Annotated in this window: 113 protein-coding genes, 1 tRNA gene and 1 pseudogene (2 of these 115 only partly in view); 51 read left to right on the forward strand and 64 right to left on the reverse strand. The window is 65.6% G+C overall.

What is annotated here, in order from left to right; all coding sequences use genetic code 11:
• The 9 genes from rhaM to ABUE31_RS07005 form a co-directional block, all read left to right on the forward strand.
• On the forward strand, positions 1-10 hold the 3' end of the coding sequence (gene rhaM / locus ABUE31_RS06965; RefSeq protein ID WP_367722806.1) for an L-rhamnose mutarotase. The gene continues 308 nt to the left of window position 1, outside the view; 10 of the gene's 318 nt are visible here — the last part of the coding sequence; the start codon falls outside the window, past its left edge; it ends in the stop codon at positions 8-10.
• Positions 7-1,191 (forward strand): L-rhamnonate dehydratase, encoded by a 1,185-nt coding sequence (gene rhmD, locus ABUE31_RS06970; protein ID WP_367722807.1) that lies wholly within the window; start codon positions 7-9, stop codon positions 1,189-1,191. Before rhaM ends, rhmD begins: the two co-directional genes overlap by 4 nt.
• Before the next feature lie 241 nt (positions 1,192-1,432).
• Positions 1,433-2,719 (forward strand): extracellular solute-binding protein, encoded by a 1,287-nt coding sequence (locus tag ABUE31_RS06975; RefSeq protein ID WP_367722808.1) that lies wholly within the window; start codon positions 1,433-1,435, stop codon positions 2,717-2,719.
• 64 nt (positions 2,720-2,783) lie between these two features.
• On the forward strand, positions 2,784-3,674 hold the full coding sequence (locus tag ABUE31_RS06980; protein WP_367722809.1) for a carbohydrate ABC transporter permease: 891 nt from the start codon (positions 2,784-2,786) through the stop codon (positions 3,672-3,674).
• Position 3,675: 1 nt separating this feature from the next.
• Complete coding sequence (locus tag ABUE31_RS06985) at positions 3,676-4,527, forward strand: carbohydrate ABC transporter permease (protein ID WP_367722810.1); 852 nt, start codon at positions 3,676-3,678, stop codon at positions 4,525-4,527.
• On the forward strand, positions 4,524-5,393 hold the full coding sequence (locus ABUE31_RS06990; protein ID WP_367722811.1) for an ROK family protein: 870 nt from the start codon (positions 4,524-4,526) through the stop codon (positions 5,391-5,393). Before ABUE31_RS06985 ends, ABUE31_RS06990 begins: the two co-directional genes overlap by 4 nt.
• Positions 5,393-6,133, forward strand: coding sequence for a GntR family transcriptional regulator (locus ABUE31_RS06995; RefSeq protein ID WP_367722812.1), 741 nt, complete (start codon positions 5,393-5,395; stop codon positions 6,131-6,133). Before ABUE31_RS06990 ends, ABUE31_RS06995 begins: the two co-directional genes overlap by 1 nt.
• A gap of 26 nt (positions 6,134-6,159) precedes the next feature.
• Complete coding sequence (locus ABUE31_RS07000) at positions 6,160-6,948, forward strand: sugar isomerase domain-containing protein (RefSeq protein WP_367722813.1); 789 nt, start codon at positions 6,160-6,162, stop codon at positions 6,946-6,948.
• Positions 6,949-7,004: 56 nt separating this feature from the next.
• Positions 7,005-8,120 (forward strand): ABC transporter ATP-binding protein, encoded by a 1,116-nt coding sequence (locus tag ABUE31_RS07005; protein ID WP_367722814.1) that lies wholly within the window; start codon positions 7,005-7,007, stop codon positions 8,118-8,120.
• On the opposite strand, the gene ABUE31_RS07010 is transcribed toward ABUE31_RS07005, so the two are convergent.
• Positions 8,117-8,242 (reverse strand): hypothetical protein, encoded by a 126-nt coding sequence (locus ABUE31_RS07010; protein WP_367722815.1) that lies wholly within the window; start codon positions 8,240-8,242, stop codon positions 8,117-8,119. The genes ABUE31_RS07005 and ABUE31_RS07010 overlap by 4 nt on opposite strands.
• 311 nt (positions 8,243-8,553) lie before the next feature.
• Between ABUE31_RS07010 and ABUE31_RS07015 the strand changes: the two genes are divergently transcribed.
• The 4 genes from ABUE31_RS07015 to ABUE31_RS07030 all read left to right on the forward strand — a co-directional run bounded on the left by ABUE31_RS07015 (position 8,554) and on the right by ABUE31_RS07030 (position 12,242).
• Positions 8,554-9,468 carry an SH3 domain-containing protein gene (locus ABUE31_RS07015; protein ID WP_367722816.1) on the forward strand — a complete coding sequence of 305 codons (915 nt, stop codon included), beginning with the start codon at positions 8,554-8,556 and terminating at the stop codon, positions 9,466-9,468.
• A gap of 171 nt (positions 9,469-9,639) precedes the next feature.
• Positions 9,640-10,380 carry a sulfite exporter TauE/SafE family protein gene (locus ABUE31_RS07020; RefSeq protein WP_367722817.1) on the forward strand — a complete coding sequence of 247 codons (741 nt, stop codon included), beginning with the start codon at positions 9,640-9,642 and terminating at the stop codon, positions 10,378-10,380.
• A 149-nt stretch (positions 10,381-10,529) separates the two neighbouring features.
• Positions 10,530-10,832, forward strand: a complete 303-nt coding sequence (locus ABUE31_RS07025; protein WP_367722818.1) for a hypothetical protein — start codon at positions 10,530-10,532, stop codon at positions 10,830-10,832.
• A gap of 159 nt (positions 10,833-10,991) precedes the next feature.
• On the forward strand, positions 10,992-12,242 hold the full coding sequence (locus tag ABUE31_RS07030) for an aminopeptidase (protein ID WP_367722819.1): 1,251 nt from the start codon (positions 10,992-10,994) through the stop codon (positions 12,240-12,242).
• A gap of 59 nt (positions 12,243-12,301) precedes the next feature.
• On the opposite strand, the gene ABUE31_RS07035 is transcribed toward ABUE31_RS07030, so the two are convergent.
• Positions 12,302-14,689 (reverse strand): aldehyde dehydrogenase family protein, encoded by a 2,388-nt coding sequence (locus ABUE31_RS07035; RefSeq protein ID WP_367722820.1) that lies wholly within the window; start codon positions 14,687-14,689, stop codon positions 12,302-12,304.
• 10 nt (positions 14,690-14,699) lie between these two features.
• A complete protein-coding gene (deoC, locus tag ABUE31_RS07040) occupies positions 14,700-15,695 on the reverse strand; it encodes a deoxyribose-phosphate aldolase (RefSeq protein ID WP_367722821.1) in 996 nt (331 codons plus the stop codon).
• A 145-nt stretch (positions 15,696-15,840) separates the two neighbouring features.
• Between deoC and ABUE31_RS07045 the strand changes: the two genes are divergently transcribed.
• The 5 genes from ABUE31_RS07045 to ABUE31_RS07065 all read left to right on the forward strand — a co-directional run bounded on the left by ABUE31_RS07045 (position 15,841) and on the right by ABUE31_RS07065 (position 19,757).
• Positions 15,841-16,554 (forward strand): DeoR family transcriptional regulator, encoded by a 714-nt coding sequence (locus tag ABUE31_RS07045; RefSeq protein ID WP_367722822.1) that lies wholly within the window; start codon positions 15,841-15,843, stop codon positions 16,552-16,554.
• A gap of 155 nt (positions 16,555-16,709) precedes the next feature.
• Positions 16,710-17,513 carry a molybdate ABC transporter substrate-binding protein gene (modA, locus tag ABUE31_RS07050; protein WP_437344087.1) on the forward strand — a complete coding sequence of 268 codons (804 nt, stop codon included), beginning with the start codon at positions 16,710-16,712 and terminating at the stop codon, positions 17,511-17,513.
• A gap of 15 nt (positions 17,514-17,528) precedes the next feature.
• Positions 17,529-18,233, forward strand: coding sequence for a molybdate ABC transporter permease subunit (gene modB / locus ABUE31_RS07055; RefSeq protein WP_367722823.1), 705 nt, complete (start codon positions 17,529-17,531; stop codon positions 18,231-18,233).
• A complete protein-coding gene (gene modC, locus ABUE31_RS07060; RefSeq protein ID WP_367722824.1) occupies positions 18,230-19,372 on the forward strand; it encodes a molybdenum ABC transporter ATP-binding protein in 1,143 nt (380 codons plus the stop codon). Before modB ends, modC begins: the two co-directional genes overlap by 4 nt.
• 43 nt (positions 19,373-19,415) lie before the next feature.
• Positions 19,416-19,757, forward strand: coding sequence for a winged helix-turn-helix domain-containing protein (locus ABUE31_RS07065; RefSeq protein WP_367722825.1), 342 nt, complete (start codon positions 19,416-19,418; stop codon positions 19,755-19,757).
• A gap of 127 nt (positions 19,758-19,884) precedes the next feature.
• Here the strand turns inward: ABUE31_RS07065 and ABUE31_RS07070 are convergent, their stop codons facing one another.
• The 9 genes and pseudogenes from ABUE31_RS07070 to ABUE31_RS07110 form a co-directional block, all read right to left on the reverse strand.
• Positions 19,885-20,025: a DUF1127 domain-containing protein gene (locus tag ABUE31_RS07070; protein ID WP_367722826.1), complete on the reverse strand. Its 141-nt coding sequence runs from the start codon at positions 20,023-20,025 to the stop codon at positions 19,885-19,887.
• Between the two features lie 145 nt (positions 20,026-20,170).
• Positions 20,171-20,740, reverse strand: a complete 570-nt coding sequence (locus ABUE31_RS07075; RefSeq protein WP_367722827.1) for a gluconokinase — start codon at positions 20,738-20,740, stop codon at positions 20,171-20,173.
• A 7-nt stretch (positions 20,741-20,747) separates the two neighbouring features.
• Positions 20,748-21,737 (reverse strand): ABC transporter permease, encoded by a 990-nt coding sequence (locus ABUE31_RS07080; RefSeq protein WP_367722828.1) that lies wholly within the window; start codon positions 21,735-21,737, stop codon positions 20,748-20,750.
• A complete protein-coding gene (locus tag ABUE31_RS07085) occupies positions 21,734-22,714 on the reverse strand; it encodes an ABC transporter permease (RefSeq protein WP_367723576.1) in 981 nt (326 codons plus the stop codon). Before ABUE31_RS07085 ends, ABUE31_RS07080 begins: the two co-directional genes overlap by 4 nt.
• A 2-nt stretch (positions 22,715-22,716) precedes the next feature.
• Positions 22,717-22,971, reverse strand: a pseudogene (locus tag ABUE31_RS07090) (ABC transporter permease); the annotation flags it as partial.
• Positions 22,968-24,524, reverse strand: coding sequence for a sugar ABC transporter ATP-binding protein (locus ABUE31_RS07095; protein WP_367722829.1), 1,557 nt, complete (start codon positions 24,522-24,524; stop codon positions 22,968-22,970). The gene ABUE31_RS07095 and the pseudogene ABUE31_RS07090, both read right to left, overlap by 4 nt.
• A 61-nt stretch (positions 24,525-24,585) precedes the next feature.
• Positions 24,586-25,710 carry a sugar ABC transporter substrate-binding protein gene (locus ABUE31_RS07100; protein ID WP_367722830.1) on the reverse strand — a complete coding sequence of 375 codons (1,125 nt, stop codon included), beginning with the start codon at positions 25,708-25,710 and terminating at the stop codon, positions 24,586-24,588.
• 307 nt (positions 25,711-26,017) lie between these two features.
• Positions 26,018-27,055, reverse strand: a complete 1,038-nt coding sequence (gene gntR, locus ABUE31_RS07105; protein WP_367722831.1) for an HTH-type transcriptional regulator GntR — start codon at positions 27,053-27,055, stop codon at positions 26,018-26,020.
• 123 nt (positions 27,056-27,178) lie between these two features.
• A complete protein-coding gene (locus ABUE31_RS07110) occupies positions 27,179-29,401 on the reverse strand; it encodes a CHASE2 domain-containing protein (protein WP_367722832.1) in 2,223 nt (740 codons plus the stop codon).
• Between the two features lie 262 nt (positions 29,402-29,663).
• On the opposite strand from ABUE31_RS07110, the gene ABUE31_RS07115 reads away from it, so the two are divergent.
• Positions 29,664-29,840, forward strand: a complete 177-nt coding sequence (locus ABUE31_RS07115; RefSeq protein ID WP_367722833.1) for a hypothetical protein — start codon at positions 29,664-29,666, stop codon at positions 29,838-29,840.
• Between the two features lie 23 nt (positions 29,841-29,863).
• Here ABUE31_RS07115 and ABUE31_RS07120 read toward each other — a convergent pair whose 3' ends face one another.
• Complete coding sequence (locus ABUE31_RS07120; RefSeq protein WP_367722834.1) at positions 29,864-30,577, reverse strand: response regulator transcription factor; 714 nt, start codon at positions 30,575-30,577, stop codon at positions 29,864-29,866.
• A 58-nt stretch (positions 30,578-30,635) separates the two neighbouring features.
• Here ABUE31_RS07120 and ABUE31_RS07125 point away from each other — a divergent pair, with 58 nt between their 5' ends.
• A complete protein-coding gene (locus ABUE31_RS07125) occupies positions 30,636-31,418 on the forward strand; it encodes a response regulator (protein WP_367722836.1) in 783 nt (260 codons plus the stop codon).
• Positions 31,419-31,464: 46 nt separating this feature from the next.
• Positions 31,465-33,552, forward strand: a complete 2,088-nt coding sequence (locus tag ABUE31_RS07130; protein ID WP_367722837.1) for an ATP-binding protein — start codon at positions 31,465-31,467, stop codon at positions 33,550-33,552.
• 87 nt (positions 33,553-33,639) lie between these two features.
• Here ABUE31_RS07130 and ABUE31_RS07135 read toward each other — a convergent pair whose 3' ends face one another.
• The 5 genes from ABUE31_RS07135 to ABUE31_RS07155 all read right to left on the reverse strand — a co-directional run bounded on the left by ABUE31_RS07135 (position 33,640) and on the right by ABUE31_RS07155 (position 36,451).
• A complete protein-coding gene (locus ABUE31_RS07135) occupies positions 33,640-33,972 on the reverse strand; it encodes a hypothetical protein (protein ID WP_367722838.1) in 333 nt (110 codons plus the stop codon).
• A gap of 255 nt (positions 33,973-34,227) precedes the next feature.
• Positions 34,228-34,542 (reverse strand): GNAT family N-acetyltransferase, encoded by a 315-nt coding sequence (locus ABUE31_RS07140; protein ID WP_367722839.1) that lies wholly within the window; start codon positions 34,540-34,542, stop codon positions 34,228-34,230.
• A gap of 29 nt (positions 34,543-34,571) precedes the next feature.
• Positions 34,572-34,880: a GNAT family N-acetyltransferase gene (locus tag ABUE31_RS07145; RefSeq protein WP_367722840.1), complete on the reverse strand. Its 309-nt coding sequence runs from the start codon at positions 34,878-34,880 to the stop codon at positions 34,572-34,574.
• On the reverse strand, positions 34,877-35,506 hold the full coding sequence (locus ABUE31_RS07150; RefSeq protein WP_367722841.1) for an alpha/beta hydrolase: 630 nt from the start codon (positions 35,504-35,506) through the stop codon (positions 34,877-34,879). The genes ABUE31_RS07145 and ABUE31_RS07150 overlap by 4 nt, the downstream gene beginning before the upstream one ends.
• Positions 35,507-35,518: 12 nt before the next feature.
• A complete protein-coding gene (locus ABUE31_RS07155) occupies positions 35,519-36,451 on the reverse strand; it encodes a VOC family protein (protein ID WP_367722842.1) in 933 nt (310 codons plus the stop codon).
• A gap of 216 nt (positions 36,452-36,667) precedes the next feature.
• Here ABUE31_RS07155 and ABUE31_RS07160 point away from each other — a divergent pair, with 216 nt between their 5' ends.
• Positions 36,668-38,221, forward strand: coding sequence for an alkaline phosphatase family protein (locus ABUE31_RS07160; protein ID WP_367722843.1), 1,554 nt, complete (start codon positions 36,668-36,670; stop codon positions 38,219-38,221).
• Between the two features lie 55 nt (positions 38,222-38,276).
• On the opposite strand, the gene ABUE31_RS07165 is transcribed toward ABUE31_RS07160, so the two are convergent.
• From ABUE31_RS07165 to ABUE31_RS07180, 4 genes are all read right to left on the reverse strand, one after another.
• Positions 38,277-39,257, reverse strand: coding sequence for a PRC-barrel domain-containing protein (locus ABUE31_RS07165; RefSeq protein ID WP_367722844.1), 981 nt, complete (start codon positions 39,255-39,257; stop codon positions 38,277-38,279).
• Positions 39,258-39,499: 242 nt separating this feature from the next.
• Complete coding sequence (locus ABUE31_RS07170; RefSeq protein WP_367722845.1) at positions 39,500-39,685, reverse strand: hypothetical protein; 186 nt, start codon at positions 39,683-39,685, stop codon at positions 39,500-39,502.
• A gap of 114 nt (positions 39,686-39,799) precedes the next feature.
• On the reverse strand, positions 39,800-40,258 hold the full coding sequence (locus ABUE31_RS07175; RefSeq protein WP_367722846.1) for a hypothetical protein: 459 nt from the start codon (positions 40,256-40,258) through the stop codon (positions 39,800-39,802).
• Positions 40,259-40,264: 6 nt separating this feature from the next.
• Positions 40,265-40,594 carry an ElaB/YgaM/YqjD family protein gene (locus ABUE31_RS07180; protein WP_367722847.1) on the reverse strand — a complete coding sequence of 110 codons (330 nt, stop codon included), beginning with the start codon at positions 40,592-40,594 and terminating at the stop codon, positions 40,265-40,267.
• A gap of 115 nt (positions 40,595-40,709) precedes the next feature.
• On the opposite strand from ABUE31_RS07180, the gene ABUE31_RS07185 reads away from it, so the two are divergent.
• Together ABUE31_RS07185 and ABUE31_RS07190 are read left to right on the forward strand one after the other, a co-directional pair.
• Positions 40,710-41,816 carry an AI-2E family transporter gene (locus ABUE31_RS07185; protein WP_367722848.1) on the forward strand — a complete coding sequence of 369 codons (1,107 nt, stop codon included), beginning with the start codon at positions 40,710-40,712 and terminating at the stop codon, positions 41,814-41,816.
• 104 nt (positions 41,817-41,920) lie between these two features.
• A complete protein-coding gene (locus ABUE31_RS07190; protein WP_367723577.1) occupies positions 41,921-42,310 on the forward strand; it encodes a response regulator in 390 nt (129 codons plus the stop codon).
• Between the two features lie 4 nt (positions 42,311-42,314).
• Here the strand turns inward: ABUE31_RS07190 and ABUE31_RS07195 are convergent, their stop codons facing one another.
• Together ABUE31_RS07195 and ABUE31_RS07200 are read right to left on the reverse strand one after the other, a co-directional pair.
• Positions 42,315-42,863: a sigma-70 family RNA polymerase sigma factor gene (locus tag ABUE31_RS07195; protein ID WP_367722849.1), complete on the reverse strand. Its 549-nt coding sequence runs from the start codon at positions 42,861-42,863 to the stop codon at positions 42,315-42,317.
• A 4-nt stretch (positions 42,864-42,867) separates the two neighbouring features.
• On the reverse strand, positions 42,868-43,065 hold the full coding sequence (locus tag ABUE31_RS07200; protein WP_367722850.1) for a NepR family anti-sigma factor: 198 nt from the start codon (positions 43,063-43,065) through the stop codon (positions 42,868-42,870).
• A 233-nt stretch (positions 43,066-43,298) separates the two neighbouring features.
• Here ABUE31_RS07200 and ABUE31_RS07205 point away from each other — a divergent pair, with 233 nt between their 5' ends.
• The 5 genes from ABUE31_RS07205 (at position 43,299) to ABUE31_RS07225 (ending at position 46,377) form a co-directional block, all read left to right on the forward strand.
• Positions 43,299-44,093 carry a response regulator gene (locus tag ABUE31_RS07205; RefSeq protein WP_367722851.1) on the forward strand — a complete coding sequence of 265 codons (795 nt, stop codon included), beginning with the start codon at positions 43,299-43,301 and terminating at the stop codon, positions 44,091-44,093.
• Positions 44,094-44,195: 102 nt separating this feature from the next.
• A complete protein-coding gene (locus ABUE31_RS07210) occupies positions 44,196-44,360 on the forward strand; it encodes a DUF1328 domain-containing protein (RefSeq protein WP_121583648.1) in 165 nt (54 codons plus the stop codon).
• 165 nt (positions 44,361-44,525) lie between these two features.
• Complete coding sequence (locus ABUE31_RS07215) at positions 44,526-45,560, forward strand: sensor histidine kinase (RefSeq protein ID WP_367722852.1); 1,035 nt, start codon at positions 44,526-44,528, stop codon at positions 45,558-45,560.
• Positions 45,561-45,728: 168 nt separating this feature from the next.
• A complete protein-coding gene (locus tag ABUE31_RS07220; protein WP_367722853.1) occupies positions 45,729-46,055 on the forward strand; it encodes a hypothetical protein in 327 nt (108 codons plus the stop codon).
• 70 nt (positions 46,056-46,125) lie between these two features.
• Positions 46,126-46,377: a YMGG-like glycine zipper-containing protein gene (locus ABUE31_RS07225; RefSeq protein WP_367722854.1), complete on the forward strand. Its 252-nt coding sequence runs from the start codon at positions 46,126-46,128 to the stop codon at positions 46,375-46,377.
• A gap of 164 nt (positions 46,378-46,541) precedes the next feature.
• On the opposite strand, the gene ABUE31_RS07230 is transcribed toward ABUE31_RS07225, so the two are convergent.
• From ABUE31_RS07230 to ABUE31_RS07245, 4 genes are all read right to left on the reverse strand, one after another.
• Positions 46,542-48,125, reverse strand: coding sequence for a CHASE domain-containing protein (locus tag ABUE31_RS07230; RefSeq protein ID WP_367722855.1), 1,584 nt, complete (start codon positions 48,123-48,125; stop codon positions 46,542-46,544).
• A 127-nt stretch (positions 48,126-48,252) separates the two neighbouring features.
• Positions 48,253-49,035 carry an ATP-binding cassette domain-containing protein gene (locus ABUE31_RS07235; protein ID WP_367722856.1) on the reverse strand — a complete coding sequence of 261 codons (783 nt, stop codon included), beginning with the start codon at positions 49,033-49,035 and terminating at the stop codon, positions 48,253-48,255.
• Between the two features lie 10 nt (positions 49,036-49,045).
• The gene (locus ABUE31_RS07240) at positions 49,046-50,449 is read right to left on the reverse strand and encodes a sugar ABC transporter permease (protein ID WP_367722857.1); all 1,404 of its coding nucleotides are present in this window, start codon (positions 50,447-50,449) and stop codon (positions 49,046-49,048) included.
• 107 nt (positions 50,450-50,556) lie between these two features.
• The gene (locus ABUE31_RS07245; protein ID WP_367722858.1) at positions 50,557-51,603 is read right to left on the reverse strand and encodes a substrate-binding domain-containing protein; all 1,047 of its coding nucleotides are present in this window, start codon (positions 51,601-51,603) and stop codon (positions 50,557-50,559) included.
• Between the two features lie 245 nt (positions 51,604-51,848).
• Between ABUE31_RS07245 and ABUE31_RS07250 the strand changes: the two genes are divergently transcribed.
• A complete protein-coding gene (locus ABUE31_RS07250; protein WP_367722859.1) occupies positions 51,849-53,093 on the forward strand; it encodes an ROK family protein in 1,245 nt (414 codons plus the stop codon).
• Positions 53,094-53,116: 23 nt separating this feature from the next.
• Here ABUE31_RS07250 and ABUE31_RS07255 read toward each other — a convergent pair whose 3' ends face one another.
• The 12 genes from ABUE31_RS07255 to ABUE31_RS07310 all read right to left on the reverse strand — a co-directional run bounded on the left by ABUE31_RS07255 (position 53,117) and on the right by ABUE31_RS07310 (position 67,659).
• Entirely contained in the window at positions 53,117-54,742 is a 1,626-nt protein-coding gene (locus ABUE31_RS07255; RefSeq protein ID WP_367722860.1) for a CRTAC1 family protein, read from the reverse strand.
• A gap of 2 nt (positions 54,743-54,744) precedes the next feature.
• On the reverse strand, positions 54,745-56,064 hold the full coding sequence (locus ABUE31_RS07260) for a vanadium-dependent haloperoxidase (protein WP_367722861.1): 1,320 nt from the start codon (positions 56,062-56,064) through the stop codon (positions 54,745-54,747).
• A gap of 113 nt (positions 56,065-56,177) precedes the next feature.
• The gene (phoB, locus tag ABUE31_RS07265) at positions 56,178-56,864 is read right to left on the reverse strand and encodes a phosphate regulon transcriptional regulator PhoB (protein WP_367723579.1); all 687 of its coding nucleotides are present in this window, start codon (positions 56,862-56,864) and stop codon (positions 56,178-56,180) included.
• A gap of 27 nt (positions 56,865-56,891) precedes the next feature.
• Positions 56,892-57,599, reverse strand: coding sequence for a phosphate signaling complex protein PhoU (phoU, locus tag ABUE31_RS07270; protein WP_367722862.1), 708 nt, complete (start codon positions 57,597-57,599; stop codon positions 56,892-56,894).
• A gap of 34 nt (positions 57,600-57,633) precedes the next feature.
• Positions 57,634-58,449, reverse strand: coding sequence for a phosphate ABC transporter ATP-binding protein PstB (gene pstB, locus ABUE31_RS07275; protein WP_367722863.1), 816 nt, complete (start codon positions 58,447-58,449; stop codon positions 57,634-57,636).
• Between the two features lie 14 nt (positions 58,450-58,463).
• Positions 58,464-59,777: a phosphate ABC transporter permease PstA gene (pstA, locus tag ABUE31_RS07280; protein ID WP_367722864.1), complete on the reverse strand. Its 1,314-nt coding sequence runs from the start codon at positions 59,775-59,777 to the stop codon at positions 58,464-58,466.
• Positions 59,774-61,243, reverse strand: a complete 1,470-nt coding sequence (gene pstC, locus ABUE31_RS07285; protein ID WP_367722865.1) for a phosphate ABC transporter permease subunit PstC — start codon at positions 61,241-61,243, stop codon at positions 59,774-59,776. The genes pstA and pstC overlap by 4 nt, the downstream gene beginning before the upstream one ends.
• A 105-nt stretch (positions 61,244-61,348) precedes the next feature.
• Positions 61,349-62,386: a PstS family phosphate ABC transporter substrate-binding protein gene (locus tag ABUE31_RS07290; RefSeq protein ID WP_367722866.1), complete on the reverse strand. Its 1,038-nt coding sequence runs from the start codon at positions 62,384-62,386 to the stop codon at positions 61,349-61,351.
• 451 nt (positions 62,387-62,837) lie between these two features.
• Positions 62,838-66,527, reverse strand: coding sequence for a PAS domain-containing protein (locus ABUE31_RS07295; protein WP_367722867.1), 3,690 nt, complete (start codon positions 66,525-66,527; stop codon positions 62,838-62,840).
• Between the two features lie 206 nt (positions 66,528-66,733).
• Positions 66,734-66,808: transfer RNA gene (locus tag ABUE31_RS07300), tRNA-Glu, on the reverse strand.
• A 78-nt stretch (positions 66,809-66,886) separates the two neighbouring features.
• Positions 66,887-67,279 carry a VOC family protein gene (locus ABUE31_RS07305; protein WP_367722868.1) on the reverse strand — a complete coding sequence of 131 codons (393 nt, stop codon included), beginning with the start codon at positions 67,277-67,279 and terminating at the stop codon, positions 66,887-66,889.
• Positions 67,276-67,659, reverse strand: coding sequence for a fimbrial protein (locus ABUE31_RS07310; RefSeq protein WP_367722869.1), 384 nt, complete (start codon positions 67,657-67,659; stop codon positions 67,276-67,278). Before ABUE31_RS07310 ends, ABUE31_RS07305 begins: the two co-directional genes overlap by 4 nt.
• A 20-nt stretch (positions 67,660-67,679) precedes the next feature.
• Between ABUE31_RS07310 and ABUE31_RS07315 the strand changes: the two genes are divergently transcribed.
• Both ABUE31_RS07315 and rpoH read left to right on the forward strand, forming a co-directional pair.
• Entirely contained in the window at positions 67,680-68,711 is a 1,032-nt protein-coding gene (locus tag ABUE31_RS07315) for an RluA family pseudouridine synthase (protein WP_367722870.1), read from the forward strand.
• A 201-nt stretch (positions 68,712-68,912) separates the two neighbouring features.
• A complete protein-coding gene (gene rpoH, locus ABUE31_RS07320) occupies positions 68,913-69,824 on the forward strand; it encodes an RNA polymerase sigma factor RpoH (protein WP_367722871.1) in 912 nt (303 codons plus the stop codon).
• A gap of 77 nt (positions 69,825-69,901) precedes the next feature.
• Here the strand turns inward: rpoH and ABUE31_RS07325 are convergent, their stop codons facing one another.
• From ABUE31_RS07325 to ABUE31_RS07340, 4 genes are all read right to left on the reverse strand, one after another.
• Positions 69,902-71,476 carry a glycosyltransferase gene (locus ABUE31_RS07325; RefSeq protein ID WP_367722872.1) on the reverse strand — a complete coding sequence of 525 codons (1,575 nt, stop codon included), beginning with the start codon at positions 71,474-71,476 and terminating at the stop codon, positions 69,902-69,904.
• A gap of 60 nt (positions 71,477-71,536) precedes the next feature.
• On the reverse strand, positions 71,537-73,657 hold the full coding sequence (locus ABUE31_RS07330; RefSeq protein WP_367722873.1) for a glycosyltransferase: 2,121 nt from the start codon (positions 73,655-73,657) through the stop codon (positions 71,537-71,539).
• A 101-nt stretch (positions 73,658-73,758) separates the two neighbouring features.
• Positions 73,759-74,127 (reverse strand): cell division protein ZapA, encoded by a 369-nt coding sequence (locus ABUE31_RS07335; RefSeq protein ID WP_367722874.1) that lies wholly within the window; start codon positions 74,125-74,127, stop codon positions 73,759-73,761.
• Between the two features lie 4 nt (positions 74,128-74,131).
• Complete coding sequence (locus tag ABUE31_RS07340) at positions 74,132-74,404, reverse strand: DUF4164 domain-containing protein (protein WP_367722875.1); 273 nt, start codon at positions 74,402-74,404, stop codon at positions 74,132-74,134.
• Positions 74,405-74,696: 292 nt separating this feature from the next.
• Between ABUE31_RS07340 and tkt the strand changes: the two genes are divergently transcribed.
• The 5 genes from tkt to ABUE31_RS07365 all read left to right on the forward strand — a co-directional run bounded on the left by tkt (position 74,697) and on the right by ABUE31_RS07365 (position 82,249).
• A complete protein-coding gene (gene tkt, locus ABUE31_RS07345; RefSeq protein ID WP_367722876.1) occupies positions 74,697-76,748 on the forward strand; it encodes a transketolase in 2,052 nt (683 codons plus the stop codon).
• Between the two features lie 148 nt (positions 76,749-76,896).
• Positions 76,897-77,907, forward strand: a complete 1,011-nt coding sequence (gene gap, locus ABUE31_RS07350; RefSeq protein WP_367722877.1) for a type I glyceraldehyde-3-phosphate dehydrogenase — start codon at positions 76,897-76,899, stop codon at positions 77,905-77,907.
• 177 nt (positions 77,908-78,084) lie between these two features.
• Positions 78,085-79,962, forward strand: coding sequence for a potassium/proton antiporter (locus tag ABUE31_RS07355; RefSeq protein WP_367722878.1), 1,878 nt, complete (start codon positions 78,085-78,087; stop codon positions 79,960-79,962).
• A gap of 80 nt (positions 79,963-80,042) precedes the next feature.
• A complete protein-coding gene (locus tag ABUE31_RS07360) occupies positions 80,043-81,239 on the forward strand; it encodes a phosphoglycerate kinase (RefSeq protein ID WP_367722879.1) in 1,197 nt (398 codons plus the stop codon).
• A 119-nt stretch (positions 81,240-81,358) separates the two neighbouring features.
• Positions 81,359-82,249 carry a fructose bisphosphate aldolase gene (locus tag ABUE31_RS07365; RefSeq protein ID WP_367722880.1) on the forward strand — a complete coding sequence of 297 codons (891 nt, stop codon included), beginning with the start codon at positions 81,359-81,361 and terminating at the stop codon, positions 82,247-82,249.
• Between the two features lie 59 nt (positions 82,250-82,308).
• Here the strand turns inward: ABUE31_RS07365 and ABUE31_RS07370 are convergent, their stop codons facing one another.
• The 3 genes from ABUE31_RS07370 to ABUE31_RS07380 all read right to left on the reverse strand — a co-directional run bounded on the left by ABUE31_RS07370 (position 82,309) and on the right by ABUE31_RS07380 (position 84,314).
• A complete protein-coding gene (locus ABUE31_RS07370; RefSeq protein WP_367722881.1) occupies positions 82,309-82,470 on the reverse strand; it encodes a hypothetical protein in 162 nt (53 codons plus the stop codon).
• Positions 82,471-82,546: 76 nt separating this feature from the next.
• Positions 82,547-83,578 carry an MBL fold metallo-hydrolase gene (locus ABUE31_RS07375; RefSeq protein WP_367722882.1) on the reverse strand — a complete coding sequence of 344 codons (1,032 nt, stop codon included), beginning with the start codon at positions 83,576-83,578 and terminating at the stop codon, positions 82,547-82,549.
• A gap of 76 nt (positions 83,579-83,654) precedes the next feature.
• Entirely contained in the window at positions 83,655-84,314 is a 660-nt protein-coding gene (locus ABUE31_RS07380; protein ID WP_367722883.1) for a peroxiredoxin, read from the reverse strand.
• A gap of 764 nt (positions 84,315-85,078) precedes the next feature.
• On the opposite strand from ABUE31_RS07380, the gene ABUE31_RS07385 reads away from it, so the two are divergent.
• A complete protein-coding gene (locus ABUE31_RS07385; protein WP_367722884.1) occupies positions 85,079-85,252 on the forward strand; it encodes a hypothetical protein in 174 nt (57 codons plus the stop codon).
• Between the two features lie 172 nt (positions 85,253-85,424).
• Entirely contained in the window at positions 85,425-86,144 is a 720-nt protein-coding gene (locus ABUE31_RS07390; protein ID WP_367722885.1) for a helix-turn-helix transcriptional regulator, read from the forward strand.
• Between the two features lie 110 nt (positions 86,145-86,254).
• On the opposite strand, the gene ABUE31_RS07395 is transcribed toward ABUE31_RS07390, so the two are convergent.
• Complete coding sequence (locus ABUE31_RS07395; RefSeq protein ID WP_367722886.1) at positions 86,255-86,947, reverse strand: DUF1013 domain-containing protein; 693 nt, start codon at positions 86,945-86,947, stop codon at positions 86,255-86,257.
• Between the two features lie 146 nt (positions 86,948-87,093).
• Positions 87,094-88,014: a transcriptional regulator GcvA gene (gene gcvA / locus ABUE31_RS07400; protein WP_367722887.1), complete on the reverse strand. Its 921-nt coding sequence runs from the start codon at positions 88,012-88,014 to the stop codon at positions 87,094-87,096.
• A gap of 126 nt (positions 88,015-88,140) precedes the next feature.
• Here gcvA and ABUE31_RS07405 point away from each other — a divergent pair, with 126 nt between their 5' ends.
• Complete coding sequence (locus ABUE31_RS07405; protein WP_367722888.1) at positions 88,141-88,368, forward strand: hypothetical protein; 228 nt, start codon at positions 88,141-88,143, stop codon at positions 88,366-88,368.
• A gap of 13 nt (positions 88,369-88,381) precedes the next feature.
• Here the strand turns inward: ABUE31_RS07405 and ABUE31_RS07410 are convergent, their stop codons facing one another.
• A complete protein-coding gene (locus ABUE31_RS07410; protein WP_367722889.1) occupies positions 88,382-88,975 on the reverse strand; it encodes a L,D-transpeptidase family protein in 594 nt (197 codons plus the stop codon).
• A gap of 93 nt (positions 88,976-89,068) precedes the next feature.
• Between ABUE31_RS07410 and ABUE31_RS07415 the strand changes: the two genes are divergently transcribed.
• Together ABUE31_RS07415 and ABUE31_RS07420 are read left to right on the forward strand one after the other, a co-directional pair.
• The gene (locus ABUE31_RS07415; RefSeq protein ID WP_367722890.1) at positions 89,069-89,752 is read left to right on the forward strand and encodes a response regulator transcription factor; all 684 of its coding nucleotides are present in this window, start codon (positions 89,069-89,071) and stop codon (positions 89,750-89,752) included.
• Positions 89,753-89,819: 67 nt separating this feature from the next.
• Positions 89,820-90,269 carry a cyclic nucleotide-binding domain-containing protein gene (locus ABUE31_RS07420; RefSeq protein ID WP_367722891.1) on the forward strand — a complete coding sequence of 150 codons (450 nt, stop codon included), beginning with the start codon at positions 89,820-89,822 and terminating at the stop codon, positions 90,267-90,269.
• Positions 90,270-90,298: 29 nt separating this feature from the next.
• On the opposite strand, the gene ABUE31_RS07425 is transcribed toward ABUE31_RS07420, so the two are convergent.
• The 7 genes from ABUE31_RS07425 to ABUE31_RS07455 form a co-directional block, all read right to left on the reverse strand.
• Positions 90,299-91,105 (reverse strand): exodeoxyribonuclease III, encoded by an 807-nt coding sequence (locus ABUE31_RS07425; protein ID WP_367722892.1) that lies wholly within the window; start codon positions 91,103-91,105, stop codon positions 90,299-90,301.
• A 101-nt stretch (positions 91,106-91,206) separates the two neighbouring features.
• Positions 91,207-91,914: an outer-membrane lipoprotein carrier protein LolA gene (locus tag ABUE31_RS07430; protein ID WP_437344088.1), complete on the reverse strand. Its 708-nt coding sequence runs from the start codon at positions 91,912-91,914 to the stop codon at positions 91,207-91,209.
• Positions 91,915-92,012: 98 nt separating this feature from the next.
• Positions 92,013-94,655 carry a DNA translocase FtsK gene (locus tag ABUE31_RS07435; RefSeq protein WP_367722893.1) on the reverse strand — a complete coding sequence of 881 codons (2,643 nt, stop codon included), beginning with the start codon at positions 94,653-94,655 and terminating at the stop codon, positions 92,013-92,015.
• Positions 94,656-94,782: 127 nt separating this feature from the next.
• Positions 94,783-95,088, reverse strand: coding sequence for a hypothetical protein (locus ABUE31_RS07440; protein WP_367722894.1), 306 nt, complete (start codon positions 95,086-95,088; stop codon positions 94,783-94,785).
• A 130-nt stretch (positions 95,089-95,218) separates the two neighbouring features.
• Positions 95,219-96,595 carry an ammonium transporter gene (locus tag ABUE31_RS07445; RefSeq protein WP_367722895.1) on the reverse strand — a complete coding sequence of 459 codons (1,377 nt, stop codon included), beginning with the start codon at positions 96,593-96,595 and terminating at the stop codon, positions 95,219-95,221.
• 33 nt (positions 96,596-96,628) lie between these two features.
• Positions 96,629-96,967: a P-II family nitrogen regulator gene (locus ABUE31_RS07450; RefSeq protein WP_367722896.1), complete on the reverse strand. Its 339-nt coding sequence runs from the start codon at positions 96,965-96,967 to the stop codon at positions 96,629-96,631.
• A 235-nt stretch (positions 96,968-97,202) separates the two neighbouring features.
• A complete protein-coding gene (locus ABUE31_RS07455; RefSeq protein ID WP_367722897.1) occupies positions 97,203-98,066 on the reverse strand; it encodes an acyl-CoA thioesterase in 864 nt (287 codons plus the stop codon).
• A 95-nt stretch (positions 98,067-98,161) separates the two neighbouring features.
• On the opposite strand from ABUE31_RS07455, the gene ABUE31_RS07460 reads away from it, so the two are divergent.
• A complete protein-coding gene (locus ABUE31_RS07460) occupies positions 98,162-99,418 on the forward strand; it encodes a ubiquinone biosynthesis hydroxylase (RefSeq protein WP_367722898.1) in 1,257 nt (418 codons plus the stop codon).
• A 17-nt stretch (positions 99,419-99,435) separates the two neighbouring features.
• On the opposite strand, the gene ABUE31_RS07465 is transcribed toward ABUE31_RS07460, so the two are convergent.
• Together ABUE31_RS07465 and ABUE31_RS07470 are read right to left on the reverse strand one after the other, a co-directional pair.
• A complete protein-coding gene (locus ABUE31_RS07465; RefSeq protein ID WP_367722899.1) occupies positions 99,436-99,792 on the reverse strand; it encodes a YciI family protein in 357 nt (118 codons plus the stop codon).
• Positions 99,789-100,019: a hypothetical protein gene (locus ABUE31_RS07470; protein ID WP_367722900.1), complete on the reverse strand. Its 231-nt coding sequence runs from the start codon at positions 100,017-100,019 to the stop codon at positions 99,789-99,791. Before ABUE31_RS07470 ends, ABUE31_RS07465 begins: the two co-directional genes overlap by 4 nt.
• A gap of 212 nt (positions 100,020-100,231) precedes the next feature.
• Here ABUE31_RS07470 and ABUE31_RS07475 point away from each other — a divergent pair, with 212 nt between their 5' ends.
• Positions 100,232-100,657 carry an OsmC family protein gene (locus ABUE31_RS07475; RefSeq protein ID WP_367722901.1) on the forward strand — a complete coding sequence of 142 codons (426 nt, stop codon included), beginning with the start codon at positions 100,232-100,234 and terminating at the stop codon, positions 100,655-100,657.
• A gap of 123 nt (positions 100,658-100,780) precedes the next feature.
• Positions 100,781-101,359, forward strand: coding sequence for an MgtC/SapB family protein (locus ABUE31_RS07480; protein ID WP_367722902.1), 579 nt, complete (start codon positions 100,781-100,783; stop codon positions 101,357-101,359).
• Here the strand turns inward: ABUE31_RS07480 and ABUE31_RS07485 are convergent.
• On the reverse strand, positions 101,343-102,056 hold the full coding sequence (locus tag ABUE31_RS07485; protein WP_367722903.1) for a hypothetical protein: 714 nt from the start codon (positions 102,054-102,056) through the stop codon (positions 101,343-101,345). The genes ABUE31_RS07480 and ABUE31_RS07485 overlap by 17 nt on opposite strands.
• 92 nt (positions 102,057-102,148) lie before the next feature.
• Between ABUE31_RS07485 and ABUE31_RS07490 the strand changes: the two genes are divergently transcribed.
• Together ABUE31_RS07490 and leuC are read left to right on the forward strand one after the other, a co-directional pair.
• Complete coding sequence (locus ABUE31_RS07490) at positions 102,149-102,706, forward strand: MarR family winged helix-turn-helix transcriptional regulator (protein WP_367722904.1); 558 nt, start codon at positions 102,149-102,151, stop codon at positions 102,704-102,706.
• A 229-nt stretch (positions 102,707-102,935) separates the two neighbouring features.
• Entirely contained in the window at positions 102,936-104,345 is a 1,410-nt protein-coding gene (gene leuC, locus ABUE31_RS07495) for a 3-isopropylmalate dehydratase large subunit (RefSeq protein WP_367722905.1), read from the forward strand.
• Positions 104,346-104,411: 66 nt separating this feature from the next.
• On the opposite strand, the gene ABUE31_RS07500 is transcribed toward leuC, so the two are convergent.
• Entirely contained in the window at positions 104,412-104,723 is a 312-nt protein-coding gene (locus ABUE31_RS07500) for a hypothetical protein (protein WP_367722906.1), read from the reverse strand.
• Between the two features lie 142 nt (positions 104,724-104,865).
• Between ABUE31_RS07500 and ABUE31_RS07505 the strand changes: the two genes are divergently transcribed.
• On the forward strand, positions 104,866-106,068 hold the full coding sequence (locus ABUE31_RS07505) for a GGDEF domain-containing protein (protein ID WP_367722907.1): 1,203 nt from the start codon (positions 104,866-104,868) through the stop codon (positions 106,066-106,068).
• Positions 106,069-106,172: 104 nt separating this feature from the next.
• Positions 106,173-107,381, forward strand: coding sequence for a GGDEF domain-containing protein (locus ABUE31_RS07510; protein WP_367722908.1), 1,209 nt, complete (start codon positions 106,173-106,175; stop codon positions 107,379-107,381).
• 7 nt (positions 107,382-107,388) lie between these two features.
• Here the strand turns inward: ABUE31_RS07510 and ABUE31_RS07515 are convergent, their stop codons facing one another.
• From ABUE31_RS07515 to ABUE31_RS07525, 3 genes are read right to left on the reverse strand one after another with little or no spacing between them, the layout of a single operon-like run.
• A complete protein-coding gene (locus ABUE31_RS07515; RefSeq protein WP_367722909.1) occupies positions 107,389-108,246 on the reverse strand; it encodes a COG3904 family protein in 858 nt (285 codons plus the stop codon).
• Positions 108,243-109,562, reverse strand: coding sequence for a hypothetical protein (locus ABUE31_RS07520; protein WP_367722910.1), 1,320 nt, complete (start codon positions 109,560-109,562; stop codon positions 108,243-108,245). Before ABUE31_RS07520 ends, ABUE31_RS07515 begins: the two co-directional genes overlap by 4 nt.
• Before the next feature lie 60 nt (positions 109,563-109,622).
• A complete protein-coding gene (locus ABUE31_RS07525; protein WP_367722911.1) occupies positions 109,623-110,039 on the reverse strand; it encodes a hypothetical protein in 417 nt (138 codons plus the stop codon).
• Between the two features lie 461 nt (positions 110,040-110,500).
• On the opposite strand from ABUE31_RS07525, the gene sdhC reads away from it, so the two are divergent.
• Both sdhC and sdhD read left to right on the forward strand, forming a co-directional pair.
• Entirely contained in the window at positions 110,501-110,905 is a 405-nt protein-coding gene (gene sdhC, locus ABUE31_RS07530) for a succinate dehydrogenase, cytochrome b556 subunit (RefSeq protein WP_367722912.1), read from the forward strand.
• A 1-nt stretch (position 110,906) separates the two neighbouring features.
• A protein-coding gene (sdhD, locus tag ABUE31_RS07535; RefSeq protein ID WP_367722913.1) for a succinate dehydrogenase, hydrophobic membrane anchor protein crosses the window boundary here: on the forward strand, positions 110,907-111,174 show its 5' portion. Its footprint extends 116 nt past the window's final position; only the first 268 of its 384 coding nucleotides appear in the window; it begins with the start codon at positions 110,907-110,909; its stop codon lies beyond the right edge, outside the window.

The raw sequence follows: 111,174 nt of genomic DNA on the forward strand, positions 1-111,174 counted from the left end.
CCTGCCATGACCACCGCCTTCCGTATCAAGGATGTGCGCGTCTACACCGTGAAGCCGGGCGAGAAGGCCGGTACCTATTTCAAGCCGGGCGAGAGCCGGCACTGGCTGGTCGACAGCCTGATCTCCAATCCCATGTCCGGCTACCCGCGCTACCGGGATAAGCGGTCGAGCTGGGGTATCGGTGTGCTGGGCGCGATCGTCGTCGAGATCGAGACGGAGGACGGTACGGTCGGCGTGGCGACGGGATCGGGCGGCGTGCCGGCAGCCTGGATGATCAGGCACCACTTCGCCCGCTTCCTGGTCGGCGAGGACGCCCGCAAGACGAACATGCTTTGGGACCAGCTCTATCGGGCGTCACTGCCCTATGGACGCAAGGGCCTGCCGATCATGGCCGTGAGCGCAGTGGACCTGGCGCTCTGGGATCTGATCGGCAAGGTTCGCCGCGAACCCGTCTACAACCTGATCGGCGGCCTCGCCCGCGACGAAATCACCTTCTACTGCACCGGCCCCGATCCGGTCGCCATCAAGACTCTCGGCTTCTGGGGGGCGAAGGTGCCGCTTCCCTGCAGCCATTTCGACGGCGAGGAGGGGTTTGCCAGGAACGTCTCCTTCCTGGCGGCGCACAGGGAAGCCGTCGGGCCCGACTTCCCGCTGATGGTCGACTGCTACATGTCGCTGACGGTCGACTATGCGATCCGCCTCGCGGAGGCCTGCAAGCCGCTGAACATCCACTGGTGGGAAGAAGTGCTGTCGCCGGAGGACGTCGAAGGCTTCCGCGCCATCAAGCACGCGCATCCGACGCTGAAGTGGACGACCGGCGAACACGAATACACCCGCTACGGCTTCCGCCGGCTGATCGAGGAGCGGACGCTCGACATCGTCCAGCCCGACGTCATGTGGGTCGGAGGCCTGACGGAACTTCTCAGGATCGCCGCCCATGCGTCGGCCTACGACATCCCGGTCGTGCCGCACGGGAGCGGCCCCTACTCCTACCACTTCATCGCCAGCCAGACCGGGCCCGCCTTCTGCGAGTATGTCGCGGCCAGCCCCGACGGCCGCACGATAAGCCCTGTTTTCGGCGATCTCTTCGAGGGCGAGCAGATGCCCAGGAACGGGCGGCTGACGCTCGGCGACGCGCCCGGATTCGGCATGACACTCGCCGACCGCTCCGTTCTGGAGCCGGTGGAATAGGCTGGCGCAGGCGCCCGCGACGCCCGGGCGCCATTCGTTCCCCTGACCCGACAGTGCGCCGCCTGATCGAGACGGCGCACTGCGCTGTCCGCCGACCCGGCGCGGTGCGACCGCACGCGCCCGGGCGCAAGTTCGAATCCGCCCGACTGCCGATCAAGGCGATTTACAGCGAATAGATTATGTTGTTATAACCTATTTGAAGTTCGTATCCGCCTTCAACACGGTCAATGGGAGAACGATCATGAATACGGTTTCGAGAATTTGGATTGCCGCGGTGGCCGCGACCGCGATGTCGCCGTTCGCGGCGCAGGCGCAGGACACGTCGCTGACCTACCTGACGCACTGGTCGCCCGATACGGTGGCCCTGCTCGAGCAGGCGGCCGGCGACTATGCCGCGGCCCATCCCGGCGTGAAGGTCACGGTGCGCGCGGTGCCTTTCGGCGACCTCTTGACGACGATCCGCTCCGGCGGCACCGACGGACCGACGATCGCCAGCATCTACGATCTGTGGCTGCCCGCCCTGGTCAAGGACGGCCTCGTCGCCCCGGCGCCGGAAACCGTGGCCGGCGAAGTGACCACCAACTGGCCGGCCGGCATCGCCGCCGCTGCAAGCGTCAACGGCCAGGTCTACGGCATCCCCAACGAGATCAACGTCTATGCGCTGAACTACAACAAGAAGCTGTTCGCCGAAGCCGGCATCGCCGCGCCGCCCAAGACCTGGGACGAACTGAAGGACGCCGCCGCCAAGCTGACCGACGCGTCGGCGGGCAGGCAGGGCTTCGGCATGATCAACTCGTGGGCCGCCGGCGTCGTCCATCCCTTCTCGTCGCTGCTCGTGTCGAACGGCGGCCAGCTGATCGCCGACGGCAAGCCGCAGCTGGACAGCAAGCAGGCGCTTGAGACCTTCGAGCTCTACGAGACGATGATCAAGGAAGGCTATTCGGTCGCCGCCATGGGCACCGCCGACGCCAACACGACGGGCCCGTTCCTCGACAACTTCGTCTCCGGCAAGACCGGCATGATCATCATGGCCAACTGGTGGGAAAGTGCCCTCAAGGGCGGCATGGGCGACGCATTCGCCGATATCGGCACGGCGCCGATCCCGGTCGGCCCGAGCGGCGACACGGCGCGCTCGATCTCCTATTCCTGGCAGACGGTTGTGAATGCCGGCGCCGATGCGGCCCACCAGCAGGCGGCCTGGGACTTCCTGGCCTGGCTGAACGGTCCGACGTCCGGCAAGAACGGCGCCTCGGCCATGGCCGACATCCTGCAGTCGATGGGCATCCTGCCGTCGCGCACTTCCGACGTCGAGGCCTACAAGGATGCGCTGGGACGTCCCTTCCTCGAAGGCTACGTCTCGACGCTGGCCAACGCGCAGGGCTTCCCGATCGTGCTCGGCGGCCAGGAGTTCTCCGAAGCGCTGCAGCAGGTGATCGAGCAGCTTCAGTACGGGCAGGTGTCCGCCGCCGAGGCGCAGACAAACGCCCAGGCCGACGCCGCCTCGATCCTCGAGCGCGCAGCCCAGTAAAAAGCAACCGAAGTCCCGGCGCGCGCCGATCGGTGGTGTGCGCCGGGGCCGACCGACAGAACAGATGACACGTTCCCTTTCCGGCTCCACCTGGCTGATGCTGACGCCCGCGGTCGCTCTGATCGCGGTGTTCATCCTCGTGCCGATGGCGCTGACCGTCTGGCTGTCCTTCCACGAATGGTCGACGCAGACCGGCTTCAGCTCCGCGCGTTTTATCGGGCTGCGCAACTTCCACGACCTGCTCGGCCAGATTTCGGTCGGCCGCGACTTCAAGCGCGCCTTCCTGAACACGGCCGTCTACACCGCCCTCTCGGTCGCCATCATCCTGCCGCTGTCGGTCCTGCTCGGCCTCGTGGTGCACCAGACGCGGGTGGCCGGCGCCCACGCGCTGCGCGCCGTCCTCTTCTCCACCTACATGGTGCCGATGATCGCCGTCGCGCTGGTCTGGTCGAAGCTCTATTCGCCGACCGAAGGGCCGATCAACCAGATCCTCTCCTGGGTCGGCATCGGCCAGCAGCCATGGCTCTCCGCGCCGGGCACGGCGCTCTTCTCGATCGTCATCTTGAATGTCTGGCAGCAGGTCGGCTACTTCACCGTCTTGGTGGTCGCGGGCCTGACGCAGATCCCCGGCTCGCTCTACGAAGCGGCCAGGATCGACGGCGCCAACCGCGTCCAGGAGTTTTTCGGCGTCACGCTGCCGCTTCTGCGCCGAACGCTGCTGTTCAGCTCGGTCATCGCCGTCATCAACGCGGTGCAGGTGTTCGAGCCGGTTGCGCTGATCACGCAAGGCGGGCCGGCCAACGCGACCAACGTGCTCACCTTCCACATCCGCCGCGTCGGCATCGAGCGCGCGCAAGGCGGCCTCGGGTCGGCCATGGCGGTCATGCTCATGCTGTCGCTGATCGTGGTGATCGTGCTGATCTTCGCGCTGGCCCGACAGAAGCGGGAGCGCTGAGATGAACGCCATCTTCCGCGGCCCCCGCCCGCGCGCCACCGACGGGCTGATCCTGCTGGCGATCATCGCCGTTGCGGTTGTCGCCGCCTTCCCGCTGGTGTGGATGGTCCTGTCGAGCCTCAAGACGCCCGCCGAAAGCATGCAGACGCCGCCGGTGTGGATCCCAGCCACGCCCAATCTCTCGGCCTATCGCGAGGTGGCCGGCGTCATCGACGCGCAGCGCTCGTTCTGGAACTCGTTCGTGATCGCCACGACCACGACCGCAGGCATCCTCGTGACGTCTCTGATGGCGGGATACGCATTTGCCAAATACCGGTTCGCAGGCCGCGACGCACTGTTCGCGCTGTTGATCGCCACCATGTTCCTGCCGCCGATCGTGACGCTCATTCCGCTCTACCGGCTGGTGACCTACATGGGTTTCAACGCCAGCCTGGTCGGCGTTATCGTGCCGCACCTCGCCAACGCCTTCGGCATCTTCCTGATGCGCCAGTTCATCGCCGGCGTGCCCGATGACCTGATCGACGCGGCGCGCGTCGACGGGGCGTCGGAACTGCGGATCGTCTTCTCGGTGGTGGCGCCGGCGGTCGCGCCGGCGATCGCGGCGCTGGCGCTGTTCGCCTTCGTCTATCACTGGAACACCTATCTGTGGCCGCTCACCGTGCTTCAGGGCAACACCGAGGACTACCCGATCGTCCTCAGCCTCGGGCGCCTGCTGAGCTACAACCGCGGCGCCATGAACACCGGTCTGGTGATGGCAGGCGCCACGCTCGCGGTGCTGCCGCCGCTCGCGCTGTTCGTCTTCCTGCAGCGCTTCTTCGTCGACTCGATCGTCAGTTCGGGGGTGAAGGGATGACGACGCTGGCGATCGACCTCGGCGGCACCAACTTCCGCGCCGGTCTCGTGGACGGCCAGTCGGTCGAGCCGCATCTGCTCGGGCGATGGCCGGCGCCGGCCAGCCGAGACGACTTCCGCGCCCGTATCGAGACGCTGATGGCGCAGCATCGCGCTGACAGCCTCGGCGTCTGCATCCCCGGCCTTGCGCGCGGCACGGTCTGCGCGTGGACGCCGAACCTTCCTTTCCTCGACGGCGTCGATCTCCGCGCGATGTTTCCCGGCATTCGCGTCGCGCTCGGCAACGACGCGCAGCTTGCCCTGCTGGCCGAGGCCGCCGCCGGCGCAGCACAGGACGCCCGGAACGCGATCCTGCTGGCGATCGGCACCGGCATCGGCTCGGCCGTCCTGGCGGACGCCCGCATCCTGCGCGGCGAAGGCGGGGCCGCCGCCTCGTTCGGCTGGGCCTGCGCTGACCCGTCCGATCCCGGCGACGACGCCCACGGCTGGCTCGAACGCTCCGCCTCCGGCACGGCGCTGGACCGCATCGCGGCATCGCTAGGTCTCGCTGACGGCCCGGCGCTCATTGCCGGCGCTCGCGCGGGCGACAAGGAGGCCCTGGCGGCGCTCGAACGGCCCGCCGCCGCGCTCGCGACAACGCTTGCCGGAGCGGTCGCGCTGACCGGCTCGCCGCTGGTCGTCTTCGCGGGCGGGGTGGTCGAAGGGCTGGATGTGCTCGAGCCACTCGTCCTTCCCGTGCTGTCGCGCCAGTTGCCGCCGCACCTTCGCAGCGTCCGGCTCGCTCCGGCGCGCTTCGGAACCCGCGCGGCGCTCGTCGGCGCCGGCCTCGCCGCGGGCGGGCATCCGGCCTGGGTGGAGGACCAGTGATGACGGCTACGATCAGGCGAGTGGACCGCTCGCGGCCCGAGCCGCTGTGGCACCAGGCCGAACAGGCGCTGCGCGGCCTCATCGCCGACGGCACATGGCCGGACGGCACCCAGCTTCCAAACGAAGGCAAGCTCAGCGAGATGCTCGGGGTGAGCCGCATCACCATCCGTCACGCGCTGCGCAACGTCGAGGAGTCCGGCCTGCTCAGGCGCGAGCACGGGCGCGGCACCTTCGTGCGTACCTCGACGGTGACCGCCGGCGTGCGCGGCCTGACCAGCTTCACGCAGGAGATGGCCGACCGCGGGCTGGTGGTCGGCTCGCGGGTGCTGGAAATGGTCGAGTTGCCGGCATCGCCGGAAGTGGCGAACGCGCTGGAGATCGCCGCTGGCGAGACGGTGGTGAAGGTGCGCCGCCTGCGCGCCGGCAACAATCAGCCGATGGGCATCCAGAACGCCTTCATTCCGGCCGAGCGCGTGCCCGGCCTGGTGGACATCGGCGAGCCGGTGCCTTCGCTCTACGAACTCCTCAAAGCGCGCTACGGGATCGCCCCGCAGATGGCCCGCGAAATCTACCGCGTCGGAGCCGTTTCCGCGGAAGACGCGCCGCTGCTCGAGGTGGAGGCCGGCAGCCCCGCCTTCATCGTCCAGCGCATCACCTCCGACGGGCGCGGCCCGTTCGAATACACCGTCTCGACCATGCGCGGCGACCGCTACGAAATCCGGTCGCGGCTCCAACTCTAACCACCAGCAAAAGGTAGATCTCCATCATGTCCCACTACATCAGCCGCCTCGTCGAACTCGCCGAGCGAGCAGCCACCGAGAACGAGGCAGCCTTCGTCAAGGCCGCCGACGCGCTCTCGACCTCGCTCGAGAGGGAAGGCCTCATCCACCTCTACGGCTCCGGGCATTCCGTGCTGCCGGTGCAGGAGACCTACCCGCGCTACGGCAGCTATGTCGGGTTCAACCCGCTCACCGACCCCCGCGTGATGTGGCACAACATCCTCGGCGCCGGCGGCGTGCGCGAACTGCTCTGGCTGGAGCGCACCGAGCGCTATGCCGAAAAGTTCCTCGACCACCAGCCGCTCAACCCCGGCGACAGCATCGTCATCTTCGGCCACAGCGGACGCAACTCCTCGGGCATCGACACCGCCATCTACGCGAAGAAGCGCGGCCTGACCGTCGTGGCGATCACCGCAAAGTCCAACCTCGACAAGCCGGCGACCCATTCGTCGGGACTGCGCCTCGCCGACGCCGCCGACATCGTGATCGACACCTGCGCGCCGATCGAAGACGCGATCGTGCCGGTCGAAGGATGGTCGCGCCCGGTCGCCGGGTCGTCGACCGTGCTCGCCATGATGATGATGCACGAACTGGTGGCGCGCACGGCGCAGAAGCTCGCTGAAAAGGGCATCGAGTCGCCGACCTTCGCCTCGCCCACCATCGCCGGCGTGACGCTGCACGACACCGACCAGATCTACGGCGTCTATCGCGAGCGCATGATCAAGGCGCAGGAAAAGCACCTCGACTTCTTCAAGCAGCGCATGCGCGGCGAATAGTCCAGCGGGCGCGCGCTTCGGCGCGCGCCTCACCACCACGGCGGCAGGGATACGGAATGGCGACGCTTCAGCTCGAAAACGTCAGGAAATCCTTCGGCACGGTCGACATCATCAAGGGCGTCGACCTCGATGTGGCCGATGGCGAGCTGATCGTCTTCGTCGGTCCCTCCGGCTGCGGAAAGTCGACGCTGCTGCGCATGGTCGCGGGCCTTTCGGATGCCACCTCCGGCACGATCAGGATCGACGGCGAAATCTGCAACGACAAGGCGCCGAAGGAACGCGGCATAGCCATGGTGTTCCAGTCCTACGCGCTCTACCCGCACAAGACGGTCTACCAGAACATGGCGTTCTCGCTGAAGCTGTCGCGCCGGCCCAAGGCGGAAATCGACGAGCGCATCCGCGAAGCCGCCCGCATCCTGCAGATGGAACACCTGCTGGACCGGCGTCCACATCAGCTTTCGGGCGGCCAGAGCCAGCGCGTCGCGATCGGCCGCGCCATCGTGCGCCATCCGAAGGTGTTTCTCTTCGACGAGCCGTTGTCCAATCTCGACGCGGCGCTGCGCGTGTCGATGCGCCGCGAGATCGCCCGGCTGCATTCGGAGCTGAAGTCGACCATGGTCTACGTCACCCACGACCAGGTGGAGGCGATGACGCTCGCCGATCGCATCGTGGTCCTAGAAGCCGGGGAAGTGCGCCAGGTCGGCACGCCGCTCGACCTCTACCACCACCCCGCAAACCAGTTCGTCGCCGGCTTCATCGGCTCGCCGAAGATGAACTTCCTGCGCGGCGCGGTCGCCCGCTCGGACGCAGGCGGAGCGACTGTCGACACCGATGATTTCGGCTCCATACCGGTCGCGTTGGCAGAAGGCGCGCGGGCGACCCCCGGCGCGCCCGCCACCATCGGCGTCCGGCCGGAGCATTGCGCCATCGGCGATGGCGACGGGAGCGCTGGCCGGGCCATGGTCCGCCTGGTCGAACAGCTGGGCGACGAGACGCTGGTGGAACTGGAAACACCCGGCGGCAATCTGCTCGTCGCCAAGGCGCCGCCGTCGCAGGCGTGCCGGATCGGCGAAACGGTGCCGGTGCGGTTCGACCCGAGCGGTCTGCATCTCTTTGACGAGAGCGGCAAGGCCTTTGCCCGCGCTGCAACGCGCGACGGGCGCACAGCCTAGTCTGAGCCCGGGGTAGCCGGTGCCGACAGGATGTCGGTAAAGATCAGCCAGTCGTTGAACATGTGGGCGCCCGTCGACACCGAGACATTCTTGGTCGCGACGTGGCCGGGCAGCAGTCCCATTCACCCCCGAACCTCGCCCCGCATCTTCCGAAGATCAGGTCCCCTTGGTCGATTGACACTGTTCGTCGCCGGACGCACTTTAGGCATGAGCCAAACCTTTGCCGACGCCTTGACCATACATCATTCTGCCAGGGGCATGACGCGCAGTTCCGCGCAATGGTGGGAGGTAGAGCCATGAGAGGACTTTTGGTCGCCGCTGTTGCCGGCCTGGCGCTTGCAGGCTGCGAGTCCACCTGGGCCTGACCGACCATCGTTTGACAATGCGCCCTGCGGAACGCGAGTGGCACGGCCCTTTCCAGAGGAGATCGTCAATGCAACGCTCGATCCTGCTGTCGCTTTTCCTGCTCGTGGCGGGTACCTCGGCCTACGCCCAGGACATCACCGAAAAGCGGGTGCATTTTCCCGCGGGGCAAAGCGGGACGACGCTGCAAGGATCGATCAAGGGCTACGAGATCGTCGATTATCTGCTCGGCGCGAGCGCCGGGCAGCGCATGACGATCGACTACGAGACCAGCAACCTGGCGAGCTATTTCAACCTGCTGCCGGCCAACAGCGAGACCGCGATCTACAACGCGTCGATCAACGGCAACAGCTTTGACGGCATCTTGCCGGCAAACGGCGACTACCGGATTCGCGTCTACCTCATGCGCAGCGCGGCGCGGCGCAACGAGACGGCCAGGTACACGCTTTCGGTCGCCATACACGGCAGCGCCGCGCAAGCCGCGCCGGCGCAGGATCCGGACTACGCGGACGGCCTCTCGGGCGGACCCGACTACTGGGAGGTGCACGGGGTCCCGGCCAACGACACGCTGAACGTGAGAACCGCACCCGGCACCGGAAACCCGGTGATGGGCCAGGTTGCGAACGGCGACCGTGTCCAGAACCAGGGCTGCCGCATGTCCGGAGGGCAGCGCTGGTGCAAGATCAGGTTGCCCGGCGAGGACGGCGGCACCGGATGGGCCGCCGGCCGCTACCTGCGCGAGGCGGCAGCCCCCGACATGGTCCAGCCGACAACCGACGAAGCAAGCGCCGAGGACAAGAAGGCGTGCCTGGCCGCTGTCCGCGCCCAGACAAACAACTCTGTGACGGTGCTGAGTTCCGAGTTTTCCGAAGCCAACTCGATGGTCATGGTCGGGGTCGGTCCCAACCGCGCGCCATGGCGCTGCCTGGTGTCCAGGGGCCGGGTGGCCGAGGTGATGTCGATGACCGACGAGGGCGCGCTGTAGCTGCAGGAGACGCGCCCGGTATCTGACAGAACTCCGATCGGCGAAAGCGCCTCTCCCGTCGATCGTCCGTGCGGCCCACTTCGACTGCACCCTCAGCCGGCTTTCCTTGACACGCCGCCGCTTTGGCATAGGCAGGGGGTACTTTCGACCACGCCGAGCCCACCTGGTACCATGAGCGACATCCTAATCCTTGCAACGGCGGCGTTCTTCGCCGGAGTGCTGAACACCGTGGCCGGCGGGGGCACCTTCCTGACCTTTCCGGCACTCGTCTTTGCCGGTGTTCCCGTGGTAGCTGCGAACGCCACCAGCGCGGTCGCCGTCTTTCCGGGCTATCTCGGCGGGGCACTTGGCTTCCGGCGGGAGGTCGCCGCGTTCGACCGCCGGCGGCTCTTCAAGATCATCGGCGCCACCGCAGTCGGCGGCCTCGTCGGATCGCTGCTTCTGCTGGTGTCCTCGAACGAAGCCTTTTCAGCCGTCGTGCCGTTCCTGCTCGCGCTGGCGACGCTGGCCTTCGCCTTCGGCGACAGGATCCAGGGATGGGCGCAGCGCCGGCACTTCGGGCAGGGGCCGCTGGGTACGATGCTCGTCTCCCTCTATGGCGGCTATTTCAACGGCGGGCTCGGCATCGTGCTCCTTGCACTGTTCCAGCTCTGGGGAATGCGCGACCTCAATGTGATGAACGGCCTGAAGAACTGCCTTTCCTTCGTGCTGTCGGCGATCTCGGTCGCGACCTTCGCGGCGGCGGGCATCGTCGCCTGGCCGCAGGCAGCGCTGATGATGGTGGCGGCGACCGTCGGCGGATACGCCGGCGCACCCCTGGCGAGGGCCCTGCCGCGGGCGGTCGTCAGGGCCGTCGTCATCGTCGTCGGCGCCACGATGAGCGCCGTCTTCCTGTGGAGACTGGTGGCCTGACGGCAGGGAGCATCGAAACAAATGAAACAATGAGGCGCGACCGGCGAAACATGCCGGGATCATGGCCGAGCGATAGTGGGGGCAGCCGTCGAAACGACGGACGCGTGTCTCCCCCGGGGAACGCGGGCAACCCAACGAGAGGAACCGACATGACACCGCATCTCACCGCCAAGCTCCTCGGCGCCGCAATCGTTCTCGCCGCCGCGATTCCCGCTGCTTCCGCCGATCCGGTCTGCGCACCCGGCTTCAAGACCGAGCAGAAGACCGGCTGGGTCCTGAAGTGCAAGAAGACCGTGGCGATGGCCCAGAAGGGCGTCGCGCTCACCCAGGCTCAGACCGCGCAGTGCAAGGTCAACTCGTACTGGAACTACGGACCGGCGGTCACCGCCAAGCACGGCCCGGCCAACGTGATGGTCACCGTGCGCTACACCTGCGGGCACGCCGAAGGCTGAGCCGCAGGCCGCGACGCCCGTGCGGGCGGGGCCGCAAGGCCGGTCCCGCAGCGCACGGAACGCGTGGCATCAGGAAATCCGCGAATTGTGACTTGCCCAATCGGGCCCACTGACGCAAGCAGGGGCAATCTCCATCTGCCGCCTGCGGAAAGAAGCGTCATGACCGTCCACGCCACCACTGCCCCGATCGATGCCCAGAAGCTGGACCGGCTAGCCGAAGTCGCGGTCAAGGTCGGGTTGCGGCTGCAGCCCGGCCAGGATCTGTTACTGACCGCGCCGTCCGCCGCCCTGCCGCTCGTCCGCAGGATCGCACACCATGCCTATGCCGCCGGCGCAGGCCTGGTCACGCCGTTGCTGTCCGACGAGGAGATCACGCTGTCGCGCTATCGGTCGGCGCCAGCCGCCAGCTTCGACCGCGCGCCAGGCTGGCTCTATGACGGCATGGCCAAGGCCTTCTCCGCCAACACCGCCCGCCTGGCGATCGTCGGCGACAACCCGATGCTCCTGTCGGGCGAAGACCCCGAAAAAGTCGCCCGCGCCAACAAGGCCAATTCGGTCGCCTACCAGCCCGCGCTGGAGAAGATCGCCGGCTTCGACATCAACTGGAACATCATCGCCTATCCCGGCGCGTCGTGGGCGAAGCTGGTCTTCCCCGGCGACGACGAGAGCGTCGCGGTCGCCAAGCTGGCCGACGCCATCTTCGCTGCGTCCCGCGTCGACACAGGCGATCCGGTCGAAGCCTGGGCGGCGCACAACAAGGCGCTTCGCGCCCGCACCGAATGGCTGAACGCGGAGCGGTTCTCGGCGCTGCATTTCCGGGGCCCGGGAACCGACCTGACCGTCGGCCTTGCCGACGGCCACGAATGGGAAGGGGGCGCGTCTGCTGCCAAGAACGGCATCGTCTGCAATCCGAACATCCCGACCGAGGAGGTGTTCACGACGCCGCATGCTCAAAAGGTCGAAGGGCACGTGGCCAGCACCAAGCCGCTCTCCTACCAGGGAACGCTGATCGACGACATCTCGGTGCGCTTCGAGCAAGGACGTATCGTCGAAGCCAAGGCGCGGCGCGGCGAAGCGGTGCTGAACAAGGTGCTGGATACCGACGACGGGGCGCGCCGGCTTGGCGAAGTAGCGCTGGTGCCGCATTCCTCGCCGATCTCGAAGAGCGGCATCCTCTTCTACAACACGCTGTTCGACGAGAACGCCTCGTGCCACATCGCGCTCGGCCAGTGCTACTCCAAGTGCTTCGTCGACGGTGACAAGCTGACGCCCGAGCAGATCGCGGCCCAGGGCGGCAACAAGAGCCTGATCCACATCGACTGGATGATCGGCTCGAACGAAATCGATATCGACGGCGTTCGCGCCGACGGCAGCCGGACGCCGGTGTTCCGGCGCGGCGAATGGGCCTGATCGCTGCGGATCAGGCCCCTGTTCCAGGACAGGCGGCGTTCAGCCTGTGCGGTCGAATCCTATTCGCCGTAGGGCACCCAGATATTCTTCACCTGTGTGGCGCGGCGCAGGAACTCGCGCCCTTGCGCATCGGTCGAGCGCCAATTGCGCGCGCCGCCGTTCCAGACCGGCTTGAGGTTGCCGGCTGACGCCTTGTCGACGAGCGCGGCATCAACACTCCCGTTGAAGTTCCACAGCGCCGCGATCTCGTCATGGTCGGCGATCGTCTTTGCCAGTTCGCCAGGGTTGCCGGTGACGATGCTGAGCACGCCGGCCGGAACGTCGCTGGTGTCGATGATCTGGTAGAAGTCCGTCGCCGCCAGCGGATGGCGCGCCGAGGGCACCGCGACGACGCGGTTGCCGGCGGCGATCGCCGGCATGACCAGCGAGACGAAGCCGAGAAGCGGCGCCTCTTCCGGGCAGAGCAGCCCCATGATGCCGAATGGCTCGTTCATCGCCAGCGTCACATGCCGCGACTTGGTCGAATGCACGGCTCCGTCGTGCTTGTCGGCGAAGCCTGCGTAGAAGAAGGTGCGCCGGACGGCCAGCGAGACCTCCTCGGCGGCATCCCGCTTCGAGACGCCGGTCATGGCGCGCAGCCGCGCCTCGAACTCGTCCACGCGTGCCGAAAGGTTTTCCGCGATGTAGTAGAGGATCTGCGCACGGTTGTGGGCGGTCGCAGCACCCCAGCCTTCCGCCTTGGCGGCCGCCTCGACGGCGTTGCGGACGTCCTTGCGATTGCCGAGACCGGCAAGCCCGACCTGCTTTCCGGACGGGTTGAGGACGGCGTAGCTGTAGCCGGAGTCCGGGCGCGCCTGCTTGCCGCCGATGTAGAGCTTTGCAGTGCGGTCGACCGCGTCGACGGCGGCGATCTGAGCAGTCGGCGAAGGCGCGGCGGTCAGCGCGACCTTCGCGGCTTCCTTGCCCTTCGCCTTGGCGCCGTCGTCCGCCAGGTATTCATAGAGGCCTTCGCGACCGCCCTCGCGCCCGAACCCGCTCTCGCGATAGCCGCCGAAGCCGGCAGCGGCGTCGAACAGGTTGGTGGCGTTGATCCAGATCACGCCGGCCTTCAGCCGCGCGGCCACGTCGAGGCTGCGGTTGATGTTCTCCGACCAGATCGAGGCGGCGAGGCCGAAGCGCGTGTTGTTGGCGAGCGCCACCGCCTCGTCGGGCGTGCGGAACGTCATGGCGACCAAGACCGGACCGAAGATCTCGACCACGGCGACCGTGGATGCCGGCTCGACACCGGTCATCAGCGTCGGCGCGAAGAACGTGCCGGTGCCCGGAACCTGGATCGACGAAGGCTGAAACACCTCCGCGCCTTCCTCCTTGCCCTTGGCGACCAGCGCGGTGATGCGCTCGAGTTGCTCGGTCGAGACAACCGCGCCGATGTCGGTCGACTTGTCGAGCGGCGAGCCGACGCGCAGCGTCTCCATGCGCGCCCGCACCTTGGCGTAGAGCTTCTCGGCGATGCCTTCCTGGACGAGCAGGCGCGAGCCGGCGCAGCAGACCTCGCCCTGGTTGAACCATATCGCGTCGACCAGCCCTTCGACCGCGCTGTCGAGGTCAGCGTCGTCGAACACGATGAAGGGCGACTTGCCGCCGAGTTCCAGGGACAGCTTCTTGCCCGAACCGGCCGTCGCGGTGCGGATCACGCGGCCGACGTCGGTCGAGCCGGTAAAGGCGATCTTCTGCACGCCCTCATGCGCAACCAGCGCGGCGCCCGTGTCGCCCTCGCCGGTTACGATGTTGACGACGCCGGCCGGAAGACCGACCTCGCGGCAGATCTCCGCGAAGGCGAGCGCGGTGAGCGGCGTCTGCTCGGCGGGCTTCAGCACCACGGTGTTGCCGGCCGCAAGCGCCGGCGCGATCTTCCATGCGAGCATCAGCAGCGGAAAGTTCCACGGGATGATCTGGCCGCAAACGCCGACAGGCCGATAGCCGGGGAACTCGCTCTCCAGCAGTTCCGCCCAGCCGGCGTGGTGGTAGAAGTGTCTGGCGACCAGCGGCATGTCGATATCCCGCGTTTCGCGGATCGGCTTGCCGTTGTCCATGGTTTCCAGCACGGCAAGGAAACGGTCGCGCTTCTGGATGTTGCGGGCGATCGCGTAGAGATATTTCGCGCGTTCGTGGCCGGGGAGTTTCGACCAGCCCTTGAAGGCGCGGCCAGCAGCGGCCACCGCCTTGTCGATGTCCTGGGCGGTACCGTGCGCAACCTGCGCCAGCGGCTTGCCGTCGGCCGGGTTGGCGACCTTGAAGCTCTTGCTGGCGGAGGGGTCGGTGAACCTGCCGTCGATGAAATGGCCGAAGCCGCCCTTGTGGGCTTCCAGCCAGGCGAGCACATGTTCGTTGCCCTCGGGCGCGGGTCCGTATTCCATGCTCTTCAGCACATCCTTGACGTGAACCATGGTTCGCCCCTCAGGCCATAGGGTGACGATAGGCGGCCGAGTAGCGGCCGGTGACGAAATGCTCGAGCTGGCGCTCGATGTCGGCGAGCATCGAGCTGGCGCCGATGCGGAAGAGGTCCGGCTCCAGCCAACGCCGGCCGAGTTCCTCCTTCATCAGGATCAGCCAGTTCATCGCGTCCTTGGCGGTCTTCAGCCCGCCCGCCGGCTTGAATCCGACGCGGTAGCCGGTCTCATCGAGATAGTCGCGAAGCGCGCGGATCATCACGAGGCTGACCGGCAGGGTTGCGTTGACGTCCTCCTTGCCGGTGGACGTCTTGATGAAGTCGGCGCCGGCCTGCATCGACACCATCGATGCCTTGTAGACGTTGCGCAGCGTCTTCAGGTCGCCGGTCGCGAGGATGGCTTTGAGGTGCGCTTCGCCGCACGCCTCGCGCATCGCCGCGACCTCGTCGTAGAGCGCCTGCCATTCCTGGTCGAAGACCAGCGCACGGTTGATGACGATGTCGATCTCGCCAGCCCCCTCGCCCACGGCGTAGCGGATTTCCTCGAGCCGCTGGGGCAGCGGCGTCAGCCCCGTCGGGAAGCCGGTCGCCACCGAAGCCACGGGAATGCCGGAACCCTTCAGCGCCTTGACGGCGGCGGGCACCATGGTGGGATAGACGCAGACGGCGCCGACTGTCGGCGGCTCGTCCTCGAGCCCCAGACCCTTGAGCAGGGCATCGCTCAACGGCCGCATCGCCTTGGCGCAGAGCCGCTGCACGCGGCCGGGCGTGTCGTCGCCGGCGAGCGTGGTCAGGTCGATGCAGGTAAGCGCCTTCACCAGCCATGCGGCCTGGTATTCCTTCTTGACGGTACGGCGGGTGGGCAGGGTCGCCGCGCGGCGCTCCACCGCGCTGAGGTTCACCTGGACGGACTCGAAGGCTTCGAGACGCAGCGCGGTTCCCGCATTGCGCTGCGAGTTCCTGAGAACGTCGGGCTCGGCAAGAGCTACCGCTGACCGTTGCATCGACTCTCCTCCACTTGACCAAACCCGGATATGATCCATAATGTTGGGATCAAAACATTATGTGACAATCATCACATTAATCGAAGCACGTCAAGACCGGATCGGACGCGCCACTGGCGGCGGATCGTAGCACAAGGAGGATGCGGTGAGCAGAACCGGGATGCGAAGCGACCGCCTCGACAGGCTGGCCGCCATGCTCGGCGGGCAGAGCCATCTGAAGCTCGGCGACGTGGCAGCCGACCTCGGCGTGTCCGAGATGACCATCCGTCGCGACGTGCTCGAATCCGGAGGGCGCTTCGCCTGTCTCGGCGGCCATGTGATCGGCGCACAGACCGAGGCGGCCGGCGGCTACGCCCTCGACAGGGAGACCGACCAGCACGCCGCTGCCAAGGCGGCAGCCTGCGCCAGGGCGGTGGAACTGATCGAGCAGGACGACACGATCTTCATCGATTGCGGCACGACGCTACCGCACCTGGCCGCGCTCATCCCGGCGGAACTGCGGCTGACGGCGGTCTGCTATTCGCTCAACATCGCCGATATCCTGAGCCGCCGGGATAACACCCGGTTGATCCTGCTCGGCGGCGTCTTCCACCAGGGCGCGGCATCGTTCTCTGGGGAAGCCGCCCTGCAGGAACTGCTCAGCCTCAACATCAACAAGGCCTTCCTCTCGGCCGGCGGCGTGCACGAGGAGCGCGGCGTCACCTGCTCGCATTTTCACGAGGTGCCGGTGAAGCAGGCCGCGATCGCCCGTGCGGTGAACACCCACCTCGTCGTGGACGCGAGCAAGTTCGGAACGGTGAGGCCCGCCCGTTTCGCCGACGCCGACGCCTTCACATCGATCATTTCGGATCGGACCTGATGGAGCGCGCAGGAGCAGACGTTATATTTCACGCTAGCAATCCGACCGAAGGAAAAGTCGTGACCGACAAGTCCGGTTCCAAAGGGTGAAACGCTTTCATTGTTATATTCATTCGTATATAGCGATTCCGGTAATATCATCTGCTGGAGGGTATCGTGCCAACTGGACGGGTCACTAACGGGCTGGCTTCGGCAATCGGCGAGCTGGCCGCTCTCCTCGTCATCGGAACGACGGGCGCCCTAGCGCAGGAAAAGGTGACGGTCTTCGCCGCGGCCAGCCTGAAGAACGCGCTCGATGCGGTGAACCAGGCATGCACCGGTGAAGCCGGCCACCCGGCGACCATCTCCTACGCGGCAAGCTCGGCGCTCGCCAGGCAGATCGAGGAGGGTGCACCCGCCGATGTCTTCATGTCGGCCGATCTCGACTGGATGACGTATCTTTCCGACAGGAAGCTCATCAAGTCCGAAACGGAGACAAGGCTGCTCGGCAACAGCATCGTGCTGGTCGCGCCGGCCGACTCGACCATCGAGGCGACCATCGCGAACGATTTCGACCTCGCAGGCCTGATCGGGGAAGGCAGGCTCGCCATGGCCAATGTCGACGCCGTCCCCGCCGGCAAATACGGCAAGGCCGCGTTGAAATCGCTCGGCGTCTGGGCCTCCGTGGAAGGCAAGGTCGCGCAGGCCGAGAATGTGCGCGCCGCGCTCGCCCTCGTCGCGACGGGGGAGGCCCCGCTCGGCATCGTCTACAAGACGGACGCGGCGGCAGAACCCAAGGTGAAGATCGTCGGCGCGTTTCCGGCCGACTCCCACCCGGCCATCGTCTACCCGGTGGCCGAAACGACCGGCAGCCAGGGCAACGGGCCCCGGGCTTTCCTTGAATGCCTGCGGTCGGCTAAAGCAAAGAGCCTGTTCGAGGAACAGGGCTTCACGGTGCTGACGCCGGTCGCATCGAACTAGGACGCTCGCTTCCGGATGCAGTGGCTGCTGGACCTCACGCCCGACGAATGGAATGCGGTCCGGCTGTCGATCCGGGTCGCCGTCGTGGCTACGGTCTTCTCGCTGCCGCCCGGAATCGTGATCGCGCTGCTGCTGGCACGGGGCCGCTTCTGGGGCAAGTCGTTGCTGAACGGCCTGGTTCACCTGCCGCTGATCCTGCCGCCGGTGGTGACGGGCTACCTGCTGCTGCTCACATTCGGCAGGCGCGGTCCGGTCGGCGCCTTGCTCGACCAGTATTTCGGCATCGTCTTCTCGTTCCGCTGGACGGGCGCGGCGCTCGCCTGCGGCATCATGGGCTTCCCGCTGATGGTGCGCGCCATCAGGCTTTCCATCGAGGCGGTCGACCGCCGACTAGAGGCTGCCGCCGGTACGCTGGGGGCAAGTCCGGCATGGGTCTTCGGCACGATCACGCTGCCGCTCATCCTGCCCGGCGTCATCGCCGGCATGATCCTGTGCTTCGCCAAGGCGATGGGCGAATTCGGCGCGACGATCACCTTCGTCTCCAACATCCCGGGCGAGACGCAGACGCTGCCTTCGGCGATCTACACGTTCACGCAAGTGCCGGGCGGCGACGAAGGGGCGCTGCGCCTGACCATCATATCGATCGTCATCGCCATGGGCGCGCTCGTGGCATCCGAGGTTCTGGCCAGGCGCGCCGGCCGTCGGCTGGAGGTCGAATGAGCCTCTCGGTCGATATCAGCCACCGGCTCGGCGCCTTCACGCTCGAGGCCGCCTTCGAAAGCAGTGGACGTCTGACCGCACTGTTCGGCCCGTCAGGGTCGGGCAAGACCACGCTGGTCAACCTGATCGGCGGGCTACTCCGGCCGGAGCGCGGCGCGATCTCCTGCGACGGGCGCGTGCTGGTCGACACGGCAAGCGGCGTGTTCGTGCCGAAGCACAAGCGCCGCATCGGCTACGTCTTCCAGGATGCGCGGCTCTTCCCGCACATGACCGTCGACCAGAACCTGCGCTACGGACGCTTCTTCGCGCCGCCGACCGAGCGCACCGGAAGCACCGCCGATGTCGTCGACCTGCTCGGCATCGGCCATCTGCTCGACCGCGGGCCGGGATCGCTTTCCGGCGGCGAGAAGCAGCGCGTCGCCATTGGCCGCGCCTTGCTGGCCAGCCCGAAGCTCATCCTGATGGACGAACCGCTTGCGTCGCTCGACGAGCGCCGCAAGGCCGAGATCATGCCCTACATCGAACGGCTGCGCGACGAGACGGGAATCCCGATCGTCTATGTCAGCCATTCGATCGCCGAGGTGGCGCGGCTGGCCACCGACATGGTGGTTCTGGATGCCGGCAAGGTCGCGGCGGCTGGAACCGCGGCCGACCTGCTGCAGCGGCTCGACCTCCTGCCCGACGAGGAGCGCGACGAGGGCGGCGCCGTGTTCGAGATGCAGGTCAAAAGCCGCGACGAGGCCTTTGGCATGTCGCTGCTGACATCTCCGGTCGGCGAGATCCATGTCGCCGAACTCGATGCCGAGACCGGGACGACGGTACGCGTTCGCATCCGCGCCAGAGACATCATGGTGGCGACAGAGCGCCCCAGAGGGATCAGCGCGCTCAACGTCCTGCCCGGCCGGATCGCCGCGCTGGGAACGGGAACCGGACCATTTGCCGACGTCACGATCGATTGCAACGGCCAGGAGATAGCGGCGCGGATAACCAGGCAGTCGGCCGCCACGCTGGGACTTACGCTCGGCATGGCCGTCTTCGCGGTCGTCAAGTCGGTGACGTTTGACCGGAGAAACACGGCCAGGACCGCCGCAGGCGCGAGCTTGCCGCGGGGGACGACAAGCAACCCCTTGGTCAGCTAAGCTGGCGGCGCGCCATCACCACTGCGAGCCGGGAGCACGACGGATGCCATCGCTGAGCCTGAGGATCGACCTCGAACCGACCGGGCGCATCGGGCCGGGCAAGATCGACCTGCTCGAACAGATCGCCGCCTTCGGCTCCATTTCTGCGGCGGCCCGGAACATGGAGATGTCCTACAAGCGCGCGTGGGATCTCGTCGAGGAGATGAACAGGCTGTTCGGCAAGCCGGTCGTCGCCGCCAAGACCGGCGGGAAGCGCGGCGGCGGCGCGCAGCTGACGCCCGCCGGCCTCGCCATCGTCACGCGTTTTCGTGCGATCGAGCGCGCGGCGGCGGCGGCGGCGGAGCCGCACATCGCCGCCCTGCAGGCGGAAATCGCCACATCCTGAGCCTTGCCTGAAAAGAAAAACCCGCCGGATTGTCCGGCGGGTTCTTGAAAGGGCGGCCAGCGTTCGGGAGGGGGAGGAACGCCGGCCTTGTCGGCGGCCGGGAGGAGAAGCCGCCGAGATCTCGTCGTTAGCGAGCGCCGCGGGCGATGCCGTGGATGTCGGCACGCGTGATGCCGAGGTCGTTCAGCTCGCGGTTGGACAGGCGGCTCAGCTCGTTCACGGTCTCGCGATAGCGGCGCCAGTTACGGAAGTTACGGATCAGGTTCATCTCAGTCTCTCTTTCTCAGCGTCTTTGGGCTGTTCTCGTTACAGCGCCGAGATAGTGACGAACCCACAGGAATTGAACGGATGCTTTTGCATGGCGGCAATGCAAAACTGCATTGCCGGTTAACGAGTGTTGCATCAGACGCAGGTCAGACCTTGGGCGCGGCTGCCGTCGGCATGTGGCTGCGGTCCGCAAGCAATGCGCGAGCCGCCGCCACGACGTCCGACACTTCCTGCGAGGCGTCGAGCCGGATTGCCTCTTCGTCGGCGGCAGGAGGCTCCAGGTCTGCGAACTGGCTGTCTGTCAGGCTCGCCGGCATGAAATGGTCCCGGCGCATGGCCACCCTGGCGGCGGCGACATCGCGCCCGATGTCCAGGAAGACGAAGCGCACCCTGCCCCCCATCTTGCACAGCCTGTCGCGATAGACGCGCTTCAGCGCCGAGCAAGCGACGACCAGTCCTTCGCCGCGTCGCTGGGCATCCGCGATGCGGCCGGCGATCGCGTCGAGCCAGCCCCAGCGGTCCTGGTCGCGCAGCGGCAGCCCGGCCGACATCCGGCTGATGTTTTCCGGCGGATGGAAGTGGTCGCCCTCGACGAAATGAACGCCGAGCGCCGCGGCAAGCGCGGTTCCGATTACCGTCTTGCCCGAGCCGCTGACGCCCATGACGACGATGGCGGCAGGTGCTTCCAGTGCCCGGCTCGATATCGGCTCCTGCATCCGGCCGTCACCTGCTTGCAGGCGCGCGGCCGTAAAGGAGGAGCATCACCACGATCACCACGCCGTAGATGATCTGCCGCCCGGCCTCCGGCATCTGCATGACCGAGAGGATCGACTGCAGGAGCGTGATCAGGATGACGCCGGCGACTGTTCCGAGGTACGAGCCACGCCCGCCCAGGATCGACGTGCCGCCGAGTACGACCGCGGCGATGGACGGCAGCAGATAGGGGTCGCCCATCGACTGCGCAGCCTTGGAGGCATAGCCGGCAAGCAGCACGCCGCCGAAGGCCGACAGGCCGCCGGCGACCGCGAATGCGGTCATCACGACGCGTCGGGTGTCGACGCCCGAAAGATAGGCGGCGCGCTCGCGGTTGCCGATCGCGTAGACGGATCTCCCGAACGTCGTGCGTGTTAGCGTGAAGACGGTCGCCACGCCGATGAGCGCCCACACGATCACCGCATTCGGCAACCCCGGAATGAGCGAGCCGGTCGCCAGGTAGCGCATCGCTTCCGAAGCGGAATCCTGCGGCGAGAAGCCTCCGGTGTAGACCACCATCAGGCCCTGGGCGACTGCGTTTGTTGCAAGGGTAATGATCATCGAGGGTATGCGCAGATAGGCGACCCCGATGCCGTTGACCAGCCCGATCAGCATTCCGCAGAGTATCCCAACCGGAATCGCCAGGACCACGCCCGCCGGCCCGAGCGCGGCAGCGGCGGACGCCATCATCGCACCGGTCGCCACCGTCCATGGCACAGAGAGGTCGATCTGGCCGAGCAGGATCACCAGCATCATTCCGGTCGCGATAACGCCCAGGAACGACGCCACCTTGAGCTGCTGCAACAGATATTCGGGCGACAGGAAACTCGTCGAGTAGAGGCTGCCGAACACCAGCAGCGCGATGATACAGGCGAAGGATGTCGCCACAGCGGGGTCCACCCGGCGGAGGAATCGGGGCAAGCGGCCCGCAATGCGCCCGGTCGTCATGGCGTCGCTCATCCGAACCACTCCAGCCTGTTCTTGACCCGGAAGAGCGCAAAGGCCCCGAGGCTGACCGCGACGAGCAGAACGACGCCCTGGAAGAGCGGCTGCCACAGCGGATCGAAATCGAACACGAAAAGCAGGTCGCCTATGGTGCGGAAGGCAAAGGCGCCGAAGATGGCGCCAATGGCGCTGCCCCGCCCGCCAAAGAGAGAGACCCCGCCAAGCACGACGGCGGCGATCGAGAACAGCGTGTAGGCGTTCCCGCTCGCATAGGCCGCTTCCCCGGTATAGGTGAAGAAGGTGAGAAACAGACCGCCGATTGCGGCGAGCAGGCCGCCCAGCGTGTAGGCAAAAAACTTGCCGCGCTTGATTGGCACGCCCGACATGTAGGCGGCGACTTCGGACGAACCGGCCGCGTAGGCCGCGCGACCGTAGACGGACCGGCTGAAGGGCACCCAGATGACCAGCACGGCCGCGAGCAGGACCACGAGGCTCGACGGAACCACGCCAAACAGCCGTCCGGTCAGCGCATCGGCAAGGGTTTCATTGACGGATCCGCCAGGGAACGGTCGCAGCAACAGCGCCAGGCCGAAATAGACCGCGCCGGTGGCGATCGTCGCCACGATCGGCTGCAGACGGCCGTATATGACGATCGCCCCGTTCAGCGCGCCGCAAAGGACCCCGACCAGGAGAACCGCCACGACGCCGAGCGCTGTCTCGGCCGGGCCGCCGACGACCAGCCATGAGGCGAGGCAGTTGGTGAGGATGAAGATCATGCCGACCGAGAGGTCGATGCCGGCGGTGATGACGACCAGCGTCTGCGCCATCGCGACGAAGGCGAGGAGCACGCCCTTGTTCGACGCGGTCTGCACCACGTTGGCGGTGAAGCCGGCGGGATGGTTCGCCGTGTAGAGGACGAACATAGCGACGAAGATGCCGAGGGCGAGCAACGTGCCCTTCTGCTCGGCCAGCCAGTAGCGCCATTCGCTCATCNCAGCCATGAGGCGAGGCAGTTGGTGAGGATGAAGATCATGCCGACCGAGAGGTCGATACCGGCGGTGATGACGACCAGCGTCTGCGCCATCGCGACGAAGGCGAGGAGCACGCCCTTGTTCGACGCGGTCTGCACAACGTTGGCGGTGAAGCCGGCGGGATGGTTCGCCGTGTAGAGGACGAACATAGCGACGAAGATGCCGAGGGCGAGCAACGTGCCCTTCTGCTCGGCCAGCCAGTAGCGCCATTCGCTCATCCGTTTGCCCCTGTCATCCTGGCGGCCTCGGCGACGCCGATATTGAGCGCGCTCGCGATCAGCGCATGCTCGGTAATCTCGTCGCCCACCAGTTCCCGCTTGATCTCGCCGTCGTAGAGCACCAGAACGCGGTCGCAGCAGCCGATCAGTTCGTCGTAGTCGGTCGAATAGAAGAGGATCGCGGCGCCCTCCTCGGCCAGACGCCTGAGCAACTGGTAAATCTCCTGCTTGGTGCCGACGTCGATGCCGCGTGTCGGATCGTTGAGCAGGATGATGCGCGGGTGGCGCATCAGCCATTTTGCGATGACCACCTTCTGCTGGTTGCCGCCCGACAGCGCGCCGACCGGGATCTCCATGCCGGCGGTACGGATCGCCAGCAGCTTGACCATCTCGTCGAGCAGCCGATCCTCGGCCTGCCTGTCGATCACGCCATGGCGCGATACCTTGTCCATCGCCGCGAAAGCGAGGTTCTCGCGCACAGTCATCGGCAACATGAGCCCTTCGGTCTTGCGGTCCTCCGGGATCAGGGCCATGCCGATACCGGCGGCGCGCGCATGCGCCGGGCTCCTGATGTTGGCCGGGCTGCCGTCGATGAGCACGCTGCCGGTGCAGCCCCTCAGAACGCCGAACAGCGCGAGCAGCAGTTCGCGCTGTCCCTGCCCGTCGAGCCCGCCCAGCCCGATCACTTCACCCGGACGCAGCACGAAGGAAATGTCGGTCAGCCGGTCCGACCAGCAGAGTTCGCGGCATTCCAGCACCGGCTTCGCGGTCTCCTGCGGGGCCGGCTTGGCGGGAAAGACGTTCTGGTACTCGCGGCCGATCATCAGTTCGACCACCTCGTTGTCGGTCTTGGTGCCCGCGGCATAGGTGGCGATCTTGCGGCCGTTGCGGAACACCGTGCAGTCGTCCGCGAGTTCCGCGATTTCATGCATGCGGTGCGAGATGTAGAGCAGCGCGAGGCCTTCCGACCGCAGCCGCCTGAGAACCTCGAAGACCTTCGACACATCGGCCGCGGTCAGCGCCGACGTCGCCTCGTCGAGGATCAGGATGCGCGGCTTTCGCGCCAGCGCCTTGGCGATTTCAACCATCTGCCGCCGCGACAGCGGCAGGTCCCTGACAAGTGCTGAAGGATGGATGTCCGACGCACCCGCGCGCGCCAGCGCCTCCTCGGCGATCTTTCGCTGCGCCCTCCGGTCGATCATGCCGAACCGGGTCGGCGGATCGGAAATGACGATGTTGTCGGCGACGCTGAGTTCGGGGATCAGCGACAACTCCTGGAAGATGCAGACGATGCCGGCCTGGTTGGCCTCGGCGGGGGACGCGAAGCTGACCTCCCGCCCGTCAAGCGTCATGCGCCCCTGGTCCGGCGCGACGACGCCGGACATCACCTTGATGAGCGTGGACTTGCCTGCGCCGTTCTCGCCGAGGATGGCGTGGATGCGTCCGGCGTGCACCACGAGTTCCGCATCTTCCAGCGCATGCACGCCGCCATAGCGCTTGGACACGCCCTCCATGCGGAAGAGCGGCGTCGTCTCCTGTGGAGCCGAATCCATGGATTTCCCCATCATCCCACGGCCTGGCGCCGCGGCAACCCGCGACGCCAGACAGACCAGGTTACTGGTTCTCTTTCGACTGCCCCATGATTTCCTGGGCGGTGAAGTTGATGCCGCAGGTCGGGAAGGAGTTGCCGACAAAGAAGTTGTCGGACTGGTCGGGATAGAAGTCCTCGCCTTCCTTGAAGTTGGGGTCCTCGACGATCGCCGTGGGAAGCTTGACGGACTGCGGGACCACCTGCCCTTCGAGGGCGGCGATCGCAGTCTTGATGGCCACGGCGACCTGTGCCGGGCCGGTGCCGGCCGACGAGCACTTCAGGCCTTCGCCGGCGAACTTCGCGCAGAACTTGCGGAAGCCGTTTTCCGTCTCGCCGCCGAAGGGCACGAAGGGATGCTTGGCATCGATCATCGCCTGCACGACGCCGGTGTCGCCGCCCTGCGCGGTGATGCCGTCGAAGGCTTTGTGCACGGCGATGGCGTCGGCCGTCGCCTTTTGTGCGGTCGGATCGTCCCACTTCCCGAGCACCTCGACCACGTCCCATTTCTTGCCGGTCGCGGCGAAGGTCTCGTGGATGCCGTCGTGGCGATCGGTATCGACCGACGTTCCGGCCACGCCGCGCACTTCAAGAATCTTGCCGCCGTTCGGCAGATGCTTGTCCAGCCAGTTGGCCCAGAGAACGCCGAGACCCTTCTGGTCGACGTTGACGTTGATCGCGTCTTCGGTGTCGAGAATGTTGTCGAAGGCGACAAGCACCACGCCCGCATCCTTGGCGCGCTTGATGACCGGCGCGAAGGCGGTCGGGTTCTGGGCGTTGACGACGATCGCGTCGAACCCGGAATCGATGAAGTTGTTGATCGCCGAAATCTGCGCCGGCACGTCCTCGCCGGTCGAGACGACCTTGAATTCCTTCAGCTTGGCCGCGACGTCCGGCTGCGCGGCATAGGCCTTGGCCGTCTGGATCATCTGGATGCGCCACGTGTTGGCGATGTAGCCGTTGGCGAGCGCGATCCGGTAAGGCCCTTCCTTGGCGGGATACTTGAAGAACTTGGTGTCGCCGGTCCACGGCACGAAACACTCGGCATCGGCCGCCGGGCCGCTGACGATCTCGGGCTCCGCGATGGCGGACGACGAAAGGAGCATGAATGCAGAAGCAGCGAGCACGCCGCTGACGACGGACTTGATCATCGATTCCTCCCATTGATTGTTCGACAAGCGCTCTGTGTCGCTGTCCTTGCCGTATGCCCTGAGGGCCTTCTCCATCCCGGCCCGGCCTCGCGTCCTCCGCCGCGGGGCTTTTGACATATTTATCCGACAAATCGACCTTGGCAAGCCGACAGCGTGAACTCACGCCCCAACGGAATGATGGTAGCGCTACCATCATTCCGTGTAAAGGGATTTCCGTCAGGAAAACCGGTTCTGAGTCTGGTAGCGCCGCAGGTGCAACCAGAAGCGGTAGCGCTACCGGGTCTGGTCGTGGCCGGCTCCTTGCCCCTCACCTGTCGGCGGGCCGCGCCGTGCTCTCCCGCCGCTTCAAGTCGAAGCCGAGGTCCTTGATCCGGTTCTCGGGCCGCTCGCCGCCGATCGCGGCGAGCGCCATCGTCACCGCCTGGCGGCCGATCTCGTAGCGGTGCGTCCTGATGCTGGTCACCGAAGGGAACGCCACCTGCATCATGTCGAGGTCGTTGAAACCGGTGATCCCGATGGTCTGCGGCACGGCGATCGAGGCGCGATGGCATTCGAACAGAACGCCGAGCGCCAGGTCGTCATTGTTGCAGAAGACGCCGTCGAGCGACGGCATCTTGGCCAGAGCATCGCGAAACAGATCGCGGCCGAGCGTCACGCTCGACAGCACGGGCGTCGTGGTGACCAGTCGGGGATCGAACAGCCCGGCAGCCTCCATCGCCGCGCGATAACCTGCAAGGCGGCGCTGCGAGCGCGGGTCCATGCGCGCGCCAAGGAAGCCGACGCGGCGGTAGCCCGCTTCGATCATGTGGTTTGTGGCAACGCGGCCGCCCTCGAAATGCGAGAAGCCGATCATCATGTCGACCGGATCAGGACCGATCTCCATGATCTGCACGACCGGGCAGCCGGCATTGTCGAGAAGCCTGCGGGCCGCCTCGGTCTGGTCGATGCCGGAGACGATGAGAGCGGCCGGGCGCTGGCTGAGGAAGAGCTGCAGGAGCCGCTCTTCCTCGAGCCCCGAATAGTGGGTGTTGGCCAGCTGCACGCGGAACGGGCTGTCCGACAGGCTGTCATAGATGCCGCGCACGACCTCGGCGAACACGTTGTTGGTCAGCGACGGCACAAGCACGCCAAAGACCTCGGCGCGCGCCGAGGCCAGCGCCCGCGCATTCGGGTCAGGCAGGTAGCCGAGTTCCTCGACGGCTTGCTGGATCTGCTTGCGCAGGCTTTCCGAGACGCGCTCGGGTTCGCGAAGCGCCCGCGACACGGTGATCGCGCCGACGCCGGCTAGCCGCGCGACGTCGGCGATGGTGGGGCGTCCTCCGCCGCGGCGCGTACGGGGCTTCACGCCGGCCCGCCGCGGCGCGTCGCGCCGTCTTGAACGGCTTGTCGCGCCGATCCCTGCACTTCCTGTTCCTCCCGGTTCAGCCTCCTATAGCGCGCACCTCCCGCCAGGCGCCAGCCGGCAACGCTATTTGTGCTCGGCCCGATATGAACCGTCCCAGTCGGCGGATGGCGGCGTGGCCAGATAGGCGTCGAGCCGCTCCTGATACTCGGAATAGAGGCCCTGGAGTTCTGCCGGAGCGGACGCCTTCAAGAGCTTCAGATCGCCCGCGGCGTCCTGGAAGCGCATCGCGCGATAGCCGGCGATGAAGCGGTCGTGCAGGCGCTTCAGGCCCTCGAACTCGGGATCCGTGGCCCGCTCGCGCCCGCCGACCAGCGTATAGACCAGCGTCGCCTCGTCGCGCCCGACCACCATCACCTTGTCCACCTCCAGCATCGCGAGGCCCTTGACCTGGCTTGCCGTGCTGTCGGCGACGAGGTTGCTCAACCCGTAGAGCTTGGTCAGGCCCTCGATGCGCGAACCGACATTGACGCTGTCGCCGATCGCCGAATAGTCGAAGCGCTGCCGCGATCCCAGGTTGCCGACGCAGCAGACGCCGGTGTTGAGGCCGACGCCGATCCGCACCGGCTTCTCCAGCGTCGCATTCAGCACCTTCAGCGCGTCCAGCATCGCAAGGACGCTCTCGCAACCCCGCTGGCGATGGTCCGCGATATCGAGCGGCGCATTCCAGAACGCCATGATCGCGTCGCCGATATATTTGTCGATCGTCGCGCCGTGCTGCATCAGGACGTTGGTCATGGGGGTCAGGAAGTTGTTCAGGAAATCCGTGAGTTGGGTCGGCTCCATCGATTCCGAGATGGTGGTGAAGGAGCGGATGTCGCAGAACAGGATGGTGAGTTCGCGGTTTTCGCCGCCGAGCACGAGCGAATCCGGGTTTTCGACGAGCTGCTCGACCATCGCCGGCGACAGATAGTGCCCGAAGGCGCCGCGGATGTAGCGGCTCTCGCTTTCGCTGAGCAGCAACCGCACGCCGGACGCCACGCCAAAGGCGAGCAGGCTAGCCTGCGCCGGCAGGATTGGCGACAGAAGGAGGTCGTAGTTTGCGAAGGCGAGCCAGCAGCCGCCAATGCTCACCGCCATCGCGCCGGCGGCGATCAGCACATTGGCGAAGGTCGACAGCCAGGGCAGAAAGGCGAGCACGATCAGGCCAAGCGCGACCGCCACCGCGATTTCCAACCCTACCGCCCAGTCCGGGCGCGTCAGGAACTTGCCGTTGATGATCTGGTCGATGATCTCGGCATGGACGAGGACGCCGGGGAAACCGGCCCTCTGTGGCGTCGACACCAGGTCGCGAAGCCCGACCGCCGACGTGCCGATGAGGACAATGCGCCCCTCGATCTGGGCGCCGACCTCAGGATCCGCCTCGCCAAGCAGACGATAGGCCGGAACGATCGGCGACGTCGGGTCGCTCATATAGTAGACCCAGATGCGGCCGTCGGGAGCGGTCGGCACCTCGAGCGCGCCGACCTTCAGCGCCGTCATGCCGGGCTCGCCCGTGTCGAACTCCCCGCTCGCGCCGGTGCTCTTGACCACGACGCTAGACGCCCCCTGGGCGATCCTCAGCGATTCCACCGAAAGCGCCGGGTACAGGTTGTCGCCCTGTCGGGAAACGAGCGGAATGCGCCGCACGATTCCGTCTTCGGCCGGCGGAAAGCTGAACACGCCGATGCCCGGCGCCGCATCGTCGAGGATCGACAGGTTGCGCACTGCGCCAGGGAAGGACGGCAGGTATTCGGCCGGGTTGTCGCCGGCGAAGGCAAACCCGGCTTTCGGCGCGGGCGCGGGCGTATCGATGCCATCCGACAGGACGAGGCCAGCCACGACCGGCGCTTTCGAAAAGCTCAACGCAAGCGCCTTGTCGTGATCGAGATCGTCGGTCGAGCCGGGATAGGTCACCTGGAAGCCCTGGCTTTCCAATTGCGCCACCGCGAGTGCCGGCGAGGTTCTGTCCGGTTCGGAAAACACGATGTCGAGCCCTATCGCGGCGGCCCCTTCGGCAGTCAGCCGATCGATCACCGAGGCGACCACGGCGCGCGACCATGGCCACTGGCCGAGCCGGCGGATGCTCTCGTCGTCGATGTCGACGATGGCGACAGCGCTTTCGGTCGTCTCGCGCGGTTTCAGCTTCTGGTAGGCGTCGAACACCAGGACATTGAGCCGATCGAGCGGGCTGAAGGGCGAATAGGCGCCCGCGATCACCAGCGCGATCATCAAGAGGCCGGTGGCCCAGATCGCCAGGTAGCGCCGACGACGCCCGATATGCAGAAGGCGTGCCAGGAAGTTTCGCATGAACGGCCCCTCGCTCCGAGTGGCACAGTTGCTTGGAGCGCCCGGCGAATCAAGCGGGAAGTGATGCCGGCGGAAATCGGGCCGCATGGCTCGAAACGAGCCCGTCCGGCCGGATCGTTGCAAACGCAACAATCCCGAAACATCGGCCGGAGCAAGCGGCATGCTGCCGATACAGCCTCCCTTCATGGTTGCAACAGAAGGCGCGTGCCCGCATCGCGGAGCCGTCGCGCGAACGCGAACTAATCCGTAGGGGATCGCCGTCATGAACGGAAGAAGCTCCAGACTGGTCTCGACCACGCTTACCGCCCTGCTCTACGCGCAGGGACTGTTCGGGCTGACCGCCGTCGCAGCCGTGGTGCTGAAGGATCGCGTCCTTGACGCGCCCGCGGCCCATACGACGCTCGTAGCGGCCGCGTCATCCGACGCCCAGTTGCGTTAACCGAAGTGGATCGCCGCCGGGCTTCAGGTCTGCGTCGACGGATTTCTGGCCGCTTGGCCTTGCGTCTGTGGCGGATCGAAGCGGTAGCCGGCGCCGCGGATGGTCGCAATGCTCTCGGTATCGAGCTTGCGACGGAGCCTGACGATCCGCGAATCGATCGATCGATCGAACGCGTCGGCGCTCTCGGCCGGCGCCGCAGCCATGATGTCGTCGCGGGTCAGCACCTTTCGCGGATTCGCGAGGAAGAGCCTGAGCAACGCGACCTGGCCGGGCGACAGCTGTTCTTCATTGCCGGAACTGTGCATGACCAGCGCCGCCTTGAGGTCGACCGTCGCATTTTCCAGGACGATCAGGTCGCGCTGCCCCTTTCCGCGCCGACCGACGATGCCGCCGATGCGCGCCGCGAGCTCGCGCTTGCCGACGGGGCTGGGCACGATGTCGGCCGCTCCCAGTTCCAGGGCCAGCACCTTCTCGATGAGGTCGGCATTGCTGGACACCATGACGAAGCTCGGCCCGCCCTCGCCGGCATGTTGCCGAAGAAGATCAGGGTAGCCGCTGGCCGGATAGTTCTCGCCGATGACGGCGACATCGATGTCGCCTGCGGAAAGCAGCGACTGCGACCGCCATTGCTCGCTCGCTTCCCTCACGTCGTAGCCACGCCGCTCCAGATAGTCGGCGAGGCCGTCGTCGAGCTGCGGCGCCAGGCAGATGAGCGCTATGACCGGCCTTCCAACCATTCTCCGACCCGCGGCCTCCCGTTTCCCTTGAAATCGCCCAAAATGAGCGCTGGACATCATGTTTATACCCAATCTACTTTCCTCCGCCGATAGCGGAGGCGAGATTTCCCTGACGCCCAGGATCGCGATAGTCGAGGACGAGCCCGACCTGCGGGATGCTGTCGCCGAATATCTCGGCGCCAATGGCTACGATGTCGTGTCCGCGCGGGACGCCGACGCGATGCGCGAACTGGTCAAGACCGAAACGTTCAACCTCGCCATACTCGACATTGCGATGCCCGGCGAGGACGGCCTGTCGCTTGGCCGCTGGCTTCGCCAGCAGGGATCGATGGGCATCATCTACGCCACCGCCGCGGGTTCGGCAATCGACCGGATCGTCGGGCTGGAACTCGGAGCCGACGACTACATCGTCAAACCATACGAACTGCGCGAACTGCTCGCCCGCGTCCGCAGCGTGCTGCGCCGCGTGCCGAAGCCGTCCGAGATGCCGCCGGTCGCCGACAGGACCGGCGAAAGCGAGCGCAGGATCGTGGCTTTCGGGGATTTTCGCGCCGATCTCGACGGTCGCATGGTGACCGGCCGCGACGGTACGATCGTCGATCTTGCCAAGAGCGAGTTCGACGTACTCGAAGTCTTCCTCACCCGCGCCAACAGGCTGCTCAGCCGCTCGACGATTTCCGACGCGATCGGCTTCGTCGAGGATCCGGACTCGTCTCGCGCCGTGGACATCCGCATCATGCGCCTGAGAAAGAAGATCGAGGACGATCCGGCGAACCCGAAATTCCTGCGAACGGTTCGCGGCGAAGGCTACATCTTCTCGCTGCCGGAGGACGCGCGCTGACAGACCGGCCCATGAAAAGCGAAACGGGCGCCGCCGCGGGATAGCCATGATCGACACGCAGCCGCCCAGCACCGATCCCAGCCTGACTGAACCAGGCTGCACGGTAGCGGCCGCGCGCATCGTGAGACGGTTCCACGAGACGGCCGAATGGCAGCGCATAATCGACGAAGTGCTCGAACTGCTGGCCCGCTCGCTCGGCTGCCATCGGGCGATCCTGTTCCGGCTGCGCGAACTGCCGGGTGAAGAATTCACGCAGTCGATCGCCGCGTACTGGGACGACGAGGCGGTCGTGGCCGGCGCGAACCGCCCCAGGGTGATCTTGCAGTCGGTGGTCAATTCCGATCCCCTGCTGACCCGGCTATCGGCGGAGGTGCGGCAGGGCAAGATGTTCGCCGGCCGTACGCGCGAGATTGACGGCTTCCTGCGACAGGATTTCGAAGGCCAGAGGATCAAGGCTTTCCTTTCGGTGACGATCTTTGCCAACGGCAACCTCTGGGGCACGCTTGCCGTGAACGACTGCACGGTCGAACGGCGCTGGACCGAGGAGGAGAAAGCCGCCACCGAGATCGTCGCCATGGCGATCGGCGCGGCCATCGAACGCTCGCTGTCGGACGCGCATGTCAGCGAGATCATCCGCCAGACCATGCTGCAATCCTCGCTCGACGCCATTATCGTCATCGACGAGACAGCGAGCATCGTCGAGTTCAACCCTGCGGCCGAGCGCATGTACGGCTTCCGGCGCGCCGACATCCTCGGCAAGGACATGATCGAGACGATCGTCCCGCACTTCTACCGGAAGGGATATACGACCGGCGCGGGCTACATGGCCGGGCGCGGCGCGCCGATGATCGGCCAGCGCATGGAGACGGTCACCCAGACCGCCGCCGGCGAGATCTTCCCGATCGAACTCACGGTGACCGAAATGCACGTCGCCGAGCGGCGTTTCTTCTTCGGCTCCATCCGCGACCTGCGCGAGAAGCGGCGCGCCGAAGAGGAGATTAACCGCCAACGCGAACGGCTGCACCAGAACGAGAAGATGGCGGCGATGGGTTCGCTGCTCGCCGGCGTCTCGCATGAGCTCAACAACCCGCTTGCCGTGGTCGTTGCACAGTCCACGCTGCTGCACGAGTTCGCGCCCGACCAGCAGACCAAGCTTCGCGCCGAGAAGGTTCGCGCCGCTGCCGAGCGCTGCGGCCGCATCGTCAAGAGCTTCCTCGGCATGGTGCGCCTGCACCCGACGGTTCCGGCGGAGACAGACCTCAACAGCGCGGTGCGCGGCGCGCTGGAAGTCACGGCGTATGGCGTCCGCTCGAGCGGGGTCGCCATCAACACCGAGTTCGCCGACGGGCCGATGCCGGTACTGGCCGACGCCGACCACATCACCCAGGTCGCGGCAAACTTCCTGGTCAACAGCCAGCACGCGCTTGCCGCGCAGAACGGCGAGCGCAGGATCACCGTGAAGACGTTTCGCGTGAGCGACGGGATCGTCGGCTTCTCGGTCGAGGACACCGGCCCGGGCATTCCGGAAGCCATCCGCCACCGCATCTTCGATTCCTACTTCACCACCAAGCCGGTCGGCGTGGGCACCGGAATAGGCCTGTCGATCTCGAAAGCCATCATCGAGCGTCACAAGGGCTCGATCCGTTTCGAGGAAGTGGTGCCGAACGGCGCGCGCTTCATCGTCGAACTGCCGGCATTCGCCGGCCGGCGCGCCAACGTGGTGCAACAAGAGGCGCGCTCGACGGGACTGCGCAACGCGCTGATCATCGACGACGAACCCGACGTCGCGGCCTCGCTCTCCGACATTCTCGAACTGATGGGGATCAAGTCGCGCGTCATCACGGCATGGGGGTCCGCAGAGGAGGCGCTCGCCGGCTACAACCCGGATATCGTCTTCAGCGACCTGCGCATGCCGGAAGCAAGCGGCATAACCATCCTGCGCAAGCTCACCGCGCTGCGTCCGGACATCGGGCGCCGCTTCGTGCTGGTGACGGGCGACATGGTCGGCGCGCGCGCCGAGATCGGCGCTCTTGCGCCGCACGAGCGACCGCTCGTCCTGGAAAAGCCGTTCAGCACGCTCGACGTTCGCAGCGCGCTCGCGGCGATCAACGACCAGACGCAACTGGCGCACTAGTTTCATGCCGAGGAAAAAGTGGCCCCGCCGGGCAGGTGGCGGGGCTCGAGTTGCGCGCAGGAGGAAAGTGCGCGACAGGGAACGTCTTCATGCGCCTGTTATGACGCGAACCTTGCCGCCGTCCGGACGACCCGAATTCCTGGAAATCGTGGCAAGACAATCCGCATTCTCGGCGCCCCAGGCCTGGCCGATGCAGGCGAGGTCGGCTTGCAGGAGATCGGGTTCCGGGAGACTCGGTCGGGACGCGGGCGCGGCGGCGCGGAGGGCGCCGAAAGAGGCAAAGGCGCCGCTCGTTGGCGGCACCAGCGCCATCGCCAGGAACACCGCGGCCGCGAGGACAAAGAACATGATCATCGGATGGTCGGCGCTGCGCTGGCGCAGCCTTATCGCGGCAACGCCATGGTGCCGCTCGCGCGGCATGAAGTTTCGGTCGAATTCAACGTCGGTGATGGCGGACATGACCTGAGGCCTTTTCGTTTCCATCGGTGGGTGCATGACGAAGATCTATCGGCCGCTTGTTTCCTTCCGATGTTGCGACAAAATGCCCGTGTATCGTCGATGTTTCACGGCATTCAGGCAGATTCGGGCAAAAGGTTCGAGTGCCAGGTTCGGCAACGCATGGGGACGCAGCCTCTCGAACCGGGTTGGCGGGGCCGCGGAGGTCGGGTGCCGGGACTATGCGGCGGGTGGCCGGCCAGCAAGAACGTCCGCCCATTCGGGATGGCGCCTGAACTCGGCTGCGACGTAGCCGCAAAGCGGCGTGATGCGGAATCCCTGCTCCCGGGCGTCCGCGACCGCCCGCCTGATGAGTTCAAGCGCGACGCCGCGACCGCGATAGCGGGGCGGAACGAAGCTGTAGTCGATGGCGATGTGGCCGGGCGCGATCTCGCTGAAGGTCAAGCGCGCCGGATCGGCGTCTGGCAGCCGAAGCAGGTAGACGCCCTGCCTTCCGCTGCGCTCGACCCTGATTGCCGACGCCGCATCGTTCATGCCGGTCGCTCCCGACAAGTGCCGATCTGTCATCGCTTCAAAACGTCGGCCCATTCCGGGTGGCGCCGGAACTGCGACGCCGCGAACGGACAGAGCGGGATGATCGTCTTGCCGGCCGCGCGGGCGTCCTCGACGGCGCGCGTCACCAGGCGCAGGCCGACGCCCTGTCCGCGGAAGGCATCGGGAACCTCCGTGTGGTCGATGATCACCTGCCGTTCGCCGACCTTGGTGAACGTCATCTCTGCTTCATCGCCCGCTGCGCTGCGGAAGACATAGCGTCCCTTGGAGCCGTGGTCCTCGAGTTGGATGTCGGGCCTGTTGCTGGAATCGTCACTCATGCCGCCGCTCCTGCCTTCTGCGCCGATGCGAAAAACCGCTGCGTCGCCTCGATCTCGCCGGTGCGAATTTCGTGCCCGCCTTCGTGCCAGTCAATGGTGGAGCCGGCGCCGGCGGCCAGCAGGTGGTCCTGGAGCCTGGACGTCAGGCCGGGCGGGCAGATCGGGTCGCGCCGTCCTGCGGTGATCAGCACGCGCCGGCCAGCAAGGCTGCCTTTCACCTCCGGGGCGAACGGGATCAGCGGATGCATCAGCACGCTTGCGTCGAACAGGACGGGATCGGCGAACAGAACGGACGCCAGAATGTTCGCGCCGTTGGAGTAGCCGATGCCGAACACCGCGGACGGTTTCGCCGCATCGACATGCGCCCGCACGAACCCTTGCATCTTGGTCGTCGCCCGGCCGAGGTCGTCCATGTCGTAGACGCCCTCGCCGGTTCGCCGGAAGAAGCGCGCGGCGCCATGTTCCGAAACGTCGCCGCGCGGAGCAACGACCGTCGCGGCCGGCATCAGTTCCCGCGCCAGGCCGAGAAACTGGTTCTCGTCGCCGCCGGTTCCGTGAAAGGCGAACAGAAGCGGTCCGCCGGGCGAACCCGGCAGGACCTTGTGGACGTAGTCGTTGGCTGACATCGATGCCTCCGTTCAGTCGCCCAGCGGCTGCAGGTGCTGTTCGAGATAGGCGCGCAGATGTGCATGCTGCGCCGGCAGCTTCAACGCCTCGCCGAGATGGGCCGTGTCCTCGTCACGGTCGAAGCCGGGCTCGTTGGTCGCGACCTCGAAGAGCACGCCGCCCGGAGTCCGGAAATAGATCGCCCAGAAATAGTCGCGATCGATGACCGGCGTAACATGGTAGCCGGTGTCGAGCAGCGCCTTGCGGACCTCGAGTTGCTTCTGCCGGTTCTCCACCGCAAAGGCGATGTGGTGGACGGAGCCGGCGCCGAGATCGGCCATGGCCGCGCCCGGCAGTGTCTCGATGTCGATGATGTCGGCGCCGTTGCCGTTGGCGATGGCGAGACGCTTCACGTTGCCGGCCTGGTCGACGTTCTCGTAGCCCATGAACTTGAGCAGTTCCTCGGTTGCACCGGCATCACGCAACCTGAGCGACGCCGAGTGAAAGCCGCGGATCGCCTGGTCCGCCGGGACGCTTCCCTTGGCCCAGGGCGCGCGGTGGTCGCCCTTCGCCTCGACAAGCGCAAAGCTGTCGCCGTCAGGTCCGTCGAAGTTCAGCCGGTTTTCGCCGAACAGCGTCTCGGCTGTGACGCCGGCGACACCGTCCTTCTCGAAACGTTCCTTCCAGTAGCCGAGCGAACCCTCAGGCACGGAAAACACCGTGGTGCCGACTTCGCCCACGCCCGGCCTGCCCTTGCCTATGTTCGGAAAGGGGAAATAGGTCATGACCGAGCCCGGCGTTCCGACCTCGTCGGCGTAGTACAGGTGGTACACGTCGGGCGCATCGAAGTTCACCGTCTTCTTGACCCTGCGCAGGCCAAGCCTGGACGTGAAGAACGCGTTGTTGAGGCGGGCGTCCTTCGCCATCGACGTCACGTGGTGGAGGCCCTCGATCTGGTTGAGCATCTGTCCTGCTCCCTTCGTTCGTCGCGGCGAACACCGCCGCGTTCCGTGGCCTATATGTCGGATATTCCGCCGTTCACAAAAGGCGACCAATTCAGGATTGACTGTCTACAAGAGTCGAACAATCGTCTCTTGCGTTTTTGAGCTTCATCCAGAGCGTTGCGACTTGCAACCGGCTCCGAAATTCGACTCCATGGGCCGTTCTCCGGATTCGCGCGCATGGCCCACAGGAAACCCAACGTCCTCCTCATCACCTGCGACCAGTGGCGGGGCGACTCGTTCGGCGCGGCCGGACATCCCGTCCTGAAGACGCCCAACATCGACCACCTTGCCGCGGAAGGCGTTGTCTTTGCCAGCCACTATGGCGGCGCGGCGCCCTGCTCGCCGGCGCGGGCCTGCCTCTATACGGGGCTCTACCAGATGAACAATCGCGTCTGCCGCAACGGCAGCCCGCTTGACCTGCGCCACGACAACATCGCCCTTGCCGCCCGCGCTCTGGGCTACGATCCGACGCTGTTCGGCTACACCGACGTCGCCCCAGATCCGCGCCACAGGGCGCCCGGCGACCCGTTCCTGCGCAGCTACGAGGGCGTCCTGCCCGGCTTCACAGTTCGCCAGCTCCTTCCCGAGCACCAGAAGCCCTGGTTGTCCTGGCTTGCGGAGCGTGGCGTCGATTCCTCGGCCGGCCACCCGGACATCCACCGTCCAGCGGGCGGCGCGCGCAAGCGCGTGTCCAGTGCGCCGCCGGTCTATTCGGCGGACGAAACGCCGGCTGCGTTCCTCGCCGGTGAATTCATCCGCTGGCTGACTGAACAGGACAAAGACGAACACTGGTTCGCACATCTTTCCTTCATCAGCCCGCATCCGCCGTTCATCGTCCCCGCCCCCTACAACACGCTCTACGATCCGGCGGATGGCCCGGATCCCGTCCGTCGCCGGACATGGCGGGAGGAGGCGGCCGCACACCCCTACCTGGACTACGTCATCGGCCGGCAGAAACGCGGCAAGTTCCTGCCCGGCACGAAGGGAAAGGTTTGCGATTTCGACGACAACGACATCCGCACGATCCGCGCGCTCTACTGGGGCATGATCTCGGAAACCGACGCGCAACTCGGCCGAATCTGGTCGGCAATCAGGAAATCAGGCGCCTGGAACGACACTATCGTCGTCCTGACTTCCGACCATGCCGAGATGATGGGCGATCATTTCCTGCTGGGAAAAGGCGGCTTCTTCGACCAGAGCTTCCACATCCCGCTCATCATCCGCGATCCGCGCCGCCAGGGCCAGGCCGGCGCGCGCATCGAGGCGTTCACGGAAGCGGTCGACATCATGCCGACCATCCTGGACCTGCTCGGACAGACGCCGCCGGCGCATCTGGACGGCCGATCCCTGGCACCGTTTCTCGACGGGGCGACGCCGTCCGACTGGCGCGACGCGGCGCATTGGGAGTTCGATTTCCGATCGATCGAAACGCAATCGGCGGAGCTGCATTTCGGCCTGACGTCCCGGCAGTGCAACCTGGCGGTGATGCGTACCCGCCGGTTCAAATATGTCCATTTCGGCGGCGGACTGCCGCCGCTGCTTTACGATCTCGCGGCCGACCCCGGCGAACTGCGCAACGTGGCCGAGGACGAGACGTACCTGGTGCACCGCCTGGACTGCGCTGAGCGCCTCCTCGCCTGGCGCGCCAAGCATCTCGACCAGTCTCTGGCGCTCACCGCACTGACTGAGCACGGCGTCGTCGGGACGCCGGCCGCGCTCGCCAGGCCGTGACGAAGAAGAGCCCGCGCCGGGTGGCGCGGGCTCTCCCTTCCGTCATGCGATGGGCCTACTGCACCATCATGCGCTGTTCGTCGCGCTTCTCGGCGTAGGTGCTTTCGTCATAGGCCGGAGCCGCCTCCAGCTGCTCCTTGCTGAAGTTCGTGTAGAGATATTTGTGCCCGGCATCGTCGATCATGAAGGCGAGGTTGTCGCTGCCGACAGCCACTTCCTTCTCGCCGATGCCCAGGAAGCCGCCGACGTCGATGATGTAGGCGTCGACCTTGCCGTCGCCCGACAGGAGCACGTCGCCGATCTCGCCGACATTGGCATCATCGGCGCCATAGACCGTCGTGCCGATCATCTCCTCGGCGCGAACCTCGGCCGCGGGCATTTCCTTCAGGGTCGACTTGTCGATGGCAGCCGTCGTCGTGGTGTCGGTCGACGCGTCGGCCGCCGGATCGTCGGCCGGCGTCTGGGCCATCTGATCGGCAGGCGCGTTCTCGGCCGGAGCCTCGGCCGTCGTCTGTTCGGTCGGCTCGGCCGGAGCCTGCGCCGTGCTGTCGGGAGCCGGCGCCAGGCCGGGGGCGGCCGGGTCGGACGCTGCGACCGAAACCTGCGCCTCATAGGCGCTGCGGTCGAACGCCGCCTGCTGCTCCAGTTGCTCCTTCGTGGCAGGCGTCGCCAGCCAGCGGTCGCCGTCACGCTCGACCCACTCGAGGTTCGCGAAATCGACCGCGACTTCCTTCTCGCCAATGCCGAGGAAGCCGCCCACACCGACGATCACGGCGTCGATGCTGCCATCGGTGCCGAGGACTATGTCGTTGACGTCGCCGATGTGCTCGGCATCCTCGCCGGCGCCGTTGTAGACGTTCTCGCCGATGATGTTGCTGGCAAGGTGGCCGTCGGCCTTGAGCGCCGGCGCGGCATCCTGGGTCATCGTGTCTGCGGGAACCGCCGGATCGACGGTCGGGGCCGTCGCGTCCTGGGCGAACGCGCCCGTGGCGACAAGGGTGGCCAGTGCTGTGGTAGCCATAAGTTTGCGGAACATGTACTATCTCCTCGTGCGTGATTTCGTGAACGATGTCATCGCATCGATCGCGCCGACCTTGCTCGTCGCTGGGAAGGGTCGGCGCGACGTTACCCGGACAGAACGTTGCCGGTGCGAATCCGTTCCGAATTTCTGACGACGCTCGTGCTTCAAGCTTCAGATTCCTGGGCAACGCACAAGCGCGGGCCGCCGTCTGGCAACCCGCGCTTTCAACAGGCAATCGAGTTGTGAAGTCTGGCGTGCTAGAAGCCGTTCTGGCCGGCCCCTGCCTCCACCGGCCGGGCGCCGCCGCCGGCATCCATCGCCTCGCCATAGAATTCCACGCCGAGCCATACGGCTCCGGCGACGGCGAGGCTGACGACCAGGACGATAAGAACCTGGGCGCCCGACCGCCCTTGCCTCGCCTTGTTAGCGGGTGTCTTCTCCACGATCCGCCTCCATCCAGGCACTTTCGAACGCGTACAGACTCTTCAATGCCTCCGGCGGGCCAAGGTTCCCGCGTGGCAGCTGGACGGCGAAGGCATGCGACGGCGGATGCGAAACTAGGGCAGGTCTTGTTCCGAAGGAGCATCGGCTTCCGGCGCGCGGTTTTCCCGGTAGATCGCGTAGGCGATCACGGCCAGAGCAGGAACCAACGTCGCGCCCAGGCCGACGCGGCTTCGCAGCAGGCCGGGCAGCGCTGCCATCGCTGCGGCGACGCCGATCGCGGTGAGATCGGATTTGCGCCGCTCGGCGGCCTTGCGGGCGCGAGACTGCGCGGTCAGCCGGTCGACCAGCAGGACAAGCAACGCAAGCACGATGAAGCCGAGGCCGAACAGTATGGCCGCTTCGAGGCTGCCGTATCGCGCGGCAAACCAGATGTAGAGGGCCCCTATCAGGAAGCCGAGGCCGCAAGCGGCGAAGAGGCCGACGAGCAGGTAGACGATCGCCGCCCGGCGCGCGCGGCGCAAGGCAACGACCGTTTCGCCCGAGGCGAGGCTCGCGAGCAGCGACGCCAGCATGGATGCCTAGCGACGCGCTAGCAGCGCAAACAGGAAGCCGACGCCGGCGGCAATGGCGAGCGAAGTGATCGGCTTCTCGCGCACATGCGCTAGAACCTGCTGCTCGACATCCCGCGCATTGGCGCGCAGTTCTTCCATCTTCGCCTCGCCCTGGGCGCGCAACTGCTCCGCGCCGAACGCGGCGGCGCGCTTGGCCGTGCCGTAGCCATGCTCGCCGGTGGCGGCCATGAGCTTTGCCAGCTTCTCGATCTCTGCCTTCAACTGCTTGATGTCGGCTTCGAGTTCGGCGGCGTCCTTCGCCCCCTCGTCAGCCTTTCCGGTTGCCGCTGTCGCCATGTCTCACTCCTTAGCGTTCGCCGGCTTCCAACGCCGCATGCCCGCCAAGGTTCCGACGGGAACAAAGGATTGTCAAAGGGCGTTTCGATCTTTCCGGGTCTTTGGGAAGGTTTTCATGACCAGTCAGGTTGCCAAGCGGGCGCCGGTCGTCAGACTGCCGCCGAAGTCCAATGTCGAACTCCTGCTGCTTCGCGGGGCACAGGTGGCGGTGATCGTGATGGGAACGATCGCCGCGATCTTTGCGCTTCACGCAGGCGAGTACATCCTGGCGCCCGCGGGCCTTGGCGTCGTGATCGGGCTCATGCTCGGGCCGGTGGCGACCCGCCTCGAAAGCAGCGGGCTGCGCCCGGGACTGTCGGCGTCGCTGGTCGTCCTGCTCTTTATAGCCGCCATCTGCCTGTTCGCCCTGGCAATCGCCGGGCCGCTGTCGTTCTGGCTGTCGCGCGTGCCGCAGCTCTGGTCCGACTTGCAACTTCAGCTTTCAGAGCTGAAGGCGCCGCTCGAAACGCTGAAGAGCGTGCGCGACCAGCTTCGCGAGGTGACCGGCAGCAACGGCGTCACCGTATCGCTCGATCAAGGCAGCGAGGTCGAGAGCGTGGCGTTGCTGGCGCCCGCGCTGGCCGCCCAGATCCTGATCTTCTTCGCCTGCCTCTACTTTTTCGTGGCGACCAGGAACCAGACTCGCGTCGCCGTACTCAAGCTCTGCCTTGACCGCCGCCTGCGCTGGCGCGTCGCCCACATCTTCCGCGACGTCGAGAAGCTGGTCTCCCGCTACCTCCTGTCGATCACGGTCATCAACGTCGCGGAAGGCATTGCAGTGGGACTGGCGATGCAACTCATCGGCCTTCCGTCAGCCGTGCTCTGGGGCGTGCTTGCCGCACTCGCCAACTTCATCGTTTTCGTCGGGCCAGCCTTCATGGTCGCGATCCTGCTGCTCGTCGGCATCGCCGAGTTCGACACGATGGCAGGCAGCCTCCTGCCGGTCGTCGCCTACCTCGTCATCAACACCATCGAGGGCCAGTTCGTGACGCCCCTGGTGATCGGACGGGCGATGACGCTGAACCCCTTCCTTGTGGTCCTGGCGCTGATCTTCTGGATCTGGCTCTGGGGGCCGCTCGGGGGTTTCATCGCGATCCCGGCGCTGCTCGTCGTCTATGCCGTCATCCGCAACATCGTGCCCGGCATCAACTGGGCCGACGACGTCGAACCGCGCCGCCACTGACCGCGCAACACGCCGCATCGGCGCCATTGTCTTTTTTTAATGACATGGCCTTCGCAACTGGCCATGACTGCCGATTTTCAGGGAGATTCGCCCCATTGTCCGGCATGCTCGAAGGCTTGAGAATCCTGCTTCTCGAGGACGAGTTCCTCATCGCCATGGATGTGGAACTGCTGTGCCGAGAACACGGCGCGGCGGATGTATCGACTGCACGCACCCTGGACGAGGTGGGTGACCTGGCAGAATTCAACGCCGCCATCCTCGACATCTTCGTTGACGGCGCGTCGACGCTTGATTTTGCCGACACGCTGAGAGGGGCGGGAACGCCCTTCGTTTTCGCCTCCGGGCACACCGACAACGTGGAAATCGCAATGCGTTTTCCGGATGTGACGCTTGTGGGTAAACCCTACGCCGGCAACGATCTGGTCGAGGCCCTGGCAATCGCCTGCGGGCGCGTTCCGGCCGTGTCAGACGCCGACCCGGCCGGCGCAGCCTGATCCGTCAGGCCGCGCTCGACCCCATCACCTGCGAGGCGATCGCGTCGGGTCCGAAGTCCGCTTCGCCCGAAATCTGCAGGATATCCTGCAACCGGGTGCGTGCCCGGCTGACCCGGCTCTTGATCGTGCCGACCGCGCAATCGCAGATCTCGGCCGCCTCTTCGTAGGAAAAGCCGGACGCGCCGATCAGGATGATCGCCTCGCGTTGATCTTCGGGCAACTGCTCCAGCGCGACCTTGAAATCCTTCAGGTCGAGCTGGCCGTGCTGGCTCGGGTGCACGGCCATTCGCGCCGTCATCAGGCCCTCGGAATCCTGCACCTCGCGCCCGCGCTTGCGCATCTGCGAATAGAACTCGTTGCGCAGGATGGTGAACAGCCAGGCCTTGAGGTTGGTGCCGGGTTGGAAGCTGGCATGCTTGTCCCATGCCTTGACCAGGGTTTCCTGTACCAGGTCGTCCGCCCTGTCGGCGTTCTGGGAGAGCGACACGGCAAAGGCCCGGAGGCTCGGGATCGCCGCGAGCAGATCGGTCTTGAAGGCTGCAGAGACCGCCATGCAGTCAGTCCTTCTTCCGCGCCGATTCGGCGCTCTCGAGCTGCGCGAGCAACGACGCGAACCGGTCCGGCACCTCGTCGGACACCAGTTCGTCGTAATATTGCTTGAGTTTGCGGCCAATCTCCGAGTTCGGGCCGAGCGGATCGGCCGCGACCGGCCGGCGGAGCTTCGCGGCGTCCGCGGCGATGTCTCTTTTCGTCATTGTCCGTATTTCGCCCTTCTTTTCCCCGAAACCGGGCCGGGCGCATCGGTAGAACGCCAAGCCACGCCCCGTCCCCGCACTCCGGTCCGGTTGCCATTGGGCCGATAAACGCGGCATTTCCGGTTTGGTTCCAGGGGTTTCACATTTTTTTGGAACCTTTTTCCGCCGCCGGCATTTTAGGCCTGGGTTTGGTTTCAACTATTCATCACGTCATTTGAGGGAGACGGACGATTATGAGTCTATCCGCAACCATTGCGCCGCACCTGCCATTTCTCCGGCGATTCTCGCGGGCGGTTTCCGGATCACAACACAGCGGCGACGCGCTCGTCGCGGCCGTGCTCGAAGCAATCATCGCCGACACCAGCATATTTCCGAAGGCGTCCTCGGATCGCATCGCGCTCTACCAGCTGTTTGCGAAGCTGTTCACGACCGTGTCCGTCAGGATCCCGCCGGAAACCGCGCCGACGGCCTGGGAGCAGCGCGCGACAGCTAACCTCGCCGCCCTCGCCCCGCGCGCTCGGCAGGCATTCCTGCTGATCGCCGTTGAAGGCTTTTCCAACGAAGAGGCGGCCGAGATACTCGACACCACCGAAGCGGAATTCGCCGAACTTCTGGCCGAGGCCAGCGCCGAAATCTCGCATCAGGTAGCAACCGACATCCTCATCATCGAGGACGAGCCCCTGATCGCCATGGACATCGAACAGATGGTCGAGAGCCTGGGCCATCGCGTCGTCGGCACGGCGAGGACGCACGCCGAAGCGACCGCCCTCTTCAAGAACTCGCGCGCCAAGATGATCCTGGCCGACATACAGCTGGCCGACGGCAGCTCAGGCATCGACGCCGTCAACGAAATCCTTGCCACGGCTTCGGTGCCGGTGATCTTCATCACCGCCTTCCCGGAAAGGCTGTTGACAGGCGAGCGTCCGGAACCCGCCTTCCTGGTCACCAAGCCATTCAACCCCGACATGGTGAAGGCGCTGATCAGCCAGGCCCTGTTCTTCGACCGACAGGCCCGCGCGGCCGCCTGACAATCTGGGATGGCCGCCGCAAGGCGGCCATTTTCATGGTCTTTTCGGAACGAATTGCCGTATCCGCCGTTTCCGATACCTAAGAATTCGAGGAGAAAAACCATGCTTTACTGGGCTCTTGTCTTTCTGGTCGTCGCCATCATCGCCGGTGCTCTGGGCTTCGGCGGCATTGCCGGAACCTCCGCGGGAATCGCGCAAATCCTCTTCTTCGTCTTCCTGGCGTTCCTGGTGATCTCGCTTCTCGCCGGCCTGTTCCGCAGGGCCTGATCCGGCGTCTTCAGACACTGGAGGCCGCCCCCCTCAACCGGCTTCCAGTCGCCGCCGGGCAGCGCTTTCCAACGGAGCCTGCCCGGCGGACCTTTTTCGAAGCGCCGCCTTGCGCCGGCGCCAAATCAAGGCTCCCTGGGACAGGGTCAGGTCCGGAATATCGTGATGAGCTTGGGTAACGGAGGGAAAGGCAGGGCGGCGCTCAACGGCGACAAGGAGATCGCCTTCGGTCTTTCGCGCGCCCTTCGCAACACAGCGGTCTCGGTTCTGTATCAGTCGCCGGATATGCGGGTGGCCTGGGCACAGAACATTCCTTCCGCCTGGTCGAATGACAGTATCGTCGGCCTGACCGACGACGACTTCCTGCCAGCGCAGGCTGCCGGATCACTGAAGGCGGCGAAACGCTCCGCGCTCGAGGGCAGCCAATCCGGACGTCTCGAGATCTGCATACCAAACGGCGCCGGCGACCAGCACGAGCAGTGGTTCGATCTGTGGATCGACGTCGACAAGGCGCCGGACGGCACGGTGAAGGGGATCGTGACGACCGCCGTGGAGATCACCGAGCAAAGGCGCCGGGAGCAGACGCTTCGCGTATTGCTGCGCGAAGTCAGCCACCGCTCGCGCAACCTGCTCGCGATCATCCAGAGCATCGCCACGCAGACCGGGCGCTATGCGTCGTCGATCGAGGCCTTTCTTTCTCGATTCCGAGACAGGCTGCAATCGCTGGCGTCCTCCCAGGACCTTGTGACGTCGTCGAACTGGCGGGGCGCAGACCTCGGCGAGTTGGTCCACGGGCAGGCGGCACGATACAGCGCCACCCCAGGTTCAGCGGTCCGCCTCGAAGGCGATCGTCCCTGGCTCAACCCCAACGCTGCCCTGCATGTCGGGCTCGCCCTGCATGAACTGATCGCGAACTCGGTCAGCTACGGGGCACTTTCGAGGCCCGGCGGGCATGTATCGCTTTCCGCGAAAGTTGCCCGGGCCTCCACGGGCGACCCCTCGCTCCTGTTGCTCTGGACCGAGACGATCGGCTCGCCGGAACAACCGGTCGGACAGGTGACGCGCGAGAAGAATTTCGGCAGCGTCGCGCTGGAACGCGTCGTGCCGGCATCGCTGGGCGGTAGCGCGACGCTGAACATCGAAGACGGCGTGCTTGAATACAGGCTCGCCATCCCCTCCGGAAACTTCGAACCCGGCTGAACCACCGCTGTCCTCGACAACTTGCAGCACCGGCCAGGCGTGACCTCGTTCCTAGGCCGATCCGGCTCGCCGCACCGCGGTTTGGCGGGAAACTCAACGGAACCTTCGCGTCAACTTCGCGTTTTCTGATGGAATGGAGGCCGATTTCTCGCGTCATGAGGTGTCACCATGGAACACATTGCCGCCCTGCTGCTGGTCATTGCCTGTTCGGATGACCTTTCCCGTTGCGGAGAAATGCCGGTGCCCACGAGCGTCTACGAGACCGTCGAGGAATGCGAAGCCGATCTTCAGCCGTCGATCAGCCTGTACACCACGAAACACCCGCAGGTGTTCGGACAGTGCGTCGAGGTCGACCCGGCGGTCGAGGAAGAGGATGCCGAACTGGTGTGGGACGTTAAGCCGGATGGGACGCTGTTTGCGCTGATCGAGGTGCCGGAAGTCATGGTTGCCTCTTCGCCGCAGGCTCGCGCCGAAAACCACGTTAGGCAACATTGAAATCGGGCGCGCAAAATCCGCAATTGCGTGCTAAGTGACGCGCGGGACGAACAAAAACCAGGAGCCTCATATGAGAAAGACGATTCTTGCGGTGGCAGCGATGATGGCGTTGGCCGGGTGCACCACGGCCGAGCAGGATGCGACGGTCGGCGGTCTCGCCGGCGCGGGCATCGGCGCACTGGCCACCGGTGATGCTGGCGGCGCGATCGTCGGCGGCGTCGTCGGCGCAGCGTCTGGCGTTCTGCTCGGCAAGGCGACGCGGTCCGGCTGGTGCCGCTACCGCGACCGCTACGGCCGCATCTACGAGGCTCGCTGCCGCTAACAGCAGCAATTCAGGGCGGCATTCGCCCGGGAATGCGAAGGGGGCTATCCTGCTGTCGCGGGATAGCCCCCTTTTTCTTGGCTCCAGTAGCTTCGACATGCTCCGGCCAGGCGTCAGCGTAAGGCCTCCGACCGGACGCCGGGCACACGCGATCGAGAATCGCGCTACTTGCCGTCCAGCGGAATTTCGATCTCGATGAGGAGCCCGCCATCGCTAAAGTCGCGGCGGATCGTGCCCCTTAGTTCGCGCGTGATGTTCATATCGATGAGCTTGGTACCGAAGCCCTGCTTCTCGGGCTTTTCGACAGGATTGGTGCCGGTTTCGCGCCAGACGAGGAGCAGCCCGCCGCCGCCCCTCAGCCTCCACTCCACCTTCAGTGCATCGGGTGACGTGCCGACCTCGCCATACTTCAAGGCGTTGGTGGCGAGCTCGTGGAAGGTGAGGCCGAGCGCCTGCGTCGCCGTCTCGGACAGCAGGACCTTCGGGCCGTTCAGCATTCCGTCGGGCAGTTCCTTGCCGAAGGCCTGCGACAGCTCGATGCGCAGCAGCTCGCGAAGCTCCGCCTTCTGCCAGCGCGACCGCGTGAGCATGTCCTGCGATGCGGCCATTGCCTGCAGGCGCGCGGAGAACGACTCCGAGAACTCGCCGATGTCTGTCGCGTTGGCTGCCGTCTGACGCGCGATCGCGAGCACGCGGGTGATCGAGTTCTTGATCCGGTGCTTCATCTCCTGAAGCATGAGATCCTTTTCGAGCAGGCTTTTCGCGGCGTTCTCCTGCAGTTCGGACATCGCGTCGTAGGCGCGGGCCTGGTAGCGCTGCAGCATCGCAATCGCGAATGCGAGCAGCAGCCCGAACAGTCCGAGCAGCACCGGAACCGCCTGCGAGGTCGGCCGCGTGAACTCGACCGTCGGGTGGAACTCGATGGTCCACGGCCGTCCGGCCACGAGCAGCTGGCGCGTCGTGACAAGATCGCCATGCGGCGCGTTCTCCGTCCTGAACATGCTGTTTTGCGGTTCGGCCGGCCCGTCGAAAACTTCGGCATGGACCGGCAGCGCCGGGAACTTGTCGAAGACCGAGTCGAAAATGTCCGGCGTCCTGAAGGTCGCGAAAAGGACGCCGACCGGCTTGTCGTCTCCCGCCTGCCGCCGTTCCACCGCCGAGAAGATCATGAAGCCGGGCCAGGACTCGGCTCTCACCTGCTGACCGAGCATCAGCCGGCCTGTCGCCCTTGGCTCGCCGGTTTCGATCGCCGCCGTGATTGCGTCTCGCCGCGCCGGCTCGCCGTACATGTCATAGCCGATCCCGGTGAGTTGCGGCCGGTCAAGCGGTTCGTAGAGCATGATGGGCGTTCGAATGTCCGCATCGGATGGCGGGAACACGCTTTTCGGCACGCCCTGTCGCCTTGCGATGTCCTGTTCCAGAAGCGCCGTCCGGTCGGCGTCGGCCAGGCCGAGAAAGCCAATTCCGCGCAGTCCGGCGAAATCGTGCTCGACGTCCAGCGCCTCGAAATAGGCGCGGAATTCGTCCGCTCCGACGTCGCCGCCCCGCGTCATGAAATAGGCGTCCGTCGCGCGCAGAAGCGCCAGGTGAAGCGTGACACGGCTCTCGATGCGGTTGAGCGCGTCGTCGGCGGCCGCCTCGAACTTGATCCTGGCGGCCTCGTCGGCCGCAAGATAGGCGAACGTGGCCATGGCCAGGCTGGCAATGGCCACAGCCACGAACGCCACGATGGGGTAGTGCTTCTTCACAGGATGATCCGGCAATCTCAGTCCGGATCACTTATCAGCACTCGAATGCGCCAACACAATGTAAAAATCTTGCGCCAGACCGATCGTGCACCGCCAGCCGTCGCCTGGCGCGAAAATTCCGCCGCCGTCAGGCCGCCATCGGCATCGCGCCGGGCCCCGGCACGGCGCCGGGCGGGCATTTGCCCAGGATGATCATGCCGAGCACCTCGTCCTGCGTGACGTCGCTCGTCCGCGCCGTTCCGACAACCTGACCGTTCTTCATCACGCAGACCCGGTCGGCCAGATCGAAGACGTCGTGGATGTCGTGGCTGATCAGGAAGATGCCGATGCCTTCCGCCTTCAGCTGCTTGACCAGTTCGCCGACCTGCGCCGTCTCCTGCGGCCCGAGCGCGGCCGTCGGCTCGTCCATGATCAGGATGCGCGCATTGAAGTAGATGGCGCGCGCGATGGCGACCGACTGCCTCTGGCCGCCGGACAGCTTGATGACCGGCTCCTTGAAGCGCCGGAAGCGCGGATTGAGACGCCCCATGACCTTGCGGGCTTCGGCTTCCATGGAGACGTCGTCGAGCGTGCCCCAGCGCGTCTTCAGTTCGCGTCCCAGAAACAGGTTGGCCGCGGCGTCGACGTTGTCGGCGAGCGCCAGCGTCTGGTAGATCGTCTCGATCCCGTATTTCTTGGCGTCGCGCGGATTGTTGATCTCGGCCTTTTCGCCGGTGATGTAGATGTCGCCGCTGTCGCGCCTGTAGGCGCCCGACAGGATCTTGATTAGCGTCGATTTGCCGGCTCCATTGTGGCCGAGCAGGCCGACGACCTCGCCGGGGAACAGGTCCAGGCTTGCGTGGTCGACGGCCCGGATGCCGCCGAAGGCAATGGAGATGTTGCGCATCTCCACCAGGGGCTTCGCTGTCATCTCGGCCTCCTCACTTCAAACGCCGGCGATAGATCTGGTCGACGAACACGGCGGTCACCAGAACGGCGCCGACGACCATGTCCTTGTAGGCGGACTCGAAGTTCAGCAGCGTCATGCCGGACTGCAGCGACTGCATGAGCAGCGCGCCCAGCATGGCGCCGTAGATCGTACCGACGCCCCCGGCGAGCGACGTGCCGCCGATGACCACCGCGGCGATGACATAGAGCTCGTTGAGCTGGCCGAGCGAGTTGGTCGCCGCGTCGAGGCGGGCAGAAGTGATGATCGCGGAAATCGCGACCAGAACCCCCATCAGCATGAACACCTTGACCGTCAGCCAGCGCGTGTTGATGCCGGACAGTTCGGCCGCCTCGGGATTGCCGCCGGCTGCATAGACATAGCGGCCGAACGACGTGCGGCTGGCGAGGAAGGTCATGGCGAAGCCGACGGCGAGCGCGATCAGCACCGGGATCGCGTAGCCGGTGTAGAAGACCAGTCCCTCGTTGCAGCGCACGACCGCGTCGCCGGCCATGCAGATGGCGTCGCCGGTCCGGTCCTCGACCCCAGGCGGGATCGGAATGTTGTTCTCTTTCGCGTAGTTCTCGATGATCTTCGGCGCCCAGGCATAGGAGTTGACGATCGCCGTCACGCCGAGGATCGCGGCGCTGCCGCATACCGCGAGAAAGGCCTCGGCCCAGATCGGCCGCTGCGGGAAATTGACCCGACCGCGCTGCCGCCGTCCGTTGAGGAGCCCCAGCACCAGCAGCGCGCACGCTGCGGCGGCAAGCGTCCAGCTCCAGAACGGACCGATCGACGCCAGCGGTCCGTTGCCGCCGATCAGCTTGAACGTCTTGTCCATCGGCGCGACGGTTTCGCCGCGGATGAGAGCCCAGGCGACGCCGCTATACGCGATCAGCCCGCCGAGGGTGACGATGAAGGCGGGGATGCCCGCATAGGCGGTCAGCACGCCGTTGAACGCGCCGATCAGGGCGCCGAGCACGAGCGCGAAGAGAACCGCGATGATCCAGATGGCGGGATGGCCGACGCCGAGCCAGGGGCCGAGTTCGAACACCTGGAGGACGCCCGTGGCGACCGCGATGGTCGACAGCATCGATCCGACGGACAGGTCGAGCTGGCGCATCACGATAAGAAGCACCATGCCGGTCGACATGACCGCGATGGATGAGGTCTGGACCGAGAGCGTCCAGAGGTTGCGGGGGGTCAGGAAAGACCCGCCGAAAAGCCCTTCATTGGGGCGCAGCATGCCGCTGTAGACATCGAAGCCGACCCAGATGACGAGCAGCGCCGCCACCATGCCCAGCGTTCGTGTGTCGAGTTCGGTGGCCCGGAAGAACCGCGCGACAGGGCCTTCCTCGACCAGCGCCGGAGCGTCGTCGGAACTCGAGACTGAACTCATCGCGTCGCCTCCCCGCGGCCCTCGACGTCATGTTCGTTGGAAGGGCCGCACCACCCGCGCGGGGTGATGCGGCCATTCTGTTTTAGATCAGGCCGTATGGCAACGCGTCAGTTGCAGGCGGCGACCGAACCCGCGGCGACGCCGGCGCAGGCCTCCTCCTTGGAGATCCAGCCGGCGCCGATCACGTCGCCGAGGTTGTCCTTGGTGATCGGGTTCGGGGGAATGAGGATCGAGTTCATCTCGACGCCCTTGGCGCCGCCCGAGAACTTGGCCACGCCCGGAAGCGCATCCATCGCGGTGCCGTCTGCGAGAGCGACGGCAGCCTCGCCGGCCATCTTGCCAAGCACGCGCGAGTCCTTCCACACCGACACCAGCTGCGTCCCGAGCGCGACGCGGTTCAGCGCGGCCTTGTCGCCGTCCTGGCCTGTCACCGGAACCGAGCCGGCAAGGCCCTGCGCGTCGAGCGCCGCAACCACGCCGCCGGCCATGCCGTCATTCTCCGAGATGACCGCGTCGATGGCGTTGTCGTTGGCGGTCAGGCACTGCTCCATGTTCTTCTGGGCAGCGTCGGGCTTCCAGCCGTCGGTGAAGGTCTCGCAGACGTTCTTGATCTTGCCGCCATCGATGTTGTCCTTCAGGACTTCCATGATGCCCTGGAAGAGGAACGTGGCGTTCGGATCGCCCTTGTCGCCCTTGATGAAGGCGAAGTTGCCTTCCTGCTTGCCCTTCTCCAGCATCGTCTTGGCCATCAGACGACCGACGCCGATGTTGTCGAAGGTGATGTAGAGCGCGTTCGGATCCTCGAACTGCACGTCGTAGGCGATAGCCTTCATACCGGCGTTGTTGATCTTCTCGATCGACGGCAGGATGGCGTCGGAATCGAAGGCGACGACGAGAATGACATCGACGTTCTGCGCGATCAGGCCTTCGATGTCGGCCGCCTGCTTCTGCGCGGATCCCTGCGCGTCCGTTGAAATGTACTTGTCGCCGGCCGCTTCGACGACCGCCTTGATCGCGGCTTCGTCGGTCTTCCAGCGCTCTTCCTGGAAGGTCTTCCAGGAAACGGCGATCGTCTTGTCCTTCGCCGTGGCAGCTGCCGTCAAACCAAACGACAGCGCAACGCCCGCCAGAACGGCGGTTGCAAACTTCCTCATGATTGTCCTCCCTGCGCCTGCAGGCGCCACAAACCCAGATCCAGGTGTGCGAGACTTTTTTCGAGCCTCGAAAAAATAGTGACGCAAGGTCCGATCCCTGTCAATATGTTTCCGGCCCGCTTGATCGCCGGCCGCGAAACAAAGATGAAGGTGCCGGCCGCTCCTGACATCATTGTCAGCCCCAGATGGCGGAACGCAGCACTAGTCGAGCCGGCCGCAGCCGGTGAAGGAGGAAACGCGGAACGATGTCGGCAGGAATCCGCCATGACGATCTGCGGCGGCGCAATCGCGCGATGGTCATTTCGGCGGTTCGCCGGGCCGGCCAGCCGTCACGGACCGAAATCGCCTCGGCAACCGGGCTCAGCCACTCGACGATCTCCGCGATCTCCGCCGATCTCATCGGCGAAGGCATCCTGACCGAAACGAAGGGGGCGGGACAGGCCGCCGCAAGGCGCGGCCGGCCGCAGGTGGCGCTCGAGCTCAATCCGGCGGCCGCGACCGTCATCGTCGCGGTGCTGACACTCAACGAGCTTTCGGCGGCGGCTATCGACTACTCCGGCGCGCTGGTCTCGGAAGACCGCCGCCAACTGACGACGGCGACCATCACGCGCGACGAACTCACGTCCGAACTGACGGCCATGATACGCCGGCTGATGAGCGGGCGGCCGTCCGCACAACCGCGCCCGCTGCGCGTCGTGCTCGCCATCCAGGGCATCACAGACGCCGCGGCGCGCGTCATGCTGTGGTCTCCGATAACGCCGCACAGGGACGTTCCGTTCGCCGACATTCTCGAGCGCGAATTCTCTATCCCGGCAACGATCCAGAACGACTGCAACATGATGGCGATCGCACTCCGCTGGCGCGATCCGAGCCGCTACCTGGAGAACTTCCTGGCCATCCTGCTGTCGCACGGCATCGGCATGGGACTGGTCCTGAAAGGGCAACTCTTCTCCGGCACGCAATCGTCCGGCTGCGAGTTCGGCCACATGATCCACCAGCCGAACGGCGCGCTCTGCCGATGCGGCCGGCACGGCTGTGTCGAGGCCTATGCCGGCGACTATGCGATCTGGCGCAATGCGGTCGGGATGAATGAAGCATCGCTTCCGGAAGACGGCGTCAGCGCCGCCGACATGCAGGCGGTCGCAGTGCGCGCGCGCGCCGGCGACGGTCCCGAGCGCGAGGCCTACCGCAAGGCCGGCACGGCGATCGGCTATGGCATCGGCAGCCTGTTTGCATTGATCGATCCGGCGCCGGTGGCCTTCGTCGGCGCCGGGGCGGCTACCTTCGACCTGCTGGAGCCTTCGATCCGCAAGGCGATCGCCGAGACCGCCGGCGGACAGCACCCCGACCCCATTCCATTCGACATCATCCCCGACGAGTTGCCGCTCATGAGGGAAGGCTGCGCCATGCAGGCGCTCGCCTTCGTCGATTTGGAGGTATTCGCGGCAGGACCGGCGCCAGCCGAAGGCGGCGGCAAGGCGGTGGCCTGACCGGCGTGCGAGCGCCGTCGGCGTCAGGCAGGGTCGAAAGGAACCGGCGCCTCGCCACGCCTGAGGACATAGAAGCGCCCGGCTTCGACGGGCTGCCATTCGCCGGCGGTTCCGTCCGGCCAAAGGACACGCACCTCGGCCGAGGTGATGACGCCAAGGCCGAAATGCCACCAGCCGGCCTGCCCGCCGGCATGTCCGCCGCCCACCGTCACCTCGCGCCGCATGACCGGCATGCCCTCGCAACGCAACTCGATCCACGCGCCGACGCCGTCGCGGTTCGGCGCATCCTGCTCGAGCTTCACCCCGATCCAGCCGCCCGCGCCCGCCGTCGTGTTGCGCCAGATCTGCGCCGGTGAATTGCGATTGACGACGACAAGGTCGACAAGACCGTCCAGGTTGAAGTCGGCGAGCGCCGCGCCCCGGCTCTGCTCGACGCTGGCGACTCCGGCCTTGTCGCCGACCTCCACGAACTTGCCGCCGACTGTCTGCAGCAGCAGGTTGTTCGGGTCCTTCATCGCGAAGTCCGGCATGTCCCAGACATTGCCCTTGGCGATGAACAGGTCGACGAGCCCGTCATTGTTCACGTCTTCGAACTGCGTATGCCAGGCAGTGCTCGGCTTCAGATCGTCGCCGAAATACGGCCGGTGCGCTGTGACGTTGCTGGGATAGGCGACATCGGCATAGGCCGGCTTGGGCGACGATCCGTCCTTGGGAACTACGGCAAGCGTCTGCAGCTTGTTGTCCGCCATGCTGGTCAGGAAATATTCCGGATATCCGTCGAAATCGAGGTCGTAGCTGGCGATCCCCATTCCCCAGATGCGCAGATATTTCCAGCCCTCGTCCGCGGTATAGAGCGCCGGCAGCTTGCCCGGCTCGACCTTCCACATCTGCTCCTGGCCGCCCTCGTAATATTCGCGGTCGTTGGAGACGCGCAGCGATGGCGTGCCCGAACGGTTCCAGTCCGTGAACAGGATCGACAGAGGACAGAAGCTCGGCTTCAGAGCGATGGGCGCGTCAAAGCCCCGCGCCCCGGCGGCGGGACGAAGCAGCCAGTTGTCGGTGCACGAACCCCAGGGGGAGATTTCCTCGCGCCGGTCGATGTAGCTGCCGACCGCGATGGTCGGCCAACCGGCCCCCTTCTCCCAGGTCGCGGAGAGCGACGTCCACCACGCATCGCCGCCGGCAAAACTCCAGGCTTCGTTGGCGCGCTCGAACTTGCAGCCGCCAAGACCGCGCATCACGACATTCTCGCCAACCCTCAGCAGGACGATGTCGGTGATGCCGTCGCCATCGACATCGAGCGGGTAGGCGCCGCTGACCTTGTCCAGTTCGAGGCCGCTTGGTTCTACCGTGAACGCAAGCACGCCGCCGCGCTTGCTCGCATTGCGATAGAAACGGGCGGGCTGCTCGCCGCCGGCAAGCAACAGGTCCGGATAGCCGTCACTGTTGCAATCGAAGGACGCCGCCCCGCCGCCCACCATATATTCCCACTCGCCCTTGTAGACATTGTCGATTCCGGCGCTGGCCGTCTCCTCGACGAAGCTCGGGACGACGGGAGCGGGGGCGCCGGGCAACGGCTCCTCGGCACGCGCGGCCGACATCCCTGCCCACGCCAGCACGACGGCAAACCCGCACAATCCGAGGCGCATCGTCATCTCCTCGTCCTCAGCTTGTTGGTATAGCCGCCAATGCAGCGGCCCTGCTCGAGGCCGTCCACGATGGCGGAGCGGAAGTGGATGCCGCCGTACATCCTCGAGATGCCGGCCTCGTCGGCGGCCGCGCGGAAACTCTTGAAGCTGCGCGGGTTGCGTCCGTCGGGCGAGCCGGTCTTGTCCTCGAATGCGTAGTTGTCGCCGAAAAACGCGGTCAGCACGGCGTCCATGGCGCCGGAGACGGTGCTGTGGCCGCTCGGATACTCTGGAAAGGGCGGCGTGTTCAGGATCGGCTCCCACTTGGGGTCGACGACCTTCTTGATGTAGGTGACCGGGCGTATGAGGTTGAAGGCATATTTGTCATGCCAGCAGCCGACAAACGCGTCCGACATCGCGACTCCCATGCGCGCCAGCAGGTCGACAGTGTCGTCGAGCGAAAGATCGGCCTGCTCCGCGACCTGCAGCGCGATCGATATCCAGTGGCCCGGCGGGGTCATCGACAGCATCGGGTCGTCCGACCAGAAGCGGGCAATGGCGATCTGTTCAGGCGTGGCGCTCTTTGCGGTCTCGTAGACCTCGATCGCCTCCTGGTAGAACTGCGATCCGGGCTCGGTGCTGTAGGGCGGATTGCCCGGCGTGCCGCAGGTCGAGCCCGAGGGCGTCGCGAAGGTGCGGTTGTTGCCCCAGCCCGGCAACAGCGGCAGTTGCTGCTGGCGGATCGCGCTCGTCGGCACCCACTTGTCCTCGCCGGCAGGCAGGTCAAGCTGTTCAGGAAAACCCATGTTGGTGACGGTCGCGCCACCGTCATCCATCGACCATTCATGGATGCTGGCGGCCACCGCCTTGCCGAAGGTTTCGCTGCGCGCCACGACATCCTCGGGCACGCCGTCGATGACCATCGACCGCCATTTCTTCTGCGCGGCCCTGATCGCGCGCTGGCCGGTAGGACCGGTATTGCCGAAATAATAGACGATCGCGTCCGACATGGCCGCGCTGGTAACGACCGCCTCGTCATAGATCGCTCCCGGTTCGCGCTGAGGCACCGACGTGTGCCCCTGCAACTGGCCGACAAGCGACACCAGGCTGTCCGACCCGCCAACGGCGGCCTCGAAGGCGGTGACGCCGAGATAGCCGAACGAACGGCTCGCCACGGGCGGCGAATAGGTCGCGGTATGCCGGACCAACTCGTTCATCAGATAGTACCAGTCGCGCAGCATCTCCTGCGACGTCGGGCGCGCCGCCGCCTGGGCAGGCAGCACCGCGCACCAGGCCAGCATAGCCACGGCAAGCGCCGCAAGCATGCGGGCGAATGAACGCATGGACTCCTCCCTCAAGCGCCGCCTGCTATTTTTTTCGGCGCTCGGAATAATATGCACCGGACATGCTGGCGCGGCAAGGGCGCTGCGCTGCAGACCGTCGCGGGAGGAGCGGATCAGTCGTCGCGGATGGCGTAGCCGGCGCCGCGGATGGTGCGGATCACGTCCGGCATCCGGCCGTTGTTCACCGCCTTGCGCAGCCGGCCGACATGAACGTCGACGGTGCGTTCGTCGATGTAGATGGTCTCGCCCCAGACGTTGTCGAGAAGCTGGCTGCGCGAGAAGACGCGGCCCGGATGGCGCATCATGAATTCAAGCAGCCGGAATTCGGTCGGGCCGAGCTTGATCTCGTTCTTCTTGCGGTAGACCCTGTGCGCCTCGCGGTCGAGCATGATGTCGCCGACCTTGAGCACGGAGGACAGCACCTCCGGCTTCGCGCGACGCAGCAGCGCCCGAACCCGGGCCATGAACTCCGGCGTCGAGAACGGCTTGACCAGATAGTCGTCGGCGCCCGTCGAGAGGCCGCGCACCCGGTCGGATTCCTCGCCACGCGCCGTCAGCATGATGATCGGCAGGCGCTGCGTCTCCGGGCGCATCCTGAGGCGGCGGCAAAGCTCGATGCCGGAAATGCCGGGGATCATCCAGTCGAGAACCAGCAGGTCGGGCGCGTGCTCCTGCAGCCGGATCTCCGCCTCGTCGCCGCGCGTCACGATCTCGACCTGATAGCCTTCGGCCTCGAGATTGTAGCGAAGCAGAACGCCGAGTGGCTCTTCGTCCTCGACCACCATGACTTTCGGAGCGATCACCTTGGGATGCCTCCTGTCGTCGCGCTATTCGGCCAGCACCGAGAGCTGGGTCTCGTCCAGCTTCGGGCGGCTCACCGGCAACTGCTCGCCGGTCACCACATAGTAGGCGTTCTCGGCGATGTTCGTCACATGGTCGCCGATGCGCTCCAGATTCTTGGCGCAGAACAGGAGATGCGTGCAGGCCGTGATGTTGCGCGGGTCTTCCATCATGTAGGTCAGGAGTTCGCGGAACACCGCCGTGTAGCGGGCGTCGATCTTCTCGTCGTCCGTGCGCAGCGTCCTCAGCCCGTCGGCGTCGCGAGCCACATAGAGCTCGATGACGCTCTGGACCTGGCGCAGCACCAGGTCTGCCATGCCTTCGATGCCATGCGAAAGATTGCGCGGTGTGACGCCGTGGCCGACGGCGCTGACCCGCTTGGCGATGTTCTTGGCAAGATCGCCGATGCGTTCGAGGTCGCCCGCCATGCGGATGGCGCCGACGACGGCGCGCAGGTCCTGCGCCATCGGCTGGCGCTTGGCGATCAGCGCGATCGAACGATCGTCGAGTTCGCGCTGGCGTGCGTCCATAATGGCGTCATCGGAGACGACCCGCTGCGCAAGCGCATTGTCCGAGGTCACGAGCGCGCGGATCGCCGCGCCGACCATCGAGCCCGCCAGTTCGCTCATGTCGCGAATGAGCTGCTGGATGTGGTTCAGGTCGTCGTCGAAGGAAGTGACGGTATGTTCGCCCATCGTTGAGAGCCTTTCGGTTACCTGGTCAGGCGGCTCAGCCGAAGCGGCCGGTGATGTAGTCCTGCGTTCGCTTGTCGTGCGGGCTCGTGAAGATCGTGTCCGTCGGTCCTTCCTCGACCAGCACGCCGAGATGGAAGAAGGCGGTCCGCTGCGAGACGCGCGCGGCCTGCTGCATCGAATGGGTGACGATGACGATCGTGTAGTTCTGCTTCAGCTCGTCCATCAACTCCTCGACCTTGGCGGTCGCGATCGGATCGAGCGCCGAGCAGGGCTCGTCCATGAGGATGACCTCCGGCGACACCGCGATCGTGCGGGCGATGCACAGGCGCTGCTGCTGGCCGCCCGACAGCCCGGTGCCGGATTCGTGGAGCCGGTCCTTGACCTCGTTCCACAGCGCCGCCTTCTTCAGGCTTTCCTCGACGATGCCGTCGAGTTCGGTCTTGTTGCGCGTCAGTCCGTGGATGCGCGGGCCATAGGCGACGTTCTCGTAGATGGACTTCGGAAACGGATTCGGCTTCTGGAACACCATGCCGACGCGGGCGCGCAACTCGACCACATCGATCGCCTTGTCGTAGATGTCCTGCCCGTCGAGCGTGATCTTGCCGCCGATCCTGGCGACGTCGATCGTGTCGTTCATGCGGTTCAGGCAGCGCAGGAAGGTCGACTTGCCGCAGCCGGACGGACCGATCAGGGCCGTGACCTGGTTCTCGGGGATGTCGAGGCTGATGCCGAACAGCGCCTGCTTCTCGCCGTAGTGGACCGTGACGTCCCTGCCCTGCATCTTCACAGCGCGTTCGTTCGACATCGGCGACAGCCTGTTCTCGATCGCTGCTTCGGTCAGCATGTTCATATCCCTCTACTCCATTACCACCGGCGTTCAAAACGCCGGCGCAGGACGATCGCCCCGATATTCATGACTGCCAGGAACGCCAGCAGGATGATGATCGCGCCCGAGGTGCGTTCGACGAATGCACGCTCGGCCTCGTTGGCCCACATGTAGATCTGCACCGGCAGCGCGGTTGCCGGGTCGAGCGGCGTGGTCGGATAGTCGGCGACGAAGGCGACCATGCCGATCAGCAGCAGCGGCGCGGTTTCGCCGAGCGCCTGCGCCAGCCCGATGATGGTGCCGGTAAGGATGCCCGGCGCCGCCAGAGGCAGGACGTGGTGGAACACCATCTGCATCTTCGAGGCGCCGAGGCCGAGCGCCGCCGAGCGGATCGACGGCGGCACCGCGCGCAGCGATGCGCGGGTCGCGATGATGATGGTCGGAAGCGTCATCAGCGTCAGCACGAGACCGCCGACGATCGAGGCCGACCGCGGAAAGTCGAGGAAGTTGATGAACACCGCCAGGCCGAGCAGGCCGAACACGATGGAGGGCACGGCCGCGAGGTTGTTGATATTCACCTCGACCAGGTCGGTGAAGCGATTCTTCGGCGCGAATTCCTCGAGGTAGATCGAGGCGGCGACGCCGATCGGCAACGCCAGGACAAGCACGATCACCATCATGTAGATGGAGCCGATGATGGCGACGCCCATGCCCGCCGTCTCGGGCCGGCTCGACGCGCCGAACAGGAACAGGCCGGAATTCCAGCGCTGGGCGATCGTGCCCTCGCCGGCAAGCTTGTTCATCCATTCGACCTGCTGGTCCGAAACCTTGCGGCGGGCCTCGTCGACGCTGAGGTCGACCTGTCCCTTGAACGCCGAATCCACGTCCGCGGTGGCCAGCACCCAGACGTTGCGCGTTGTCCCGATGATCGACGGATCCGCCACCACCATGTCGCGCAGTTGAGTGCGCGAGCCGGCCGATATCATCCCGCCCGCCTGCTTCACCAGCGCGCGGTTTCCGGGATCGATGCCGAGCTTCGCGACCAGCGCGTTCTGGGCGAGACGGGGATAGTTGGCCGTCAGCAGGACGTTGGGGTCGCTGGCCCGCTCGTTGTCGGGGTCGATGACGGCGGCGTCGAACGTGATCGGCAGATCGATCGACGTCTGCCAGAACGCCGTGTAGCCCTTGGTGAATACCGACACCATCAGCGCAAGCAGGAAGAAAATGCCGATGCCGATCGCGATGATCCCGTAGAGACGGAAGCGCTGCTCGGCGGCATAGCGCCGCTTGATGCCGATGTCGCGCCGGGCTTTCGCGGGCGCGGCCCCGGTGAAGATCGCGGCGTCGCTCATTCGTACTGCTCCCTGTACTTGCGCACGATGTAGAGGGCAAAGACGTTCATCCCGAGCGTCAGCACGAACAGCGTCATGCCGAGCGCGAAGGCGACGAGCGTCTGCGGCGACGTGAATTCGAGATCGCCGGTAAGCTGGTTGACGATCTTGACCGTGATCGTCGTCATCGCATCGAACGGATTGATCGTCAGCTTCGCCGCAACGCCGGCGGCCAGCACGACGATCATGGTCTCGCCGATGGCGCGCGAGGCCGTCAGCAGCAGCGCGCCGACGATGCCCGGCAGCGCCGCCGGCAGGATGACCCGCTTGATCGTTTCCGACTTGGTTGCGCCGAGGCCGAGCGACCCGTCGCGCATGGAGCGCGGAACCTGGGTGATGATGTCGTCGGATAGCGAGGAAACGAACGGAATGAGCATGATGCCCATGACGATGCCGGCCGTGAGAACGCTCTGCGCCTGAATGAATGTGAACCCTGCGATCGCCGTGGAAATGTCGCGCAGGAACGGACCGACCGTGACCAGCGCGAAAAAGCCGTAGACGATGGTGGGGATGCCGGCGAGGACTTCCAGCAGTGGCTTGACCGTCGATCGTACACGCGGCGTTGCGTATTCCGCCATGTAGACTGCCGCCATCAAGCCGACCGGCACCGCGAACAGCATCGCGACGAATGCGATGTAGAGCGTCCCGGCAAGCAGCGGGATCAGGCCGAACTGGCCCTCGGTTCCGACAGCGTCGGCGGCCGCGAAGCGCGGATCCCAGACCGTACCGAAGAAGAACTCACGGAGAGGCACGGACCGGAAGAAGTGGATCGTCTCGAACAGCATGGAGAAGACGATGCCGACCGTCGTCAGGATCGCGATCATCGAGGCGCCCATGAGCATCCAAAGGACGATCCGTTCGACATTGTTGCGCGCGCGAGAGCGGATGCGGATGCCGCCATAGGCATACGCCGCGCCGGCCAGGGCCAGCGCCAGCGCGCCGATCGCGCCGATCCAACCGACCGTCGCTTTCATCGCGTTCATCTGCTGCGCGAGGGGTATCATGTAGTCCTGCGTCTCCGAGGCCAGGGCAACGCCCCGGTCGGCCAGGATGGGCCGCAGTTCCTCGAAGGTGTTCGGAAGTTCCCGCTCGCCGCCGGCCTGCTCGAGCCTTTTCAGCCCGGCGGCAAGGTCCTTGACCATGCCGAAGGCAAGCCCGCGGCTGGCGATCGCGCTGCCCTCGGTCTGCGCCGGAAGATTGGAGCGGGTGGTGCTTTCGATCCACGCCTGACCGGCAAGCGACCAGACGAAGAGAAAGAGCAGGGCCGGAAGCACGGACAGGAGAAAGGTCCACCAGCCGTGATAGTGGCTGCGCGAATGCGGCTTCTCGGTAGAATGCGCCTGCTGCCGATTGGCCCGGGTGCGTCCAAGCACGAACCCGACGACGCCAATGGCAAGAATGAGAATAAGTACGAAGAGTATCGACATTTTTTTCGCCGGCCCCGCTCGGTCGCCGTCAGCGGCGACCCCGGTTGTCCTTGGAAGTCGCGGGCGGCAGGAGGTGCCGCCCGCGTCGTTCTCGCCGGTCGGCGACTACATCGTCTTGCCGCCCTCGAAGGCCTCGCGCTGGGCATCGCGCTCTGCATCCGGCGCAGGAACGAGACCATACTCGGCAAGCGGGCCTTCCGGACCGACCATCTGGTCGTCGAGGAAGAACTCGACATACTCCTTGAGGCCGGGGATCACGCCGATGTGAGCCTTCTTGACGTAGAAGAAGAGCGGACGGGACACCGGGTACTCGCCCTTCGAGATCGTCTCGACGGACGGCGTGATGCCGCCGACGGTCGCGACCTTCAGCTTGTCGGCGTTGTTTTCGTAGAAGGAGAGGCCGAACACGCCCACGCCCGTCTTGTTCGAGTCGATGCGCGCCAGCGTCTCGGTGTAGTCGCCGTCGATGTCGACCGCGCCGCCGTCCTTGCGCACCGCCTTGCAGGCAGAGGCGGCAGCCTTTTCGTCCATGCCGGCAGCCTTGGCGGCGTCAGGCCCGCCGAGTTCCTCGCAACCGGCGATCAGCAGCTTCTCTTCGAAGACCTCGCGGGTGCCGTGCTTTTCGCCGGGGATGTAAGCGACGATGTTCCAATCGGGCAGCGCCGAATTGACTTCGTTCCACTTCTTGTAGGGATTGTCGACGAGCTTGCCGTCGACGACCACCTTGGCCGCGAGCGCCTTGTAGACGTCGGCCGGGGTCAGCGCCCAGTCCGGGCCGGCGATGTCGGTGGCGAACACGATGCCGTCATAGCCGAACCGCACTTCCTGGATTTCCTTCACGCCGGCTTCGGCGCAAGCCGCGACTTCCTTCTCGCGGATGGGACGCGAGGAATTGGCGATGTCGATGGTGCCTTCGCCGACGCCCTTGCAGAACTCCTTCAGGCCGGCCGAGGAGCCGCCCGATTCGACGACAGGCGTCTTGAAGTTCGGGAACGTCTCGCCGAAGGTCTCGGCGACGATCTTGGCATAGGGCAGCACGGTCGACGAACCTGCCACCTGCACCTGGTCTCGCGCGGCGGCATAGCCCGCCGACGCCACGAGCGCGACGGCCGCAGCGGTCGCGGTAAGGGTTGATCTTTTCATCTAGCCTGCTCCTGTTCGGAAACCTGTTCGAGGGGCGCGATCCGTCAGCGCCCGGTGAGCAATTAGCTTCCGACTATTACAGTTGCATGACAGTTTGATGTCGGTCCCGTAACGCCGCCGCCGGCTAAGCTTTTGCGCGGGACGGTTCCGTGTTTGAGCGGCTTGGGCCATAGGCCAATGGAAACAGCCGTTTGGCGACTGCCGCGCAAAGGCCCGGCCCCAAGTCGCTTCTGTCTGCATGGGTGCGGAAAAAATCGGACGGGGAACGGCGCCTCCAACCGGGGGATGTGGCCCGGTCGGGCCTCGCCGAAACGATGTCCCGTTGGGGATTCGACATCGTCTTGTGTTCGGCGGCCGTTCGTCCCGTCCGTGGAACTGGCACGAAATGTGCCCCTATGGTTAACGCCTGGGATCGCGAGCGATATGGTGTGATCGCACCATATCGCATTCGTCACATCGCAGAGCGATTCTCCGAGGCAGCAGACGAGATCCAGCGCTCCACCTTGCCGATGAGCGCTCTCGGGCTGATTGGTTTCGACAGGTAGTCGTCCATCCCGAATTCCAGGCAGCGCTCGCGGTCGCCTTTGAGCGCATGCGCGGTGACGCCGACGATCGCCACCCGGTTGCCGGTGTCCGTCTCCGCCTCCCTGATGGCAGCCGTCGCCTCGAGTCCGCTCATTTCGGGCATGGAGACGTCCATCAGGATCATTCGCGGATTGAGGTCGTGGAACGCCTGCAACGCCAGTCGCCCGTTGCCGACGATCTGGAAGCTGTAGCCGGTCTCGGTCAGGATCTGCGTGAAGACAAGCTGATTGACCTCGTTGTCCTCGGCGACAAGGATGTCCACCTTGCTGCCCAAATTCGACAGCCGGCAAACATCCGTGACCTCCACCGCATGCGATGGCTCGGGCGGCGGCGTGACGTCGAGGCGGACGGGCTCGGCGGGCACTTGATCGTCGCAATCATCGACGCCATGCGCCGCCTTGTGCTTCTGGATCGCGGAAACGATCGTCTCCAACAGGACCGAGGAACGCGCCGGCTTGGTCAGCTGCGCCTCGATCGCCAGGCTGCGATAGCCTACTCCCGAAAGCGATTGATCGACCGACGTCAGCATGACGATGGGCGTATGGGCGATCTGCGGCGTCGTGCGCACGATGCGCGCCATCTCGCCGCCGGTCATGGCCGGCATCTGGTAGTCAAGCACGATACAGTCGACGGGAGCTCCGTAGGCGGAAGCCGCCAGCAGGACCTTCAACCCCTCCTCGCCGCTTTCGGCGGCGCAGGCGTCGAACGTCCAGGACGCCATCTGCTCCGATAGAATCTGCCGGTTCACGCCGTTGTCGTCGACGATCAGGATGCGCGCCCCGGTGACGTCCGAGGGCGTTACATGCCGGTCCTGGCGCTCGGCCGATGGCATCGTCACCGTGAACCAGAAGGTGGAACCCCGGCCTTCGACGCTGTCGACGCCGATCTCGCCGCCCATCAGCGCCACCAGGCGCGAGGTTATCGCCAGCCCGAGGCCCGTCCCTTCGTGGCGACGCGTCGACGAAGCGTCGACCTGGCTGAACTTCTCGAACACGGTCGAAAGCTTGCTTGCCGGGATACCGATGCCGGTATCGGTGACGGCGATGCGGATCAGTGTGCCGCCGGCCGCCGGCTCACCGCTCGCATCGACGAGCACGTGGCCGGAATCGGTGAACTTCACCGCATTGCCGATCAGGTTCGTGACGATCTGCCGGAAGCGACCGGCATCGCCGACAAAGGTGTCGCCGAGATCGGGCTGGACGCGCACGATCAGCTCGAGATCCTTCTCCTTGGCGCGCGTGGAGACGAGTGTTGCCACGTCTTCGATCGCCTCGGTCAGGGAAAAAGGCGCGGGATCGAGCACCAGTTGTCCGGCGTCGATCTTCGAAAAGTCGAGGATGTCGTTGATGATCGTCAGAAGCGCGTTGCCCGACTTGACGATGATCTCGGTGAACGTCTTCTGCTTGGCATCGAGCTCGGACCGCGAAAGCAGTTCGGCCATGCCAAGCACGCCGTTCATCGGCGTGCGGATCTCGTGGCTCATGTTGGCCAGAAATTCCGACTTCGCGCGATCGGCGAGCACCGCCTTCTGCCTGGCGTCCTGCAGCTCGCGCTCGCGCTCCTTCTGCTCGCTGATGTCGATCGTCGAGCCGAGCAGGTAAAGCGTTCCGTCCGAGGCGACCATCGAGCTCTTGCGCGCCATCTGGAAGCGCATGCCGCCGTCCGCAGTCCGCACGGTCTCCTCGATCTCCAAGCTGCCCCCGGTCCTGAGGATTTCGCGATCGCTTTCCATGAATGCACGCCCGTCCTCGCCCGACACCTCGATGTCGGTCCTGCCGATCGCGTCCGCGAAGGGCACCCCCGTCAGGTGCGTCCAGTACTTGTTGACATAGGCGAGCCGGAGATCGTCGCGCTTGGCGTAGATCGCCACCGGCACGTTGTCGATCAGGCTGCGGAAGATTTCGTTTTCGCGCTGGCTCTGCTCGAGGCGTGCCTCGCGCGCTCTCACATCCGTAATGTCGGTGCTCGACCCGATCAGATGCACGGTGCCGTCGCTGGCGATGAGCCGGCTCTTCTTGGCGATCAACTGGCGCGACGTGCCATCGGCTTGCGTCAGCGTTTCCTCGGTCTCGTTGGCGATGCCGCTTCGCAGGACGGCGAGGTCGCGCGCTGCGAAGCCCTCGCCCTCCTCGGCGAAGAAGTCGCGGTCGGTCATGCCCGAGGCCTGTTCCTTCGACACGCCGGTCAGTTCGGTCCAGGCCTTGTTGACGAACTCGAACGTCAGATCGCCGGACTTGACGTAGGCCGGCACCGGCAGTTCGTCGAGGACGTGGCGATAAAGCTCCGTCTTGCGCATGCTCCGGCGCAGCTGCCGCTCGCGCTCCTTGATCTCGGTAATCTCGAGCCGGACGCCGATGAAGGTGCCGTCGTCGGCGCGCGTGTCGATGGCCTGGAACCAGCGGCCGTCGGGATTGCTGCGCTCGAACACTTTGTGGCGCAGGCGCTGGTGCGCCATGTACGCTTCGAGCCAGGCCTCCGCATCGGTGTCGTAGAGGGCGTCGACCTCGGCATTGCCGCTCGACCGGAAGTAGCCGCGCTCCCGCCCGTAGGCGGCAGCGTCGCGAAACGAAAAGCCCGGCTTCCAGATCGGCTCGAGCCCCGGCAGGGATTCCTTGAGCTTCCGGTTGGCAAGCACGAACCCGTCGTCCTTGTCATAGATGAGGACGCCGGCCGGCAGCGACTCCAGCACGTCGGCCAGCCGGCCTCTCGCCTCTTCGGCTTCCGTCTCGCGGCCCTTGAGTTCGGTTACGTCGAACACGAAACAGGCGACGTAGCGCTGGTCGCCGCCCGGTTCCACCCGGTGCTTGCGCACCACGCGCGACCTGCCGATGCCGGCGAACTCGAAGGTCTCCTCGGTTTCATAGGGCTCGCCGGTCGAGAGCACCTGCCGCTCCGAATCCTCGAAGCCGGCCACGATGTCGGGCGGCAGGAAGTCGCCGCCCAGCCTGCCGAGCATGTCTTTCGGGGCGACGCCCGAAAGCGTCGCGAAGGCCTCGTTGACGAAGACGAAACGCAGGTGCTCGTCCTTGACGAAGATCGGGTCCTTGACCGAGTTCAGCACGGACTCCGCCAGCCGCGAGCGTTCCAGCGCTGCCTCGAAAGGCGCAACCAGGGCCGTGACGTTGCGGCCTATGCCGCGATAGCCGAGGAAAGCGCCGTCCGGTCCGAACCTCGGAAAGCCTGTGATCGAGACCCAGCGGCAATCGGGGTTTCCGGCGGTGAACTCGTAGACGAAGTCGCGAAAGGGACGACGCGCCTGAAGATCGGCGAGATGTGCTTCCGCTTCGGGAGAGGTGCCCTCTCGCGCCCTCAGAAAATCGAATCGGAAGCGCCCGAGGACCGTTTCGGCCTGGACGCCCGTAGCCGACTGGTAGTTCTCGGACAGCCAGGAGAAGCGCAATTCGGCGTCGGTTTCCCAGATCCAGTCCGAGCCTGCGTCGGCCAGTTCGAAAACCTCGCTGCAGGAGAACTCGCGTTGCAGGCAGGGCTCCGCTCCCCTCGCCCGAACATACGACCTCGCCGACGTTGCGCGCTCCGCGTCCCCGCTGTCCGCCATAGGTTCCATCCCGAACCGCGACGGTCTGCCCCGGCTTCCTCGGCGAAACTGTGCTCGACAAGCATTAAGGATTGACTAACCATGATTTCAGCGGCCGGAACTGTCGCGAATTGATAGCGGCTTCGACGCTGATCCTGCCGCGCGGCAGCCGGAAACCGGCGAACATGGTCCCGGTTGGAAGCAGCAGCAATTGGGAGAAGAAGGATTGGTACGCCCACGGGGAATCGAACCCCGGTTTGCGCCGTGAGAGGGCGCCGTCCTGACCGCTAGACGATGGGCGCGGGAACCGGCGATATAGGATGGTCGCCGGGAAAATGCAACATGCCTCTTGCACGACTGTCGCGGACGCGACGGAGGGCTCAGACGTTGGGTTCGATGAGGTCCCAGAGATTGCCGTAGAGGTCGGCGAAGACTGCGACGGTGCCGTAGCTCTCGCGGCGCGGCTCCTCGCGGAACGAGACCCCCTTCGCCAGCATTGCGGCGTGATCGCGCGCGAAATCGTCGGTCTCGAGGAACAGGAACACGCGCCCGCCCGTCTGGTCGCCGATGCGCGCTGCCTGTTCCGCGCCATCGGCCAGGGCAAGCAGCAGCCGCGCACCGTCCGATCCGGCCGACAGCGCCACCCAGCGCTTGCCCGCGCCGAGATCGACATCCTCGGCGAGCGCGAACCCGAGCTTCTGCACATACCAGGCGATCGCCTCGTCGTAGTCGCGAACAACCACCGCGACGGTGGCGAGGCGTCGTCCGCTCATTCCTCGACCACGGTGAAACGGGCGATCGCGCGCATCGATTGAACGTCGTAGATTTGGATGGCGCGACTGCCGTCGGGCAGTTCGAGGTCCATCGAGATGCGGTTGCCCGACAGCGACTGCGAGACGATCCGCGCGCCGGATGGCACCGGAATGCGGCCCTGTGCCACCTCCCCGGTGGGCTGGAGTTGGGTTTCCTCAGCGGCCTTTTCCGGCTGCGCCGGGCCGAGCGACTTGTAGACAAGCGCGGCGACCACGGCCATAAGGGCGAGGAACAGCAGGCCTAGATTGATGGCGACGAAGCGAACCAGCTTCCTGCGCACCTTCTCCACCGCCGGATCCAGCGGTTTCTCCTCGTCTTCTTCGAATGCCGGCCGCGCCATGTTCAAAATCCGGATGCCCGATGCGCGAACCTGATAGCGAAGAGCTTGCCGAATTGATAGGGGCGCAATGCCTCACCGCGGAGGCGGAGGCAGCCGGCGCACGGCTGGATCAATGGCTGGCCGGTAAGCTCGCGCCCGACCTTTCCCGCAGCCGCGTGCAGGCGCTGGTGCGCCAGGGTGCGGTCGAACTGAATGGCGGACCGGTCGGCGATCCCGGGCGCCGGCTGAAGGCCGGCGACACAATCTCGGTCCGGTTGCCCGAGCCTGAGCCGGCACAGCCGGCGGGCGAAGACATCCCGCTCGATATTCTCTACGAGGACGACGAACTCATCGTCGTCAACAAGCCGCCGGGACTGGTCGTACACCCCGGCGCCGGAAATCCGACCGGCACGCTCGTCAACGCGCTGATCCACCATTGCGGCGACAGCCTGTCGGGCATCGGAGGCGTCAAGCGGCCGGGCATCGTCCATCGGCTCGACAAGGACACTTCGGGGGTGATGGTGGTCGCCAAGACCGACCGCGCCCACCGCAGCCTTTCGGAAGCATTCGCCGATCACGGCCTGACGGGAGATCTGGAGCGGGCCTATGTCGCCCTGGTATGGAGCGCGCCCGCTCGCAGCGAGGGCGTCGTGGATGCGCCACTCGGGCGCGCCGCCGACCGCATCCGCCGGGCGGTGGTGCCGGCCGGACGCGCCGACGCGCGCCACGCGATCACGCGCTACGCGGTGCTCGAACGCTTCGGCCGTTTGGACGCGCCACTCGCAGCGCTCGTCGAATGCCGGCTGGAAACCGGCCGGACGCACCAGATCCGGGTGCATATGGCGCATATCGGCCATCCCGTCGTCGGCGACCCGGACTACGGCCAGGCGTTCCGCACCAAGGTCAACCGCCTGCCCGACCCCCTGCGCGCCATGGCGAAGGATTTTCCGCGCCAGGCCCTGCACGCGAAACTTCTTGCCTTCGCGCACCCGGTGTCCGGTGCCATGATGCGCTTCGAGGCGCCTCTGCCCTCCGACATGGAGGCGCTTGTCGCCGGCTTCCGCGGAATTTGAGCTTCAGCGGCGCTGAAACGAGGTTCAAGACTTGGCGCTGGCGTCACCAACCGGAACATTACAATCTGTTTAAGATTGAACAAAATCCTGTATTTTCCGGTTTTGTTCCTATATATGTCGGTTGGCTCGATGCGCGCGAATGCGGTCGGGCCGCATGCCCGCCTTGTTCAGGGGGCAACCAAGAGAGAGGAGGGCGCTATCATGGCCCAGTCACTGCCCAGTATCGTTTCCGGGGAAGGCGGCCTCAGCCGCTATCTCGAGGAAATCCGTCGCTTTCCTATGCTCCAGCCACAGGAAGAGTACATGCTCGCCAAGCGGTATCAGGAGCACGAGGACACCGGCGCCGCCCATAAGCTCGTCACCAGCCATCTTCGCCTGGTGGCCAAGATCGCCATGGGCTATCGCGGCTACGGCCTGCCGATCGGCGAGGTGATCTCGGAAGGCAACGTCGGTCTCATGCAGGCCGTCAAGAAGTTCGAACCGGAGCGCGGCTTCCGGCTGGCCACCTATGCCATGTGGTGGATCAAGGCCTCGATCCAGGAATACATCCTGCGTTCGTGGAGCCTGGTTAAGATGGGCACCACCGCCAACCAGAAGCGGCTGTTCTTCAACCTGCGCAAGGTGAAGGGCAAGATCCAGGCGCTCGACGACGGCGACCTCCGGCCCGACCAGATCGCCGAGATCGCCACCCGGCTCAACGTGTCGGAAGCGGAAGTCGTGTCGATGAACCGGCGCCTGTCCGGCGACGCCTCGCTCAACGCGCCCATTCGCGCGACGGAAGGCGAATCCGGCGAGTGGCAGGACTGGCTCGTCGACGACCACGACAATGCCGAGGAGATCCTCGTCGAGCAGGACGAACTGGAGAATCGCCGCGCCATGCTGTCGGAGGCGATGTCGGTGCTCAACGAGCGCGAACGGCGCATTTTCGAGGCGCGCCGCCTCGCCGAGGACCCGATGACGCTGGAAGAACTGTCGACCGAGTTCGACATCAGCCGCGAGCGCGTGCGCCAGATCGAGGTGCGCGCATTCGAGAAGGTGCAGGATGCCGTCAAGGCGGCCGCCAAGCGCCAGGCCCAGTCGCTTCGGACGATCGACGCGCAACCGGCGGCGTAGCGAGCCGCGAACGAATACTCAAAAGCAAAGCCGTGCCGGGAAACCGGCGCGGCTTTTTCGTTAAGGTCGCCTGCCCATCACCAGGGCACGTGAAATATCTCGACGCGGGGCAGCCCGAGCGGCGTGACGCCGAGGTCGCGCGCCAGCACGCCGAATGCCTCGGTCTCAAGCAGGTCCTTGTAGGGCTTTTCCGGAAACAGCAGGCCACCGCGATGCAGGGCCGCGTCCACGAGGAGCATGGTTCCTCCGACGCCGTGCAGGTCCACCCGATCAAGGTGGCGAAGATCCGACAGATGCCTGCGCCCGAAGAAGCCCTCCGACGGCTGATAAACGCCGCCGGCAACCGATCTGTAGTAGCGGTAGTCGCGGTCGAACCTGGTCGCCACGAAGCTGTTTCTGTCGAAGCTTGGGCCTGCCGCCACCTTCACGCAATTGGGAGCGACGATCTTGCGGCCCTGCGCGATCAAGGTGGAGACGATGTCGCTCGGGAATTTCCAGACATCGACGTCGATCCAAAGGGCCCAGTCGTCGCTCTCGTCCAGGCCGTGCCGCGCAAGATGGTTGCGCACTTTGGCGATCGCGGAACGCCGCTTTCGCTGTAACCTCGGCTTGTACCGTTTTTCCCGATCATAGGCGATGCCGACCGTGTCCTGAAGAAGCACGACATCCCGGAACGATCGGCGTAGCGGTTCGACTGCCTCGCACAGAACCTCCCAGGTCCCGTCCGTACTGTCGCCTTCGCAGAAGACGAGCTTGATGCGCTCGGCCGGATAGTCGAGCGCCTGGATCGCCGTGAGGAACGGCCGGACATGCTGGGCCGCGTCGCGAAGTGGCACGAGCAGGGCGACGTTCGATCCAGTCGTCACGGGTTTGCTGATGACGCTGGCATCGACACGACTTCTCAGTTCGTCGGCATTCGCCTGCTCGCCCCGGGTCAGAAGATAGCGCGTGCGGTAGAACTGCTTCTTGAGCACTCCCTTCCACTTCGCGGCGACATATCCATCGACCCAGGTTCCGGCCCAGTGATGCACGGAAAGTGTTCCGACCCGCTCGGCTTCCCCCGATTGGTCCCTCACCCCGTCCCTGTCGAGCGGCGCGAACAGGGTCGAGGGATGGATCGCGATGCTGGCCTGGTCGGGGAAGCTCAATTGCGCCGAGGTGAGAACGCACGGTCCGGTCGCGTCCAGCACGTCTATCGAATCCGCCAGTCCAGGCAGGTACGAGAGGAGATGCATCCAGAACGGATGCCCCGGCGGGCTCGCCATCGTACCGTTGAACAGGAGATGAGGGAGGCCGCGAAAGGTCTGTTCCTGCGTATGCAGCGCCGGCTCCTTGCAAAGCACGACACGGTCTTCGTCCATGATCGCGTCGAAGGGCGCCACGCATTCGCAGTCAAGGTCCGCGTAGATACCGCCGAAGTGATGAAGCAGCATATAGCGGCCGGCATCGGCGCGCAGGATGCCTAACTTGTAGCTGCAGAAGGTTTCCAGGAAGTCGGGGTAGTGCTCGGCGACGAAATCGAGCAAGGCCCGGTCGTTCCAGAACATCCGCGTCCAACCCGGATTGTACCGCTCCCAGCTTTCGACCCATCCGCGGAAACGGTCGGGTATGTCGTCGGTCTTCCAGGTCTGGTGGAGAATCGGGGGAATCAAGCGAACGCCTTTGAGTCGGTGAAGAGGTGCACTGTGATCGCGGTCAGTCTAGTCAGTGCCTCAGGACGAGACCAGTCCCTTTGCAACCGCTGCCTCGATTGCCGTCGATCCGTACAAGCGCCGGGCCTGTTCGAAAGCACGCTGCCGCTGGCGCTCGAAGCGCCCCGGGTCAGAGCAGAGTTCGACGACGCACGCCGCCAACTCTTCGTCCGAATCAGCAATCAGAATGTCGTCGCCATGCTCAAATGCCAGACCTTCCGCGCCGACTGGCGTGGCGACGACAGGCAGCCCCGCAGCTGCCGCCTCCAGGATCTTGATCCTCGTGCCCCCTCCGGACGACAGCGGAACAACGGCCACGTGGCTTTGCTCGTAGAGCGTCGAGAGGTCATGCGGGTTTTCCACCAGTTCGACGCCCGGCAGCGCGACAAGCCCCGCTACTTGAGGATTCGGACTGCGGCCGGCCAGGATGAGACGCGCGGACGGAAAAGCGCGTCTCACGTTAGGCAGGATCGACGCAGCGAGCCTTTGGGCCGCCACGACGTTTGGCTGGTAGCCAAGATGCCCGATGAACAGCAGCACGGGCCAACCAGAACTGTTGTCCGCCGGCGCCGGCAGGATGGCAGGGATCCGTTCGGGACGCGGAATACCGTTCGGAACGACATCGACCGGCGTCCTACCCCCGAAAAGCTCGGCCAGCAGGTTGCGATCGGCTTCAGAGCAGACCCAGACGCGATCAGCCATCGCAATCGCCAGCCGCTCTCGGCGGCGTATGCGGCCCTGATCGCTCCAGCGCTCGGGAAGCAACCGAGCGACGAAAGACGGTCGCGCGCCGATGCGCCCCACAAGTTCGGACTCGACATTGTGCATATCCACGATCAGCCGTGGCACCAAAGTCCGCAACGGCTTCAGCAACGCAAAGAGCGGAATGCCTTCGACGATGATGGTGTCAGGACGAAAGTCATCGACAAGGGCGCGCAGCCTAGCCAGCGCGACCTGCGGGATCCTGACCTCGATGCTGGTTCGACGGCCACCGAGCGACGGGCTGCGTGGTTCGTTCTTCGTCGATAGCGCCTCAATTCGAAACCCATTCGTATTCAAGGCCTCGGCCTCAAGGGGCGCAACCGACACGACGACAACCTCGCCGAAACGAGCCGCGGCGGTGGCGTTCTGATGGTTGCGGAGGTCGCCGCCGGAAACCGGCGGAAAGGCCGGATCGGCCGTCAGGATAAGGATCCTTTCCAGGGCCGGCGCTGCTTCTCCCCTGCGAGGCCGTGGTCGAACGCCCACAGCATTGATTCTTCCGGCCCAACTGCGCAGCCGATACTGCAGCGACTTCAGACTGGACCCGAGTTTGGGATGCGCGCGCACCGCACGCATCATTGCGGCGGCCTCGCGATAGCGTTTCCGGCGAAGCAGATGACGCGCAATCCGCTGCGCGACGAAGGCCTTCCGGTGTTGCAACGCCTCCTTGCCAATCCCGAATTCCGCCAGCCGGTTGAGTTCAAGCGAAACGTCGAGGAAGACCCGGCGCGGTTCAGAAACGAACCGCTCCGCCATTCGCGTTTCATCGATGTTGTAGACGAGGACTGGCATCTCGATGCTGGCAACGCCAGTGCGCGAGAGCACCTTTGCCCAATACAGCGTGTCCTCGTCGAGGCCGATACTCTCCGGAAAGCGTACCCCCGCAGTCGCCGTCGCCGTAACGAGGGCACTCCCCACGGTGATCGAGCGCAGATCGTTGGCGAGGTAGCGGCGGACGTTCGCTGCCCGGTCCGCCACATAGCGGCCCGGCAGTTTGAGCTTGTCGCCCCCGCTCGCCCGATGGATCGACGCGCCGACCGCAAGGCCGGCTCCCGGGTTCGCACGCAGGGTGTTGAGCAGCGCCGCCACTGCGCCAGGCATGACTTCGTCGTCGGCATCGAGGAAGAAGATCCATTCGCCCGATGCTTTGTCGAGGCCGGCGTTGCGGGCCGCGCCTGCGCTTCCGGCGCTGACGCGCGCGACCGAAAGCGGCAGCGCGAGTTCGCGCGCGGCCGCCTCCGCCGCGGCACCGGTGCCGTCCTCGGAACCGTCGTCGATCAGCAGGATCTCGCCGATCAAGGCGCGATCGGGACTCAGGCTCGACAAGGTGGCGCCGATCGTCCCGGCAGCGTTCCTTGCTGGAATAATGACCGATATCATGCTGGCTGCTGCGACATGGCTTCGCTTCGATGGAAGGAGTGCGGCGGCACGGCCGGCTGCCGGGTTTGCTCAGGCCCCGCCGCCGGCCGGGAGGACCCCGGCTATCCTGCGGGCTTCACGGCCAGCTTCTCGGCGAGCGTTTCCATGCGCTGCGCGAGCCCGCCGAGCGCGCCGGTTAGCGCGGAATCGTTCTTGTCCGCCTTGCTCAGCGCTTCGTCGCGCGTCTTGCGCAGCGTGGCGATCTCGCTCTCCATGCCCATCAGGCGCTTCTGCATTTCCGAGAGTTCGTCCATCACCATGATGCCGGCCATCACCGTCAGCCTCTGGTCGCCGATCTCGCCAAATGATTCCTTGAGATGCGAGACGTAGCGATCGAAACGCTGCGCGAGGCCGACCAGGTGCTCTTCCTGCCCCTCGTCGCAGGCCATGCGATAGGCCTTGCCGTCGATTGTGACCGTAACCTGCGCCATGATCCTACCTGTCCAGCACCGCGCGAATGGTTTCCATCGCGGTTACCAGCCTGCGCGAGACTTCTTTGTTGGCTTCCTCGAGCCTGTCGCCACGTGCCTCGGAATTGTCGAGTTCCTGCGCCAGCCGCGCCCGGTCGGCGTTGAGGCGTTGTGCCTCGGCCTCGGCCTCGGAATAGTCCTGCTCCTGCTCAAGGCGCGCGGCAACGGCCGCATCGAGCGTATCCATCGCCCGCCCCAGACGGGCGAGTACTTCCTTCAAGGTGGCTTCCCCGGTCATGGTTCCCGTGTATCCGACCCGCCCATCACCGAATCGCTCGCATATAGAACGATTTATGTTGGAAACATTAGGCACTGTGTGAAGTGGCCGTCAATATTGGGCCTGCGGGCTGTCCCCGACAAACGCTGCGACAGCGGAAACTGACGCTAGGGAACGACGACGCGGCGGGCGGACCCTGACCAGGCAAGCAGGGACCTGACGGCCTTCAATTTGTTGACTCCGAGGCGGCTCCTGCTATGTGTCGCGCGATTCAATCCAGCGCTCGCCTCTTTCAATCCGACACGGAGGAACCATGGCCTCGCGAGACCAGCACGACCGTATGGCCAATGCCATCCGTTTCCTTTCGATGGATGCGATCGAGAAGGCGAATTCCGGTCATCCCGGCCTGCCGATGGGATGCGCCGACATCGCGACCGTCCTCTTTACGCGCTACCTGAAATTCGACCCCAAGGCCCCCAACTGGCCCGACCGCGACCGCTTCGTGCTGTCGGCCGGCCACGGATCGATGCTGCTCTATTCGTGCCTCTATCTCACCGGCTACGAAGACATGACGATCGGCGAGATCGAGCGGTTCCGTCAGCTCGGTTCCAAGACCGCCGGCCACCCGGAATACGGCTTTGCCGGCGGGATCGAGACGACCACCGGCCCGCTCGGACAGGGCATCGCCAACGCGGTCGGCATGGCGCTCGCCGAGCGCGTGATGAATGCGCAGTTCGGCGACGATCTCGTCGACCACCACACCTACGTCATCGCCGGCGACGGCTGCCTGATGGAGGGCATCAGCCAGGAAGCCATCGCGCTCGCCGGCCACCTCAAGCTCAACAAGCTGATCGTCTTCTGGGACGACAACAACATTTCCATCGACGGCCCGGTGTCGCTCTCCGATTCGACCGACCAAGTCGCGCGCGTCAAGGCGTCCGGCTGGAACGCCTTCCACATCGACGGGCACGATCCCGAGGCCATCGCGGCCGCCATCGAGACGGCGCAGAAGTCGGACAAGCCGACGCTGATCGCCGCCAAGACGACGATCGGCTTCGGCGCGCCGACCAAGGCCGGCACCAAGGCCGCGCACGGCTCACCGCTCGGCAAGGACGAGATCGCAGCGACGCGCAAGGCGCTGAACTGGGATGCTCCGCCCTTCGTCGTGCCCGACGACATCCTGTCGGCCTGGCGCGAGGCAGGCGCCCGCGGCGCTGCGCCGCGCGGCGACTGGGACAAGCGGGTCGCCGCTTCCGGGGATCGCCGCCCGGAATTCGAGCGCCGCGCGTCCGGCAAGCTGCATGACGGCTTCGACGCCGCCATCGCCGCCTACAAGCAGAAGCTCGCCGCGGACAAGCCGAAGGTCGCGACCCGCAAGTCCTCGGAGATGGCGCTGGAGGTCATCAACGGCGCGCTCGCCGAGACCATCGGCGGCTCCGCCGACCTGACCCCTTCGAACAACACCAAGACAAGCCAGACCAAGGAGTTGTCGGCCGGAAACTACGGCAACCGCTACGTCCACTACGGTATCCGCGAGCACGCGATGGCCGCTGCGATCAACGGCATCGCGCTGCATGGCGGACTGATCCCCTACGGCGGGACCTTCTTCTGCTTCACCGACTATGCGCGGCCGGCACTTCGCCTGGCGTCGCTGATGGGCATCCGTTCGCTGTTCGTCATGACGCACGATTCCATCGGGCTCGGCGAGGACGGGCCGACGCACCAGCCGGTCGAGCATCTGGCCGCGATGCGCGCCATCCCCAACCATCTCGTCTTCCGTCCGGCGGACGCGATGGAAACCGCCGAATGCTGGCAGGCCGCGCTGCATTCGACGAAGGCACCGTCGACACTCGTGCTGACGCGCCAGGACCTGCGCGCCGTCCGCACCGACTACGTCGCCGAAAACCTGTCGGCGAAGGGAGCCTACGAACTGGCAGCCGCCGAGGGCGGCGATGCGAAAGTGACCATCTTCGCCAGCGGCTCCGAAGTCGAGATCGCCCTCGACGCGCGCGACCTGCTGCAGAAGGACGGCACGCCGACGCGCGTCGTCTCGGTGCCGTGCTTCGAGCTGTTCGAGGAGCAGGACGCGGCCTATCGGGAGGCGGTGCTCGGCACTGCGCCGGTCAGGATCGCGGTCGAGGCCGCGCTTCGTTTCGGCTGGGACCGCTTCGTCGGGTCCGACGGCGCCTTCGTCGGCATGACCGGCTTTGGCGCGAGCGCACCGGCAAAGGACCTCTACCGCTATTTCGGCATCACCGCGGAAGCCGTGGCGACGATCGCTGCGGAGCGCGTGAAGAACGGCGTTCCGAAAGGCGAGGCTGCTCGCGCAATCCCCGCCAGCGAACCGGCGCGCCCTCACCCCTGACGCGTTTCGCCAGTCCGGTTGGACGCTGGCGCACGGCGAATCGCCGGCGCCAGCTAATCGATTTAAATTCGCGCCGCCAATGTCTGGATTCTTTCTGCGTTCGCCGCTATGAAGCGGCGACCCTTCCCAAGCGCTGCAGGAGAATGACATGGCAGTCAGAGTTGCAATCAACGGATTTGGCCGGATCGGCCGCAACATCTTGCGCGCGATCTATGAATCGGGCCGCAAGGACATCGACATCGTCGCCGTCAACGATCTCGGCCCGGTCGAGACCAATGCGCACCTGCTGCGCTATGACAGCGTGCACGGTCGCTTCCCGCATGAGGTGACGGTCAACGGCGACCAGATCTCCATCGGCAGCGAGACGTTCAAGGTCACCGCGATCAAGGATCCCTCCCAGCTTCCGTGGAAGGAACTGGGCGTCGACATCGCGCTCGAGTGCACCGGCATCTTCACCGCGCGCGACAAGGCCGCCGCCCACCTCACCGCCGGCGCCAAGCGCGTCATCGTGTCGGCGCCTGCCGACGGCGCCGACTACACCGTCGTCTACGGCATCAACCACGACAAGCTGACCAAGGACCACATCGTCATCTCGAACGGGTCGTGCACGACCAACTGCCTGGCGCCGATGGCCCAGGTGATGCACGAACTCGTCGGCCTCGAGAAGGGCATGATGACGACGATCCACTCCTACACCGGCGACCAGCCGACGCTGGACACCATGCACAAGGACCTCTACCGCGCCCGCGCCGCCGCGCTGTCGCAGATCCCGACCTCCACGGGCGCGGCCAAGGCGATCGGCCTGGTGCTTCCGGAACTGAAGGGCAAGCTCGACGGCATCTCGATCCGCGTGCCGACCCCCAACGTCTCGCTGGTCGACCTGAAGTTCGTCGCCAAGCGCGCGACGACGGTGCAGGAGGTCAACGATGCGCTCGTCGCGGCGTCGGACGGCAGGCTCAAGGGCGTGATGACCTACACCAAGCATCCGCTGGTGTCGTCCGATCTCAACCACGATCCGCACTCGGCGACGATCCTGCTCGACCAGACCAAGGTCATGGACGGCAACTTCGTCAACATCCTCGGCTGGTACGACAACGAGTGGGGCTTCTCCAACCGCATGGCCGACGTCACCGCGACCTTCGCCAAGACGATCGCCTGACGTTCAGGACCACAACGCTTTCGAAACGCCCGGCTCGTCCGGGCGTTTTTGTTTTTCGGCTCAAGCGCAGGAATCTCGCATCAGGGCAATAAAAACGGCCTTGTTTCCTTGCCTGCGCCATGTCTTCGCCGCACTCTGCGTTAAGCCACGAACAAGGGTCGGAGGGACAACGCCGGAATGGGTCAGTCGATATATCTCGTCACGCTGATCGGCACCGCGCTCGTCCTGGCCGCAGCGTTTTCGAGCCTGATCGCCTTCCGCTTCGGCGCGCCGTTGCTGCTTCTATTCCTCGGTCTCGGACTGCTCGCAGGCGTGGACGGGCTCGGCATCCAGTTCGACAATGCCCCGCTTGCCTATTTCGTCGGCTCGCTCGCGCTGGCGCTGATCCTCTTCGAATCCGGGTTCGGAACGCCGATAGCCGTCCTGCGACAGGCAGGCGCGCCCGCATTGTCGCTCGCCACCGTAGGCGTCGTCCTGACGGCGGGCATCGTCAGCGTCGCCGTCTACTACCTGACCGATCTCGGCTGGCTGGAATCGCTTCTGCTTGGCGCCGCCGTCGCTTCGACAGACGCGGCGGCCGTGTTCTTCCTGCTGCGCGCCGGCAACCTGCATATTCGCGAACGCGTCCGCTCGACACTCGAAATCGAATCCGGCACCAACGACCCGATCGCCATCTTCCTGACCATCATGCTGGTCGAGATCATCGCGGCCGGCTCCGACCCGGCCGCAGAAGTCCTGCTCGTCGACCTTATCAGCGGCTTCTTCGTCCAGATGGGTCTCGGTGCGATCGTCGGACTGCTCGGCGGCATCGCCATCGTCCGCCTCGTCGGCCGCTTCAACCTCGACCAGGGGCTGATGCCGATCTTCGTGCTGGCCCTTTCGCTGCTGGTCTTCGCGGCAGGCGGCGCGATAGGCGGTTCCGGCTTCCTTGCGGTCTACCTGGCCGGCCTCGTCGCCGGCAATTCGAACATCCGCGCCGCGGCAAGCCTGAAACGGTTCCAGGAAGGCGTTTCCTGGCTGGCGCAGATCATCATGTTCCTCGTCCTCGGGCTGTTCGCGACGCCGTCTCAGTTTCTCGGCATCCTCCCGGCGGCCATCGCGATCGGGCTCTTCCTGATCTTCATCGCCCGGCCGGTCGCAGTCTGGCTCTGCCTGCTGCCGTTCCGTTTTCCGCGCCAGGAAACGGCCTTCATATCCTGGGTCGGCTTGCGTGGCGCCGTCTCCATCCTGCTCGCGATCACGCCGCTTCTCGGCGGCCTGGCCAACGGCAGGCTGATCTTCGAGATGGCGTTCATCGTCGTCCTCGTTTCGCTGGTGATACAGGGCTGGACCATCGGCCCGCTGGCGCGCCGGCTCGGCCTGATCGTGCCCAAGAGAACCGGCCCGCTCGACAAGGTCGAGCTCGAACTGCCCGGCTCCGCGCATCACGAGCTGCTCGCCTACACCGTCGTCGCCGGCAGCCCTGTCGCGCGCGGCGAGCGCATCCCGCGCTGGGCGCGGCCGTCGCTCGTCGTGCGCGACGGACGATCGATGAAATACCAGGAGGCAGGCCGCCTCGTGGCGGGCGACCATGTCTACATCTTCGTGTCGGATCGCTATCCCCGCCTGCTCGACAAGCTGTTCGCCAGCAGGACCGAGGTCGATCCCGACGATGCCGACTTCTTCGGCGCCTTCGCTGTCGATCCGGATCACTCCGCAGACGAGTTGGAAGCCAACTACGAGCCCGGCCTGACCGAAGCCGAACGCAAGCTGACGATCGGGCAACTGATGCAGCAGCGGCTCGGCGGTCACGCGGAATATGCCGACCGGGTCTCGCTCGGCGCCATCGACCTCATCGTCCGCGACGTCGACGAGGAGGGGACCGTGACTTCCGTTGGCATCTCGCTTGAACCGTCTCCGAGCACCGTGACCATCCCGGCGTTTCTAAGTCCCGCCGAACTCGTCGACCGCGTCCGCGAGAGGCTGAAGCGCAGGAGGGCGGCAGCGGAAGCGACCGCTTCGTCTGCGCCCGCAGCCGCCGAGGCGAAGTCCGACGGCGAGGTCGGGACAAGCTGAAATCCGCGGTATCGGCGTCTTGCATCCCCGCCGCTTCGCGATAATGTCCGGCGGCATTTTTCCCCTCAAGGAGCGCGACAATGGCCCACTTCCGTACGCTGGACGACCTCGGTGACATCAGAGGCAAGCGTGCGCTCGTGCGCGTCGACCTCAACGTGCCGATGTCGGACGGAAAGGTGACCGACGCGACACGCATCGAACGGGTCGCCGGGACAATCCGCGAACTCTCCGACAAGGGCGCCAAGGTTGTCCTTCTCGCCCATTTCGGCCGTCCCAAGGGTCCCGATCCCGACCTGTCCCTCGAGCCGGTCGCGCGCGCCACGTCCGACGTCCTCGGCCGCAACGTCACCTTCATCCCCGACTGCATCGGCAAAATGGTCGAGGGCGCGATTTTCGCCATGATGCCGGGCGACATCGCGCTTCTCGAAAACACCCGCTTCTACAAGGGTGAGGAGAAGAACGACCGCGAGTTCACCGAGAAGCTCGCGGCAAACGGCGACATCTTCGTCAACGACGCATTCTCCGCCGCGCACCGCGCCCACTGTTCGACCGAAGGGCTCGCAACCGTCCTGCCGGCCTATGCCGGCCGCACCATGGAGGCGGAGCTGGAAGCCCTGGAAAGAGGACTCGGCAATCCGGCCCGGCCGGTGGTGGCGATCGTCGGCGGCGCCAAGATTTCGACAAAGCTCGACCTCCTGATGAACCTCGTGAAGAAGGTCGATGCGCTCGTGATCGGCGGCGGCATGGCGAACACCTTCCTCGCAGCACGCGGCGAGGACGTCGGCAAGTCGCTGTGCGAACACGACCTGGCCCAGACGGCGCGGCAGATCATGATCGAGGCGGCGACGGCCGGATGCGCCATCGTCCTGCCTTCGGACGCCGTGGTAGCGAAGGAGTTCAAGGCCGGCGCGGACAGCATGGTGGTGCCCGTGGACAAGGTGCCGGCCGACGCGATGATCCTCGACGCGGGGCCGAAGACGGTCGAGACCGTCAACGAGTGGATCGACCGCGCCGAGACGCTCGTCTGGAACGGTCCGCTCGGCGCCTTCGAGATCACACCGTTCGACAAGGCCACCGTCGCCGTCGCGCGCCATGCGGCCGCCCGCACCAAAGCCGGCGGGCTGCTGTCGGTCGCTGGCGGCGGCGATACGGTCGCCGCGCTCAATCATGCCGGCGTCGCCGACGATTTCACCTATGTGTCGACTGCCGGCGGCGCCTTCCTGGAATGGATGGAGGGCAAGGAACTGCCGGGCGTCGAGGTGCTCAAGACCCGATAGCAGTCCGGCATCCCTGCGATAGGCCGGAGGCGCGGGCGGGCAAGCGGCCCCGGAATGGTGGCGTCGAAGCGCGCCTTGACGTATTGAACCCTGGAAATCGTTCCACCTAGGAGAGGTAGATGAACAAGGACATGGCCGAACAGGCCTCGAAGAAGGACGGCTTCATTGCAGCCCTCGATCAATCGGGCGGCTCCACGCCGAAGGCGCTCAAACTTTATGGCGTCGACGAAAGCGCCTGGTCGAACGAAGCGCAGATGTTCGACCTCGTTCACCAGATGCGCGCCCGGATCATCAAGTCGCCCGCCTTCACCGGCGACAAGGTCATGGGCGCCATCCTGTTCGAGCAGACCATGGACCGCGACATCGACGGCACGCCAACGGCGCAATATCTCTGGGAGAAGCGCCACGTCGTACCGTTCCTGAAGGTCGACCAGGGTCTCGCGGAAGCCAAGGACGGGGTAAAGGTGATGAAGCCGATGCCGGCCCTGGACGGGCTGCTGACGCGCGCCGTCGCCAAGGGCGTGTTCGGCACCAAGATGCGTTCGGTGATCGATGCGGCCAACCCGGCGGGGATCGCGGCCGTCGTGCAGCAGCAATTCGACATCGGCCGGCAGATCCTTGCGCACGGCCTGGTTCCGATCATCGAGCCGGAAGTCACGATCTCGATCCCCGACAAGGCGGAAGCAGAGGACATCCTGCTTGCCGAGATCAAGAAGCATCTCGCCGACGTGCCGGCCGGAAAGCAGATCATGCTGAAGCTGACGCTGCCGACCAAGGCCAACCTCTACAGGCCGCTGATCGACGATCCGCGCGTCATGCGCGTCGTCGCCCTGTCCGGCGGGTACTCCCGCGCCGAGGCCAACGACAAGCTGAAGCAGAACGCCGGGATGATCGCCAGCTTTTCGCGCGCGCTGACCGAGGGACTTTCGGCGGGCCAGAGCGACGCGCAGTTCGACACGGCACTCGCCTCGGCGATCGACAGTATCTTCGAGGCGTCGCGCGCCAGCTGAGGCGCATCAGCCTGCTTCCGCACCGGATAATCAGAAAGCCCCGCTCAGGCGGGGCTTTTTCATGAGCCGTGGCTGAGGAGGACGGTAAGCGAGATGGCGGCGAGCGCTGCAACCGCGAGCTTCCAGAAATCGCGCCGCTGCCTCAACCCTGGCAGGCCCAATGGTTTGATGATCTGGACGGTCATCAGGCCGAGGATGACGAGGGCGAGGATTTTCGACATGCCGTCTTTGAGCAGGCGCGCGGCCCGCTGTCAAAGCGAAGCCTCCAGCCGCCTGGTCGAGCGACGCCGGCCAGACTCAGCGCTCGATCGGCCCGCCGGCCTTCTTCCAGGCGTCGATGCCGCCTTCGATGTGGATCGCGGAGGCAATCCCGGCGTCCCGCGCGGATGTCACCGCCATCGCCGAACGTTCGCCGAACGCGCAGAAGAACGCGAGCTTCTGCATCGCTCCGAGCTGGTGCAGGACACCCCCCGGCCTCACATTGTCGTCGATCGCCGTGTAGGGAATGTGCAGCGCGCCGGGGATGGTGCCGTGCCGCTCGCGCTCGGTCTTCTCCCTGAGATCGACAAGGGCCACGTCCGGCCGGCCCAGAAGACCCAGCGCGGCGCTTGCCGAAACCGACCAGCCTTTCTGCGCCACTTCTTCCTGATGCAGCCCGATATGCATGTTGGCGGGAACCGCGACGTCCATCATCTTCGGGTTGGGAAGGTTCAGGTTGTTCATCAGTTCCACATAGGCCTCGACTGACGGCACCTGCAGGCGCGGGTTGTTGCGCCGCTCCTCGCCTATCGTGCTCACGGTGTCGCCCTTGTAGTCGTGCGCCGGGAACACCATCGTGTCGTCGTGCAGCCTGAGCAGCCGGTTGAAGATGGAATCGTATTGCTGCCTGGGATCGCCGTTCTGGAAGTCCGTGCGGCCGGTGCCGCGGATCAGCAGCGTGTCTCCCGTAAAGACGCGATCTTCCATCGCGAAGGAATAGGAATCGTCGGTGTGGCCGGGCGTGTAGATGACGTCGAGCCCGACACCCTCGATCGTCAGCCTGTCGCCATCGGCGAGCCGCATCGAGACCACGTCCGCCTTGGTCTGCTCGCCCATGGCCGTGATGCAATGGGTGCGGTCGCGCAGTTCGGCGAGCCCGGTGATGTGGTCGGCATGGAGATGCGTGTCGACGGCCTTGACCAGGCGCAGGTCGAGTTCGTTCAGCAGCTTGATGTAGCGATCGACCTTCTCGAGAACGGGATCGATGATCAGCGCTTCGGCCCCTCGCCTGCTGGCGATGAGATAGCTGTAGGTGCTCGACGTCGAATCGAAGAGCTGGCGGAAGATCATGGATCGCTCCCTGGCTGATCCGGCCCCGCGGCCGGATCGGGCATGCAGTCCGGAAGAAGCCCCGCTGAGCGTCGGCTCAGCGCGGCTGCGGCACGATGCGCAGATAGGGTCGCGGCGCCTTCCATCCGTCCGGATACTGCTTCTTCGCATCCTCGTCGGAAACGGAACCGAGGATGATGACGTCGTCGCCCTGCTTCCAGTCGACGGGCGTCGCCACCTTGTGTCTGGCGGTCAGTTGCAGCGAGTCGATCGTGCGCAGAATCTCGTCGAAGTTGCGCCCGGTGCTCATCGGGTAGATCAGCGCAAGCTTGATCTTCTTGTCCGGCCCGATGACGAAGACCGCGCGCACGGTGGCGTTATCGGCAGGCGTGCGGCCATCGGAGGTGCCTGCCGTGTCAGCCGGCAGCATGCCGTACAGTTTTGAGATCTTGAGGTCGGTGTCGCCGATCATCGGATAGTTCGGCGCCGTGCCTTGCGTCTCAGCGATGTCGATCGACCACTTCTTGTGGTTGTCGACGGGGTCGACCGAGAGGCCGATCACCTTGACGCCGCGCTTGTCGAATTCCGGCTTCAGCGCCGCCATCCGGCCGAGTTCGGTGGTGCAGACCGGCGTGAAATCCTTGGGGTGGGAAAACAGCACGCCCCAGCTGTCGCCCAGCCATTCGTGGAAGCGGATGGGGCCCTCGGTGGTATTCGCCTCGAAATCGGGCGCCGTATCGTTGATCGTGAGTGCCATCGTCATCTCTTGGAATTCCGCCCGCGCATCCGCGGTTCGTTGCGGCCGGCAAATCTAGTCACGAGGCCGGCGGTCGGCAAGCGGCAGTTTGGGACGAACCAGCAAGGCAAGGTTGTCGACTGGCCCGCGGGTCCCGCATTTGGCAGGATAACCGTTCGAGCGGCGAACGGCCGTGTCTCTGTGCGCCGGCTTTGCGGCCGGGCGACCGTGGGCGACGACAGCGCCCCCCATCCCAGCCGCCTCCGGAACTGGCGTGCGAACCTCCCGAGACAACGGCCTGGGCAAGTACGCGGCACACATATCCTCCTGACTGCCGCCGGTATGCGCTCCCGAAAACGCTTGGCCGTGCTGTCGGGGACGGTCGAGGCCTTCGTGACGCGACGTGCCATGACGCAACTGACAGTTTCACAATTTTTGGGGCATCCGGCCCAAGGGCACTTGGCCAGTTCGCGGCGCCCGGCACGGTCGTCGCCAACGGACATCGCCCAACGGATCCGGAGCCCTCGTCCGGCCCTTCGTCATCGTGCCGGAAAACACGAGCGCTTCGCCGGCTAACAGCCCAAAACCCAGGAAATCCGCCATTCCGACGACTGGCAGGCACGCACGAGTTGCCCAAATCCGTGACGCGGAATGCGCCGCTTTGCGACCGCCGCGCCGGGTCCCGACGACGACCCGCATTTGTCTGTGACGAGCCCGCAGGTTCCTGACGGACTGCTGTCAGGAGGGGTGTGCGACAGTGCCTCCATCAAGCAAGGAGAACGATCATGCACCCGACCGCCCCCAAGTTTCTGCACACGGTTCGCAGCTACGCCGGACGACTGAAGGCAATGCACGACGAATTCCGCATGGCGCATTTCATGTATTCGCTGCCGGACGACATCCGCAAGGATATCGGATGGCCGGATTTCCACGGCGACCGCTGCACGCGCGGGCGCTGAGCGGGACAACCGATGGCACTCGCATCGCCCCGATTTCCCGCTCGCGCGAAGGTCGCTATGCTGAAGGCTCCTGACAATATGCTGTCAGGAGCCTTGTGGCAGTTTTCGCGCCCCGGCGCCTGCGAGGGCATTGCGGCGTCGCGGACAGAGCACTCGAGGGCAGGAACGAACCATGCGGAGAGCGGACCGGCTTTTCCAGATAGTCCAGCATTTCCGCGGCGGCCGGCTGGTCACCGCGCAGAAGCTCGGCGAATGGCTGGAGGTATCGGAGCGTACCATCTATCGCGACATCGCCGATCTCCAGGCGACCGGCGTGCCGATCGATGGAGAAGCCGGCGTCGGCTACATGATGAGGGAGGGCTTCGACCTTCCGCCGCTGATGTTCACGCGTGACGAGATCGTGGCGCTGGTCGCCGGCGCGCGCATGGTCCGCGCGTTCGGTGGAGCGACGATGGCGCGCGCCGCGGAAGAGGCCCTGGTGAAGATCGGCTCGGTCCTGCCGGATGCCGAGAAGGATCGCATTGCGCGGACGGAAATCCATGCGCCTATGTGGGTCGTGAGCGACGCCGATCGTGCGCATATCGACCGTATCGAGCGCGCCGTCGAGAAGCGTGAGATATTGACCCTCGACTACCGCGACGAGGCGGGACGGCCGTCGGCCCGCGACGTCCGCCCGCTTGGCCTCTGGTTCTGGGGCAAGGTGTGGACGCTGGTTGCCTGGTGCGAGATGCGCTCCGACTTCCGCGCCTTTCGCATCGACCGCATAGCCGCCGTCATCGCCACCGGGCGCCACTACAAGCCGGAGCGGGGCAAGCAGCTCGCGGACTTCTACCGGTCGATGGAGCGTGGCGACCGTCCCGGCGCCGCTCCCGGCCGCGCCAGCGGATACTAGCATCGTTGATGGCACCGGCCGCGTGGCCGGCGCGGATCGCGCGAATTGCAAACCGGCAAACAAAAAAAAGGGGCCCGCCGGGCCCCTTTTTCAGTTCGTCAGGAAGACGATCAATGATCCTGGTCGTCTTCGGTCTTTCCCTTGAGCGCGGAAAGCTTGGCGAAGACCGCGTCTGCGTCCAGTTCGTCGTCTTCGCTCTTCCTGGCAGGCTGCTCCGGCTGAAGGCGTTCGGTCAATGCGGCGGGCAGCAGCGTGTCGCCGGTCGGCAGCGCCTGGTCGCGGCCCTTCGATGCGCGGTTGACCTCGATGTCGAGATCGATCTGCGAGCACAGGCCGAGCGTGACAGGATCCATCGGCACGAGGTTCGAGGAGTTCCAGTGCTTGCGTTCACGGATCTGCTCGATGGTCGCCTTGGTGGTGCCGACCAGGCGGGAGATCTGCGCATCCTTCAGCTCGGGATGATTGCGCACGAGCCACAGGATGGCGTTCGGCCGATCCTGGCGCTTGGAAAGCGGCGTGTAGCGCGGCGCCTTGCGCTTCGATTCCGGCACGCGCACCTTCGGCTCGGAGAGATGCAGCCGGCGGTTCTGGTCCTTCTCGCCCGCGGCGATCTCGTCCCGGGTCAGCTGGCCGGTGATGATCGGGTCCATGCCCTTGATGCCCTGCGCCGATTCGCCGTCGGCGATCGCCTTCACTTCCAGCGGATGCAGCCCGCAGAACTGGGCGATCTGGTCGAAGGAAAGCGCCGTGTTGTCGACGAGCCAGACCGCCGTCGCCTTGGGCATCAGAAGTGTGTTGGCCATGTGATACAATCCTCTCGTTCGCCCGCGTCCCTGTCGCGGGCGGTGGCAAGACCACCAATTTGGGAAATCGCGGCGTATATAGCGGTCTTCGGCCGCAGGAGCAAGATTCTTTCGCCCCGCCGACTGCCCATGCCGCCCCCCGGCCTTCAGGTTCGCGTCTTCGCCGCCTCGCCGAGGATCCATTCGCGAAAGCCGGCGATGCGCGGGTCGGCGGCATTGTTGCGCGGATAGACAAGGTAGTAGGCGAACTCGGGAGCCATGCGCACGCCGAGGGCGAAAGGCTGCACAAGGCGTCCTTCCGACAGGTCGTGCGCGACCATCGCGAAGTCGGCGAGCGCGACCGCGCTGCCCTCTATCGCGGCCTGGATGCAGTCCGACGAGTTCGAGAAGACGACCGGGCGGCTTTCGTCGAAATCGGTCACCCCGGCGGCGGCCATCCACATGGACCAGTTTGGCCAGGTCACCCCCCGGCGCGACCATTCGATGTGCACGAGGCGGTGGTTGAAGAGGTCGCGCGGGACCTGCAAGGGCGGGCCGTTGCGCAGAAGTTCGGGACTGCAGACCGGAATGATGACATTGTCGAACAGCCGATCAGCTGCCAGTCCGGCATATTTTCCGCTGCCGAACCGGATGCCGACATCGACGTCGTCAGTTTCGAAGTCGCGCACCTCGTAGGAGATGTCGAAGCGAAGCTCGATGTCCGGCCGAAACGCGCGAAAGCCATCGATGCGCCGCATCAGCCACTTTGCCGCGAAATGCGTGTCGGCGGTGACCTTGAGCAGGGATTGACCGCGCGACAGCTTGCGCGCCCGCGACACCGCGCGGTTCAAGACGTCGATGGCCTCGCTCGAAGCCTCGAACAGCACCGAGCCCGCCTCGGTCAACCGCATGCTGCGGCTGGTGCGCGTGAAGAGCGCGATGCCGAGCTGGTCCTCGATTTCCTTGATCTGGTGGCTGACGGCCGCCGGCGTCAGCCCGAGTTCGTCGGCGGCGCGGGTAAAGTTCAGGTGCCTGGCCGCCGCTTCCAGCGTCCTCAGCGCACGCGTACCGGGCACGTATCGGGCCATGATCTTCAAAGAAAGTTATCTGAACCGATAAAAACTACTCGCTTCTCTTTTTTCTCACAAGGACCGACGCTGCATCCAGCAAACAATCATCAAACCGGATTTGCTTCCGGAGATCTGGACACCGCCATGGCCCTTGCCTGTGAACCCACCCCTCGCCCGATCGGGGCCCGTGCCATCCTCGACTGGCTGCGCGACGCGAGGACCGCCCTTGTCCACCCCACCGGCAGGGCCTCCGGCCTGTCGATCAGGGAACTGCGCGACATCGGATTGAAACCCCATTCGATGACGAGCACCGTCTACCGCGAACTCGGAAAGCCGGGACTGGTCGATTTCGGCTGGCGTCTCGGCCGCTAGGGAGCGGCCGCGATCAACGCTTCACCTCGAGCACCGTCCTGCTGGAAAGCCGGGGCAGCAGGCGCGCCATGACCCTGGCGGTCACCGCGACGCAACCCTGTGTCGGCGTGAAGCCGGGGCGCGCCAGGTGGAAGAAGATCGCGCTGCCGCGTCCGCGCTGGCGCGGAACGATATTCCAGTCGAGCACGATGCAGACGTCGTAGAGACGATCGGCGCGATGCATATCCTCGTGGCTGCCTCGATAGGGGAGCCGCACCGGGCGGTTGTAGTTTCGGTCGTCGGGACGGTCGCACCAGCCAAGGCCACCGTCGATCGGCGTCATTTTCAGTCGCGCGTGACGAGCCGCCGTCTGGTCCGCGCGAAAATAGCCCGACCGCAGGCGCATCGCTCCAAGCGGCGTCGCGCCGTCACCCTCGCGCTTGCGGGACGATATGCCGCCCCTGCCGAGCGCGCAGGGAAACACAACCCCGCCGGCGTCAAGCAGCCCGCGCGACGGGTTGCCGGGCTTCGCCCGCACAGTCAGCCGCGCGAGCCCGCGATTGCCGTCCCGCCGGTATTTTGCATTGCCGGACTTGCACTTATGTTTTTTCCTGTATGATCCCCACATGACAAATCACCTGCCCGACACCGTATTACGTTCCACATAAACGGGGCTTCGGGTCAACCGACCAACCGGCTTCCAGCCGCAACGGACTGCAGAATGACTTCACGGACCATACTGATCGTGGACCACGACAACGATCTGCGTGCGACGCTGGTCGAGCAGCTGTCGCTCTACGAGGAGTTCGCCGTTCTCGACGAGGCGACCGCCGCCAAGGGAATCGCCGCGGCGCGCGGTGGCTCCGTCGACCTGCTGATCATGGATGTCGGCCTGCCCGACATGGACGGGCGCGAGGCGGTCAAGCTGCTGCGCAAGGGCGGCTACAAGGCGCCGATCATCATGCTGACCGGGCACGATACGGATTCCGACACCATCCTGGGGCTTGAAGCCGGCGCAAACGACTACGTCACCAAGCCGTTCCGCTTCGCCGTGCTCCTGGCGCGCATCCGCGCGCAGCTGCGCCAGCACGAGCAGAGCGAGGACGCGACGTTCACGGTTGGCCCCTACACCTTCAAGCCGAGCCAGAAGCTGCTGGTCGACCAGCGCGGCAGCAAAGTACGGCTGACCGAGAAGGAGGCCTCGATCATCAAGTACCTCTACCGTGCCGACCAGAAGGTGGTCACCCGCGACGTCCTGCTCGAGGAAGTATGGGGCTACAACTCGGGTGTCACCACCCACACGCTCGAAACCCATGTTTACCGGTTGCGGCAGAAGATCGAGAGCGATCCTTCCAATGCCGAAATTCTTGTGACAGAAAGCGGCGGATACAAGCTGGTTCCCTAGCGTGATCGTTGCGGAGAGGTAGGGGAGCATCTGAGGAGGAGCGCCAGACTGAGTTTTCGGGGACATCATGGCGCTGGATGATCACATCCGCATCCTGTCCGGCGTGAAGCTGTTCGCGGGCTTCACGCGCGAACAGCTGCGCCTGCTCGCCTTCGGCGCGGAGGCGATGCGGCTGCAATCCGGCAAGAAGCTCTATCGCGAGGAAGACGATGCCGATTCGGCCTACATCGTCACTCGCGGCAGGATCGGCCTGTTTCGCGAACACGACGGCCAGCGCATGGAGGTCGGCACGGCCGACCCCGGCTCGGTTCTCGGCGAGATGGCGCTGATCGCCGACGCACGGCGGCTGACCAGCGCGGAGGCGACGACCGACGCCGAGGTCCTGCGCATCAACCGGTCGATGTTCCGGCGCATCCTGGAAGAATATCCCGAGACGGCCGAAGCGCTCCGCAACCAGATCATCGACGACCTGCAGGCGCTCATCCGGCGAATCGAGCAGGTCAGCGAGCGGCTGTAGCCTGGCGGCGGCCAGGCCAGGTGCGTCGCTCAGCCGAGGTCGAACCGCGCAATGACAGGAACGTGGTCCGACGGCCGCTCCCAGCCGCGCGCGTCGCGCAGGATGTCGACGTCCCTGAAGCCGGCAACAAGGCTCTGCGACGACCAGATGTGGTCGAGGCGACGGCCGCGGTCGGACGCGGCCCAATCGGCTGCGCGATAGCTCCACCAGGTGTAGATCTTCTGCTCGGGGGAAACATTGTGACGCATCAGGTCGACCCAGCCGCCCGCCTTGCGCATCGTCTCGAAACCTTCGGTCTCAACAGGCGTATGGCTGACAACCTTCAGCAACTGCTTGTGCGACCAGACATCGTGCTCGAGCGGGGCGATGTTGAGGTCGCCGACGAGGATCGCACCGTCGTCCTCGCCGTTTTCGGCCCGGATCGCATTCATCTCCGAAACGAAGTCGAGCTTGTGCCGGAACTTGGGATTGATCTCCGGGTCCGGCTCGTCACCGCCGGCCGGGACGTAGAAATTGTGCAGCAGGATCGAACGCCCGCCAGCCTCGAAGCGCACGGAGAGGTGCCGGCTATCGGCGATCTCGCAGAAGCGCCGCCGTTCCACCGCCTGGATCGGCAGGCGCGAGATGGTTGCCACGCCGTGGTAGCCCTTCTGGCCGTGGACCTCGACATGCCTGTAGCCGAGCGCATGAAAGCGCTCGACTGGAAAGAGTTCGTCCGGGCACTTCGTTTCCTGCAGGCAGATTATGTCCGGCGCCCGATCGAGGATCAGGCGCTCGACCAGCGGCAGGCGAAGCCGCACGGAGTTGATGTTCCAGGTCGCAATCGAAAGGGGCATGGCAGGTCCGGTCGGGGGAATCAGGGCCGGAAACTGACAGCGCGGGGCGCAAACGGCAAGGCCGCGCGGGGCGCGGCCTCTGCTGCTTTGTTCTGAAGCGCCTAGCGGTTGTTGTTGTTCGCGCCCGGCTTGTTGAGCTGGTAGTTGCGCTTGTAGTCGACCACGAACAGGCTCTGGTCGATCTTCACGCCCTGCTGGACGTTGAAGATCATGACCGTCGTGTCCTTGCCCTGCGCATCGGTGATCGTCCATTGCCGCAGTTCGTAGGATTTCGGGTCGAACATCATGGTGATGGTCGAACTTCCAAAGAACTGGCGGTCGGCGAGCTGGATGGTCGTCAGGTCGGACTCCTCCCTGACGCTTTTCACCCGCCGTCCGCTGAGGTCGATCTTGCTGTCGAGAAGCAGCTTCAGCGGCGTCTTGGACAGCGGATAGAGGTCCATCGTGTTCAGCTTGGTGTTGTCGATCACCACCGACTTGCCGTCCGAGATCACCCGGTAACCGGACGGCGGCTCGTAGTTGAAGCGCAGCTTTCCGGGGCGCTGGATGAAGAACTTGCCTCCGGTCTGCTCGCCGCGCGGGCCGAACTGGACGAACTCGCCCGCCATGCTGGAGACGCTGGAAAAGTGGTCGGCGATCTTCTGGGCCGTTCCCGAGGCCGCATCGGCCGTGGCAACGAACCCGGCGCCCGGTATGGCGGCAAGCGCCGCTGCGCCAGCGGCGCAGGTCGCGAAACGGAGCAGGCCTCGACGCGTCGCATCGAAGGGTAAACGGGATGTCATGCCGGTCGTCGCTTTCATCTTTGTCATGTCGATCCGATCTCTATTCGGCCAGTTGGGCCTAAGTTTGACGACATATGGGGCGCCCGCTACCCATGACAAAGGGCGAAAATGCCGCCGTCCTGCGGCTAGAGCTTGTCTTCCTCCGTCGGCACGAGGATCTCGCGCTTGCCTGCATGGTTGGCCGGTCCGACGACACCCTCCTTCTCCATCCTTTCGATGATCGAAGCGGCCCGGTTGTAGCCGATCCCGAGGCGGCGCTGAATGTAGCTCGTCGAAGCCTTGCCGTCGCGCAGCACGATGGCGACCGCGTGGTCGTAGGGATCGTCCGATTCCTCGAGCACGCCGGAAGCGGATCCACCCTTGCCGGAAGGCTGGTCGTCGTCGTCCTCGTCGTCGTCCTCGGTGATCGCGTCGAGATATTCCGGGATGCCCTGAAGCTTGAGGTGGGCGACGACCTTTTCGACCTCGTCGTCCGAGACGAACGGGCCGTGGACGCGCTGGATGCGACCGCCGCCGGCCATGTAGAGCATGTCGCCCATGCCGAGCAGCTGCTCGGCGCCCTGCTCGCCGAGGATGGTGCGGCTGTCGATCTTCGACGTCACCTGGAAGGAGATGCGGGTCGGGAAATTCGCCTTGATCGTGCCGGTGATGACGTCGACCGAGGGGCGCTGCGTCGCCATGATGACATGGATGCCTGCCGCGCGCGCCATCTGCGCCAGGCGCTGCACCGCACCCTCGATATCCTTGCCCGCAACCATCATCAGGTCGGCCATCTCGTCGATGATGACGACGATGTAGGGCATTGCGTCGAGTTCGAGGTCCTCGGTCTCGTAGATCGCCTCGCCGGTGTCGCGGTCGAACCCGGTCTGCACCGTGCGCGAGATTTTCTCGCCCTTCTTCTGCGCCTGCTGCACCCTTGCGTTGAAGCCGTCGATGTTGCGCACGCCGACCTTCGACATTTTCCGGTAGCGGTCCTCCATCTCGCGGACCGTCCATTTCAGCGCCACGACCGCCTTCTTGGGGTCCGTGACGACCGGGGTCAGCAGATGCGGAATGCCGTCATAGACCGAGAGTTCGAGCATCTTCGGGTCGATCATGATCAGGCGGCATTCCTGCGGCGTCATGCGGTAGAGCAGCGACAGGATCATCGTGTTGATCGCCACCGATTTGCCGGAGCCGGTGGTGCCGGCGACCAGAACGTGCGGCATCTTCGCGATGTCGACGATGACCGCCTCGCCGTTGATCGACTTGCCGAGCGCCAAGGCGAGCTTCGACTTGGTCGTCTCGAAGTCGCGGCTGGCGAGGATTTCGCGGAGATAGACGGTCTCGCGGCGCGCGTTGGGCAGTTCGATGCCGATGGCATTGCGCCCGGGCACGACGGCGACGCGGGCGGCGATCGCGCTCATCGAGCGCGCGATGTCGTCGGCAAGGCCGATGACCCGCGAAGACTTGATGCCCGGCGCCGGCTCCAGTTCGTACAGGGTGACGACCGGGCCTGGCCTGACATGGATGATCTCGCCCTTGACCCCGAAGTCCTCCAGCACGCCTTCCAGGAGGCGGGCGTTCTGCTCCAACGCATCCTTGGAGACGGAATTGTCGCGGACGACATTCTTGGGCTCGGCCAGGAAATGCAGCGTCGGCATTTCGAACTTCGAAGAACCGATCAGCGACGTCTGCGCCTCCCTTTGCACGCGAACGCCGGGGGCGGGACGCGGCGCCGGGGCTTCGACGCGGGTCGCGGCGTCCGAACGGAACTGCCGGGCCTGGGCCGGGACGCGCTGCGGTTCGGGCGGATCGAAACCGTCCTCCTCGTCATCGATGTCGAAGCCATCTTCGGGATCGAAGGCTTCCACGTCCGGCGCGCGATCCGACACCATGGCGGCGAAGAACTCCGGCTCGACGCGGGCGCGCCCGTTTGCGGTAACGCCCGCCTCGGCGCGCTCGGCCGATTCGACACGCTCGGCCGCCCGGCGCCAGCCGCCCGCCCTGTCCACGCCCTGGAACTCGTAGTCGTCGCTGCGGCGGAACCTGACCGCCACGCGGCGCAGGAAGGCCCGTGCCGACAACCACCAATGCGCCATCGCGCCGAGCGCCAGGACGCCGCTGTCGTCTTCGTCCACGTCGAAGTCGGCTTCGTCCTCGACCGCTTCGGGCACCGGCCTTGCCGGCCTGCGCGCAGCAAATCCGTGCTTGCGGGCGGAGAGCCCGGAGCCGAAGGCGAACAGATAGATCGCCGGCACGATGAACAGGATGGCGAGAAGCGAAGCCAGGACGCCTGAGGGATAGCCGCCGCCGGTGAACAGCGCCGGAACCTTCAGCACCATGTCGCCGAACACGCCGCCGAGCCCGGTCGGCAGCGGCCAGCTGTCGGGCGGCGTCGCGCAGCCGGCGATGGCGGCAAACAGCATCGCCGCGCCCAGCCATGCGGCCGCCCGCTTCGGCAGATTGTCGACGCCGCGCGCCGTCACGAAGAAGAAGCCCCAGATGACTCCAGGAACGAGCGCCGCCACCGACGAGAGCCCCAGGAACTGCATGGCGATGTCGGAGAAGACAGCACCGGGATAGCCCATGGCGTTGGAAACAGGAGCCGACGTCGCATGGCTGAACGAAGGATCGGCGACGTTCCATGTGCCGAGGCTGGCGAGCGCGAACGCGACGAACGCAAAAAGTCCGAGGCCGGCGACGCGGCCTGCCTGGCGGCGCAGGAAGGCATGAAGGCCGTGCCCCGTATCGTCCAGCGCTAGCGGTGCCGAAACCCCAGTAGGCATGTCGTTCCCCGTATCCCGTGCAGATGCCATGCGCCTGGGCGCATCGCGGGCGATCAGGGCAAGCCTATCGGCGGGAGGTTAAGGGCGCATTAACCATGGGCTGAGGCGGACGCACTCCTTCGCGGAGCTAGCGCGCCCGGAAAATCTCGCTGGCGACGCACTTCTTGACGGGGCAGTACTTCTTGTCGGTGGTCGGAACGCCCGCGCCCCTTGCCACTTCGCCGAAGTCGCAGAACTGCTGGTCGCGCACGTAGCGATCATAGATCGGCAGACCGAGAATGCCCGACGAACGATAGGCGAGAATCGCCGACCCTTCGGTCCTGATCAGCGCCTGCACGGACTCACAGGTAAGATTGGTGATGTCGTAGCGCGAGACGGCAAAGGCGTCCGATGCTGAAAGGGCAATCACGGCGGCAAGCGTCAATCTCTTCATCCCGCCATATTCCGCCGCCACTCGCCCGAGTGCAAGCCAGGGAAAAAAGGAGCCCGGTCGGAACCGGGCTCAAGAGCGGGAGAGACTCCCGACGGGATCTGTTCTGCCGGGCCGGAACCCGGCAGATCACTCAGGAGGAGTGGTAGGCAACCTCGCCATGCGACGTCAGGTCGAGACCTTCGCGCTCGGCTTCGACGGTCGGGCGCAGTCCGATCACCATATCCACCAGCTTGTAGAGGATCGCGGAGATGATGCCGCACCAGAGGATTGTGATGATGACCGCGACGAACTGGATCCAGACCTGGCCGGCGATGCTGAAATCTTCAGCTCCGGTTCCGCCGAGGGCCGGCGCAGTCAGGATGCCGGTCGCAAGCGCGCCGATGATGCCGCCCACGCCGTGGATGCCGAACACGTCCAGAGAGTCGTCGTAGCCCATCTTCGTCTTAACGGTCGACACGAAGTAGTAGCAAATGGGGCTGACGACGAGGCCGAGAACGATCGCTCCAACCGGGCCGATGGTGCCGCATGCCGGGGTGATCGCGACGAGTCCCGCGACCATGCCCGACGCTGCGCCAAGCATCGATGCCTTGCCGCGGATCATGGCTTCGACAGCCGACCAAGACAGCACCGCGGCGGCGGTCGCCACGAAGGTGTTCATCATGGCGAGCGTGGCGCCAGCCGTCGCCTCGAGGTTCGAGCCGGCGTTGAAGCCGAACCAGCCGACCCACAGCATCGCCGCGCCGACCATGGTCAGCGTCATCGAATGCGGCGCCATGTTGTCCTTGCCGTATCCGGTGCGCTTGCCGACGAACAGGCAGCCCACCAGCGCAGCCACGCCGGCGTTGATGTGAACGACGGTGCCGCCGGCGAAGTCGATCGCACCAAGGTTGAAAATGTAGCCGGCGCCGTCCCAGACCATGTGAGCGATCGGGAAGTAGACGAAGGTGACCCACAGCACCACGAAGGCGATCACCGCGCTGAACTTGATGCGCTCGGCGAATGCCCCGACGATGAGCGCGGGCGTGATCGCCGCAAACGTCATCTGGAAGGCGATGAAGACATATTCGGGAAGCACCACGCCGTCGGTGAAGGTCGCGGCCGTGGTCTCCGGCGAGACGCCGGCGAGGAACATCTTGCCGAGGCCGCCCCAGAACGGGCTGGTGCCGCCGCCGAACGCCATGGAATAGCCCCAGAGAACCCAGACGACCATGACGACCGAGGCGATGACGGTGCACTGCATCAGCACCGAGAGCATGTTCTTGGCGCGGACGAGACCGCCGTAGAACAGCGCGAGACCGGGAATGGTCATGAAGAGGACCAGGGCGCTGGAGGTCATCATCCAGGCCACATCGCCCTTGTCGATGACGGGCGTGGCCGCTTCGACGACTGCCTCAGCGGCCGGCGCCGCCTCCTGGGCGAACGCGGCAACGGTGCCGATCGAAGCAAGGGCCAGGGCTGCGCAGATCGCTGTGCGCGCCGCGGTAGTGATACGTGACGGAATGTTCATTGAAATCTCCATGAAACTAGGAATCCAGCCCGCTTAGAGCGCGTCGGCGTCGGTTTCGCCGGTGCGGATGCGCACGGCGTGATCGAGCGGGAAGACGAAGACCTTGCCGTCTCCGATCTGTCCGGTCTTGGCGGAGCCCACGATCGCCTCGACGGCCTTGTCGACGGTGTCGGTCGCCACAGCGACCTCGATCTTGATCTTCGGCAGGAAACTGACGGCGTATTCCGCGCCACGATAGATTTCGGTATGCCCCTTCTGACGCCCGTAGCCTTTGACTTCGGTGACGGTCAGGCCCTGTATGCCGACCGCGGTGAGCGCTTCGCGCACCTCGTCCAGCTTGAACGGCTTGATGATTGCCATCACGATTTTCATAAGGTTTCACCCTTCGCTGATTGCGGGTCCCCGCGTTACACGTGACTTTCCGGAAACCTCGCGGAACCCGGGTAAGTGCGAAACGCAAATCAAGCTCCGTGCCAGTTGCCGGAGCCGACCGTTAACCTGTTGTAAGTGAAGGGCTATCGCCGCCGCTTTCGGTCAGGCGGATGTCGAGGCAGGATTTGCCTTGCCTTCAAATTAGGCAATTCTGAAAAGATGCCTAAAAATTCACCTAACGCCGAATGCGGATCAGGCCTTCCTGGGCTACCGAGGCGATCAGCGTGCCGTCCTGGCCATAGATGGCGCCCCGCGTGAAGCCGCGCCCGCCCTGCGTCGAAGGGCTGTCCTGCGTATAGAGCAGCCAGCCGTCGAGGGGGTGCGGCCGGTGGAACCACATGGCGTGATCGAGGCTCGCCGCCTGGATGTCCGGATCAAAGATGGCGCGGCCATGCGCGAAGGTCGACGTGTCGAGCAGGGTCATGTCGGAGAGATAGGCGAGTACCGCGGTCTGAACGGCGCGGTCGGCGGGAACCGGTCCCGTCGTGCGGATCCAGATGTTCTGGTGCGGCTCCAGCTTTTCGCGGCTGGTATAGTGCTTCAGCATGACCGGCTTCATCTCGATAGGCCGGTCGCGCTCCCAGTACCGGCGGATCCCGGTCGGCACGGCCTCGCCGAACGCGCTGATGAGCTGTCGCTGGTCGAGCAGTGAATCGGGAGCCGGGACGCCGAGCGGCATGGGGACCTGGTGGTCGAGACCGGGCTCCTCGACCTGGAAGGACGCTTCAAGCGAGAAGATCGCGTGGCCGTGCTGGATCGCGACCACGCGCCGCGTGGTGAAGCTGCCGCCGTCGCGGATGCGGTCGACTTCGTAGACGATCGGTACCTTGGTGTCGCCCGGCCTCATGAAGTAGCCGTGCAGGGAATGCACGTGGCGGTCGGGATCGACCGTTCGCTGGGCCGCGACCAGGGCCTGCGCGATCGTCTGCCCGCCGAAGACGCGCTGCCAGTCCAGTTTCGGGCTGCGACCTCGAAACAGATTGTGCTCGAGCCGCTCCAGGTCGAGAATGGCGAGAAGCTCCTGCATGGCAGCCGTCATTGTTTCGCGCCCTTCCTGCTACAGGCTCGGTACAGACGGCTTCCATCAGCGGGACCGGGACGGGCAAGTCAAGACGAGAGGTCGGGAGAAGCGCGATGGCGAAGGCAGCAGGGGTAACGGACGGCCCGCTCGACGTCCTCGTGGCCGGCGCCGGCTATGTCGGCCTGGCAACAGCGGTTTCGCTGAAGGCGGCACGCCCCGGGCTGCGCGTTGCGATCGTCGACGCCGCGCCGGCAAACGCCTGGGAAAAGGATCCCCGCGCTTCGGCGATAGCAGCTGCGGCCTGCCGCATGCTCGAACGCCTCCGGTGCTGGGACGACATCGCGCCGGAGGCCCAGGCGATCACCGACATGGTCATCACCGATTCGCGCGCGTCGGATCCCGTACGCCCGGTCTTCCTGACGTTCCAGGGCGAAGTGGCTCCCGGCGAGCCTTTTGCGTACATGGTCGCCAACAAGGTGCTCAACGGTTCGCTGCGCCGCCGCGCCGCCGCTCTCGGGATCGACATCATCGAAGGCGTCGCGGTTTCCTCCTTCGAGACCGGCCCCGCCGTCACCAAGGTTCACCTTGCCGACGGCGTTTCCCTTAAGACCAGGCTGCTCGTCGCCGCCGACGGCGTGAAATCAAAGCTGCGCGACATGGCCGGCATCAAGACGGTGACGTGGGAGTACGGCCAGTCCGGCATTGTCTGCACCGTCAGGCACGAACGTCCGCACAATGGCCGCGCGGAGGAGCATTTCTTCCCCGCGGGACCGTTCGCAACCCTGCCCCTGAAACCAGACAAGAACGGCGTCAACCGGTCGTCGATCGTCTGGTCGGAGCGGACCGAGGACGCCAACAGGCTGGTTGCCGGCGACGAACTGGTGTTCGAGGTAGAACTCGAGCAGCGTTTCGGCCTGAAGCTCGGAGAGATCAGCGTCGAGGGCAAGCCCCGCGCCTGGCCGCTCGGCCTGACGCTCGCCCGCGCCTTCGTCGCTCCGCGTTTCGCTCTGGCCGGCGACGCCGCGCATGGAATCCATCCGATCGCCGGCCAGGGGCTCAACCTTGGCTTCAAGGACGCAGCCGCGCTCGCCGAGACGATTGTCGAGGCCGACCGCCTCGGGCAGGACATCGGGGCGCTGGACGTGCTGGAGCGCTACCAGCAATGGCGACGCTTCGACACCGTCCAGATGGGCATCACCACCGATGTGCTGAACCGGCTCTTCTCCAACGACATCGGCCCCTTGCGCCAGATCCGCGACATCGGGCTGGGGCTGGTCGACCGGATGCCCCGGATGAAGGAGTTCTTCATACGCCAGGCGTCCGGCCTCGGCGGCGACACGCCGCGGCTGCTCCGGGGCGAAGCGATCTGAATCGAGCCGTTCGGACTTCACCGTCCCGGAACATCGTAGACGGCCCTCACTTCGATGGAGCCGAACTCGGCGATCGGGATGTCAGCCGCGATGGCGAGGGCCTCGTCCAGGCTGCCGGCGTCCAGCATGACGAAGCCGAGAAGCTGCTCCTTGGTTTCCGCGAACGGCCCGTCGGTCATGGCGACCTTGCCGTTGCGCCTGCGGACCGTCTTCGACGTCTTCACCGACTGCAGGGCCTGGGCGATGACCAGCTTGCCGGCCTTCTCGATCCACTTGTCGTAGGCGACAGAACGGCGGTCGAGCTCGGCGAGCCCCTCGGCCCCCAGTCCCTCGATGTGTTTTTCTTCACCGTAGACGAGGCAGACATAGTTCATTCGATCTCTCCTGCATGGCTTGAAGGGGTGGCCGCGGCAATCGAGAGCGCGCGGTCGGCGGCCCGCTCGAGCATGAACACGACAGACGCAATGACAAGCGCCGCCGCCAGCAAACGGCCGAAGCCGGAGGCGGTCGGTGAGGGCGCCGGCGGTTCGGGGCGAGCGCGCTCGCGACGCCTTCGCCAGAGGGCGGCGCATTGCCAGGCGGCATGGTGGAGAACGTCCAAGCTTTCCTCCCGGGCCGCGGCATGCGGCTCGGGGCAAGGACGGACACGGCGCGACGACGCCGACATTCTTGACGCCTTCATCCCGCATCTTTCATCGCCGACCCGTGTTTTTGCGGTCGAACCGGCGCGGCTTCCCGCGCTATAAAAGCGCCACCGCCGCCTTGGGCCGGCGCCATCCTCTGAACATTGTCCTCGCAACCCAGGAGAAGACCATGGACCGTCACGCCACAGCCGTCTGGAGCGGCACGCTGAAGGAAGGCGCCGGCAAGCTCGATGCCCAAAGCGGGGCCCTCCAGGGCCTCGGCTATTCGTTCAAGGGACGCTTCGAGGACGAAAGCGGCAAATCGGGCACCAACCCGGAAGAGCTCCTGGCGGCAGCCCATGCCGGGTGCTTTGCGATGCAGCTATCGCATTTCCTGGCCGAGAACGGCACTCCGGCCGAAAAGCTCGACGCAAAGGCCGTGGTCACCCTGGTGCCTGGCACCGGGATCACGGGCAGCGCACTTACGCTGACCGGTACCGTTCCCGGCATCGATGCGGCCAAATTCAGGGAACTGGCGGACAAGGCAAAGGCCGAATGCCCGGTATCGCGCGCGCTCGGCGCCATCAACGTGTCGCTGGACGCACGCCTCGCCTGATCACGTCGGTTGCCGGGCGCAAAGGCGCGCCCGGCGGCCCGAACGTCCCGATCCCATCGCGTCCTGCTGGAACCTGCCGCGCTGAATGCGCGTTCATGGCCAACCGATATGCACGGGGGATCGATGGAACAACTCGTCGAAGAATTCGCCCACCCGACATACACGCCCTTCCCGGTCATGGCGGCGCGCCTTCTTCTGGCGGCGCTGTTCGGCGCGGCGATCGGCTTTGAACGCGAGTGGCGCAAGCGGCCGGCCGGCCTCAGGACGCACATCCTCGTCTGCGTGGCGGCGGCGACCTTCGCCATCCTGACGATCGAGATCGTACACGCACCGATGTTCGAAAAGCAGACCGGCCGGTTCGACCCGATCCGCATCATCGAGGCGGTGACAGCGGGCGTCGCCTTCCTCGCCGCCGGCGTCGTCATCTTCACGCGCGGCCAGGTTCACGGACTGACGACAGGTGCCGGCATGTGGCTCGCCGGCGCCATTGGCGTGGCGAGCGGCATCGGCCTCTGGCAGATCGCGCTCTTCGCCACCGTTCTCGCGCTGCTTGTACTGATCCTGCTCTTTGCCTTCGAGTCAGGAATGGAGCTAAACCGGAGCGAAGATCTGGCTACGGCCGAGGACGGCGGCTCCGGCACCAAAGGTTCGGAGCCGCGCGGTTCCAATGGCGCGCCCGAGCGCGTCACTTCTCCTTCGTGATGCGGCCCGGCATCGACAGGTCACCCGAGGCGACGTCGTGCACGCCGGTCACGCAGAGCAGCGGCGTCTTGCCCTCGCCATTGACCTGAAGCTCCGCGGTTGCCGCATCGAAAGCTGCCTGCTCGCCGCCCTTGACCGGTACGGTGATGCGGGCCGTGGTGCCGGAGAACTGCGGCGACATGCCGGGGCTGTCCAACGCCACGGGCAGCATCGGAGCGGTCGCCGGCAGGATGTCGACGCCAGGTGATACGTCGAGCACCTTCAGGCCGGCGCCGCAGCCTGCGTCCTCGCCAAGCACCACCCAGTGGGAATGCCAGGATTCCCCGTCGTCAGAAGGATCTCCGTTGCCGTTCTCGTCGAACAGCGGCGTGTCGTCGAAATCCGGATGGGCGGTGATCGCAAGCGCCAGGATTCCGGACTTTTCAGCGAAGCCGGCGGTGGCGGGATCAAGTGCCGTCGGCCAGACATAGGCGGCAACCTTGGCTCCGGGCAGCCTGCCGGTCGCCTCGGGCTTGATCGAACCAGCCTCGCCGGCGAGTTCCATGGCGAAAGTGACGAGGCGCCCGTCCGTGCTGGCCGAAGCGGCGGTGATGTCGAACGGCGCCGGCTTTGCAGGGTCGACCGGGCTTTTCACGTCGTGGGCGGATGCGGTGGTCGCGACGGCCGCGAAAGCGACGGCAAGCAGGTGGATCTTCATATTTCTCTCCTTAGTATCGTTACGATACCATTTAGCGCTAGCACGCGCCCTCCACGGTTGCAATACTGGTATTGATACGATACTAAATTGACATGGATGCCCGGAACAGAACCGTCGAACTGATCGAGAGGATGGCGCGCGCAGTGGCCAACGAGGGCCATGCCCACGGCCTCAAGCCCGCCCAATGGGACGCGTTGCGCTATCTCTCCCGCGCCAACCGGTTTTCGCGCACGCCAGGTGCGCTGACGGCCTATCTCGGCTCGACCAAGGGCACCGTCTCGCAAACCGTGATGTCACTCGAGCGCGTCGGGCTGGTCGAGAAGGCAGCCAACCCGGGCGACCGCCGCTCGGTCCGCCTTGCCCTGACGCCTGCGGGATGGGCGATGCTGGAAAAGGACGAGATCGAAACGCTGCGCCATGCGGTCGACGAGCTTTCGAACGAAACCCGGCAAGGGCTCGAGGCCGGGCTGGATGCGCTGCTCGGCAAGCGGATCGCCGCCGGCGGCGGCAGGCCGTTCGGCATGTGCCGGACCTGCCGCCATTTCGCCGGCGACAGTGACGGTCCGGGCCGGCATTTCTGCCGACTGTTGCACCAGCCGCTGGCAGACGCCGAGGCTGGCCAGATCTGCTACGAACAGGAAGCGGCGTAGGGCGGTGTGATTGCCGCGTCGTCAAAAGCTTGATATGAGCCCCAGCCATGGAAGAGTTGTTTGGCGATCCGGCCTACAAGGGCTTCGTGCTGCAGGACAGGAAGCGCCTGCCGGCGCGGTTCTTTGCGCGCGTGTCCGGCGCAATGACCAGCCTTCTCGCCTGACAGGCGGCTGACGAACTCCGGCCCATCCGGACTTCCCCATTGTCTCAATCGACGGATTTACGCACATGAGCGCACCGCGCACCCTCTACGACAAGATCTTCGACGACCACGTCGTCCAGCGCGATCCCGACGGCACGTGCCTGCTGTGGATCGACCGACACCTCGTCCACGAAGTCACCAGCCCGCAGGCGTTCGAAGGCCTGCGCATGGCCGGGCGCAAGGTCAGGCATCCGGAAAAGACGCTGGCCGTGGTCGACCACAACGTACCGACCTCCCCGGACCGCGTGAACGGCATCAAGAACGAGGAAAGCCGCGTCCAGGTCGAGGCACTCGCCAGGAACGCCGCCGACTTCGGGGTCGAATACTATTCCGAGAAGGATCGCCGTCAGGGCATCGTGCACATCATCGGCCCCGAGCAGGGCTTCACCCTGCCCGGCATGACGATCGTCTGCGGTGACAGCCACACCTCGACGCACGGCGCTTTCGGTGCGCTGGCGCACGGCATCGGCACGTCGGAGGTCGAGCATGTGCTGGCCACCCAGACGCTGATCCAGAAGAAGGCCAAGAACATGCTGGTGCGCGTCGACGGGCAACTGCCTGCCGGCGTGACGGCGAAGGACATCATCCTCGCCATCATCGGCGAGATCGGCACGGCCGGCGGCACCGGCTACGTCATCGAGTATGCCGGCGAGGCAATCCGCTCGCTGTCGATGGAAGGCCGCATGACCGTCTGCAACATGTCGATCGAGGGCGGCGCCCGCGCCGGCCTGATCGCGCCCGACGAGACGACCTTCGCCTATGTGAAGGACAAGCCGCGCGCGCCGAAGGGCGAGGCGTGGGACATGGCGCTCGACTACTGGAAGACGCTGAAGTCCGACGAAGGCGCGCATTTCGACAAGGTCGTGGTGCTCGACGCGGCCAAACTGCCGCCGATCGTCACCTGGGGTTCGTCGCCCGAAGACGTTACCTCCGTGCTCGGCGTCGTGCCCGATCCCGACGAGATCGAGGACGAGAACAAGCGCAACTCCAAGAAGCGCGCGCTGGAATACATGGGTCTCGAGCCGGGCACCCGGATCACGGACATCAAGCTCGACCGTGTCTTCATCGGCTCCTGCACCAACGGCCGCATCGAGGACCTGCGCGCCGTCGCAGCCGTCGCCAAGGGCAAGAAGGTCAATCCGAGCGTCAACGCCATGATCGTTCCGGGCTCGGGCCTGGTGAAGGCTCAGGCCGAGGCGGAGGGGCTGGACAAGATCTTCATCGAGGCGGGTTTCGACTGGCGCGAGCCGGGCTGCTCGATGTGCCTCGCCATGAACGACGACCGCCTGAAGCCGCACGAGCGCTGCGCTTCGACGTCCAACCGCAACTTCGAGGGCCGCCAGGGCTTCAAGGGCCGCACCCACCTCGTGTCGCCCGCGATGGCGGCGGCTGCGGCCATCGCCGGGCATTTCGTCGACATTCGCGACTGGAACTAGGCCGACTGGCCACTCCAACGCGCCGGGCGGGCCCGGCGCGTTGCCGTCAGGGCGCGCTCCGACGCGTCAGTCCGGCCGCCGCACGATCTCGTGAAAGTTGTCGCGCCGGCCGGGCACGTCCTTGCCGACGATCAGGGCCAGCTGGTATTCCTCGAACAGCTTGAACCACTCGTCCCATTCCACGAGCTCGAACCCGCCGGCGTTGATCGGCCGCTCAGCGCGATCCTGGTCCTGATAGGCGGCCTGGCCGAACACCAGCCGCAACATGGGTTGCGTTCCGCCAGCCGGCGAAATGTCGACGACGGCCGGGTATCCGGAGCGGGCGGCGGCCCAGTCCCGGATCGTTTCATGGTCGGTGACGAGAACGGTTTCGGCCATTGGTATCTCCGTTGCGATGGAAATATTTGCGGAAGCGCCGCTCCGCTTCGGTGATTGTGCCTCAAATCCGCTGTCTGTGCTTAACGGTATTTTCGTCCCTGCCACCTAAAACCGACAGGATTCCGCAGGGGGCAGCGGCGTTTTGAGCACGGGTCTATTCATATCGCTGCTAAATCCGGCGATCGCACTGACGCTGGCGGCGGCATTTTTGCTGCTCTGGCTCAACACGCGCGAAAGGGGCTATCTCCTCCTGGTGGTGATCGCCTATGCCGGATCTGCGACGGGCTTCCTGCTGCAGCACTTCACGCTTTCCATCGGCTTTCCGGCGACCAGGATGCTTTCTGTCGGGGCATTCATGGCTTCGGCCCTCTGCCTCACAGTCGCAATCTTGGCGCGCTACAACCGACCGATCCCATGGCCGGCGTTCGTCGTATTCGCCGTCGGCGGGTTCGGCGCCTTTGCCTGGTTCATGTTCGTCCAGCCCGACCTGACCTGGCGCATCCTGTCCGTCAACTTCGCATTCGGCGGCATCAGCCTTGTCGTGGCAGCCGAGATCCGCGCGGTGCCAAATCGCGGACCCATCGAGCGGCTGCTGATCGTGCTGGCGGCGCTTTCGGGCGTCAACTTCATCGTGCGCACCGTGATGGTGGTCGCCCTTCACGGGCCCTATGCCGGCTATGAAGGCTTCTATTCCTCGCTGTATTGGACGACGGCTCTCTTGTCCCATGCGGTGCTGTCGCTGCTGATCGCGCTCAGCCTGTTGACCGCCGAGGCGTTGGACATGCTGAGGACGCTGCGTTCGGAATCGCTGACCGACCCGTTGTCCAGCCTGCTCAACCGCCGCGGTTTCGAGGCGAAGGCGTCGGCGATGCTCGACACCTGCAGGGCATCCGGGCTGCCAGCGGCGCTTGTCGTCGCCGACCTCGACCGCTTCAAGGCCCTGAACGACAGCCACGGTCACGCGGCCGGTGACCGCGTCATCGCGGAGTTCGCCGCCCGGCTGCGCAGCGCCGCCGGCCTGCGCGCAGTAGCAGGGCGCCTCGGCGGCGAGGAATTCGCGGTCCTCATACCGATGGCCGATCCCGCGGCGGCTCGCCTCTTCGCAGAGGCCGTCCGCACCGTTTTTTCGGCCGGATCGATCGATGGGCTGCCCGGCCACGTCAGGGTCACGGCAAGCTTCGGAATCGCCGTCCACTCCATTGACGAGACGCTGGACGATCTTACCCGCCGTGCCGACGAAGCCCTCTACCATGCCAAGCGGGATGGCCGTGACAGCATCCGCGTCTCGTATCAGCGCACGCCGGAGCCCCCGCCGCCGCTCGAGATCGTCCAGCGGTCCGCCTGAGCGAATGCATTGCCGGGCGGTACAACCGGAGGGTTGTGTGTTAACACCTTCTTTGCGGGCTGCGTGGTGTACTGGGCTCCCCAAGGAAGGGCAGTGCTGAAACCGTGACCGGCGCAGGGTTCATCCTCGCAATCAATCTCTTCGTGGCGGGCCTGCTCGCCGCCTCGTTCGCGGCGATCGCCGCCTACGACCGGCGCAGGGAGGCTGCGCGCTGGCTGGCGCTCAGCTATGCCATCGGCATGTCGAACTTCCTCATCGAGTTCGCCATCGCGACGGTGGGAACCTCGACGCTGCTCGTTATGGCGTCCTACGGCGCCCTTCTTGCGGCCCTTTCGGTGTTCAACATCGGCATTGCGCGAAAATACGCGGTGCCCGTCCCCCTGGTGACGCTTTGCGCCATATCGATGGTCGCTCTCGTCACCTGCTACTTCATCCAGGACTTGTCGCGGCAGTCGTTCATGCGCATGCTGCTCTACCAGTCGCCCTTCTTCGTCCTCCAGGCCATCGCCGCGGGCATCGTCGCGCAGTCGAAGGGACGAACCGCGCTCGACAACATGCTTCTGGTCCTGCTTGCGGCGAGCGCGCTGCAGTTCCTGTCGAAACCCCTGCTCTTCAGGGCCTTCGGCGGAACGGGAGACAGCCCCGACCAGTATCTCTCGACGATCTACGCGATGTTCTCGCAGTCGATGGGCACGGTCTTCGCCATGGCGCTTGCCCTGCTGCTGCTGGTCATCCTCGTCCGCGACGTGCTTTCCGATGCCCACGCCCGGTCCGAAACCGACACGATGTCGGGTCTTCTCAACCGTGGCGGATTCGAGACACATGCGTCGGTCGCCCTCCACGATGCCCGCCGCCTCGGATTGCCGGTGTCGCTGGTGATCGCCGATCTCGACCACTTCAAGTCGATCAACGACAATTTCGGCCATGCGGCGGGAGACGCGGTGATCGTCACCTTCTCGGGTTTCCTGCGCTCGGCGATGGCTCCTCACCATGTGGCGGGTCGGGTCGGCGGCGAGGAATTCGCGATCCTGATGCCCGGCACCAACCTCGTGGCGGCGCGACTGTTCGCGGAAGGCGCGCGCAATGCCTTCGCCTCCATGGCGGTCGAGGGCTTGCCGTCGACCAAGCGATTCACCTCGAGCTTCGGCGTGGCGGAACTCGCCAGGGGCGAAGGCATCGGCGACCTCATGGCGCGCGCCGACAAGGCCCTCTACCTCGCCAAGAACAGCGGCCGGGATTGCGTGAAGATCGCTCCGAGGCCGGGTGGCCGGCGCTCGGACGACGATTCCGGCGCAGCGATAAGCCTGACCTGAGGCCGGCCTAGTGTGCCTGGGCCGTTTCGATCGGCGTGGTGACCAGCCGGTACTCCGTCATTTCCGGCGCAGAGAGGTAGTAGAGCGCCTGTGGCGGCGTATCGAGCGCATGCAGCCATAGCGCCGGGTCGACGCCCATCTCGATGAGGTGGCGCGAGATGCGGGCCGTCGTCATCTGCGCATCGGCCATTGCCTGGGCAGGCGCAGTCGGGGTCGCCTCTCCCGCATAGAACTGATGCACGCCAACGGCCGCCATGGGTCCCACGGTTCGCGTAACGCCGCCAGCAAGCAGCAGCGGACACGACGATGCGCATAGCGCCCCGTCGTCGACGGTGGCCGAGATACCCTTGCCGCGTATCTGCCTGGCCATCGCCATGGCGTCGTCGAGCGCCCCGCCAGGCGAGTTGAGCGTGAGCACCTTCACATATTCGCCGCGGGCTTCGAGCTCGGCCGCCAGGCGCGCCGACGCGCCGGGGTCGATGCTGCCTTCGGCGGCAAGCACGCCGCCGGCGCGAAGCGTAAATGTCATGTTGCGCGCGAGGAGTTCCTCGCCGGCGGTGACGAAGCGGCGCGGATCGTCAGGCGGCACCGGCAAGCCTGTCTGGATCACCGGCGGGAGAACCGGGTCGGTCGGGACCTCGAACCGGGCCTCGTCCGGTCCCCACCAGCCGTTCTCCCGCGAGAGGTCGACCAGGTCGAGCGCGAGCACCCCGATCGCGCCCAGCAGGAGGCCGCGAAACGCCCAGCGCACGACCTCGCCGTCGTCGAAGCGTGAAAAGTACCGCACGAAACCGTTTTGCCGGGCCGGAGCCGAGCCAGGCAGGCCCGGTGGATGGAGGGACGACGCCGTCTGCATCTGTGTCATGGATCGCTCCGCTTGCGCTCGCCGAGCGTCAGGGACATCACGTTTTCGGCTGCAGGCCGATGCTCGCGCCGTGTCTGGTCCGCGCCATCGACCGGCGCATCGTCTGCAATGTCCGCAGATGCCCTGCGGCGTGCCAAAAGCGCCTCGTGCAGGTCGAGCGACCGCAACAGGTCGCCCGCGGTGATCCTGTCGGCATCGTCGATCTCATCCTCGCCGCGCCGCATCGCGCCGTGCACGACGCACATGATGCCGACAAGCACGGCGGGCAGCAGGTCGATCGAGATGGCGCCCGCCCAACTCGGCACGAAATCCGAGGCATAGCGGATCACGGCCTCTGCCGCCGTCAGCGGCACGTAGCGGCGGTCCGGCACCTTGGGCTGCGCCAGGATCTCGCCGGCGGCTTCCGCGAGCGCGGCGGACTGCGCTTCGACCGACGACCGGATGGTCGCCATGACCTGATCCTGCCGACCGGCGAGGTCGGCAGAATTGCCGTCCGCGACCGGCGCTATGAAGCCGACCGACAGGTCGGCGGCCGCCCGCATGACGGACGGAGCGATCGAGGTCTGCTCGAGCGCGGCGATCACGCCGGTCAGCTTGACCGCCTCGGATGCGAACGCGTCGGAGCGCGGCGCGATCTGGCCCGGCGACGAAACCAGCGTTCGCATGGTCGCAAGGTGAGCCTGGCCCTCGGCGAAGCTGAGTTGCACCGTTTCGCGCGATCCCTCGATCGTCGCGGCCAGTTCGTTCATCTGGGCCGACATCTGCGTCAGCAACTGGACGACGCTGCCCGAACCGGACGTGCCGGTCAGCGCGCCGGTCGCCTGTTCGTCGGCGGCGAGCCGGGCGAACCGCTCGGAGGCGCGCTGGATGTCGGGCAGCAGCGACAATGCGCCGAGCGCGTTGCTGTGAGCCTGGTCCAGATCGGCCGTATAGTCCTCGAGGGTCACCGCGAGGTGCTGCTCGACGGCGGCGGAACCGGCCAGCGCCGCGGCGTTCAGCCAGGATGACATCGCGACGATCATCGCCGAGCCGACCACCATGATGCCGACGAGAGACAGCCGCGATCCGCCGTCGCGCATCTCCGGAAGGAAGCGGATCAGGTAGGTCCAGAAGCCGTACATGGCGACCGAAACCGAGACCGAATAGATGATGGCGGCGAAGAAGATGATCGTTGCCGAACCGTCGAGCAGGGACCGCACGCCCAGGTAGGTATAGACGCCGCTGCCCAGCGCCAGCGTCGCCAGGACGAAACGGGTCATCGTCTGCAGCGAGGCGATGTGTTCCCTGAGGCGGCGGGTCTGGACGGCGCGGCTCATCGCTCGCTGGCTTTCAAAACGGACTCCGGCCCGCCTGTTGCGAGCCGGGAAGTGACGGAATCAGGGCTGGACACGCCTGAGCGCCGCGCCCGGCGCAGCGCGTTCCGGAAGGCCGCACCATTTTCCGGGCAGGTCGGGAAGCTCGCCGTCCTCGAGGCCGTACATGTAGCTGCGGCCCTTCAGCAGGACTGCCGGCCGCCAGCATTCATACGGCGTGCCCGCTTCGGCAGCGTCGTCCAGATAGACGACATGGGGCTCGCCCTGCTGCTCGTATTCAGCGAGTTCGCGCGCGAGGTGACCCTGGCCGACGACGATGCGCTTGTAGCCGCCGCGGCTGTGCACAACCAGATTTCCGAAACTGTCGGCATAGATCCGATCGTGCTGGGGGCCGCTGCCGGCATGGGCAGGCAAGGCCGGGACCGCCAACAGGCCCAGCGCGAGCGGCAGGAAACCCAATTCGCTCAATCTCAAACGCATGGCGCGTCATCCTCGGTGTGGGTCGGAAGCCGGCAGGCCCCAAGGGCCGACGGTTCCTCGCCTCCTCATCCCGCAAGTTAACGCTTTCTTAAGCTTTGTTAAGAGCCAAAGGCCCGTCTGCGTTCACGCCTTCGGCAACATGGTTAATATCAACAGCCCAAGGCAGGCCGTCCGTGCTCGGATGCTGTCGCGCCACAGGCGAACCCGAGGCTGAGGAGGTCCCGTCGCGGCATGTCTGATTCGCCTTCCGCAAAGACCCGGATGGCCGGCTAAACGCTTCAACCGATTGAAGTTTGTGCGCAGCCATCGGGATCGCCGATCGGCCGCTAATATGTGGCCTTTGTGCGGCTTCCCGCTTTGACGCGGTGCAAAAAGAGTTTTAGGGAAGCGGCAGCAACCATCGCAAAATCCCGCATGCGGACAAAACTGCGCGCGGGAGACCGGCGCCATCTGGGGGAGCCATGAGCAAGGTCACAGCCACCCGAGCCCGACCGCTTTCGCCGCATTTGACGGTCTATCGCTGGCCCATCACGATGACGATGTCGATCCTGCATCGCGTGACCGGCGGGGCGCTCTATTTCGGAACGCTGCTGGTGGCCTGGTGGCTGGTCGCCGCCGCAGCGTCCGAAAGCTACTTCGAGTTCGTTAACTCGATTTTCGGATCCTGGATCGGCCGGCTCATCCTGTTCGGCTACACTTGGGCGCTGGTCCACCACCTGCTGGGGGGCGTGCGTCATCTCGTCTGGGATACCGGCGCCGGCCTGGAAAAGCACACCGCGTCCCGCATCGCCTCGGCGACCGTCGCCGGTTCGGTCGTGCTGACCGCGCTCATCTGGTTTGCGGGATACGCCGCGAGGGGGTTCTGACATGTCCGACATGCGCACGCCGCTCGGGAGGATCCGTGGACTGGGCTCGGCCCGCGAAGGCGCCGGGCACTTCTGGCGGCAGCGGCTGACGGCCGTCGCCAACATCCCCCTGGTGCTCTTCTTCATCGGCTTCCTGATCTCGATCAACGGAGCCGACCACGCGACGGTGCAGGCAGCCTTTGCCAATCCGTTCGTCGCCGTGATGTTCGCCCTCATGCTGTTCTCGGCGCTCTACCACATGCGCCTCGGCATGCAGGTCATCATCGAGG

The sequence above is a fragment of the Mesorhizobium marinum genome, from assembly GCF_040813675.1.
GTDB classification, from domain to species: domain Bacteria; phylum Pseudomonadota; class Alphaproteobacteria; order Rhizobiales; family Rhizobiaceae; genus Mesorhizobium_K; species Mesorhizobium_K marinum.

Bases quoted from the DNA above. Each gene is read 5' to 3' on its own strand.
- rhmD (WP_367722807.1), top strand. From the start codon at position 7: ATGACCACCGCCTTCCGTATCAAGGATGTGCGCGTCTACACCGTGAAG.
- ABUE31_RS06975 (WP_367722808.1), top strand. From the start codon at position 1,433: ATGAATACGGTTTCGAGAATTTGGATTGCCGCGGTGGCCGCGACCGCG.
- ABUE31_RS06980 (WP_367722809.1), top strand. From the start codon at position 2,784: ATGACACGTTCCCTTTCCGGCTCCACCTGGCTGATGCTGACGCCCGCG.
- ABUE31_RS06985 (WP_367722810.1), top strand. From the start codon at position 3,676: ATGAACGCCATCTTCCGCGGCCCCCGCCCGCGCGCCACCGACGGGCTG.
- ABUE31_RS06990 (WP_367722811.1), top strand. From the start codon at position 4,524: ATGACGACGCTGGCGATCGACCTCGGCGGCACCAACTTCCGCGCCGGT.
- ABUE31_RS06995 (WP_367722812.1), top strand. From the start codon at position 5,393: ATGACGGCTACGATCAGGCGAGTGGACCGCTCGCGGCCCGAGCCGCTG.
- ABUE31_RS07000 (WP_367722813.1), top strand. From the start codon at position 6,160: ATGTCCCACTACATCAGCCGCCTCGTCGAACTCGCCGAGCGAGCAGCC.
- ABUE31_RS07005 (WP_367722814.1), top strand. From the start codon at position 7,005: ATGGCGACGCTTCAGCTCGAAAACGTCAGGAAATCCTTCGGCACGGTC.
- ABUE31_RS07010 (WP_367722815.1), bottom strand. From the start codon at position 8,242: ATGGGACTGCTGCCCGGCCACGTCGCGACCAAGAATGTCTCGGTGTCG.
- ABUE31_RS07015 (WP_367722816.1), top strand. From the start codon at position 8,554: ATGCAACGCTCGATCCTGCTGTCGCTTTTCCTGCTCGTGGCGGGTACC.
- ABUE31_RS07020 (WP_367722817.1), top strand. From the start codon at position 9,640: ATGAGCGACATCCTAATCCTTGCAACGGCGGCGTTCTTCGCCGGAGTG.
- ABUE31_RS07025 (WP_367722818.1), top strand. From the start codon at position 10,530: ATGACACCGCATCTCACCGCCAAGCTCCTCGGCGCCGCAATCGTTCTC.
- ABUE31_RS07030 (WP_367722819.1), top strand. From the start codon at position 10,992: ATGACCGTCCACGCCACCACTGCCCCGATCGATGCCCAGAAGCTGGAC.
- ABUE31_RS07035 (WP_367722820.1), bottom strand. From the start codon at position 14,689: ATGGTTCACGTCAAGGATGTGCTGAAGAGCATGGAATACGGACCCGCG.
- deoC (WP_367722821.1), bottom strand. From the start codon at position 15,695: ATGCAACGGTCAGCGGTAGCTCTTGCCGAGCCCGACGTTCTCAGGAAC.
- modB (WP_367722823.1), top strand. From the start codon at position 17,529: ATGCAGTGGCTGCTGGACCTCACGCCCGACGAATGGAATGCGGTCCGG.
- modC (WP_367722824.1), top strand. From the start codon at position 18,230: ATGAGCCTCTCGGTCGATATCAGCCACCGGCTCGGCGCCTTCACGCTC.
- ABUE31_RS07065 (WP_367722825.1), top strand. From the start codon at position 19,416: ATGCCATCGCTGAGCCTGAGGATCGACCTCGAACCGACCGGGCGCATC.
- ABUE31_RS07070 (WP_367722826.1), bottom strand. From the start codon at position 20,025: ATGAACCTGATCCGTAACTTCCGTAACTGGCGCCGCTATCGCGAGACC.
- ABUE31_RS07075 (WP_367722827.1), bottom strand. From the start codon at position 20,740: ATGCAGGAGCCGATATCGAGCCGGGCACTGGAAGCACCTGCCGCCATC.
- ABUE31_RS07080 (WP_367722828.1), bottom strand. From the start codon at position 21,737: ATGAGCGACGCCATGACGACCGGGCGCATTGCGGGCCGCTTGCCCCGA.
- ABUE31_RS07085 (WP_367723576.1), bottom strand. From the start codon at position 22,714: ATGAGCGAATGGCGCTACTGGCTGGCCGAGCAGAAGGGCACGTTGCTC.
- ABUE31_RS07095 (WP_367722829.1), bottom strand. From the start codon at position 24,524: ATGGATTCGGCTCCACAGGAGACGACGCCGCTCTTCCGCATGGAGGGC.
- ABUE31_RS07100 (WP_367722830.1), bottom strand. From the start codon at position 25,710: ATGATCAAGTCCGTCGTCAGCGGCGTGCTCGCTGCTTCTGCATTCATG.
- ABUE31_RS07110 (WP_367722832.1), bottom strand. From the start codon at position 29,401: ATGCGAAACTTCCTGGCACGCCTTCTGCATATCGGGCGTCGTCGGCGC.
- ABUE31_RS07115 (WP_367722833.1), top strand. From the start codon at position 29,664: ATGAACGGAAGAAGCTCCAGACTGGTCTCGACCACGCTTACCGCCCTG.
- ABUE31_RS07120 (WP_367722834.1), bottom strand. From the start codon at position 30,577: ATGGTTGGAAGGCCGGTCATAGCGCTCATCTGCCTGGCGCCGCAGCTC.
- ABUE31_RS07125 (WP_367722836.1), top strand. From the start codon at position 30,636: ATGTTTATACCCAATCTACTTTCCTCCGCCGATAGCGGAGGCGAGATT.
- ABUE31_RS07130 (WP_367722837.1), top strand. From the start codon at position 31,465: ATGATCGACACGCAGCCGCCCAGCACCGATCCCAGCCTGACTGAACCA.
- ABUE31_RS07135 (WP_367722838.1), bottom strand. From the start codon at position 33,972: ATGCCGCGCGAGCGGCACCATGGCGTTGCCGCGATAAGGCTGCGCCAG.
- ABUE31_RS07140 (WP_367722839.1), bottom strand. From the start codon at position 34,542: ATGAACGATGCGGCGTCGGCAATCAGGGTCGAGCGCAGCGGAAGGCAG.
- ABUE31_RS07145 (WP_367722840.1), bottom strand. From the start codon at position 34,880: ATGAGTGACGATTCCAGCAACAGGCCCGACATCCAACTCGAGGACCAC.
- ABUE31_RS07150 (WP_367722841.1), bottom strand. From the start codon at position 35,506: ATGTCAGCCAACGACTACGTCCACAAGGTCCTGCCGGGTTCGCCCGGC.
- ABUE31_RS07155 (WP_367722842.1), bottom strand. From the start codon at position 36,451: ATGCTCAACCAGATCGAGGGCCTCCACCACGTGACGTCGATGGCGAAG.
- ABUE31_RS07160 (WP_367722843.1), top strand. From the start codon at position 36,668: ATGGCCCACAGGAAACCCAACGTCCTCCTCATCACCTGCGACCAGTGG.
- ABUE31_RS07165 (WP_367722844.1), bottom strand. From the start codon at position 39,257: ATGTTCCGCAAACTTATGGCTACCACAGCACTGGCCACCCTTGTCGCC.
- ABUE31_RS07175 (WP_367722846.1), bottom strand. From the start codon at position 40,258: ATGCTGGCGTCGCTGCTCGCGAGCCTCGCCTCGGGCGAAACGGTCGTT.
- ABUE31_RS07180 (WP_367722847.1), bottom strand. From the start codon at position 40,594: ATGGCGACAGCGGCAACCGGAAAGGCTGACGAGGGGGCGAAGGACGCC.
- ABUE31_RS07185 (WP_367722848.1), top strand. From the start codon at position 40,710: ATGACCAGTCAGGTTGCCAAGCGGGCGCCGGTCGTCAGACTGCCGCCG.
- ABUE31_RS07190 (WP_367723577.1), top strand. From the start codon at position 41,921: ATGCTCGAAGGCTTGAGAATCCTGCTTCTCGAGGACGAGTTCCTCATC.
- ABUE31_RS07195 (WP_367722849.1), bottom strand. From the start codon at position 42,863: ATGGCGGTCTCTGCAGCCTTCAAGACCGATCTGCTCGCGGCGATCCCG.
- ABUE31_RS07200 (WP_367722850.1), bottom strand. From the start codon at position 43,065: ATGACGAAAAGAGACATCGCCGCGGACGCCGCGAAGCTCCGCCGGCCG.
- ABUE31_RS07205 (WP_367722851.1), top strand. From the start codon at position 43,299: ATGAGTCTATCCGCAACCATTGCGCCGCACCTGCCATTTCTCCGGCGA.
- ABUE31_RS07210 (WP_121583648.1), top strand. From the start codon at position 44,196: ATGCTTTACTGGGCTCTTGTCTTTCTGGTCGTCGCCATCATCGCCGGT.
- ABUE31_RS07215 (WP_367722852.1), top strand. From the start codon at position 44,526: ATGAGCTTGGGTAACGGAGGGAAAGGCAGGGCGGCGCTCAACGGCGAC.
- ABUE31_RS07220 (WP_367722853.1), top strand. From the start codon at position 45,729: ATGGAACACATTGCCGCCCTGCTGCTGGTCATTGCCTGTTCGGATGAC.
- ABUE31_RS07225 (WP_367722854.1), top strand. From the start codon at position 46,126: ATGAGAAAGACGATTCTTGCGGTGGCAGCGATGATGGCGTTGGCCGGG.
- ABUE31_RS07235 (WP_367722856.1), bottom strand. From the start codon at position 49,035: ATGACAGCGAAGCCCCTGGTGGAGATGCGCAACATCTCCATTGCCTTC.
- ABUE31_RS07240 (WP_367722857.1), bottom strand. From the start codon at position 50,449: ATGAGTTCAGTCTCGAGTTCCGACGACGCTCCGGCGCTGGTCGAGGAA.
- ABUE31_RS07245 (WP_367722858.1), bottom strand. From the start codon at position 51,603: ATGAGGAAGTTTGCAACCGCCGTTCTGGCGGGCGTTGCGCTGTCGTTT.
- ABUE31_RS07250 (WP_367722859.1), top strand. From the start codon at position 51,849: ATGTCGGCAGGAATCCGCCATGACGATCTGCGGCGGCGCAATCGCGCG.
- ABUE31_RS07255 (WP_367722860.1), bottom strand. From the start codon at position 54,742: ATGCGCCTCGGATTGTGCGGGTTTGCCGTCGTGCTGGCGTGGGCAGGG.
- ABUE31_RS07260 (WP_367722861.1), bottom strand. From the start codon at position 56,064: ATGCGTTCATTCGCCCGCATGCTTGCGGCGCTTGCCGTGGCTATGCTG.
- phoU (WP_367722862.1), bottom strand. From the start codon at position 57,599: ATGGGCGAACATACCGTCACTTCCTTCGACGACGACCTGAACCACATC.
- pstB (WP_367722863.1), bottom strand. From the start codon at position 58,449: ATGAACATGCTGACCGAAGCAGCGATCGAGAACAGGCTGTCGCCGATG.
- pstA (WP_367722864.1), bottom strand. From the start codon at position 59,777: ATGAGCGACGCCGCGATCTTCACCGGGGCCGCGCCCGCGAAAGCCCGG.
- pstC (WP_367722865.1), bottom strand. From the start codon at position 61,243: ATGTCGATACTCTTCGTACTTATTCTCATTCTTGCCATTGGCGTCGTC.
- ABUE31_RS07290 (WP_367722866.1), bottom strand. From the start codon at position 62,386: ATGAAAAGATCAACCCTTACCGCGACCGCTGCGGCCGTCGCGCTCGTG.
- ABUE31_RS07295 (WP_367722867.1), bottom strand. From the start codon at position 66,527: ATGGCGGACAGCGGGGACGCGGAGCGCGCAACGTCGGCGAGGTCGTAT.
- ABUE31_RS07305 (WP_367722868.1), bottom strand. From the start codon at position 67,279: ATGAGCGGACGACGCCTCGCCACCGTCGCGGTGGTTGTTCGCGACTAC.
- ABUE31_RS07310 (WP_367722869.1), bottom strand. From the start codon at position 67,659: ATGGCGCGGCCGGCATTCGAAGAAGACGAGGAGAAACCGCTGGATCCG.
- ABUE31_RS07315 (WP_367722870.1), top strand. From the start codon at position 67,680: ATGCGCGAACCTGATAGCGAAGAGCTTGCCGAATTGATAGGGGCGCAA.
- rpoH (WP_367722871.1), top strand. From the start codon at position 68,913: ATGGCCCAGTCACTGCCCAGTATCGTTTCCGGGGAAGGCGGCCTCAGC.
- ABUE31_RS07330 (WP_367722873.1), bottom strand. From the start codon at position 73,657: ATGATATCGGTCATTATTCCAGCAAGGAACGCTGCCGGGACGATCGGC.
- ABUE31_RS07335 (WP_367722874.1), bottom strand. From the start codon at position 74,127: ATGGCGCAGGTTACGGTCACAATCGACGGCAAGGCCTATCGCATGGCC.
- ABUE31_RS07340 (WP_367722875.1), bottom strand. From the start codon at position 74,404: ATGACCGGGGAAGCCACCTTGAAGGAAGTACTCGCCCGTCTGGGGCGG.
- tkt (WP_367722876.1), top strand. From the start codon at position 74,697: ATGGCCTCGCGAGACCAGCACGACCGTATGGCCAATGCCATCCGTTTC.
- gap (WP_367722877.1), top strand. From the start codon at position 76,897: ATGGCAGTCAGAGTTGCAATCAACGGATTTGGCCGGATCGGCCGCAAC.
- ABUE31_RS07355 (WP_367722878.1), top strand. From the start codon at position 78,085: ATGGGTCAGTCGATATATCTCGTCACGCTGATCGGCACCGCGCTCGTC.
- ABUE31_RS07360 (WP_367722879.1), top strand. From the start codon at position 80,043: ATGGCCCACTTCCGTACGCTGGACGACCTCGGTGACATCAGAGGCAAG.
- ABUE31_RS07365 (WP_367722880.1), top strand. From the start codon at position 81,359: ATGAACAAGGACATGGCCGAACAGGCCTCGAAGAAGGACGGCTTCATT.
- ABUE31_RS07370 (WP_367722881.1), bottom strand. From the start codon at position 82,470: ATGTCGAAAATCCTCGCCCTCGTCATCCTCGGCCTGATGACCGTCCAG.
- ABUE31_RS07375 (WP_367722882.1), bottom strand. From the start codon at position 83,578: ATGATCTTCCGCCAGCTCTTCGATTCGACGTCGAGCACCTACAGCTAT.
- ABUE31_RS07380 (WP_367722883.1), bottom strand. From the start codon at position 84,314: ATGGCACTCACGATCAACGATACGGCGCCCGATTTCGAGGCGAATACC.
- ABUE31_RS07385 (WP_367722884.1), top strand. From the start codon at position 85,079: ATGCACCCGACCGCCCCCAAGTTTCTGCACACGGTTCGCAGCTACGCC.
- ABUE31_RS07390 (WP_367722885.1), top strand. From the start codon at position 85,425: ATGCGGAGAGCGGACCGGCTTTTCCAGATAGTCCAGCATTTCCGCGGC.
- ABUE31_RS07395 (WP_367722886.1), bottom strand. From the start codon at position 86,947: ATGGCCAACACACTTCTGATGCCCAAGGCGACGGCGGTCTGGCTCGTC.
- gcvA (WP_367722887.1), bottom strand. From the start codon at position 88,014: ATGGCCCGATACGTGCCCGGTACGCGTGCGCTGAGGACGCTGGAAGCG.
- ABUE31_RS07405 (WP_367722888.1), top strand. From the start codon at position 88,141: ATGGCCCTTGCCTGTGAACCCACCCCTCGCCCGATCGGGGCCCGTGCC.
- ABUE31_RS07410 (WP_367722889.1), bottom strand. From the start codon at position 88,975: ATGTGGGGATCATACAGGAAAAAACATAAGTGCAAGTCCGGCAATGCA.
- ABUE31_RS07415 (WP_367722890.1), top strand. From the start codon at position 89,069: ATGACTTCACGGACCATACTGATCGTGGACCACGACAACGATCTGCGT.
- ABUE31_RS07420 (WP_367722891.1), top strand. From the start codon at position 89,820: ATGGCGCTGGATGATCACATCCGCATCCTGTCCGGCGTGAAGCTGTTC.
- ABUE31_RS07425 (WP_367722892.1), bottom strand. From the start codon at position 91,105: ATGCCCCTTTCGATTGCGACCTGGAACATCAACTCCGTGCGGCTTCGC.
- ABUE31_RS07430 (WP_437344088.1), bottom strand. From the start codon at position 91,914: ATGACAAAGATGAAAGCGACGACCGGCATGACATCCCGTTTACCCTTC.
- ABUE31_RS07435 (WP_367722893.1), bottom strand. From the start codon at position 94,655: ATGCCTACTGGGGTTTCGGCACCGCTAGCGCTGGACGATACGGGGCAC.
- ABUE31_RS07440 (WP_367722894.1), bottom strand. From the start codon at position 95,088: ATGAAGAGATTGACGCTTGCCGCCGTGATTGCCCTTTCAGCATCGGAC.
- ABUE31_RS07445 (WP_367722895.1), bottom strand. From the start codon at position 96,595: ATGAACATTCCGTCACGTATCACTACCGCGGCGCGCACAGCGATCTGC.
- ABUE31_RS07450 (WP_367722896.1), bottom strand. From the start codon at position 96,967: ATGAAAATCGTGATGGCAATCATCAAGCCGTTCAAGCTGGACGAGGTG.
- ABUE31_RS07455 (WP_367722897.1), bottom strand. From the start codon at position 98,066: ATGACGGCTGCCATGCAGGAGCTTCTCGCCATTCTCGACCTGGAGCGG.
- ABUE31_RS07460 (WP_367722898.1), top strand. From the start codon at position 98,162: ATGGCGAAGGCAGCAGGGGTAACGGACGGCCCGCTCGACGTCCTCGTG.
- ABUE31_RS07465 (WP_367722899.1), bottom strand. From the start codon at position 99,792: ATGAACTATGTCTGCCTCGTCTACGGTGAAGAAAAACACATCGAGGGA.
- ABUE31_RS07475 (WP_367722901.1), top strand. From the start codon at position 100,232: ATGGACCGTCACGCCACAGCCGTCTGGAGCGGCACGCTGAAGGAAGGC.
- ABUE31_RS07480 (WP_367722902.1), top strand. From the start codon at position 100,781: ATGGAACAACTCGTCGAAGAATTCGCCCACCCGACATACACGCCCTTC.
- ABUE31_RS07485 (WP_367722903.1), bottom strand. From the start codon at position 102,056: ATGAAGATCCACCTGCTTGCCGTCGCTTTCGCGGCCGTCGCGACCACC.
- ABUE31_RS07490 (WP_367722904.1), top strand. From the start codon at position 102,149: ATGGATGCCCGGAACAGAACCGTCGAACTGATCGAGAGGATGGCGCGC.
- leuC (WP_367722905.1), top strand. From the start codon at position 102,936: ATGAGCGCACCGCGCACCCTCTACGACAAGATCTTCGACGACCACGTC.
- ABUE31_RS07500 (WP_367722906.1), bottom strand. From the start codon at position 104,723: ATGGCCGAAACCGTTCTCGTCACCGACCATGAAACGATCCGGGACTGG.
- ABUE31_RS07515 (WP_367722909.1), bottom strand. From the start codon at position 108,246: ATGACACAGATGCAGACGGCGTCGTCCCTCCATCCACCGGGCCTGCCT.
- ABUE31_RS07520 (WP_367722910.1), bottom strand. From the start codon at position 109,562: ATGAGCCGCGCCGTCCAGACCCGCCGCCTCAGGGAACACATCGCCTCG.
- ABUE31_RS07525 (WP_367722911.1), bottom strand. From the start codon at position 110,039: ATGCGTTTGAGATTGAGCGAATTGGGTTTCCTGCCGCTCGCGCTGGGC.
- sdhC (WP_367722912.1), top strand. From the start codon at position 110,501: ATGAGCAAGGTCACAGCCACCCGAGCCCGACCGCTTTCGCCGCATTTG.